106 protein-coding genes, 4 tRNA genes and 1 riboswitch are annotated in these 111999 nt (G+C 70.1%); of the genes, 60 read left to right on the top strand and 50 right to left on the bottom strand.

Going from position 1 to position 111999, the window contains the following annotated elements; all coding sequences use genetic code 11:
• Positions 1–87: 87 nt before the first annotated feature.
• Together ACFQS9_RS08315 and lon are read right to left on the bottom strand one after the other, a co-directional pair.
• A complete protein-coding gene (locus ACFQS9_RS08315; RefSeq protein ID WP_378403428.1) occupies positions 88–450 on the bottom strand; it encodes a hypothetical protein in 363 nt (120 codons plus the stop codon).
• Positions 451–597: 147 nt separating this feature from the next.
• Complete coding sequence (gene lon, locus ACFQS9_RS08310; RefSeq protein ID WP_378403427.1) at positions 598–2925, bottom strand: endopeptidase La; 2328 nt, start codon at positions 2923–2925, stop codon at positions 598–600.
• Between the two features lie 120 nt (positions 2926–3045).
• Between lon and ACFQS9_RS08305 the strand changes: the two genes are divergently transcribed.
• Both ACFQS9_RS08305 and speD read left to right on the top strand, forming a co-directional pair.
• Positions 3046–4215 (top strand): type III PLP-dependent enzyme, encoded by a 1170-nt coding sequence (locus ACFQS9_RS08305; RefSeq protein WP_378403425.1) that lies wholly within the window; start codon positions 3046–3048, stop codon positions 4213–4215.
• Positions 4205–5437 carry an adenosylmethionine decarboxylase gene (gene speD, locus ACFQS9_RS08300; RefSeq protein ID WP_378403423.1) on the top strand — a complete coding sequence of 411 codons (1233 nt, stop codon included), beginning with the start codon at positions 4205–4207 and terminating at the stop codon, positions 5435–5437. The genes ACFQS9_RS08305 and speD overlap by 11 nt, the downstream gene beginning before the upstream one ends.
• An 11-nt stretch (positions 5438–5448) precedes the next feature.
• On the opposite strand, the gene ACFQS9_RS08295 is transcribed toward speD, so the two are convergent.
• From ACFQS9_RS08295 to ACFQS9_RS08275, 5 genes are all read right to left on the bottom strand, one after another.
• Positions 5449–6687, bottom strand: coding sequence for an APC family permease (locus ACFQS9_RS08295; protein ID WP_378403420.1), 1239 nt, complete (start codon positions 6685–6687; stop codon positions 5449–5451).
• Between the two features lie 54 nt (positions 6688–6741).
• Positions 6742–7554 carry an ABC transporter gene (locus ACFQS9_RS08290; RefSeq protein WP_378403418.1) on the bottom strand — a complete coding sequence of 271 codons (813 nt, stop codon included), beginning with the start codon at positions 7552–7554 and terminating at the stop codon, positions 6742–6744.
• Between the two features lie 58 nt (positions 7555–7612).
• Entirely contained in the window at positions 7613–7927 is a 315-nt protein-coding gene (locus tag ACFQS9_RS08285) for a DMT family transporter (protein ID WP_378403416.1), read from the bottom strand.
• Positions 7928–7940: 13 nt separating this feature from the next.
• A riboswitch (guanidine-III (ykkC-III) riboswitch) is annotated at positions 7941–8003 on the bottom strand.
• A 66-nt stretch (positions 8004–8069) separates the two neighbouring features.
• Entirely contained in the window at positions 8070–9062 is a 993-nt protein-coding gene (locus ACFQS9_RS08280) for a GAF domain-containing protein (RefSeq protein ID WP_378403414.1), read from the bottom strand.
• A 19-nt stretch (positions 9063–9081) separates the two neighbouring features.
• Positions 9082–10470 (bottom strand): cytochrome P450, encoded by a 1389-nt coding sequence (locus tag ACFQS9_RS08275; protein ID WP_378403682.1) that lies wholly within the window; start codon positions 10468–10470, stop codon positions 9082–9084.
• A 502-nt stretch (positions 10471–10972) separates the two neighbouring features.
• Between ACFQS9_RS08275 and ACFQS9_RS08270 the strand changes: the two genes are divergently transcribed.
• Together ACFQS9_RS08270 and ACFQS9_RS08265 are read left to right on the top strand one after the other, a co-directional pair.
• Positions 10973–11677 carry a response regulator transcription factor gene (locus ACFQS9_RS08270; protein WP_378403411.1) on the top strand — a complete coding sequence of 235 codons (705 nt, stop codon included), beginning with the start codon at positions 10973–10975 and terminating at the stop codon, positions 11675–11677.
• An 8-nt stretch (positions 11678–11685) separates the two neighbouring features.
• Positions 11686–13095, top strand: coding sequence for a sensor histidine kinase (locus tag ACFQS9_RS08265; RefSeq protein WP_378403409.1), 1410 nt, complete (start codon positions 11686–11688; stop codon positions 13093–13095).
• Positions 13096–13107: 12 nt separating this feature from the next.
• On the opposite strand, the gene ACFQS9_RS08260 is transcribed toward ACFQS9_RS08265, so the two are convergent.
• Positions 13108–13533, bottom strand: coding sequence for an HIT family protein (locus tag ACFQS9_RS08260; protein ID WP_378403407.1), 426 nt, complete (start codon positions 13531–13533; stop codon positions 13108–13110).
• 68 nt (positions 13534–13601) lie between these two features.
• Positions 13602–14432, bottom strand: a complete 831-nt coding sequence (locus ACFQS9_RS08255) for an alpha/beta fold hydrolase (protein WP_378403405.1) — start codon at positions 14430–14432, stop codon at positions 13602–13604.
• A 210-nt stretch (positions 14433–14642) separates the two neighbouring features.
• Between ACFQS9_RS08255 and ACFQS9_RS08250 the strand changes: the two genes are divergently transcribed.
• The 8 genes from ACFQS9_RS08250 to purB all read left to right on the top strand — a co-directional run bounded on the left by ACFQS9_RS08250 (position 14643) and on the right by purB (position 26436).
• On the top strand, positions 14643–15878 hold the full coding sequence (locus ACFQS9_RS08250; protein ID WP_378403403.1) for a bifunctional glycosyltransferase family 2/GtrA family protein: 1236 nt from the start codon (positions 14643–14645) through the stop codon (positions 15876–15878).
• Positions 15875–17929, top strand: coding sequence for a glycosyltransferase family 39 protein (locus ACFQS9_RS08245; RefSeq protein WP_378403401.1), 2055 nt, complete (start codon positions 15875–15877; stop codon positions 17927–17929). The genes ACFQS9_RS08250 and ACFQS9_RS08245 overlap by 4 nt, the downstream gene beginning before the upstream one ends.
• Before the next feature lie 10 nt (positions 17930–17939).
• Positions 17940–19193 carry a phosphoribosylamine--glycine ligase gene (gene purD / locus ACFQS9_RS08240; RefSeq protein WP_378403398.1) on the top strand — a complete coding sequence of 418 codons (1254 nt, stop codon included), beginning with the start codon at positions 17940–17942 and terminating at the stop codon, positions 19191–19193.
• A 262-nt stretch (positions 19194–19455) separates the two neighbouring features.
• Entirely contained in the window at positions 19456–21048 is a 1593-nt protein-coding gene (locus tag ACFQS9_RS08235) for a GMC oxidoreductase (RefSeq protein ID WP_465269920.1), read from the top strand.
• 319 nt (positions 21049–21367) lie between these two features.
• Positions 21368–22951, top strand: coding sequence for a GMC oxidoreductase (locus tag ACFQS9_RS08230; protein ID WP_378403396.1), 1584 nt, complete (start codon positions 21368–21370; stop codon positions 22949–22951).
• A 129-nt stretch (positions 22952–23080) separates the two neighbouring features.
• Positions 23081–24250: a pyridoxal phosphate-dependent aminotransferase gene (locus tag ACFQS9_RS08225; RefSeq protein ID WP_378403394.1), complete on the top strand. Its 1170-nt coding sequence runs from the start codon at positions 23081–23083 to the stop codon at positions 24248–24250.
• Between the two features lie 82 nt (positions 24251–24332).
• Positions 24333–24953 (top strand): TetR/AcrR family transcriptional regulator, encoded by a 621-nt coding sequence (locus tag ACFQS9_RS08220; RefSeq protein ID WP_378403392.1) that lies wholly within the window; start codon positions 24333–24335, stop codon positions 24951–24953.
• Between the two features lie 61 nt (positions 24954–25014).
• Complete coding sequence (gene purB / locus ACFQS9_RS08215; protein WP_378403390.1) at positions 25015–26436, top strand: adenylosuccinate lyase; 1422 nt, start codon at positions 25015–25017, stop codon at positions 26434–26436.
• A 62-nt stretch (positions 26437–26498) separates the two neighbouring features.
• Here purB and ACFQS9_RS08210 read toward each other — a convergent pair whose 3' ends face one another.
• Positions 26499–26918, bottom strand: coding sequence for a MarR family winged helix-turn-helix transcriptional regulator (locus ACFQS9_RS08210; RefSeq protein ID WP_378403388.1), 420 nt, complete (start codon positions 26916–26918; stop codon positions 26499–26501).
• A gap of 88 nt (positions 26919–27006) precedes the next feature.
• Here ACFQS9_RS08210 and ACFQS9_RS08205 point away from each other — a divergent pair, with 88 nt between their 5' ends.
• Entirely contained in the window at positions 27007–28854 is a 1848-nt protein-coding gene (locus tag ACFQS9_RS08205; RefSeq protein ID WP_378403387.1) for an ABC transporter ATP-binding protein, read from the top strand.
• Between the two features lie 10 nt (positions 28855–28864).
• Here ACFQS9_RS08205 and ACFQS9_RS08200 read toward each other — a convergent pair whose 3' ends face one another.
• Complete coding sequence (locus ACFQS9_RS08200) at positions 28865–30340, bottom strand: FAD-dependent oxidoreductase (protein WP_378403384.1); 1476 nt, start codon at positions 30338–30340, stop codon at positions 28865–28867.
• A 108-nt stretch (positions 30341–30448) separates the two neighbouring features.
• On the opposite strand from ACFQS9_RS08200, the gene ACFQS9_RS08195 reads away from it, so the two are divergent.
• The gene (locus tag ACFQS9_RS08195; protein WP_378403382.1) at positions 30449–30901 is read left to right on the top strand and encodes an HIT family protein; all 453 of its coding nucleotides are present in this window, start codon (positions 30449–30451) and stop codon (positions 30899–30901) included.
• Positions 30902–30909: 8 nt separating this feature from the next.
• A complete protein-coding gene (locus ACFQS9_RS08190; RefSeq protein ID WP_378403380.1) occupies positions 30910–31920 on the top strand; it encodes a 1-aminocyclopropane-1-carboxylate deaminase/D-cysteine desulfhydrase in 1011 nt (336 codons plus the stop codon).
• 36 nt (positions 31921–31956) lie between these two features.
• Here ACFQS9_RS08190 and ACFQS9_RS08185 read toward each other — a convergent pair whose 3' ends face one another.
• Complete coding sequence (locus ACFQS9_RS08185) at positions 31957–32898, bottom strand: fumarylacetoacetate hydrolase family protein (RefSeq protein WP_378403378.1); 942 nt, start codon at positions 32896–32898, stop codon at positions 31957–31959.
• Positions 32895–34028: a VOC family protein gene (locus ACFQS9_RS08180; RefSeq protein WP_378403377.1), complete on the bottom strand. Its 1134-nt coding sequence runs from the start codon at positions 34026–34028 to the stop codon at positions 32895–32897. The genes ACFQS9_RS08185 and ACFQS9_RS08180 overlap by 4 nt, the downstream gene beginning before the upstream one ends.
• A gap of 138 nt (positions 34029–34166) precedes the next feature.
• On the opposite strand from ACFQS9_RS08180, the gene ACFQS9_RS08175 reads away from it, so the two are divergent.
• On the top strand, positions 34167–34829 hold the full coding sequence (locus tag ACFQS9_RS08175; protein ID WP_378403375.1) for a TetR/AcrR family transcriptional regulator: 663 nt from the start codon (positions 34167–34169) through the stop codon (positions 34827–34829).
• Positions 34830–34951: 122 nt separating this feature from the next.
• On the opposite strand, the gene ACFQS9_RS08170 is transcribed toward ACFQS9_RS08175, so the two are convergent.
• The 4 genes from ACFQS9_RS08170 to ACFQS9_RS08155 form a co-directional block, all read right to left on the bottom strand.
• Positions 34952–35314 carry a hypothetical protein gene (locus ACFQS9_RS08170; protein WP_378403373.1) on the bottom strand — a complete coding sequence of 121 codons (363 nt, stop codon included), beginning with the start codon at positions 35312–35314 and terminating at the stop codon, positions 34952–34954.
• A 193-nt stretch (positions 35315–35507) separates the two neighbouring features.
• Entirely contained in the window at positions 35508–36509 is a 1002-nt protein-coding gene (locus tag ACFQS9_RS08165; RefSeq protein ID WP_378403371.1) for a VOC family protein, read from the bottom strand.
• A complete protein-coding gene (locus tag ACFQS9_RS08160; protein ID WP_378403369.1) occupies positions 36506–37360 on the bottom strand; it encodes an alpha/beta fold hydrolase in 855 nt (284 codons plus the stop codon). The genes ACFQS9_RS08165 and ACFQS9_RS08160 overlap by 4 nt, the downstream gene beginning before the upstream one ends.
• Before the next feature lie 14 nt (positions 37361–37374).
• Positions 37375–38955, bottom strand: a complete 1581-nt coding sequence (locus ACFQS9_RS08155) for a bifunctional 3-(3-hydroxy-phenyl)propionate/3-hydroxycinnamic acid hydroxylase (protein WP_378403367.1) — start codon at positions 38953–38955, stop codon at positions 37375–37377.
• Between the two features lie 146 nt (positions 38956–39101).
• Here ACFQS9_RS08155 and ACFQS9_RS08150 point away from each other — a divergent pair, with 146 nt between their 5' ends.
• A complete protein-coding gene (locus tag ACFQS9_RS08150; protein ID WP_378403364.1) occupies positions 39102–39752 on the top strand; it encodes a TetR/AcrR family transcriptional regulator in 651 nt (216 codons plus the stop codon).
• A complete protein-coding gene (locus ACFQS9_RS08145; protein ID WP_378403362.1) occupies positions 39749–40702 on the top strand; it encodes an amidohydrolase family protein in 954 nt (317 codons plus the stop codon). The genes ACFQS9_RS08150 and ACFQS9_RS08145 overlap by 4 nt, the downstream gene beginning before the upstream one ends.
• A gap of 60 nt (positions 40703–40762) precedes the next feature.
• Here ACFQS9_RS08145 and ACFQS9_RS08140 read toward each other — a convergent pair whose 3' ends face one another.
• Positions 40763–41050, bottom strand: a complete 288-nt coding sequence (locus ACFQS9_RS08140; protein ID WP_378403360.1) for an Rdx family protein — start codon at positions 41048–41050, stop codon at positions 40763–40765.
• A gap of 18 nt (positions 41051–41068) precedes the next feature.
• Positions 41069–42481 carry an MDR family MFS transporter gene (locus tag ACFQS9_RS08135; RefSeq protein WP_378403358.1) on the bottom strand — a complete coding sequence of 471 codons (1413 nt, stop codon included), beginning with the start codon at positions 42479–42481 and terminating at the stop codon, positions 41069–41071.
• Between the two features lie 154 nt (positions 42482–42635).
• Here ACFQS9_RS08135 and ACFQS9_RS08130 point away from each other — a divergent pair, with 154 nt between their 5' ends.
• Both ACFQS9_RS08130 and ACFQS9_RS08125 read left to right on the top strand, forming a co-directional pair.
• Complete coding sequence (locus ACFQS9_RS08130; RefSeq protein ID WP_378403356.1) at positions 42636–43529, top strand: phosphoribosylaminoimidazolesuccinocarboxamide synthase; 894 nt, start codon at positions 42636–42638, stop codon at positions 43527–43529.
• Positions 43530–43567: 38 nt separating this feature from the next.
• Positions 43568–45730 (top strand): S9 family peptidase, encoded by a 2163-nt coding sequence (locus tag ACFQS9_RS08125; protein WP_378403354.1) that lies wholly within the window; start codon positions 43568–43570, stop codon positions 45728–45730.
• Between the two features lie 36 nt (positions 45731–45766).
• Here ACFQS9_RS08125 and ACFQS9_RS08120 read toward each other — a convergent pair whose 3' ends face one another.
• Positions 45767–46390, bottom strand: coding sequence for a TetR/AcrR family transcriptional regulator (locus ACFQS9_RS08120; RefSeq protein ID WP_378403352.1), 624 nt, complete (start codon positions 46388–46390; stop codon positions 45767–45769).
• An 86-nt stretch (positions 46391–46476) separates the two neighbouring features.
• On the opposite strand from ACFQS9_RS08120, the gene ACFQS9_RS08115 reads away from it, so the two are divergent.
• The 3 genes from ACFQS9_RS08115 to ACFQS9_RS08105 are packed head-to-tail and all read left to right on the top strand — an operon-like array spanning position 46477 to position 49336.
• Positions 46477–47259, top strand: coding sequence for an SDR family oxidoreductase (locus ACFQS9_RS08115; protein ID WP_378403350.1), 783 nt, complete (start codon positions 46477–46479; stop codon positions 47257–47259).
• Between the two features lie 47 nt (positions 47260–47306).
• Positions 47307–48374, top strand: coding sequence for an NAD(P)H-dependent amine dehydrogenase family protein (locus tag ACFQS9_RS08110; protein WP_378403348.1), 1068 nt, complete (start codon positions 47307–47309; stop codon positions 48372–48374).
• Positions 48371–49336 (top strand): NAD-dependent epimerase/dehydratase family protein, encoded by a 966-nt coding sequence (locus tag ACFQS9_RS08105; protein WP_378403346.1) that lies wholly within the window; start codon positions 48371–48373, stop codon positions 49334–49336. The genes ACFQS9_RS08110 and ACFQS9_RS08105 overlap by 4 nt, the downstream gene beginning before the upstream one ends.
• A gap of 4 nt (positions 49337–49340) precedes the next feature.
• On the opposite strand, the gene ACFQS9_RS08100 is transcribed toward ACFQS9_RS08105, so the two are convergent.
• Together ACFQS9_RS08100 and ACFQS9_RS08095 are read right to left on the bottom strand one after the other, a co-directional pair.
• The gene (locus ACFQS9_RS08100; RefSeq protein WP_378403344.1) at positions 49341–50030 is read right to left on the bottom strand and encodes a response regulator; all 690 of its coding nucleotides are present in this window, start codon (positions 50028–50030) and stop codon (positions 49341–49343) included.
• On the bottom strand, positions 50027–51574 hold the full coding sequence (locus tag ACFQS9_RS08095) for a sensor histidine kinase (RefSeq protein WP_378403678.1): 1548 nt from the start codon (positions 51572–51574) through the stop codon (positions 50027–50029). The genes ACFQS9_RS08100 and ACFQS9_RS08095 overlap by 4 nt, the downstream gene beginning before the upstream one ends.
• A gap of 150 nt (positions 51575–51724) precedes the next feature.
• Here ACFQS9_RS08095 and ACFQS9_RS08090 point away from each other — a divergent pair, with 150 nt between their 5' ends.
• Both ACFQS9_RS08090 and ACFQS9_RS08085 read left to right on the top strand, forming a co-directional pair.
• Positions 51725–53146, top strand: coding sequence for a cation:dicarboxylate symporter family transporter (locus tag ACFQS9_RS08090; protein WP_378403342.1), 1422 nt, complete (start codon positions 51725–51727; stop codon positions 53144–53146).
• Positions 53143–53637: a glutathione peroxidase gene (locus tag ACFQS9_RS08085; RefSeq protein ID WP_378403340.1), complete on the top strand. Its 495-nt coding sequence runs from the start codon at positions 53143–53145 to the stop codon at positions 53635–53637. The genes ACFQS9_RS08090 and ACFQS9_RS08085 overlap by 4 nt, the downstream gene beginning before the upstream one ends.
• 54 nt (positions 53638–53691) lie before the next feature.
• Here the strand turns inward: ACFQS9_RS08085 and ACFQS9_RS08080 are convergent, their stop codons facing one another.
• The gene (locus ACFQS9_RS08080; protein WP_378403339.1) at positions 53692–54258 is read right to left on the bottom strand and encodes a TetR/AcrR family transcriptional regulator; all 567 of its coding nucleotides are present in this window, start codon (positions 54256–54258) and stop codon (positions 53692–53694) included.
• 80 nt (positions 54259–54338) lie between these two features.
• Between ACFQS9_RS08080 and ACFQS9_RS08075 the strand changes: the two genes are divergently transcribed.
• The 3 genes from ACFQS9_RS08075 (at position 54339) to ACFQS9_RS08065 (ending at position 55992) form a co-directional block, all read left to right on the top strand.
• Positions 54339–54707, top strand: coding sequence for a DUF4267 domain-containing protein (locus ACFQS9_RS08075; protein WP_378403337.1), 369 nt, complete (start codon positions 54339–54341; stop codon positions 54705–54707).
• 68 nt (positions 54708–54775) lie between these two features.
• Positions 54776–55204 (top strand): cupin domain-containing protein, encoded by a 429-nt coding sequence (locus tag ACFQS9_RS08070; RefSeq protein ID WP_378403676.1) that lies wholly within the window; start codon positions 54776–54778, stop codon positions 55202–55204.
• An 83-nt stretch (positions 55205–55287) separates the two neighbouring features.
• A complete protein-coding gene (locus ACFQS9_RS08065; protein ID WP_378403335.1) occupies positions 55288–55992 on the top strand; it encodes a DUF2334 domain-containing protein in 705 nt (234 codons plus the stop codon).
• Positions 55993–56067: 75 nt separating this feature from the next.
• On the opposite strand, the gene ACFQS9_RS08060 is transcribed toward ACFQS9_RS08065, so the two are convergent.
• Positions 56068–57690: a long-chain fatty acid--CoA ligase gene (locus ACFQS9_RS08060; RefSeq protein WP_378403333.1), complete on the bottom strand. Its 1623-nt coding sequence runs from the start codon at positions 57688–57690 to the stop codon at positions 56068–56070.
• 106 nt (positions 57691–57796) lie between these two features.
• Entirely contained in the window at positions 57797–58444 is a 648-nt protein-coding gene (locus ACFQS9_RS08055; protein ID WP_378403332.1) for an MBL fold metallo-hydrolase, read from the bottom strand.
• 83 nt (positions 58445–58527) lie between these two features.
• Here ACFQS9_RS08055 and purS point away from each other — a divergent pair, with 83 nt between their 5' ends.
• From purS to ACFQS9_RS08030, 5 genes are all read left to right on the top strand, one after another.
• The gene (purS, locus tag ACFQS9_RS08050) at positions 58528–58764 is read left to right on the top strand and encodes a phosphoribosylformylglycinamidine synthase subunit PurS (protein WP_027503415.1); all 237 of its coding nucleotides are present in this window, start codon (positions 58528–58530) and stop codon (positions 58762–58764) included.
• A gap of 2 nt (positions 58765–58766) precedes the next feature.
• The gene (gene purQ / locus ACFQS9_RS08045; RefSeq protein WP_378403329.1) at positions 58767–59468 is read left to right on the top strand and encodes a phosphoribosylformylglycinamidine synthase subunit PurQ; all 702 of its coding nucleotides are present in this window, start codon (positions 58767–58769) and stop codon (positions 59466–59468) included.
• A 71-nt stretch (positions 59469–59539) separates the two neighbouring features.
• Entirely contained in the window at positions 59540–60613 is a 1074-nt protein-coding gene (locus tag ACFQS9_RS08040) for an NAD(P)H-dependent amine dehydrogenase family protein (RefSeq protein WP_378403328.1), read from the top strand.
• Between the two features lie 50 nt (positions 60614–60663).
• Positions 60664–61737, top strand: coding sequence for an NAD(P)H-dependent amine dehydrogenase family protein (locus ACFQS9_RS08035; protein WP_378403326.1), 1074 nt, complete (start codon positions 60664–60666; stop codon positions 61735–61737).
• A gap of 17 nt (positions 61738–61754) precedes the next feature.
• Complete coding sequence (locus ACFQS9_RS08030; RefSeq protein ID WP_378403324.1) at positions 61755–62234, top strand: carboxymuconolactone decarboxylase family protein; 480 nt, start codon at positions 61755–61757, stop codon at positions 62232–62234.
• 6 nt (positions 62235–62240) lie between these two features.
• Here the strand turns inward: ACFQS9_RS08030 and ACFQS9_RS08025 are convergent, their stop codons facing one another.
• Positions 62241–62963 (bottom strand): DUF1361 domain-containing protein, encoded by a 723-nt coding sequence (locus tag ACFQS9_RS08025; RefSeq protein ID WP_378403322.1) that lies wholly within the window; start codon positions 62961–62963, stop codon positions 62241–62243.
• Between the two features lie 36 nt (positions 62964–62999).
• The gene (locus ACFQS9_RS08020; RefSeq protein ID WP_378403320.1) at positions 63000–63959 is read right to left on the bottom strand and encodes a Dyp-type peroxidase; all 960 of its coding nucleotides are present in this window, start codon (positions 63957–63959) and stop codon (positions 63000–63002) included.
• Positions 63960–64078: 119 nt separating this feature from the next.
• Between ACFQS9_RS08020 and ACFQS9_RS08015 the strand changes: the two genes are divergently transcribed.
• The 8 genes from ACFQS9_RS08015 (at position 64079) to purM (ending at position 74657) form a co-directional block, all read left to right on the top strand.
• Positions 64079–64429 (top strand): VOC family protein, encoded by a 351-nt coding sequence (locus tag ACFQS9_RS08015; RefSeq protein ID WP_378403318.1) that lies wholly within the window; start codon positions 64079–64081, stop codon positions 64427–64429.
• Positions 64430–64467: 38 nt separating this feature from the next.
• A complete protein-coding gene (locus ACFQS9_RS08010) occupies positions 64468–65763 on the top strand; it encodes a M18 family aminopeptidase (RefSeq protein ID WP_378403316.1) in 1296 nt (431 codons plus the stop codon).
• Positions 65764–65887: 124 nt separating this feature from the next.
• Positions 65888–67204, top strand: coding sequence for a DUF4185 domain-containing protein (locus ACFQS9_RS08005; RefSeq protein WP_378403314.1), 1317 nt, complete (start codon positions 65888–65890; stop codon positions 67202–67204).
• Between the two features lie 123 nt (positions 67205–67327).
• On the top strand, positions 67328–69622 hold the full coding sequence (gene purL / locus ACFQS9_RS08000) for a phosphoribosylformylglycinamidine synthase subunit PurL (RefSeq protein WP_378403312.1): 2295 nt from the start codon (positions 67328–67330) through the stop codon (positions 69620–69622).
• Between the two features lie 103 nt (positions 69623–69725).
• Positions 69726–71426 (top strand): alpha/beta hydrolase, encoded by a 1701-nt coding sequence (locus ACFQS9_RS07995; protein ID WP_378403674.1) that lies wholly within the window; start codon positions 69726–69728, stop codon positions 71424–71426.
• The gene (locus tag ACFQS9_RS07990; protein ID WP_378403310.1) at positions 71423–71809 is read left to right on the top strand and encodes a sterol carrier family protein; all 387 of its coding nucleotides are present in this window, start codon (positions 71423–71425) and stop codon (positions 71807–71809) included. Before ACFQS9_RS07995 ends, ACFQS9_RS07990 begins: the two co-directional genes overlap by 4 nt.
• 86 nt (positions 71810–71895) lie before the next feature.
• Positions 71896–73494, top strand: coding sequence for an amidophosphoribosyltransferase (gene purF / locus ACFQS9_RS07985; RefSeq protein ID WP_378403308.1), 1599 nt, complete (start codon positions 71896–71898; stop codon positions 73492–73494).
• A gap of 77 nt (positions 73495–73571) precedes the next feature.
• Positions 73572–74657, top strand: coding sequence for a phosphoribosylformylglycinamidine cyclo-ligase (gene purM, locus ACFQS9_RS07980; protein ID WP_378403306.1), 1086 nt, complete (start codon positions 73572–73574; stop codon positions 74655–74657).
• A 175-nt stretch (positions 74658–74832) separates the two neighbouring features.
• Here the strand turns inward: purM and ACFQS9_RS07975 are convergent, their stop codons facing one another.
• From ACFQS9_RS07975 to ygfZ, 4 genes are all read right to left on the bottom strand, one after another.
• A complete protein-coding gene (locus ACFQS9_RS07975) occupies positions 74833–75039 on the bottom strand; it encodes a DUF3073 domain-containing protein (protein WP_077042815.1) in 207 nt (68 codons plus the stop codon).
• 138 nt (positions 75040–75177) lie between these two features.
• Positions 75178–76134, bottom strand: a complete 957-nt coding sequence (locus ACFQS9_RS07970; RefSeq protein WP_378403303.1) for an asparaginase — start codon at positions 76132–76134, stop codon at positions 75178–75180.
• The gene (locus ACFQS9_RS07965; RefSeq protein ID WP_378403301.1) at positions 76131–76799 is read right to left on the bottom strand and encodes an MOSC domain-containing protein; all 669 of its coding nucleotides are present in this window, start codon (positions 76797–76799) and stop codon (positions 76131–76133) included. The genes ACFQS9_RS07970 and ACFQS9_RS07965 overlap by 4 nt, the downstream gene beginning before the upstream one ends.
• Positions 76796–77923 carry a CAF17-like 4Fe-4S cluster assembly/insertion protein YgfZ gene (gene ygfZ, locus ACFQS9_RS07960; protein ID WP_378403299.1) on the bottom strand — a complete coding sequence of 376 codons (1128 nt, stop codon included), beginning with the start codon at positions 77921–77923 and terminating at the stop codon, positions 76796–76798. Before ygfZ ends, ACFQS9_RS07965 begins: the two co-directional genes overlap by 4 nt.
• 252 nt (positions 77924–78175) lie before the next feature.
• Here ygfZ and ACFQS9_RS07955 point away from each other — a divergent pair, with 252 nt between their 5' ends.
• The 5 genes from ACFQS9_RS07955 to cydC all read left to right on the top strand — a co-directional run bounded on the left by ACFQS9_RS07955 (position 78176) and on the right by cydC (position 85164).
• Positions 78176–79048 (top strand): aminodeoxychorismate lyase, encoded by an 873-nt coding sequence (locus ACFQS9_RS07955; protein WP_378403297.1) that lies wholly within the window; start codon positions 78176–78178, stop codon positions 79046–79048.
• Between the two features lie 168 nt (positions 79049–79216).
• Positions 79217–80710, top strand: a complete 1494-nt coding sequence (locus tag ACFQS9_RS07950) for a cytochrome ubiquinol oxidase subunit I (RefSeq protein ID WP_378403295.1) — start codon at positions 79217–79219, stop codon at positions 80708–80710.
• A 15-nt stretch (positions 80711–80725) separates the two neighbouring features.
• Positions 80726–81748: a cytochrome d ubiquinol oxidase subunit II gene (cydB, locus tag ACFQS9_RS07945; RefSeq protein WP_378403293.1), complete on the top strand. Its 1023-nt coding sequence runs from the start codon at positions 80726–80728 to the stop codon at positions 81746–81748.
• Positions 81749–83470 (top strand): thiol reductant ABC exporter subunit CydD, encoded by a 1722-nt coding sequence (gene cydD, locus ACFQS9_RS07940; protein ID WP_378403291.1) that lies wholly within the window; start codon positions 81749–81751, stop codon positions 83468–83470.
• Positions 83467–85164, top strand: coding sequence for a thiol reductant ABC exporter subunit CydC (gene cydC, locus ACFQS9_RS07935; RefSeq protein ID WP_378403288.1), 1698 nt, complete (start codon positions 83467–83469; stop codon positions 85162–85164). Before cydD ends, cydC begins: the two co-directional genes overlap by 4 nt.
• 266 nt (positions 85165–85430) lie before the next feature.
• On the opposite strand, the gene ACFQS9_RS07930 is transcribed toward cydC, so the two are convergent.
• The 6 genes from ACFQS9_RS07930 to ACFQS9_RS07905 all read right to left on the bottom strand — a co-directional run bounded on the left by ACFQS9_RS07930 (position 85431) and on the right by ACFQS9_RS07905 (position 89552).
• Positions 85431–86072 (bottom strand): heme-binding beta-barrel domain-containing protein, encoded by a 642-nt coding sequence (locus ACFQS9_RS07930; protein ID WP_378403672.1) that lies wholly within the window; start codon positions 86070–86072, stop codon positions 85431–85433.
• A 296-nt stretch (positions 86073–86368) separates the two neighbouring features.
• Positions 86369–86674 carry a DUF1416 domain-containing protein gene (locus ACFQS9_RS07925; protein WP_378403287.1) on the bottom strand — a complete coding sequence of 102 codons (306 nt, stop codon included), beginning with the start codon at positions 86672–86674 and terminating at the stop codon, positions 86369–86371.
• A gap of 2 nt (positions 86675–86676) precedes the next feature.
• Positions 86677–87510 carry a sulfurtransferase gene (locus tag ACFQS9_RS07920; RefSeq protein ID WP_378403285.1) on the bottom strand — a complete coding sequence of 278 codons (834 nt, stop codon included), beginning with the start codon at positions 87508–87510 and terminating at the stop codon, positions 86677–86679.
• Between the two features lie 70 nt (positions 87511–87580).
• The gene (locus ACFQS9_RS07915; RefSeq protein ID WP_378403283.1) at positions 87581–88069 is read right to left on the bottom strand and encodes a DUF4395 domain-containing protein; all 489 of its coding nucleotides are present in this window, start codon (positions 88067–88069) and stop codon (positions 87581–87583) included.
• A 227-nt stretch (positions 88070–88296) separates the two neighbouring features.
• Complete coding sequence (locus ACFQS9_RS07910) at positions 88297–88776, bottom strand: thioredoxin family protein (RefSeq protein WP_378403281.1); 480 nt, start codon at positions 88774–88776, stop codon at positions 88297–88299.
• A complete protein-coding gene (locus ACFQS9_RS07905; RefSeq protein WP_378403279.1) occupies positions 88773–89552 on the bottom strand; it encodes an LmeA family phospholipid-binding protein in 780 nt (259 codons plus the stop codon). The genes ACFQS9_RS07910 and ACFQS9_RS07905 overlap by 4 nt, the downstream gene beginning before the upstream one ends.
• Before the next feature lie 129 nt (positions 89553–89681).
• On the opposite strand from ACFQS9_RS07905, the gene ACFQS9_RS07900 reads away from it, so the two are divergent.
• The 6 genes from ACFQS9_RS07900 to pstB all read left to right on the top strand — a co-directional run bounded on the left by ACFQS9_RS07900 (position 89682) and on the right by pstB (position 95552).
• Positions 89682–90452, top strand: coding sequence for a winged helix-turn-helix transcriptional regulator (locus ACFQS9_RS07900; RefSeq protein ID WP_378403277.1), 771 nt, complete (start codon positions 89682–89684; stop codon positions 90450–90452).
• Positions 90453–91358 carry a mycothiol synthase gene (gene mshD / locus ACFQS9_RS07895; protein ID WP_378403275.1) on the top strand — a complete coding sequence of 302 codons (906 nt, stop codon included), beginning with the start codon at positions 90453–90455 and terminating at the stop codon, positions 91356–91358. It abuts the gene before it with no gap.
• 207 nt (positions 91359–91565) lie between these two features.
• A complete protein-coding gene (gene pstS, locus ACFQS9_RS07890) occupies positions 91566–92687 on the top strand; it encodes a phosphate ABC transporter substrate-binding protein PstS (protein ID WP_378403273.1) in 1122 nt (373 codons plus the stop codon).
• A 53-nt stretch (positions 92688–92740) separates the two neighbouring features.
• The gene (gene pstC, locus ACFQS9_RS07885; protein ID WP_378403271.1) at positions 92741–93790 is read left to right on the top strand and encodes a phosphate ABC transporter permease subunit PstC; all 1050 of its coding nucleotides are present in this window, start codon (positions 92741–92743) and stop codon (positions 93788–93790) included.
• Position 93791: 1 nt separating this feature from the next.
• Positions 93792–94697 carry a phosphate ABC transporter permease PstA gene (pstA, locus tag ACFQS9_RS07880; RefSeq protein ID WP_378403269.1) on the top strand — a complete coding sequence of 302 codons (906 nt, stop codon included), beginning with the start codon at positions 93792–93794 and terminating at the stop codon, positions 94695–94697.
• A 78-nt stretch (positions 94698–94775) separates the two neighbouring features.
• On the top strand, positions 94776–95552 hold the full coding sequence (pstB, locus tag ACFQS9_RS07875; RefSeq protein ID WP_378403267.1) for a phosphate ABC transporter ATP-binding protein PstB: 777 nt from the start codon (positions 94776–94778) through the stop codon (positions 95550–95552).
• Between the two features lie 84 nt (positions 95553–95636).
• Here the strand turns inward: pstB and ACFQS9_RS07870 are convergent, their stop codons facing one another.
• From ACFQS9_RS07870 to ACFQS9_RS07845, 6 genes are all read right to left on the bottom strand, one after another.
• Positions 95637–96623, bottom strand: a complete 987-nt coding sequence (locus ACFQS9_RS07870) for an endonuclease/exonuclease/phosphatase family protein (RefSeq protein ID WP_378403265.1) — start codon at positions 96621–96623, stop codon at positions 95637–95639.
• Between the two features lie 103 nt (positions 96624–96726).
• On the bottom strand, positions 96727–97401 hold the full coding sequence (gene phoU, locus ACFQS9_RS07865) for a phosphate signaling complex protein PhoU (protein ID WP_378403263.1): 675 nt from the start codon (positions 97399–97401) through the stop codon (positions 96727–96729).
• A gap of 92 nt (positions 97402–97493) precedes the next feature.
• Positions 97494–99350, bottom strand: a complete 1857-nt coding sequence (locus ACFQS9_RS07860) for an LCP family protein (RefSeq protein ID WP_417715322.1) — start codon at positions 99348–99350, stop codon at positions 97494–97496.
• A 263-nt stretch (positions 99351–99613) separates the two neighbouring features.
• Complete coding sequence (gene dusB / locus ACFQS9_RS07855) at positions 99614–100771, bottom strand: tRNA dihydrouridine synthase DusB (protein ID WP_378403259.1); 1158 nt, start codon at positions 100769–100771, stop codon at positions 99614–99616.
• Between the two features lie 70 nt (positions 100772–100841).
• A complete protein-coding gene (locus ACFQS9_RS07850) occupies positions 100842–101801 on the bottom strand; it encodes an acyl-ACP desaturase (protein ID WP_378403257.1) in 960 nt (319 codons plus the stop codon).
• Positions 101802–102061: 260 nt separating this feature from the next.
• Complete coding sequence (locus ACFQS9_RS07845) at positions 102062–102673, bottom strand: DUF937 domain-containing protein (RefSeq protein WP_378403256.1); 612 nt, start codon at positions 102671–102673, stop codon at positions 102062–102064.
• Positions 102674–103110: 437 nt separating this feature from the next.
• Between ACFQS9_RS07845 and ACFQS9_RS07840 the strand changes: the two genes are divergently transcribed.
• On the top strand, positions 103111–103734 hold the full coding sequence (locus ACFQS9_RS07840) for a hypothetical protein (RefSeq protein WP_378403254.1): 624 nt from the start codon (positions 103111–103113) through the stop codon (positions 103732–103734).
• Between the two features lie 8 nt (positions 103735–103742).
• Here the strand turns inward: ACFQS9_RS07840 and ACFQS9_RS07835 are convergent, their stop codons facing one another.
• Positions 103743–104618, bottom strand: a complete 876-nt coding sequence (locus ACFQS9_RS07835) for a LysR family transcriptional regulator (protein WP_378403252.1) — start codon at positions 104616–104618, stop codon at positions 103743–103745.
• Positions 104619–104730: 112 nt separating this feature from the next.
• Between ACFQS9_RS07835 and ACFQS9_RS07830 the strand changes: the two genes are divergently transcribed.
• Positions 104731–105954: an MFS transporter gene (locus ACFQS9_RS07830; protein ID WP_378403671.1), complete on the top strand. Its 1224-nt coding sequence runs from the start codon at positions 104731–104733 to the stop codon at positions 105952–105954.
• Here ACFQS9_RS07830 and ACFQS9_RS07825 read toward each other — a convergent pair.
• The gene (locus ACFQS9_RS07825; RefSeq protein ID WP_378403250.1) at positions 105942–106325 is read right to left on the bottom strand and encodes an SPW repeat domain-containing protein; all 384 of its coding nucleotides are present in this window, start codon (positions 106323–106325) and stop codon (positions 105942–105944) included. The two genes, ACFQS9_RS07830 and ACFQS9_RS07825, sit on opposite strands and share 13 nt — an antisense overlap.
• Positions 106326–106717: 392 nt before the next feature.
• Positions 106718–106793, bottom strand: a tRNA-Lys gene (locus ACFQS9_RS07820).
• A gap of 99 nt (positions 106794–106892) precedes the next feature.
• Between ACFQS9_RS07820 and ACFQS9_RS07815 the strand changes: the two genes are divergently transcribed.
• From ACFQS9_RS07815 to ACFQS9_RS07795, 5 genes are all read left to right on the top strand, one after another.
• Complete coding sequence (locus ACFQS9_RS07815) at positions 106893–107108, top strand: hypothetical protein (RefSeq protein ID WP_378403248.1); 216 nt, start codon at positions 106893–106895, stop codon at positions 107106–107108.
• Positions 107109–107387: 279 nt separating this feature from the next.
• A complete protein-coding gene (locus ACFQS9_RS07810; RefSeq protein WP_378403246.1) occupies positions 107388–108074 on the top strand; it encodes a ScbR family autoregulator-binding transcription factor in 687 nt (228 codons plus the stop codon).
• Positions 108075–108162: 88 nt separating this feature from the next.
• Positions 108163–108235, top strand: a tRNA-Glu gene (locus tag ACFQS9_RS07805).
• A gap of 48 nt (positions 108236–108283) precedes the next feature.
• Positions 108284–108357: transfer RNA gene (locus ACFQS9_RS07800), tRNA-Asp, on the top strand.
• Positions 108358–108407: 50 nt separating this feature from the next.
• Positions 108408–108484: transfer RNA gene (locus ACFQS9_RS07795), tRNA-Phe, on the top strand.
• Between the two features lie 57 nt (positions 108485–108541).
• Here the strand turns inward: ACFQS9_RS07795 and ACFQS9_RS07790 are convergent.
• A complete protein-coding gene (locus tag ACFQS9_RS07790) occupies positions 108542–109189 on the bottom strand; it encodes a response regulator transcription factor (protein ID WP_378403669.1) in 648 nt (215 codons plus the stop codon).
• 17 nt (positions 109190–109206) lie between these two features.
• Positions 109207–110412, bottom strand: a complete 1206-nt coding sequence (locus tag ACFQS9_RS07785; protein ID WP_378403244.1) for a sensor histidine kinase — start codon at positions 110410–110412, stop codon at positions 109207–109209.
• Positions 110413–110570: 158 nt separating this feature from the next.
• Between ACFQS9_RS07785 and ACFQS9_RS07780 the strand changes: the two genes are divergently transcribed.
• A complete protein-coding gene (locus ACFQS9_RS07780) occupies positions 110571–111020 on the top strand; it encodes a hypothetical protein (RefSeq protein ID WP_378403242.1) in 450 nt (149 codons plus the stop codon).
• Here the strand turns inward: ACFQS9_RS07780 and ACFQS9_RS07775 are convergent.
• On the bottom strand, positions 111007–111693 hold the full coding sequence (locus ACFQS9_RS07775; protein WP_378403240.1) for an MspA family porin: 687 nt from the start codon (positions 111691–111693) through the stop codon (positions 111007–111009). The two genes, ACFQS9_RS07780 and ACFQS9_RS07775, sit on opposite strands and share 14 nt — an antisense overlap.
• A gap of 29 nt (positions 111694–111722) precedes the next feature.
• On the bottom strand, positions 111723–111999 hold a 277-nt coding region (locus ACFQS9_RS07770; RefSeq protein WP_378403238.1), incomplete at its 5' end, for an MspA family porin.

Raw genomic sequence — 111999 nt, 5'->3', positions numbered from 1 at the left:
GTCAAGGTGACATCGACACGGCCGGGCCGACGAGAACGCCCCGCCGAGCAGGTCGGCGGGGCGTTCGTCGTCAGCGTGGGGGAGCGGTCAGCACTCGCCCTTGATGCCGGCGTCCACGCCGCGCTGGAAATCGTTCTTGTCCTGCTCGGACCGGGCGGCCCAGTCCGGTGCGGCCTTCGCGAGGTTGGCGAACTCGGCGCCGATGGCCTCGGGGGTGCTGCCCTCGCCGGTCAGTCCGGCGTCCTTCAGGGTCTTGATGTACTCGCGGATCCCGTTGCAGGTGTCGTGGTAGATGTCGCCGGTCGGCTCCGGTGACTCGCCGATCGCCAGCTCCTCGACCGTGCTGGGAGCGGCCGAATCGCCCGACTGATCCGAGGTGTCGGACCCGCAGCCGACGAGGATGAGGGGCGCGGCGGCGGCCGCGAGGGCGGCGATGAGGGTTCGTTTCATGCCCGTATCAGTACCAGACGTTCCGGACGCGTCCGCCAGTGCACTCCACTTCCGTGCGATCCGGGATCCGTTGTCCCGCAAGAGCTCGGCGCTACGCGCCCGTGCGCGATCCGCACCCCGGTCGGGGTGCGGATCGCGCACAGGTGGCTACGCCGCCTGCACCGCCGGCTCCTCGGCGGCGCTGATGGCCGCCCGCAGCAGCTCGGCGACATCGGAGACCAGCCGCACCTCGACGGACTCGAGGACGTCCGCGGGGACGTCGTCCAGGTCCGGCTCGTTGCGGGCGGGCAGGAACACCGTGCTCAGGCCCGCCCGCTGCGCCGCCAGCAGCTTCTGCTTGGCGCCGCCGATCGGCAGCACCCGGCCATTGAGCGTGACCTCGCCGGTCATGCCGACGTCGGACCGCACCGGGCGGCCGAGGGCGAGCGAGACCAGCGCCGTCACCATCGTCACCCCGGCGGACGGGCCGTCCTTGGGCACCGCCCCCGCGGGGACGTGGATGTGGATGCTCCGGTCCAGGGCCGCCGGGTCGACGCCCAGTTCCGCCGCGTGCGAGCGGACGTAGGACAGCGCGATCTGTGCCGACTCCTTCATCACGTCGCCCAGCTGTCCGGTCAGGGTCAGCCCCGCCTTGCCGTCGGTGGCGTTGGCTTCGATGAACAGCACGTCGCCGCCGAGCCCCGTGACGGCCAGCCCGGTCGAGACGCCGGGAACCGAGGTCCGCTCGTGCGCCTCGGGGGTGAAGCGCGGGCGGCCCAGCAGGTCCTTGAGCTGCTCGACCCCGATCACGACGCGATCCGGGGCGGCGACGCCCGCGAGCCGGGTCGCGGCCTTGCGCAGCGCCTTCGCCAGCAGCCGTTCGAGCTGACGCACCCCGGCCTCCCTGGTGTAGTCGGCCGCGAGCTCGCGCATCGCCTCCTCGGTGACCTCCACCTCGTCCGCGGTGAGCGCCGCGCGTTCGAGCTGACGCGGCACCAGGAAGTCCCGCGCGATCGCCACCTTGTCGTCGGCCGTGTAGCCGTCGACCGTGACGAGCTCCATGCGGTCGAGCAGCGCGGCCGGGATCGACTCGACGACGTTCGCCGTCCCGATGAACACCACGTCCGACAGGTCGAGGTCGAGATCGAGGTAGTGGTCGCGGAACGTGTGGTTCTGCGCCGGGTCCAGCACCTCGAGCAGCGCCGCCGCGGGATCGCCGCGGTAGTCGGAGCCGACCTTGTCGATCTCGTCGAGCAGCACGACCGGGTTCATCGACCCGGCCTCGTTGATCGCGCGGACGATCCGCCCGGGCAGCGCGCCCACGTAGGTGCGCCGGTGCCCGCGGATCTCCGCCTCGTCGCGGACGCCGCCGAGCGCGACGCGAACGAACTTGCGCCCCAACGCCCGTGCGACGCTCTCGCCGAGCGAGGTCTTGCCGACGCCGGGCGGGCCGGCGAGCACCATGACCGCGCCCGAGCCGCGACCGCCGACGACCTCGAGGCCCCGCTCGGCGCGGCGCGCCCGGACCGCCAGGTACTCCACGATCCGGTCCTTGACCTCCTCCAGGCCGTGGTGGTCGGCGTCGAGCACCGCGCGGGCGGCGGCGACGTCGGTGCTGTCGGTGGTGCGGACCGTCCACGGCAGATCGAGCACCGTGTCGAGCCAGGTGCGGATCCAGCCGGACTCGGGGCTCTGGTCGCCCGCCCGTTCCAGTCGCCCGACCTCGCGCAGGGCGGCCTCGCGCACCGGATCCGGGAGATCGGCGGCCTCGACGCGCGACCGGTAGTCGTCGGCCCCGTCCGCCTCGCCCTCGCCGAGCTCCTTGCGGATCGCGGCCAGCTGCTGGCGCAGCAGGAACTCGCGCTGGCTCTTCTCCATGCCCTCGCGGACGTCGTCGCCGATCTTGTCGGCCACCTCGACCTCGGCGAGATGCTCCCTGGTCCATTCGATCAGCGCGGTCAGACGCTCTGTCGCCGAGGGTGTTTCGAGGAGCTGCCGCTTCTGCAGGTCGGTCAGGTACGGCGCGTATCCGGCGGTGTCGGCGATCGCCGAGGGGTCGGTGAGCCGATTGACGGAGTCGATGACCTGCCAGGCCTCTCGGCGCTGCAGGACCGCGACCACCAGGTTCTTGTACTCGTGGGCGAGCTCGGTGGTCCGGCCGTCGGGGGCCTGGTCCTCGACGAGCTCGGCCTCCACCCACAGCGCGGCGCCCGGCCCGGTGACGCCGGTGCCGATGCGGGCACGCCTGCCGGCCTTGAGGACGGCGGCCGGGGCCCCGCCGCTGAGCCGACCGATCTGCTCGATCGACGCGACCACGCCGAACGCCGCGTACCGGTCCTCGAGGCGGGGGGCGAGCAGCACGCGGCCGTCGCTGCTGCTGCGGGCCGCGTCGATGGCGGCCTGTGCCGGTTCGTCGAGCTCGACGGGGACGACCATGCCCGGCAGCACCACCGGTTCCGCGACGAACAGCACTGGGAGACGTTCGGTTGTTGTCATGACCCTGCCCTTCTGAAGTTGAGCGTGTGTAGCTCAACCTCTCGGGTTGGGGTCGTGTTCCCGGTGGTGAGGGGTTTCGCTCAGGGCGAAGGTTCGTCGAGGGCCTGCGATCATGTGCGGGTGAGCGACGCGCAATCCCGAATCAGGCAGTTCCTGACCACGCACGCGCCACCGACACCCTGCCTCGTCGTCGACGTCGACGCGATCGTCGCTCGTCTGCGCGAGTTTCAGGGCGAGTTCCCCGATGCGAGGCTGTGTTACGCCGTCAAGGCGAACCCCGAACCCGCGGTGATCCGGGCGCTGGCCGCACATGGCGCCGGGTTCGACGTGGCAAGCTCGGCCGAGATCGATCTGTGCATCGCCCAGGGTGCTGCGCCGACATCGCTGTCCTACGGGAACACGATCAAGAAGCCTGCCGACATCGCGCATGCGCACGCGCGTGGCGTCCGCGAGTTCATCACCGACTCAGAGGGTGATGTCGACAACCTGGCCGAGTTCGCCCCCGGAGCGCAGGTCTGTGTCCGGCTCCTGGTCGACGGTCCGCCATCGGTGACGCCGTTCGGGCGGAAGTTCGGCTGCGAGCCCGACGTCGCGATGGACCTGCTCCGACGGGCCGCCGGGCTGGGCCTGGACACCGCCGGCCTGAGCTTCCATGTCGGCTCCCAGCAACTGGACCTGTCCGCCTGGGACGTGTGTATCGCGACGGCGGCGAAGCTGTTCACGGAGCTCGCGACGGAGGGCATCCCGCTACGCAGGCTGAACATCGGCGGCGGCTTCGGCCTGGCGTACTCCGGATCCGCCCCGTCGCTCACCGATTACGCCGAGGCGGTACAGCGTTCACTGCAGTCGCACTTCCCGGGGCAACCACCCGAGGTGGTGATGGAACCCGGCCGGGCTCTCGTCGCGGATGCCGGGTTGATCAGAACCGAGGTGATCCTGGTGGCCAGGAAGTCGGCGACCGACCGGCACCGCTGGGTGTACCTCGACGTCGGCCGCTACAACGGTCTGGCCGAAACCGAGAACGAGTACATCGCGTACCGGTTCGAGACGGTGGCCGAGCACGGGGGTGCCGACGGTCCGGTCATCCTTGCGGGCCCGACGTGCGACGGTGACGATGTGCTCTATCAGCACACGCCCTATCGGCTGCCGCTCGATCTGCAGGCCGGGGAGCAGCTCGACATTCTCGGATCGGGCGCATACACGGCCAGCTACTCGTCGGTGGCCTTCAATGGCATCCCGCCGCTGCGCACGTACTGTCTCGTCGGTGGAGAGCTCACCGATGACGCCTGACCAGCACAACGCCATGGAATTCGCCGGCACCCACGTGGTGGCGGAGTTGCACGGGATCGCGCCAGCCCGGCTGGACGATCCGCAGTTCCTGCGGGACACGCTGCGCGCGGCGCTGTCCGCTGCCGGGGCGACCGTGTGCGAGGTGATCGAGCACCGCTTCGAGCCGCAGGGCGTGACCGTGCTCGCGTTGCTCGCCGAGTCGCACGCGTCGGTGCACACGTATCCGGAGTTGGGTTCGGCATTCGTCGACGTCTTCACCTGTGGCCCGAGCGCAGACCCGGAGCTCGCGGTGCGCCTGCTCGCCGACGCGCTCGGTGCCGAGGTCTCCGGCCACCGGGCGATCCCGCGCGGTCCGGCGACGGTGCGCCGACTCACCGAATCCGTCGGAGCCGGGCTCACCAGGACGTGGGAATTGTCCGAGGTGCTGCACGAGGCGGACACCGATTTCCAACACGTGGTGATCGGACGCACCGAGCAGGGTGTGTCGCTGTTCTGCGACGACGAACGCCAGAGCACCGAGGCGACCCAGCTGATCTATCACGAGGCCCTGCTGGTGCCCGCGCTTCTGCTTGCCGAGCAGGTCCGTCGGGTGCTGGTCATCGGGTCCAGCGAAGGCGTGGTCAGCCAGATCGCCGTCGCCGCGGGGGCGGAGTCGGTCGATCACGTCGACATCGACAAGGCCGCTGTGCAGGCCTGCGCCACCTATCTTCCGTACGGATACTCGGCTCCCGAGCTCGAGGCCGCCGACCGGGGAGACGGGCCGGTTCGCATCCACTACCGCGACGGCTGGGAATTCCTCGCCGAGGCGGCCGCGGCCGGGCGGCGGTACGACGTGGTGGTGATCGACCTCCCGGACGAGAACGATGATCCGGAAGCGCAGCACAACCGCTTGTACGGCAAGGATTTCCTGCTGCGCTGCGCCGAGGTGCTCGCCGACGGCGGTGTGCTCGCCTGTCAGATCGGCTGTCCGACGGTCTGGCGCAACGACACCCTGCGGCGCGGTTGGCTGCGGTTCATCGAAACCTTCGGCACGGTCATCTATTACGGCTCCGACGAACATGAGTGGGCGTTCCTGTCTGCTCGCGTGGACCGGCTGACGGACCCCATGAGCGAGCTGATCGGACGTCTACCTGCGTCGCCTTACCGGCCCGTCACGATCGACGAACTCGCTCTGATACGCGGCACGGTGCCACCTCATTCGATTCGCCACCCGATGGCGTAGGTCTGTGTGGGTCACGTGGCGATCGTGTGCCGCCGGGCCGCGTATGCCAGCGCGCCCGTCGCGAGCATGGCCGAGCCCGCCAGCACGGAGGCGAGCGGCAGTGCGAACGCCAGCGCCACGCAGCCGAGCGCACCGAGGATCGGGACGCCCGGCCACGCCCGGCCCTCCTCGCGGGTCAGCGTCAGTGCCGCGCAGTTCGCGATCAGGTAGTACGCGAGCACGGCGAACGAGGAGAACCCGATCGCGTGCCGCAGGTCCGCGACCGCGGCGAGCACCGCGACGACCGCGCCCACCAGCAGCTCCGCGCGGTGCGGCACGCCGAAGCGCGGATGCACGGCGGCCAGGCCGCGGGGCAGGTGGCCGTCGCGCGCCATCGCCAGGGTGGTGCGCGAGACCCCGAGGATCAACGCGAGCAGGGAGCCGAGCGCGGCCAGCGTCGCACCGACCCGGACCACCGGCTCGAGGCCGGGCGCGCCCGCGGCCCGCACCGCCTGGGCCAACGGATCGGTCGCGGCGGCCAGGCCCTGCGGGCCAAGGGTTTTCAGGGCCGCGGCGGCGACGAGGGCGTACACGACCAGCGTGATCCCCAGCGCGAGCGGGACGGCCCGGCCGATGGTGCGGCGCGGGTCGAGCACCTCCTCGCCGAGGGTGGCGATCCGGGCGTAGCCGGCAAACGCGAAGAACAGCAGCCCGGCGGCCTGGAACACGCCCGCCGCGCCGCCCGCGCCGCCGTCCGACCATCGGCTCGGCGCCGCGGATCCCAGGCAGGCGATCACCACGGCCGCCAGCACGGCGAGCACCAGCGCGACCAGGATCCGGGTCAGCAGCGCCGACTTCTGCACTCCCACATAGTTGACCGCCGTGAGTGCGAGCACCGAGACCACCGCGACGGCATGCGCGTGCGCGGGCCAGGCGTAGGCGCCGACCGTCAGGGCGATCGCGACGCACGATGCGGTCTTGCCGACCACGAAACCCCAGCCGGCCAGGTATCCCCAGAATGCGCCGAGCCGTTCGCGGCCGTACACGTAGGTGCCGCCGGAGCTCGGGTACCGCGCGGCGAGCCGGGCGGACGAGGTGGCGTTGCAGTAGGCGACCACCCCGGCGACGGCCAGCGCGACGGGCAGCGCCGACCCGGCGGCCTGGGCGGCCGGCCCCAGCGCGGCGAAGATCCCGGCGCCGATCATCGAGCCGAGGCCGATCAGCACACAGTCGCGGACCCCGAGTGTGCGGGCGAGTTCGGGCACCGTCACACGGTAGGGGCGGATTCGCCGCCTCGCCACCGGAAACCGGTCGCCGCGCAGCGACTAGCTGTACTCGGTGCCGTTGCCCCGGCCGCCCTTGAGCCAGCGTCCGGGCAGCCGGCCGGCCAGCTCGCCGAGCGGACCCACCGCGGCGCTGAGGACGCCGACCGTCTCGCGGAGCAACTCGATGCTGTCGCCCATCTTCTCGAGGTTGGGTGCCAGGGACGCCAGCGTCTCCGAGAGGCTGACGATCTGATCGAGCGGGCCGCCGTCCGCGATGATCCGTTCCAGGGCGCCGTTCTCGGCGAGCAGCGTCTCGAGGATGCCGTCCTCGGCCAGCGCCCGGTCGATGAGTCCGCCCTCACGGGTGAGGGTCTCGAGGGGCCCGGCGGTGGCGGTGAGGCGTTCGAGCGGGCCCTCCTCCGCGGTGAGCCGGTCGAGCAGCCCGCCGGGCGCGAGCAGTCGCTCCACCGGTCCGTCCACGTCGAGCAGCCGGTCGACCGGTCCGCCGGTGGCGAGCACGCGCTCGAGCGGCCCACCCGGTTCGATGATCCGTTCCAGGGTGCCGCCGGGTGCGGTGAGCCGGTCGACGACGCCGCCGGGTTCGAGGAGTCGGTCCAGCGGTCCTCCGGGGCGCATCGCCTGGCCGAGCGGTCGCTCGTCCGAGGCGAGCTCGGCGACCTGCTGCAGCAGTTTCAGCGGGCCGGACGGGTTGGCCGCGGCGAACCCGCCGAAGTTCGCCGCCGCCCCGGGGGCGGTCGATGCGGCGAGCATGACGCGCGCGGCGCCGAGCGCTGTCTCGGCCACGCCCAGTGCCGAGTCGGTGATCGAGAGGCCGACCCGCGCCGGGAGTGTGACCATCGCCACCAGGTTCATGGGGTAACTGTAACCCTGGGGTGACGGGCAACACGCCCGGTGCGGGTGCGGCGGGTTGTCAGTGCAGCGCCTTGAGGCCGATCACGCAGCCGACGATGCCGAGGATCAGCAGGATCTTCAGGACGGACGACGATTCGGAGCCGGTGATCATCGCGTACGCGACCGTGAGGGACGCGCCGATCCCGACCCATACCGCGTACGAGGTGCCGATGGGGAGGGTGCGCATCGCGTAGGCGAGCCCACCCATGCTGAGCACGAGGGCGACGCCGAACACGATCGAGGGGGTGAGCTTCGAGAAGCCGTCGGACTTGCCGAGTGCGGTGGCCCAGACGGCCTCGAGGATGCCGGAAATGACGAGCACGATCCATGCCATGGTGTGATTCTCCAAGGCACCGTCTTGTCGCTGGCCGGGTACGGTGCTGCTCGTCCGGGTGTCATGTTGACTGGTCTTTACCGTAGCAAACAAGATTTCCCGCGGCGGGTGTCTTCGGTCACCACGGGCCGTGCGAGCACCGCTAGGGCTGCGGCGGCCGGGAGATCTGCACGATCGCAAGGCGATTGCCCAGGCCGCCCGGGTACGGCGAGATGCGCAGGCTCGACAGCGCCCACTCGTCGTCGCCGGCCCGGAGCCGGGCCACCGCCTCGACGGGCTCGGAGGATCCGGCGTCGAACCGCGAGCGGGCCAGCTCCAGCACGCCCTGGTCGTCCGGGTGGATGATCCTGTTGCTGCCCTCGATGCCGCGCCAGTGCACCCAGGGCGCGGGCTCCGCCAGCCACATGGTGAGCACCCCGCGTTCGGTCTCGAACAGCGCTGGGTAGATCCCGGACCCACGCATCACCTCCTGCATGCCGAGCTCGGCGAGCGTCGGCCTGCGCGGTTCGACGGTGTCGGTGACGTCGTGCCAGAGCAGGCGCAGGCCCGCCTGCCCCGGCTGGGTTCGGGCCCGCGCCCAGCAGTGCCACCGCATGATCCGGCCGTCCGCGTGCAGCACGCTCATGTCGGCGTCCCAGCGGGTGCCCGGTTGCGGGTTGAAGGCGAGGGCGAACAGCGACTCCGACTCGTCGAACTTCACCGCCTTGGCGTAGTACTCCGCCGGGGTCCGTTCGGCGACATGGTCTTCCGGGCGGACGCCCGACATCATCGACGCCTCCAGCGTCTGCGCGATCATGAGGCGATCGAGCAACCAGGAGATCCCGGAGGCGATCCGAGGAGGAGTCGGTTCGACCTCCGCGTCCCCGATCCACAGCTGGACGCCGTGGGCGTCCCCGGACGGACCGAGCACGGGGAACGCCTCGAGGCGGTATCGCCTGCGTTCGCCCTTCTGGCTCTGCGCCGCCATGACCTCGCGGCGGCGGCCCGCCCGGACGGCCTCGACCAACGATTCGACGCGGACGTCCGGGGCGGGCGAGAGCCGGCCGACCGAGGTCCACGCGCGAACCGTCCCGCCCGTGCTGACGACCGTCGGCGACTCGTCGGCCAGCGTTTCGATCAGGTGCCACTCGTTCACGGTGCGTCGCCGCCCCCGGTCACCGCGATCGGACCAGGAGGGTGAAGCCGCGTGGCTTCAGGGTCACCGCTTCCTGGATGTCGAGCGTGTATGCCGGGTCTGCCGTGAACTCGTACCGGCGCAGCAGTTCCGCCAGTGTGAGTACGGCTTCGTGCAGCGCGAACTGGCGGCCGATGCACGATCGGGGGCCGGTCCCGAACGGCCGGTACGCGTCGCGGGGCCGCTTGCGGACCTGGTCCGGCAGGAACCGGTCCGGATCGAAGCTCTCGGTGTCGTTGCCCCACACCGGGTCCCGATGCAGCTGCGGGAGCAGTACGAACACCCAGGAGCCGCGAGGCATCGGGTATCGGCCACCGAGCACCGTGTCCGCCCGGACCTTGCGGAAGTAGCCCGGCGCGGCGGGCCACAGCCGCAGGGTCTCGTCGACCACCCGGCGCAGGTATCGCAGCTTGCCGACCTGCTCGAAGGAGAGCGGGCCGTCCCCGGGGGCCACGGCGTCGATCTCCGCGCGGGCGGCGGCCGCGATGTTCGGGTGCTTCGCGAGGTAGTAGAGGGCGAATCCGAGTGTGCCCGCGGTGGTCTCGTTCCCGGCGACCAGGAAGGTGAGCACCTGGTTCCGGATGTTCACCGGGTCGAGGGATTCGCCGCTGGCCGGATCGACGGTGCCCAGCATCAGGTCGAGGAGGTCGTCGTGGCCGCCGGGGTGGCCGCCGCGCTCCGCGATCACGTCGTCGACGACCGAGTGCATCAGCGCGATGTCGGCCTTGTGCTGGGCGGCGGCTTTGCGGCCGAACAGCTTCCGTACGAACGGCAGGTCGTTCGAGGTGCGGTTGATGTAGGCCAGCGCCCGCGACATGGCCGTCACGAACGGGTCCTCGGTCCCCGGTCGCTCCGCGGGCTCCGCTCCTGTCGACTTCGTGAACGAGGCAAAGTCGTATCCGAACCCGGCCAGGCCGATCACGTCGAGGGTGAGCCGGTTCATGTCCCGGGAGACGTCCACGGGATCGCCGGTCACCGCGGCCGCATCCCACGCCGACACGAGGCCGTCGAGGGCCCGGAGCATCGAACCGTGGTAGCCCCGCAGGGCAGCCTGGCTGAAGCCGGGGGCCAGGATGTTGTGTGCCTTGGCCCAGTTCGGCTCGCTGTTGAACGCGGTGAACAGTCCGTCCTCGGCGATGGCACGGAGTTTGCGGATCGGTTGGCCGAGGGACTTCGCCCAGGTCGACTCGTCGTTGACCTCCGTCACCAGATCGACCCCGGAGACCACCACGAGGCGCTGACCCACGATCTTGCGCTCGAAGATCGGGCCCAGCTCGGCAGCCATCCGCATTTCCTTCTGCACGGGCTTCGCCGGGTCGACGCTGAGCAGGTCGCCCAGCACGGGCAGGCGGTGGCGCGGCGTCGGGATGACGGCTGCCGGTCCCCGGCGCGCGGTGGGCGCCGGATCGGTCGCGGGAGGCGGCCCGGTGAGGGTGTGCGGGCACTTGTCGGCGGTCACCCCCCAGAGTCTGCCGCATCGGGTGGTGCGTCGATCCACGGTGTCGGCGGATGCGCGCGCCGGGTCGTCCGCCGGGCTGATCCCCTGGTGGGGACGCCCGGCGGGCGCCTCGCGATCCGGACCCCTCGAGGGTGCGTGAGCACCCCGATCCCGGATCGAGTCGGAGTGACGGGCACAAGCGGGTACCGGACGCCGTCGCGCCCGGTGCTGTGACCGTCGAGGTCGGCGTGCTCCCGAGAAATCAGATCGGTCACGCCATGAGTGCTGCGTCCGGTTCCGACGTCGACAGGAACCGGGGAACTTCCCGGAGGAAGCGCAGGAGAACTGTAACCCACGCACGCGCGCGATGACTCACAGGAAGTTCACAGCCGACGGTCAGCGTTCCGGCAGTGATGACGAAGATGATGGGGGAGTGAGTGCCACCAGACCCGAGGCCCGGGTGTTGATCGTCGACGACGAGCCGACCATCGTCGAACTGCTGTCGGTGAGCCTGCGGTTCCAGGGCTTCGAGGTCGAGACCGCCGCCACCGGGCCGCAGGCCCTCGATCGGGCGCGCGGCTTCCGGCCGGACGCGGTGATCCTGGACGTGATGATGCCCGGCATGGACGGTTTCGGCCTGCTGCGCAGGCTGCGGGCGGACGGCGTCGACGCGCCGGTGCTGTTCCTCACCGCACGAGACGCGGTGGAGGACAAGGTCGCCGGGCTGACGCTCGGCGCCGACGACTACGTCACCAAGCCGTTCAGCCTGGAGGAGGTGGTGGCCCGGCTGCGGGTGATCCTGCGGCGGGCCTCCCGCGACGGGCAGTCCACCGAGCCGGCGCGAATCCGGTTCGCCGACCTCGAGCTCGACGACGACACCCACGAGGTGTGGAAGGCGGGCGAGCCGGTGTCCTTGTCGCCGACCGAGTTCACGCTGCTGCGGTACTTCATGGTCAACGCCGGTGTGGTGCTGAGCAAGCCGCGGATCCTCGACCACGTCTGGCACTACGACTTCGGCGGCGAGGTCGGGGTGGTCGAGTCCTACGTGTCGTACCTGCGGCGCAAGGTCGACACCGGGGACCGGCGGCTGATCCACACGCTGCGCGGGGTCGGCTACGTGATGCGCGAGCCCAGGTAGCCGCGCCGATGCCTCGGATTCGCCGGATGCCGCTGCGGTTCACCCTGGTGGCCGCGGTGTTGGTGCTGGCGGCGCTCGGGCTGCTGGCCTCGGGCGTGGCGGTCACCTCGGCGCTGGAGAACTCGTTGATGAACCGCACCGATGCCATGCTCCGCGACGCGGCGCACGGCTGGGCCAGGCCGCGGGAGGACCGGCCGCTGCCGCCGCCCCCCGCCGAACCGGGTCCGTCCCGCCCACCGACCCAGTTCTACGTCCGGTCGCTGACGCCGGGCGGGGAGACCCGCCTGGTGATCAACGACGGGTCCGCGACGCCGGACCTGCCCGCGAACCCCGGCCCGGGCCCGATCACCGTCGGTTCGGTCGGCGACCCCGGCGAGCACTGGCGTGCGTTGACCACCACCACCCAGGACGGCACCGTCACCGTGGCCGTCAGCCTCTCCGACGTGGACGCGATCGTCGACCGGCTCGTCATCCTGCAGCTCGGCATCGGCGCCGCGGTGTTGACCGCGCTCGGTGGCGTGGCCTATGTCGTGGTGCGGCGCAGCCTGCGTCCGCTGGTCGAGGTGGAGCACACGGCCGCGGCCATCGCGGCGGGGGAGCTGCACAGCAGGGTTCCCGAGTACGGCGGCAGGACCGAGGTGGGCCGGCTGTCCGTGGCGCTGAACGGGATGCTCGCCCAGATCCAGTCCGCGTTCGCCGCCACCGAGGCGTCGGAGGAATCGGCCCGCCGGTCCGAGCGGAAGATGCGGAGCTTCGTCGCCGACGCGAGCCACGAACTGCGCACCCCGCTGACGACCATCCGCGGATTCGCCGAGCTGTACCGGCAGGGCGCGATGCGCGACACCGGGCTGCTGATGTCGAGGATCGAGGGGGAGGCCGCCCGGATGGGGCTGCTCGTCGAGGACCTGCTGATGCTGGCCCGGCTCGATGAGCAGCGTCCGCTCGAACGGGCGCCGGTGGATCTGCTCACCGTCGCCTCGGATGCGGTTCACGACGCGAGAGCCGTTGCCCCGCACCGCGAGATCGGGCTGGAGCTGCTGGGCGGCCCCGGTCAGGCCGAGGTGCTCGGCGACGAGGCCCGGCTACGGCAGGTGCTCGGCAACCTGGTGGGCAACGCGCTCGGTCACACCCCGGCCGACGCCGCGGTCACCGTCCGGGTCGGCACCGACGGGCCGGACGCCGTGCTGGAGGTGGCCGACACCGGGCCGGGCCTGGACGCGGAGGCCCGGGAGCGGGTCTTCGAGCGGTTCTACCGCGCGGACACCTCGCGCACCCGGGCGTCCGGCGGCAGCGGCCTGGGCCTGTCCATCGTGTCGGCGCTGGTGTCAGCGCACGGGGGCACCGTCACGGTGGAGTCGCCCGAGGGTGGCGGCGCCGTGTTCCGGGTGCGGCTGCCGCGGACCGACAGACCCGACTAGCCCGCGGCGGGGTCAGTCCGGGACGTTCGCCCCGTGGCCGAGCTCGCGCAGCGTCGCCTTGATGGTGGCCTGCGCCTCGTCGAGGGATTCCGGCGACGGGTTCGGGTCGGCGCCCGAGATGTTGAAGTCCCCGAGGCTGAACGCGGGGAAGACGTGCAGGTGCAGGTGGGGCACCTCCAGTCCGGCGATCAGCAGCCCGGCGCGCGGGGCGTCGAAGCCCTTGCGCACCGCCTGCCCGATGATCTGCGCGACCTTCGTGCACTTGGTGAGCACCTCGCCGTCGAGGTCCTGCCACTGGTCGATCTCGGCGCGCGGGACCACCAGCGTGTGCCCCTGGGTGATCGGGTTGATGGTCAGGAAGGCGACGACCTCGTCGTCCTCCCAGACGAACCGGCCCGGGAGATCGCCGGCGATGATCATGCTGAACACGGATGCCATGCGCCCGATTATGCAGGGTGACCCTATTCGGCGGCGCCCGATGCGAGGCGCAGTGGGTGGGAGGCGGGTCAGTGCGTGTAGGTGCCGGCGAGGAATTCACCGGCCGGCGGGGTGAGCAGCGCGATGTTCGGGTTGTGGCTCAGCTTGGCCAGTTCCACATGCCGGGCGTTGGGCAGCACCGCGGTGATCGCGCGAGCGGCGGTGCGCAGCAGATCGCCGCTCTTTCCTCCGGAGATGACCAGGGTCGGCACGGTGAGGCCGGACCAGTCCGCCGCGCGCAGCGGTTCGCCGCGCATGTAGTCGCCCATGACGGCCCAATCATGGGCTGTCGCAGGGGCCGTCGCCTTCAGGCTCTTCCAGAACGGCGTGAAACGCATGACGGCGACGAAGGGGCGGGGCATGCCCATGGCGTGGGTCATGTAGAACTTCACGACCTCGCCGCGGCGGTCCTCGGCAATCAGCTTGTGCAGCGTCAGATGGAGATCTGCTGAGGGAACGAAGTCCTCGTGATTCACGACGAACGGCGGCTCGAAGGCGATCACCTTGGTGATGCCGGGCACCCGGCCCGAGGCGGCCGCCAGCAGAGCGAGTCCCGCGCCGGAGGACCAGCCGAACAGTGCGGCGGACCCACCGGTCGCCTCGACCAGTGCGGCGATGTCGTCGATCTCGTTCTCGACGTCGTACACGCCCGGCGAATCGCTGCTGTCGCCGCGGCCGCGACGGTCGTAGTTGATGACGGTGAGGCGGTATTCGTCGGCCAGCTTCTGGGCCAGCTCCACCATCTTGGGGAACTTGCGGTAGCTGAATGCGCCACCGACGAGAATCACGGTTCCGGCATCGCCGCCGACATAGCGGTCGAAGGCGAGCGTGATTCCGGCTGGGGTGGTGATCGATTCCATGATCCGAGACCTTTCGTCAAACTCTGTCGGCACCGTGCGGTGGGTTCAGCAATAGAGACGGCGGTCGGCTCCGAAACTCATCGCACCGCGACGTGACGTGGGCCACGCGGCCTGTGCCGCGACACCTGGGTGGCCGCGGGCCCCGCGTCCGCAGGAAGTTGCCAGCCTCGGTCCAGGGACACCACAGGTTCGGCCACGAGGGTGGGCCGCATGACGAACTCACTGGTCCGGGGCGACACGGCGCCGGAACCACCACCGGACACCCAGACCGTGGCGCTCGACGTGGTGATCCCGGTGTACAACGAGGAACGCGACCTCGAGCGCTGCGTCCGGCGGCTGCGCGCACACCTCGACGCGTCGGTTCCGTACCCGAGCCGAATCACCGTCGCGGACAACGCGAGCACCGACGCGACCCTCACAATCGCGGCGCGGCTTGCCGCCGAGTTCGACGGCGTCCGCGTGGTCCACCTCGACGAGAAGGGACGCGGCCGGGCCCTGCACGCGGTGTGGGGCGAATCGGACGCGCAGGTGGTCGCGTACATGGACGTGGACCTGTCCACCGACCTCAACGCGCTGCTGCCGCTGGTGGCGCCGCTGGTCTCCGGGCACTCCGACGTGGCGATCGGTTCCCGTCTGACCCGGTCGGCGCGGGTGGTCCGCGGGCCCAAGCGGGAGGTGATCTCCCGCTGCTACAACCTGATCCTGCGCGGGGTGCTGCGCGCCAAGTTCTCCGACGCCCAGTGCGGGTTCAAGGCGATCCGCACCGACGTGGCCCGCAGGCTGCTGCCGCTGGTGCAGGACACCGGCTGGTTCTTCGACACGGAGCTGCTTGTCCTCGCCGAACGGGTGGGCCTGCGGATCCACGAGGTGCCGGTGGACTGGGTCGACGACCCGGACAGCACGGTCGACCTCGTCGCCACCGCGGTCGCGGACCTCAAGGGGGTGGTCCGGGTCGGTCGTGCACTGGCCACCGGAAGGTTGCCCGTCGCGGCGCTGCGCTCGATCATCGGTCGCGAACCCCTCGTCGAGGGCGTCCCCCACGGAATGGTCGGGCAACTGATCCGGTTCGCCGTCGTCGGCGTCGCCTCCACCGTCGCGTATGCCCTGCTGTATCTCGCGCTGCATCCCGCGATCGGGGCACAGGCGGCGAACCTGACGGCGCTGCTGATCACCGCCGTGCTCAACACCGCGGCCAACCGCGCCTTCACCTTCGGGGTGCGCGGCACGGCGGGTGCCGCCAAACACCAGGCCCAGGGCCTCGCGGTGTTCGCGTTCGGGTTGCTGCTCACCAGCGGATCCCTGTTCGCCCTGCATCGCTGGCTGCCCGACGCCTCCAAACACCTCGAACTCGCGGTACTCGTCGCCGCGAACCTCGTCGCCACCGTCACCCGGTTCGTCGCGCTGCGCTGGGTGTTCCGCAACCACCACGAAGGAGTCACGCCGTGACCACCACCACCGACGCACCGACGGCCGTGACGGCGTCCCCGGATCCCGCGCCGCCGCGCCGCGTGCCGGAGCGGTGGCTGCTGGCGGCGCTGCTGCTCGGGACCGCCGTCGCCTACCTCTGGGGACTGGGCGCCTCCGGCTGGGCCAACTCGTTCTACTCCGCCGCGGTGCAGGCGGGTTCGGTGTCCTGGAAGGCCTTCTTCTTCGGCTCGTCGGATGCGGCGAACTCGATCACCGTGGACAAGCCGCCCGCCTCGTTGTGGGTGATGGCGCTGTCGGTGCGCGCGTTCGGCCTCAGTTCGTGGAGCATCCTGGTGCCGCAGGCGCTGATGGGTGTCGCCACGGTCGCCCTGCTGTGGGCGACGGTGCGGCGGTACTTCGGTGCCGCGGCCGGGTTGCTCGCCGGGCTCGTGCTCGCGCTCACACCGGTCGCCGCGCTGATGTTCCGGTTCAACAACCCGGACGCACTGCTGGTGCTGCTGATGGTCGCCTCCGTCTGGGCGCTGCTGCGAGGGGTGTCGGACGGGCGGACCCGGTGGCTGGTGCTGGCGGGCGCGTTCGTCGGGCTGGGCTTTCTGACCAAGCAGTTGCAGGTGTTGCTGGTGGTGCCGCCGCTCGCGCTCACCTACCTGCTGTTCGGCCCGCCGAGGCCGGGCAGGCGGGTGCTGCAGTTGTTGGCCGCGCTGGGCGCGATGATCGGTGCCGCGGGCTGGTGGCTGCTGACGGTGGAGCTGTGGCCGGCCGACTCGCGTCCGTGGATCGGTGGCTCGCACGAGAACTCGATCCTCGAACTCACCCTCGGGTACAACGGGCTCGGCCGACTCAACGGCAACGAGCGGGGCAGCGTCGTCCCGGGTGTCGGGGGTGGGGCCGAGGCCATGGCGGGCGGCCCTCCCGGCGGCGGGATGTGGGGGAGCACCGGAATCTCCCGCATGTTCGACGCGTCCCAGGGCGGCCAGATCGCCTGGCTGATCCCCGCCGCGCTGATCCTCGGGGTGCTCGGGATCGTGCTGCGCGGCAGGGTGTCCCGGGTCGACACCCAGCGGGCCGCGCTGGTTCTCTTCGGCACCTGGCTGGTCGTCACCGGGCTGGTGTTCAGCTTCATGGCGGGGATCTTCCACGCCTACTACACGGTCGCGATGGCCCCGCAGATCGCGGCGCTGGTCGGGGCGGGCGCGGTGGTCGGGTGGCGCGGGCGCGACGCCGCGTGGGTACGGGCCGTCCTCGCCGTCACGGTCGCGGCGACGGCGGTGTGGTCGTGGGAGCTGCTGGGGCGCAGCCCGGAGTTCGCGGCATGGCTGCGCTGGGTGGTGCTGGTTGCCGGGGCCGCGGCCGCGGCCGGGCTGCTCGCGCCCCGGCCGACGGGCAGGGTGGCCGCCATGTCGGCGGTCGCGGCCGTGTTCGCGGGGCTCGCCGGGCCGGCCGCCTACGCGCTCGACACGATCGGCACCCCGCACGCCGGATCGATCGTCTCGGCCGGCCCGAACACGGGCGGGATGGGAGGGCCGGGCGGATTCCTGATTCGGGGGGAGGGCCGCGGGCCCGGGGGGTTCCCCGGCGGCCGCGGTGGCGTTCCGCCGACCGGTGTCCTGCTGCCCGGCGGTGTCGCCGTGCCCGACGGGGCGGCCCCGCCCGGCGGCGCGGGCGAGGCCGCGGCGGGACCGGGCCCGGCGGGCGGGCTGCTGCGCGGCAGCGAGCCGAGCGCGGAGCTGGTCGCGCTGCTCGAGGCCGACGCCGACCGCTACGCCTGGGTGGGGGCCACCATCGGGTCCAACAGCGCCTCCGGCTACCAGCTCGCCACCGGGGATCCGGTGATGCCGATCGGCGGCTTCAACGGCAGCGACCCGTCGCCGACGCTCGCGCAGTTCCAGCGGTACGTCGCCGAGGGGAAGATCCACTACTTCATCGCGGGCGGCGGCATGGGCCCCGGCGACTCCGCGGGCAGCGGGGCGCAGATATCCGGGTGGGTGGCCCAGAATTTCGCCCCCACCACGGTCGATGGCACAACTATGTACGACCTGACCGCGCCGCGGGTACAGGCCGGGCCGTAGTCTGAGGTCCGTGCGCGTACTCGTTATCGGCTCCGGAGCCCGTGAACATGCCCTTCTTCTCGCCCTCGGGCGCGACCCGGGTGTGACGGCGTTGTTCGCCGCACCCGGCAATGCCGGGATCGCGAAGATCGCCGAGCAGCACCCCGTGGACGTCGCGTCCGGGGATGCGGTGGTGGCGCTCGCACAGAAGCTCTCCGCGGACCTGGTCGTGATCGGCCCCGAGGTGCCGCTGGTGGTGGGCGTCGCCGACGCCGTCCGCGCGGCCGGGATCGCGTGCTTCGGGCCGTCCGCCGACGCCGCGCGGATCGAGGGATCCAAGGCGTTCGCGAAGGACGTGATGGCAGCGGCGGGCGTGCGGACCGCGCACAGCGAGGTCGTGGACAACCCCGCCAACCTGGACGCGGCCCTGGACCGGTTCGGGCCGAACTGGGTGGTCAAGGACGACGGGCTCGCGGCGGGCAAGGGCGTCGTCGTCACCACCGACCGCGGGGCGGCGCGCGACCATGCGGCGGAGTTGCTCGAGACCGGCCACCCGGTGCTCCTGGAGTCGTACCTCGACGGGCCGGAGGTGTCGCTGTTCTGCCTGGTCGACGGCGAGACGGTGGTCCCGCTGCTGCCCGCGCAGGATCACAAGCGGGTCGGCGACGGCGACACCGGGCCGAACACCGGCGGCATGGGTGCCTACACCCCGCTGCCGTGGCTGCCCGCCGAGACGGTGACCCAGATCGTCGACGAGGTCGTCGTCCCGGTGGCCGCCGAGCTGGTCAAGCGGGGCAGCGGATTCTCGGGGCTGCTGTACGCCGGGCTCGCGATCGGCAAGGACGGCCCGGCCGTCGTCGAGTTCAACTGCCGCTTCGGTGACCCCGAGACGCAGGCGGTGCTGGCGCTGCTGGAGTCCCCGCTCGGTGAGCTGCTCAGTGCCACCGCGACCGGCACCCTCGCCGAGGTGGCCCCACTGCGCTGGCGCGAGGGTGCCGCGGTCACCGTGGTGCTGGCCGCCGAGAACTACCCCGGCCGCCCCCGCACGGGCGACGTGATCAGCGGCGCCGACGCGGAGGGCGTCCTGCACGCGGGCACCGGGCTGCGCGAGGACGGCGCGGTGGTCTCCTCCGGCGGCCGGGTGCTCAGCGTCGTCGGGGTGGGCGCGGACCTCACCAGCGCGCGTGAGGACGCCTACGCCAAGCTCGCGGAGGTCCGGCTGCCGGGCGGGCACTTCCGCCGGGACATCGGGCTCGCGGCGGTCGAGGGACGTATCGGCATCTGATGCCCGCCCCGGGGGCCGGCTGGGCGCTCGTCCAGGGCTCCGATGCGTATAACACTACCGGCGATGCCGTTGTCGCGCGGGCGGTTTCGCGAATCCGTTCCGCAGTGTGAACGATTGGCCGGTTACCCTGCGGTAACCGGCCAACTCTCTCGTATAACAGGTTCCAGTTTTGCTGGCCCTGGACAGAGAGGTTCCGTTGAGCGATCACCGAGCACAAGGTTTTGAGGCAGTAACCAACACCCGGATCAACCGCAGAAGGTTCTTGGCGGCAACGGGTTTGGCGGCGGGAGCGGTGGCGCTCTCGTCCTCCTGGGTAACCGCCGCGGCGGCTCCGCGGCGGGCACTGAACACCGGCGACCGGGTGCCGGCGCTGGTCATCGGGAGCGGCTACGGCGGGGCGGTCGCCGCGTTGCGGCTGACCCAGGCCGGCGTCGACACCCACATCGTGGAGATGGGCAGGTCGTGGACCACCCCGGGCTCCGACGGGAAGATCTTCTGCGGCATGCTCAACCCCGACAAGCGCTCGTTCTGGCTCCGGAACTACACCGACCAGCCGGTCGGGTACTTCCTGGGTGCGCCGCTGGTCAACCGGCCCATCGAGAAGTACGTCGGGGTGCTCGACTCCGAGAACATGGGCGGGATCCGGGTCTACCAGGGGCGCGGCGTCGGGGGCGGCTCGCTGGCCAACGGCGGCATGGCGGTCACGCCGAAGCGCAGCTACTTCGAGGAGATCCTGCCCTCGGTCGACTCGAACGAGATGTACGGGACGTTCTTTCCGCGGGCCAATGCGGGCCTGGGCGTGAACCACATCGACCAGGCCTGGTTCGAGTCGACGGACTACTACCAGTTCGCCCGCGTCGGTCGGAAGACCGCCGAAAGGTCGGGATTTGCAACGGCATTCGTGCCCAATGTCTACGACATGAACTACATGAAGCAGGAGGAGGCGGGGCAGGTCACCAAGTCGGCGCTGGACGGTGAGGTGATCTTCGGCAACAACCACGGCAAGAAGTCTCTCGACAAGACCTACCTCGCGCAGGCTGCGGCGACCGGCAAGCTCACCATCACCACGCTGCACGAGGTGACCAAGGTGGCGCCCGCCGCGACCGGCGGCGGGTACTCGGTCGAGATGAAGCAGATCGACGAGCAGGGCAACACGATCGCGACCAAGACCATCACCGCGGACAAGGTGTTCTTCGCGGCCGGCAGCATCGGCACCAGCAAACTGCTGGTCGCGATGAAGGCGCAGGGCCACCTGCCGAACCTCCCCGGTGCGGTCGGTCAGGGCTGGGGCAACAACGGGAACGTGATGGTCGGCCGCGCCAACCACGCCTGGGACGCCACCGGTGCCAAGCAGTCGTGCATCCCCACGATGGGCATCGACAACTGGGCCGACCCGGCGGGGCCGGTGTTCGCCGAGATCGCCCCGTTCCCCGCGGGCGCGGAGCTGTGGATCAGCCTGTACCTGGCGATCACCAAGAACCCGGAGCGCGCCCAGTTCCAGTTCAACTCGTCCACGGGCAAGACGGAGCTGTCCTGGCAGACGTCGCAGAACCAGCCGGCCATCGACATGGCCAAGCGGGTCTTCGACAAGATCAACGCCAAGGAGGGGACGATCTACCGCACCGACATGTTCGGTACGTACAAGACGTGGGGCGACGACTTCACCTATCACCCGCTCGGCGGTTGCATCCTGAACCAGGCGACCGACAACTTCGGCCGGCTGCCCGAGTATCCGGGCCTGTACGTGATGGACGGCTCGCTCGTGCCCGGCAACGTGGGCGTCAACCCGTTCGTCACCATCACCGCGCTGGCCGAACGCAACATGGCCACCGTCGTCGCGAACGATCTGTCCTAGCTCGATCCAACGAATGAACGCGTTCTCACGCGCTGGAGGCGTGGCCGTGTGGCCAGGGCCCCCGGAGGGTGCCTCCGGCGCGTGAGAAGCGTTGAACAGTACTGGTAACGGTGCAGTTGCGCAGGCATTTCGAAGCATTCTCTTCGAGCCGCTCGTTCCCTGTTTGTTACCGATCGGTATCGCGAATCTCGGCGCTGTCACGGCTGTATAACGAGTTCTACTTTATTGGCGCGTGATCAGAGAGGTTCCGTTGACCGAATACCAGGCGTCGCGCAGCTTTACCGCGACCACGAAATCGCAGTTCTCCCGCAGAAGGTTCATGGCGGCGACCGGTTTGGCGGCCGGCGCCGTCGCCCTCGCCCCGTCGGTGCTCGCGACCTCCGCCGCGGCCTCCCCGCGTCGCGCACTCAACACCGGGGACCGGGTGCCCGCCCTGATCATCGGCAGCGGCTACGGCGGCGCGGTGACCGCGCTGCGGCTGGCGCAGGCTGGCATCGACACCCACATCGTCGAGATGGGCCGGGACTGGGGCACGGCCACCTCGGGGGTCTTCACCTCCACCACCGCGCCGGACAAGCGTGGGTTCTGGCTGAGGAACCGCACCGCGCAGCCGGTCTCGCACTTCATGGGCGTCTCGATCGACAAGGACATCGAGAAGTACGTCGGAATCCTCGACGCCGAGAACATGGGCGGGATCAACGTCTACCAGGGCCGCGGCGTCGGCGGCGGCTCCCTGGTCAACGGCGGCATGGCCGTCACGCCCCGGCGCGGCTACTTCGAGGAGCTGCTGCCCTCGGTCGACTCCAACGAGATGTACAACGTCTTCTTCCCCAGGGCGAACGCTGGGCTCGGTGTCAACAACATCGACACCGCCTGGTTCGAGTCGACCGAGTGGTACAAGTTCGCCCGCACCGGCCGCAAGACCGCCGAACGTTCCGGCTTCAAGACGGTGTTCGTCCCCAACGTGTACGACATGAACTACATGAAGCAGGAGGCGGCCGGCTCGGTGCCCAAGTCCGCGCTGGCGGGCGAGGTCATCTTCGGCAACCACCACGGCAAGAAGTCGCTGCCCAAGACCTATCTCGGGCAGGCGGCGTCGACCGGCAAGGTCACCATCACCACGCTGCACCGCGTCACCAAGGTCGTGCCGAGCGGGGCCGGCTATTCCGTCGAGATGGAGCAGATCGACGAGCAGGGCAACGTCGTCGCGACCAAGACCGTCACCGCCGACAAGGTGTTCTTCGCGGCGGGCAGCGTCGGCACCAGCAAGCTGCTGGTGGCGATGAAGGCGCAGGGGCACCTGCCGAACCTGTCCGGCGAGGTGGGGCAGGGCTGGGGCAACAACGGCAACGTCATGGTCGCCCGGGCCAACCACCTGTGGGACGCCACCGGCAGCAAGCAGTCGTCGATCCCGACGATGGGCATCGACAACTGGGACGACGCCGGGGGACCGGCGTTCGCGGAGATCGCGCCGTTCCCGGCCGGAGCCGACCTGTTCATCAGCCTGTACCTGGCGATCACCAAGAACCCGCAACGCGCACAGTTCCAGTACAACTCGTCGACCGGCAAGGTCGGACTGTCGTGGCAGGCCTCGCAGAACCAGCCCGGCATCAACATGGCCAAGCGGATCTTCGACAAGATCAACTCGAAGGAGGGCACGATCTACCGCACCGACATGTTCGGCGGGTACAAGGTCTGGGGTGACGGGCTGACCTACCACCCCCTCGGCGGCGCCATCCTGAACAAGGCGACCGACAATCACGGCCGGCTGCACGGGCACCCGGGTCTGTACGTGATGGACGGCTCGCTGGTGCCGGGCAACCTGGGCGTCAACCCGTTCGTCACCATCACGGCGCTGGCCGAACGGAACATCGCCAACATCGTCGCGAACGACATGCACTGATGGCGCGGACAATCCGCACCGGATAACCGCACCCCCCTGCCGGCAGCGGCCCCGAGGTTCTGCTCCTCGGGGCCGCTGTCGTCGCGGTAACGGTCGGCCAGATCGCCTGGGCGCGCTAGCCTCGTCCCGGTGCGAGCAGAGTCACAGCGATCCCGGGTCCCCACCTTCCACGTCATGGACGTCTGGAAGGCCGCCACCGAGCGGGCCCGAACCCACGGTGACGTCCTGACCCTGGCCGCGGGACAGCCGTCCACCCCGGCGCCCGCGCCCGTGTTACGCGCGGCCCGCGAGGCCCTCGACACCCAATTGCTCGGCTACACCGAGACGTTCGGGATCCTGTCGCTGCGGGAGGCGATCGCCGGCTACCACAGCGCGAAGTCCTCGATCGCGGTCGATCCCGACGACGTCGTGGTGACCACCGGCTCCTCCGGCGCCTTCACCCTGATCTTCCTCGCGGCGTTCGACGCGGGCGACACGGTCGTCGTGGCGCGGCCCGGCTACCCGGCATATCGCAACACCCTCACCGCGCTCGGCTGCCGGGTGGTCGAACTCGACTGCGGACCGGACACCCGGTTCCAGCCGACCGTCGCGATGCTCGAGGCGATGGACGAGCCGCCGGCCGGCCTCGTCGTCGCCAGCCCGGCCAACCCGACCGGTACCGTCATCGACCCCGCGGAGCTGGCGGCCCTCGCGCGCTGGTGCGAGGACCACGACACCCTGCTGATCTCCGACGAGATCTACCACGGGATCGAGTTCGGGTCCGGGACCTCGGCCACCGCGTCCGCCTGGGAGACCTCACGCGAGGCCGTCGTCGTCGGCTCGGTCTCCAAGTACTTCTCGATGACCGGTTGGCGCCTGGGCTGGATGCTGGTGCCCACCGGCCTGCGGCGCTCGCTGCAGCGGCTCGCGTCGAACATGACGGTGTGCCCGCCCGTCATCTCCCAGTACGCGGCGGTCGCGGCCTTCACCGACGAATCCCTCGCCGAGCTGGACGGGCACGTGGTGCGGTACGCGGCGAACCGCGAACTGGTGCTGTCCGCGCTGCCGACGCTGGGCATCACGGACCTGGCCCCGGCCGACGGCGCGTTCTACGCCTACGCCGACATCGGCCACCTCACAGTCGATTCGACGGCATGGTGCGCGGAGCTGCTCCGGGAGACCGGGGTGGCGCTGGCGCCCGGCGTCGACTTCGACACGGTCCGCGGCGATCGGACCGTGCGGATCTCGTTCGCCGGCGCGACCGCCGACGTGCGTGAGGCGATGCAACGATTGGGGCGCAGTGCTGCACTCGGACACTGACGGGGCGGCGCCCTTGCCCGCTTCCGCACCGGGTCGAACGAAATCGACTCGGCGTAGCGCTTCCGCTGGCACGATGGGCCGGGTGTCTTCCGCGGCGACTCCCAAGGGCGAACGACGTCGGATGGCGCTCGTCGAGGCCGCGGCCGATCTGATGCTCGAGGGCGGGTTCGAGGCGGTCCGCCACCGGGCGGTGGCGCAGCGCGCGGGTTTGCCGCTCGCGTCGACGACCTACTACTTCGAGTCCCTCGACGACCTGATCGCGCGGGCCGTCGAACTCAGCGGTAGCCGGGAGATGGAGGCCATGCGCGCGCGGATCGACGAGATCACGCAGGCCGACCGCGACGCGGCCGCCGTCGTCGAACTCATCATCGAGCTGCTGGTCGGCCCGATCGAGGGCGCCGCGCGGGAACACCTCATCGCCCGCTACGAGTGCTTCATCGCGTCCGCGCGGCACCCCCAGTTGCAGGAGGTGCAGCGGCGGTTGCGGATCCAGTTCGACGATGCCCTCGGCGAGGTGCTGCGCAGGTCCGGGCGTCAGGTCCGGCAGGAGGGCCTGCGCAGGCTGCTGTGCGTCGTGGACGGGGCCGTCGTCGGGGCGCTGAGCGAGTCCGACCCCGACCCCAAGCAGCTGGCCAGGGAGATGCTGTCGGAGGTCATCGACATCGCGGCGCCGCCCGCGTCGGAGAACGCGTCCGAGCAGTAGTCGGACGGCCAGGGCGGCGCGGCTGCCGGTCCCGCGGATCGCGGCCGTAAACTGGGCACTCGTGAGCCGCATCCCCAACGTCCTTGCCAACCGATACGCCAGCCCCGACCTGCGGGAGCTGTGGTCGCCCGAGCACAAGATCGTGCTGGAGCGTCAGCTGTGGCTGGCGGTGCTGCGGGCCCAGGCCTCGCTCGGCATCGACGTGCCGGAGGACGCGCTCGCCGACTACGAGCGGGTGCTCGACCAGGTCGACCTCGACTCCATCGCGGACCGCGAGCGGGTCACCCGGCACGACGTCAAGGCGCGGATCGAGGAGTTCAACGCCCTCGCCGGGCACGAGCACGTGCACAAGGGCCTGACCAGCCGGGACCTCACCGAGAACGTCGAGCAGCTGCAGATCTTCCGCTCGCTCGAGCACGTCTACGCGCACGGCATCGCCGTCGCGGCGCGGCTCGCCGAGCGGGCAGCGGAGTACTCGTCGCTGGTGATGGCCGGCCGCAGCCACAACGTCGCCGCGCAGGCCACCACCCTCGGCAAGCGTTTCGCCTCCGCGGCGGACGAGCTGCTGGTCGCGCTGACCCGGCTGCGTGAGCTGATCGACCGGTACCCGCTGCGCGGCATCAAGGGCCCGATGGGCACCGCCCAGGACATGCTCGACCTGCTCGGTGGCGACACCGAGAAGCTGGACTTCCTCGAGGCGAAGGTCGCCGAGCACCTCGGCTTCGCGGACGTGCTCACCAGCGTCGGCCAGGTGTACCCCCGCTCGCTCGATCACGACGTGCTGTCCGCGCTGGTGCAGGTGGGCGCGGGGCCGTCGTCGTTCGCGCACACCATCCGCCTGATGGCGGGCCACGAGCTGGTCACCGAGGGCTTCCAGCCCGGCCAGGTGGGCTCGTCGGCGATGCCGCACAAGATGAACACCCGTTCCTGCGAGCGCGTCAACGGCCTGCAGGTGGTGCTGCGCGGGTACGCCTCGATGGCCGCGGAGCTGGCGGGCGCCCAGTGGAACGAGGGCGACGTGTTCTGCTCGGTCGTGCGCCGGGTCGCGCTGCCGGACGCGTTCTTCGCGATCGACGGACAGATCGAGACCTTCCTGACCGTGCTCGACGAGTTCGGCGCCTACCCGGCGGTCATCGAGAAGGAGCTCACCCGCTACCTGCCATTCCTGGCGACCACCCGGATGCTGATGGCCGCCGTGCGGGCGGGCACCGGCCGCGAGACCGCGCACGAGGTCATCAAGGAGCACGCGGTCGCCGTGGCGCTGGCGATGCGCGAGGACGGACGCGAGCCGGACCTGCTCGACCGCCTGGCCGCGGACGACCGGTTCCCGCTGGACCGCGCGGAGCTGGACGCCGCGCTCGACGACAAGTCCGCCTTCATCGGCGCGGCCGAGGCGCAGGTGGCGACGGTCGTGCGTCGGGTCGGCCTGCTGGTCGAGCAGAACCCCGAGGCGGCGGGCTACAAGCCCTCGCCCATTTTGTAGGCGGCTGCGCCGCCCGTGCGCGGTTGACGAGTCCAGACACTCGTCAACCGCGCACCGGCGCGTCAGCGCAGTTTGTCGAGGATGCGGCGCAGCTCGGCGCGGTCGTGGTCGTCGAGCGCCGCGAAGAAGTCCTCGGCGTCGGCGGCGCGCGCGGTCTCCAGTTCGCCGATGATGCGGTGCCCGGCCTCGGTCAGGCGGACGCAGGTCGCGCGCCGGTCGGCGGCGTCGGGTACCCGTTCGGTGAGCCCGCGCTGCTCGAGCCGGTCGACGACCTCGGTCGCGGACCGCGGCGCGATGTGCAGCGCCTTCGCGACGTCCCCGAGCCGGGGGTGCCGGTCCCCATCGCGGCCGATCACGTGCAGCGCGCGGTACTCGTGTGGGGACAACCGCCACGGCTCCAGCGCGACGAACCAGCGTCGGCGCAGGGCGCGGGCGCTGGACATCACGAGGTCCCGGAGCGTGTCGGGGTGCGGATCGACCATGGTGATTCAGGCTACCTCACTTGACATACACCTCATAGTGAGGGAGCCTCAGCATGTCTAACCCCGACATCACGAGAGGGGTGGTTGCATGACAAGCCCCCGGAGTGGCGGGCCCGGACCGGGCCCCCGTTCCCACAAGATCGATCCCGCGGACCGCGCCCAGCTGGCCGATTCGCCGGTGAGCCTGCGCCGGATCGGCGCCCTGTTCTCGCCCTACCGCCCGCAGATCGCCGTGGTCACCGTGCTGATCGTGGCGGCCTCCGCCGTCTCGCTCGCCAACCCGTTCCTGGTCCGCGCCGTCATCGACGAGGCCATTCCCGGCCAGGACGTCACGCTGCTGGTCTGGGCGGTGATCGGCATGATCGCGGTGACCGTCACCGGCTCGGTGCTCGGCGTCGTGCAGACCTGGATCTCCACCACGGTCGGCCAGCGCATCATGCACGGGCTGCGGACCCGCGTGTTCGCCCACCTGCAGCGGCAGTCGCTGGGATTCTTCACCCGCACCAGGGGAGGGGAGGTCCAGTCCCGCCTGACCAACGACATCGGCGGCATGCAGACCGTGGTCACCTCGACCGCCACCTCGATCGCCTCCAACGTCACCACCGTCGTCGGCACGGCGGTCGCGATGGCCGTGCTGAGCTGGCGGCTCTCGCTGCTCTCGCTGATCGTGCTGCCGCCGGCGATCTGGCTCACCCGCAGGGTCGCCCAGATGCGACGCGAGATCATCGCCCAGCGCCAGCGCACCCTCGCCGACATGCAGACCCAGATCGAGGAGTCCCTGTCGATCAGCGGCATCCAGCTCGGCAAGACCCTCGGCGCGGGTCCCGCGATGTCGGAGCGGTTCGCGGACACCTCGCACCGCCTGGCCGATCTCGAGGTCAGGTCGCAGCTCTCCGGGCGCTGGCGGATGGCCACGATGAACATCGTCTTCGCCGCCATCCCGGCGCTGCTCTACCTCGCGGCGGGCCTGCCCGCGACGTCCGGCGGCATGACGATCGGCACCCTGGTGGCCTTCACCGGGCTGCAGGCGGCGCTGTTCCGGCCGCTGATGAGCCTGCTCGACGTCGGCGTCTCGGTGACCAGCTCGCTCGCCCTGTTCAGCCGCATCTTCGAATATCTCGACCTCCCCGTCGAGATCGACGACCCCGAGCACCCGGTGCACCTGCGCCGCGAGGACGTCGCGGGCGCGGTTCGGCTGGAGGACATCGGCTTCCGCTACGAGGGGTCGGACCGGAACGCCCTCGACGCGGTGAGCATCGAGGTGCCCGCCGGCTCCTCGCTCGCGCTGGTCGGCGAAACCGGTTCGGGCAAGACCACTCTCGCCTCGCTGGTCGCCCGCCTGCACGACCCGAGCTCCGGCGCGGTGCGCATCGACGGCGTGGACCTGCGGTCCATCCCGCTCGCGGAACTGTCCGAGCTGGTCGGCGTCGTCTCCCAGGAGACGTACCTGCTGCACGCCTCGATCCGCGAGAACCTGCGGCACGCCAGGCCCGAGGCCACCGACGCCGACATCGAGGCCGCGGCGCGCGACGCCCAGGTGCACGAGCTGATCGCGTCGCTGCCCGACGGCTACGACACCGTCGTCGGTGCCCGCGGTCACCGGTTCTCGGGCGGCGAGAAGCAGCGCATCGCGATCGCCCGCACCCTGCTGCGCGACCCGCGGGTGCTGGTCCTCGACGAGGCGACCAGCGCCCTGGACAACGAGACCGAGCGGGCCGTGCAGGCCGCGCTCGACACCGTCAGCCGGGGACGCACCACCATCACCATCGCGCACCGGCTGTCCACGATCCGCGACGCCGACCAGATCGTCGTCCTCGACCGCGGGCGGGTCGCCGAGCGCGGCACCCACGATGAGTTGGTCGCGCTCGGCGGCCGGTACGCGCGGCTGCTGACGAAGGCGGCCGCGCCGTCCGAGTCCCTGGCCCTCGCGCGCTGACCGAAGCGGGTCAGTCGGTCCGCGCGGCGGCGACCCCGGCGCGGCGGCCGAAGAAGGTGCCGTCGCCGAGCGAGGTCCCGCTGATGTAGCCCCACGAATGCAGGCCCGAGGTGGCCCGGCCGGCCGCGTACAGGCCCGGGATCGCGTCGCCGACGAGGTCGAGGACGTGGCCGTCGACGGTGGTGTGCAGGCCCCCGATCGTGAACACCTCGGCGCCCCCGCGCCCCGCCTGGCCGTACTCCGGGGGCGCGATGCCGCGCTGGACGTCGATCGCGGCGAACGGTGACCGCAGCGGCCGCAGCCACGTCGCGGACTTGTGGAAGTACGGGTCCCGCCCCTCGGCGGCGTGCCGGTTGTACTCGCCGACGGTGTTCACCAGCGCGCCCTCGGGCATGCCGATCTGCTGCTCCAGCTCCTCGAGGGTCTCCGCCACGAAATGCGGCTGCACGCCCCACCGTTCGTTCTCCGGTACCTCCTCGTAGGCCTGCTCGTCGAGGATCACCCACACCTTCAGGCCGTGCTTGTACAGGGCCGCCTGCCCGACGAGGCCCGGGTAGACGTCCTCGTTGATGAACCGCTGGCCGACGCTGTTGACGATCATGCCGCGCACCATCATCCCGGGGATCAGCGAGATGCCGACCTGCCCGGCGGACATGTGCTTGACCGCGGCGCCGACGGCCTGCGCCATCACGATGCCGCGTCCGTCGTCCCCGCCGTCGCTGTTGACGCCGAGCCCCACCAGCTGGGGGGCGTGCTGCGCGACCATCTCCGCGTTGTCGGCGAACCCGCCGGTGGTGAGGACGACGCCGCGGCGCGCCCGGTAGGTGTAGGTCTTGCCGTACTGCCGGGCGAGCACACCCACGACGCGACCCGCCTCCACGATCAGCCGGGTGGCGTAGGTGTCGGTGTGCACCGCGACGTCGGTTGCGTCGACCGCCTCGGACAGTTTCTGCATCAGGACCTTGCCGCCGAACCCGTCCGAGGTGACGCGATGGCCGCGGGGCGCGGGCTTCGCGAGTTCCGCAAAGGGCCAGGCGTTCTCGCCCATCCACATCAGCCCGTCATCGGTCGGCGGAACCCAGGTGGGGGAGTTCCACAGCGACGGCTTGAACGGCACGCCGTGATCGACCAGCCACTGGTAGTGCTCCACGCTGCCGCGGCTGTAGAGGCCGACCTTCTCCTTGTCGGCGTCGGGTCCGAGGGCGGCCAGCAGGAACGTCTCCATGTCTTGTGCGCTGTCCTCGAAACCGCACGCCCGCTGGATCTCGGTGCCGCCGCCGAGGTACATCTCGCCGCCGGACAGGGCCGACGAGCCGCCACCACCGCCGGCCTTCTCCAGCACGATCACCTCGGCACCCGCGGCCGACGACTCCAGTGCCACGGCCGCGCCCGCGCAGCCGTACCCGACGACGAGGACGTCCGTCTCGTGGTCGAAGTGTTCGACGTCGCCCGCATCGAGGGGCGCCACCGGATTCTGTGCGCTCATATCGCAACTCCCATCCACTGTCGGTGGGCACACGCTAAGTACATCCCATCACCCCGAGAAGGGGCATGCCCGTCCACCGGGAAGATCCTGGCCCTATCATCAATCCCCATGAGCCACTGCATTTTCTGTGCCATCATCGCGCGCGAGGCGGAGGCGAGCATCGTGTACGAGGACGAGCACACCGTGGCCTTCATGGACATCCGGCCGTTCACACCCGGGCACCTGCTGGTCGTCCCGAAACGGCACGCGGCGGGGCTCTCGCAGCTCGACCCGCAGGACGGTGGCCGGATCTTCGCGGTCGGTCAGCGGCTGGCGGCTGCACTGCGGGACAGCGGCACCGACGCGGCGGGCATGCCCGCCGACGGCCCGCGCGCCGACGGGGTGAACCTCTTCCTCGCGGACGGCGCAGTCGCAGGCCAGGAGGTGTTCCACGTGCACCTGCACGTCATCCCGCGCACCACCGGAGACGGTTTCGGTCTCCGCGGCCGCCCCGTCACCGCGCGGCGGCCGGATCTCGACTACCTGGCCGGTGCGCTCCGCCGTCGGCTCGACTCGGTCTAGGCGATCACATGGACCAGACGACCGGACCCGCCCTGCACCGGCTGTTCCCGGACCTCGAGGCGACCACCCCGTACCGCAGGCTCGGCTCCGCCCCGACCCCGATCGCCCGCCTGGACGGGCTCGGCCGGGCGAACCGGCTGTGGTGCAAGGACGAGGGCGCCTACGGCTCGGGCGGCTGGGGCGGCAACAAGGTCCGCAAGCTGGAGTGGATCATCCCCGACGTCCTCGCCCGCGGGTCCCGGCAGATCCTCAGCGTCGGCGGCCAGGGCACCAACTGGGGACTGGCGACGGCCCTGTACGCCCACGAGAACGGCATCGACACCGCCCTCGGCCTGATCGATCAGCCGATGGACGAGCACGTGCGCGCGCAGCTCGAACGGCTGCGGAGCTCCGGGGCGGCACTGCATTTCACCCGGACGAAGGCCCGCACGATCGCGGCGGCGCCGTGGTTGTTCGCGCGGCACCTCCGCGGGGGACGGCTGCCGTACTACCTGCCCGCGGGCGGCTCCTCGCCCCTCGGGACGCTCGGCTGTGTCGAGACCGCGCTGGAGCTCGCGGCACAGGTCGAGCGCGGCGACCTGCCCGAGCCCGCGGCCGTGGTCACCGCGGTCGGATCCGGCGGTACCGCGGCCGGGCTGCTGCTCGGGCTGCGGCTGGCGGGGCTGCGCACCCGGGTGGTGGGGGTGGTCGTCAACGACACCCTGCCGCTCGGCGAGCGGGACCTGGTCGCGCTCGCCCGCAAGACCGAGCGGCTGCTGCGCCGCCGCGGGGCTCGGATCGGCCCGGTGGAGTTCGAGCCGGGCTCGCTGCTCGTGACGCGGCGGTGGCTGGGACCCGGCTACGGGCACGCCACCGCCGACGGGGAGTCGGCGCAGCGGGTCGCCGCGGCGGCCGGGGTCGGGCTCGACCCGGTCTACACCGCGAAGGCGTTCGCGGGAATGTTGGCGCTGGACGCGCATCCGTGGTTCGGGGACCGGCCGATCGTGTTCGTGAACACCTACGGGCCGCGCGCGTCCTGACCGAGGTGTCTGGCAGACCTGCTCATCGGGCCTTGCTCACCGGGTCGACCTCACCCAGGTGCGCTGGATGCCGAGATCCAGGCCGCCGTCGTCGGTGGCGATCGAGAGCTCCATGACGTCGCCATCGTGTAGGTAGTTCGGGTTCTTCGCCTGCGAGGCGAAGAAGGACTTCCACTTCAACGCCGGCGGCAGCAGCGCGCCGAGGAGTGCGATCGGCTTGGCCGGGGCCTTCAGGGCGGTACCGCCCGGAGTGCCGGTGAGCAGCAGATCGCCTGCGTCCAACCGCTGGAATCTCGTCAACGCCTGCAGCGCCTGCACCGGGCGGTAGATCATGTCCGACCCGACCGTCCTGTCCTGGCGGACCTGCCCGTTGACGCGCAGTTGCAGGCGTAGATCACCGAAGCGGGTGAACTCGCCTGCGTCCAGCAGCACCAGGGCAGGGCCGACCGGGGTGAAGGTGGGATACGACTTTGCCTCGTAGAACTGGGTTTTCGGCAACTGCACATCCCGCGCGGAAACGTCATTGGTCACGACCAGGCCGGCGACGAAGTCGGCGATGGTGTCCTCGGTGATGTCGGTCCCCACCGGCACGGGTCGGCCGAGCACGAGCCCGATCTCGACCTCGTAGTCGAGCAACCGGACGTGGTCGGGTTTGACCACGTCCTGGTAGGGGCCGCTGATCGATCCGGACGACTTGCGGAAGAACGTCAACGGCACGGTCTCGGGATTCATCCCCGAATCCTTCACGTGGGAAACGAAATTTGTCATCTGGGCCACCACCCGGCACGGCGCGGTGACGGGGGAGAGCAGATCCAATGTCTCGACGGGAACGGTGACGTTCGCGGTGGCGGCGGCCTCGATCGCCGCCCGATCGGCCAGGATCTTTGCGGTGGTGGTGGCCGCGGTGTCGATTCGGGCCGCACCGTCCGGGGTGCGCACCCACCAACCATCGGTCGTGCGGAGAACGGAAATGCTCATGAGAAAGCCACTTTCAACAGGCCAAGAAGGCGTTCGATATCGAATTCGTTGTCCTCGCGGAGCGAGGTGATCGTGGCGCGCAGTTCGCGCACCGATTCCCGGCCCGGTGCGATGTCGAGGAAATCTCTGGTGGCCGGCGGGCCCCACTGGGCCAGGCCCGAGGCGCTCATCGGTGCCCATCCGGGTTCGATGGAGCAGTCGAACATGTCGCCGTCGCTGAAGTGCTCGACCAGGAATCCGTCCGGGTCGCGCCAGTAGTCGAAGATCTGGCTGCCCTGGATGTGCCGGCCGATGCCCCAGGAGCGGTGATAACCCTGCTCGCGCAGGTACTCACCGCCCGCCGCCAGGGCGTCGAGGTCGCACACCTGGTACGCCGAGTGCACATATCGATTCGACGGGCCGAGGGTCATCGCCACGGTGTGGTGATCGGTGACGGTGGCGCCGCGGTCGCAGCGGATGAAGCTCATCACCGGCCCCCGCTGCCGCTGGCCCGGGTAGTACTGGAAATCGCTCACGATCAGGCCCAGATGCTGCAGATACCAGTTCAGCGTCTCCAGGTAGCGGGTGCTCTGCAGCACCACATGGCCGAGTCGTTGCACCCGGGCCGGTTCCGGGGCGGGTCGCTGGGTGGCGTTCTCGCGTCCCACCGCGTGCCCGACGTTGAGCGGGAGCGGGGTCTGGGTGGGCAGAGCGGGTAGCCGGTGCACGCCGGAGACCACCCGCACCGCACCACCACTCGGGTCGGTCAGCGCGACCGCGATCCCGCCGAGGGTCTCGGGCAGGCGCGTGGCACGACGGCCGGTCGCCTCGGCCAGGCGCAGCACGTCCGCGTCGTCGGCGGCGAGAAACGCCGCGCCCAGAAAGCTCGAGCGTCGGCCTTTGCGAATGATCACGCACGGCGCCCCCGGATCTGTGCCGCGCAGGTGCAGTTCGTCCCGGGTATGCAACGCGGTGGCGAAGCCGAAGGCGCGTGCGAAGGCCTCCGCGCGATCCAGGTCCGGTTTGGCGAACTCCAGCCACGCCAGATCGTGCACCTTCACCACCGGGTTCGCGGCCCGGCCGGGGTGTTCACCGCGCAGGGCGCCTTGCCCGGTGTGCAGGTCGGTATGGGCATCGATGTGTCGGTTCATGACGAGCCCTCCTCAACTACTGACGATATCGTCACTTATGAACAGGTCGTCAGTCAATAGTTTCTGACGAAATCGTCACAACTGAGGCCCGGGTGCTATCGTGGCGGCAGATCAGCGGCAGAACAGGGAGTTCACGGCATGACCGAGGGCGGGGCCGCGGCGGAAAGTCGCCTGGAACGACGCAAGGCCCACACCCGCGCCGCCCTGATCCGTGCCGCGCAGAGCTTCATCGCCGCGGGCAACCTCAACGTGCCCGTCCTGGAGATCACCCGGGCCGCGGATGTCGGGATGGGCTCGTTCTACAACCACTTCGAGAGCAAAGAGCAGCTCTACCGCGCCGCCGTCGACGATGCCCTGGAAGCGCACGGCCAATACCTCGACCACCTCACCGAAGGTCTCGAGGACCCCGCCGAGACCTTCGCTCGGAGCTTCCGACTGACCGGCAGGCTGTTTCGCCGCGCACCCGAGCTCAGTCGGGTGCTGCTCAACAATTCGCCGGCCCTGATCACCGCGAACCGCGGACTCGCGCCGCGTGCCCTGCGCGACATCGAGGCGGCCACCGCCGCGGGGCGTTTCACCGTGCGCGACCCAGAACTGGCACTCGTCCTGACGGCCGGCGCGCTCATGGGCCTCGGACAGCTGTTGCAGGAGCGGCCGGACCGTGACGCCGCCGACGCCACCGACGCACTCGCCGAAGACCTGCTGCGCACCCTCGGCCTCTCCCCGGACGAAGCCCGCAGCATCAGCAGCCGGGCGCTGCCCGACCTCGACACCCTCGAGTGGGGCGGAACCGCCGCCTGAGATCCTGCGGTCGGTCTGGGCCGATCAGTCGTCGCGATGCCGGCGCCACCGATGGCCTGCACCGCCGGTTCCCGGTACAGCAGCGAGATCTCCCGGTCTCACCACAGCCGCGATCGGATTGGTCACTTGTGTTCCCGTGGCCGCATTCGGATGACCGGCACGGTGCGATCGACGGCATACGCGTGGACACCGGTGCAGGTCACATGCTGATGCTTCACCGCGGCGGCGACCTCGGGCGAGGCGATGACGTCCTCGACTTCGGCTCGGGTGCCGGTCCCGAGGATCACGGCGGCGTGGTACCGCTCGTGCGGTGGGTTGATGTGGGATACGCCGGGGGTTCGGTCGGCCGCCGATGCCCAGGGCAGGAAGGTGTAGGTCCGCAGATCGCGTGCTCCCGCCACGTGCAGGGCCGGCCCGAGACTGGTGTGGATGAATGCGCGGAACGACCGGCCCGAGACGCCTCTGCGTCGGCGGACGAGCAGCACGGTGCGATGCCCGACCGAGTCCTCGTGCCCCGCTGTCCACCAGTTTCCGCCCCCTGGTCCGGCAAGGTGACCGTGGACCTGGCTGAAGACGTTCTACTCATCTAGGGCGACTTCGCGCATGTGCAGTGCCGTGAGCAGGGCCGATCTCCTCGTGGTTCCCCACGGTGTCGTGGGCGCGTCATCCGGTGCCCGATCAGTCGTCGGCGATGCCGCCGCCGCTGAGGGCGGGGACGGTCTGCTCGGGGTGGCGCAGCGACATGGCGGCCGCCTTGAACTGGGCGAGCTTGCCGACGATGGTCTGGCCTACGGGGGTGTGGCCCCAGATGCTGATGCCCTGGTGGGTGGTCGGCTCCCACGTCGATTCGTCGACCACGATGGGGTTCCAGCCGACCTCCCACTCGAAGCCGGAGGGGGTGACCGCGTAGTAGGACAGCTCCCGGTCGTTGGTGTGCTGGCCGACGCCGAGCGCCATGTCGAAGCCGAGTTCCCGGACGCGCTGGTAGGAGCGGGTCATGTCGTCGAGCTCGGCGACCTGGATGTTCAGGTGCTGGATGCGAGTGCGGATCGGGTTGACGGGCAGGCCTCGCACCGCGGCGATCGCGACGGAGTGGTGCCGTTCGTTGACGCGCAGGAAGCGGATCTTGAGTTTGACCCCGCTGATGGTTTCGTCGATGTAGTCCGACAGGCGGGCGTCGAAGACGGTGTCGTAGTAGCCGCGCAGCTTGTGCGGCTCGGTCGAGGTGATCGCGACGTGTCCGAGACCGGCTGCGCCGGTGACGAATCCGGTGTTGCTCATCACCAACGGGGCCTCGGCGACGCGGGCGCGGGTGAAGATCTCCTGGTCGATCCCCTTGGGGCCGGGAAAGCGCAGCAGGCGTTCGACGCCGCGCAGCGCGGCCTCCTCGACGGTGCCTTCCGTGACCGGTACACCCCGGTCGCGCACCCGGGCGATGATCCGGTCGAAGGACTCGTGGTCGTCGATCTCCCAGCCGAGCGCCGTGACGTCCTCGGCGTCGCCGCGGCGCAGCAGGAATCGGCATTCGTGGTCGTCGAGCCGAAACCGCATGGCGTGGCGGGAAAGCTGATCGGCGTGCAGGCCGATGGCGTCGCGGCCGAAGCGGTGCCAGTCGGCGAACCGGTTTGTCTCGATGACGATGTATCCGAGATGGACGGAGCCGAACAGGGATTCGCTCATTGCGTGCTCCCGGCGAGGAAGGCCGTGGTGACGGCGTTGAAGAAGTCGGCACGTTCCCACTGCACCCAGTGCCCGGTGTTCGCGGTGAGCAGCAGGTCGCAATCGGGCATGGTCGCGGCCAACCTCCGGCCGCCGCTGGGGCGGTTGACCTTGTCGTTCGCGCCCCAGATCACGAGGGTGGGGGTGGCGAGCCGGCGCAGCCGACGGTCGCGGGTGAAGTCCATGCGCCACAGGGCGGAAGGACTGGACGGGCGGCGCAGTGGCGGGTCGGCGACCACGGCGGGGTCGATGCTGGCGCGGTAGCGTTCGTCGATCGTCTCGGCGGGGATCGCGGCGCCGTCGAAGACCAGGTACCGGCGGATGAACGTCTCGACCTTGTCGCGGGAGGGGCCGTCGCCGGTGTAGTACGACAGCAGCGACTGCAGGCCAGGAGTGGGTAGGGCGCGGGTGGTCCCGATTCCGCCGGGGCCCATCAGGACCATCTTCTCGACCCGGTCGGGGGTGTCCAGGGCCAGGCGCAGGGCGCAGGATCCGCCATAGGAGTTGCCGACGAGGTGGGTGCGGTCGAGGTTCAGACGGTCGAGCAGTCCGCGGATGGTGTCGGCGAGGGAGCCGAACGGATCGGTCTGGTCGATGCCCTTGCTCGAACGCCCGTAGCCGGGCAGGTCCGGCACGATCACGCGGAAATGCCGGGCGAGGGCGTCGATGTTGCGTGCGTAGTTCGGCACGCCCGAGGCTCCGGGGCCGCCGCCGTGCAGGAGCAGGACGGCCGGGCCCTCGCCGGTTTCGGCGACGAAGATGTCCTTGTCGCCCACCCTCAGGGTGCGTTCGGTCAGTGCTGCGCGAGTCATGTCGGTGCTCCGTTTCATCGAGGGGTGGAGGTCAGGGGGCGAACGGACATCCCCGGCGGGGGAGGGGCCAGGCTGGTGCCCGTTCCGGCTGCGGCGTAGACGACCCCGTCCGGTCGCAGGGCGAGCACGGTCGCGCCCTTGGTGCGCATCCACCGGATCAGCGTCCCGTCGAGGTCGACGACGGTGTCGGCGGCCGGCACGGTCCCGGCCGGTGCGAGCCGCACCGTGGGTACACCGGCGGCGCGCCAGCCCGCCCAGGATTCGGCGGGACCGAGGTGCAGCAGGGTCCAGCAGGCGCCGAGCACGTCGTCGAGCCGTTCCCGGTCGCCGTCGGCGCCGAGCACCCATGGCTGCGGGATCATCCAGCCGACCGCGGCCGCTTTGACCGCCCCGCGGGTGGCCAGCAGTCCTCGCGGGTAGAAGGCGTCGGGGATCCAGCGGTGATCGCGCAACCACTCCGGAAAACCCGGAACCCGCATTGCGATCCGGAAGAGCCGGTTGCGCATCACCGCCAGGGTCGGGCGCCGCTCGGTGATGAGGCGACCGACCTTGACGGCGCGGTCGGTCACCTCCCGCACGTGGGGCATGCGTTCGGCCTGATAGGTGTCGAGGATCGAGTCCGGCAGCGACCCCGACAGGACCGCACCGAGCTTCCAACACAGGTTCGCCACGTCACGCACGCCTGCGGACATGCCCTGGCCAATCCACGGCGGCATGGCGTGTGCGGCGTCCCCGGCGAGGAAGATCCGGCCGATGCGCCAGCGGTCGGCGAAGCGCACGTGATGGCTGTAGACGACCGCCCGCAGGATCTCGACCTGCGTGTCGGTGATGCCCTGATTGTTCAGGACCCGCCAGATCGCCGCGTCGGTGACCAGGTCCTTCTCGTCCTCGTCGTCGCGGACCGGGAACTCCCACCGGTGGTGGCCGAGGGGGGTGGGACAGTCCACGGTCGGCCGGGCGGGGTCGCAGTGGAATCGCAGCCGATCGTGTCCTGGCCACTCTTCGAGCACCGTGGTGTCGATGACCACCCAGCGCTCGGCGTAGGTCGTGCCCTCGTAGCCGATGCCGAGCTGGCCGCGGATCGGGCTCGAGCCGCCGTCGGCGGCGATCACGTAGGACGCGCGTACCCTTCTGAACACGTCCTCGCGCAGGTCGGCGAGCATCAGCTCGACCCCGGATTCGTTCTGCAGCAACCGAAGACACTCGTGCTCGAGCAGCACTTCCACATCGGGGAAGCGCTCCACCCCGGCGCGCAGGACCCCCTCGAGGGCGGGTTGGTAGATGAACTGCTGCGGCGGGTGGCCGGAGCCGTGCGAGACCGGTGTCACCTCGACGAACGCTTCACCGTCCGCGTCCACGAAGGCCACCGGGCTCCCGGCCAGCATGTCCGCCCCGAGGCGGTCGGCCAGGCCGACCCGCTGCCAGATCCGCAGCACCTCCTCGTCGGTGGAGATCGCCCGCGCCCGGCTGTAGATGTCCGAATCACGCTCGACGACAAGCACTTTCAGGCCCATCGCGCCGAGCAGGTTCGCGGCGGTCGCGCCGGTGGGGCCGTAGCCGATGACGGCGACGTCGTAGGTCGGGGTGTCGGTCACGTCGAGACCTCTCGGGGAATTGGATCCACCGGCGGTGCGGAAGTTCGGGCCCGCCGGGAATCGGGGGTTGTTCCTGTAGTGATCGCTACAGTAAGCTCGGATGCAGAGCGCGTCAATAGACCGCCTTCCGACCAGAGGAGCAGTTCGTGGCCGAGCACACCCAGCCCCGCAAGCGCCGTGCCAACGGTGAGGAATCGCGGCGCCGCATTCTGGATGCGGCCGTGGAGGTGGCCACCGAACGCGGCTACGAAGGCACCAGCATCGCTCTGGTCAGCAAGAAGTGCGGTTTGCCTGCCAGCTCGATCTACTGGCACTTCAAGGACAAGGACGAGCTGATCGCCGCGGTGATCGAACGAAGCTTCGACACCTGGCTCTCGGCCTGGGCCGTGCCCGACGGTGACAGCCCGCTCGGTCGCATCACGGCCCTGGCCACGCAGGTCGCCAAGGCGCTGCTGGATTCGCCGGACTTTCTCCGGCTGGGGTTGATGCTCACCCTCGAACGCCGGCCCGTCGAGGCGAGCGCCCGCAGGATGTTCCTGAACGTGCGGGAGCAGGCGTGCCGGCGGATCGACGCCACCATGCGCGAGTTCGCGCCGGGACTACCGGACGAGTCGGTGGCCTTGCTGACCACCTACGCGATGGCCGCCGCGGACGGGCTGTTCATCGCCAAGGAGATCGGTGGCGACAGTGTCGATCTCGTTGCCCTGTTCGAACTGCACGCCCGGGCGCTCCATGACGCCGCCATGCGGTTGAGCGCTCCCGAGGACCGGATCGCCGCACGAAAGGACGCACCATGAACCACCGGCGCATCGACGTTCACCAGCACGTACTGCCCCCCGACTACAGCCGCTGGCTGCGCTCCCGTGACATCGCGCAGGCCGGCGGGATCGACCTGCCGCACTGGAGCCCAGACGGCGCCCTCGAGTTGATGGAGCAGTTCGGCATCGCCCGATCCGTCCTGTCGGTGTCGACCCCGGGCGTCCACCTAGGTTCCGACACCGAGGCGCGCGCCATGGCCCGGGTGGTCAACGACTACACCGCCGATGTCGTCAAGGCGCGGCCGGAGCGATTCGGGTACTTCGCCACGCTCACGCTGCCCGACGTCGACGGGGCGATCGCGGAGGCCGAGCGCGCGCTGACGACCCTCGGCGCCGACGGCGTCATCCTGATCGCCAACTCCCGCGGGCGGTATCTCGGCGATCCGTCGTTCGATCCGCTGATGGAAGCGCTCGACCGGCACCACGCCGTCGTGTTCGTCCACCCCGGAGAGCTGCCCGGCCCCTCGATCGACGGCATCCCGTCCTTTGCCATGGACTTCCTGCTCGACACCACGCGCGCCGCGTTCAATCTCGTCAAGCACAACGTTCCCCGCCGGTACCCGAACCTGCGATTCATCCTGTCGCACGCCGGAGGGTTCCTCCCCTACGCCTCGCATCGGATCTCGCTCGCGATGGTCGCCACCGGCGCCCGCGATCCGTTCGAGGCACTGCACGACTTCGCCGATTTCTACTACGACACAGCCCTGTCGGGCAGTCCGGCCGCCCTGCCGAGCCTGCTCGCCTTCGCCAACCCCGGTCATGTGCTCTACGGCAGCGACTGGCCGTTCGCGCCCGCCGCGGCCGGCGCCTACTTCAACTCCCTGCTCGACGGCGACGAAACCCTCGCCGACGCCACCCGCACCGCGATCGACCACGGCAACGCAGAAGCGCTCTTCGCTGGACCGTCGCTCCCACTTAAAGCCCCGTAGGCCCGACGTCCGCGCGGCGCGGATGGCCCGGGGCGACGGGGGAGCGGGAGGCGCCGCGGGTCAGTCGTCGCGGCCGCGGTCCGCGTGCCCCAGGTCCCGTTCCGGCGCGACCGCGTCCCGGACCCGCTGCTTGAGCGTGACGATGTCGGGGAAGCCGCCGTCGCGCTTGCGGTCCCACAGCAGCTCGTCGTCGGCCGCGATCCGGAACACGCCGCCGGTGCCCGGGATCAGTGCCACCTCGCCGAGTTCGGTGGCGAACGTGTTCAGCAGTTCCTGCGCCATCCAGCCGGCCCGGAGCAGCCAGTTGCATTGCGTGCAGTACGTGATGGTGACGCGCGGGGACTCCATCCGGTCAGCCTGCCAGCATCACCGATCGCTGTCGCGCCCCGGCATGAACGCCGCCGCGACCAGCATCGCCGCGGCCGCCGCCCCGACCGCCAGGAACACCGCGTGCAGCGCCCCGGACAGCTGCGCGGCGGTCGGGGCGGCCGCTCCGCCGAGCCGCGAGTTCACCATCGCGCCGAAGATCGCCACGCCGACCGCGCTGCCGATCGACCGGGCGAACATGTTCGCGGAGGTGACCACGCCGCGCTCGGACCAGTCGACGCTGGCCTGCGCGGCGATCAGGGTCGGGCTGGCGATCAGGCCCATCCCGGCGCCGATCACGAAGCAGATCGCGCCGACCTGCCACACCCGCGCCTCGACGTCGAGCAGCCCGGTGGCCGCGCACCCCACCAGCGCCAGCGCGCCGCCGGTCAGGGCCGTGGCGCGGAAGCCGACGCGCAGATACATCCGGCCGGCCAGCGAGGCGGAGATCGGCCAGCCGATGGTGAGCGTCGCCAGCGCGAACCCCGCCACCAGAGCCCCGGTCCCCAGCACTCCCTGGACGAAGGTCGGCACGTAACTGGTCAGCCCCATCACGATCGCGCCGACCCCGACCGAGACGAGGCTGCTCGCGACCAGCACCCGGCGGGTCAGCACCCACAACGGCAGGATCGGGTCCGCGGCGCGCAGCTCCACCGCGACGAACCCGGCGAGCATCGCTGCGCCGACCACGAACACGCCGATCCCGACGGGCGAGTCCCAGGCCCACGCCTGGCCGCCCTCGAGCAGGCCGAGGATCAGCAGCGCGGCGCCGCCGGTGAGCAGGATCGCGCCCGGGTAGTCGATCCGCGGTCGGGTCCGGTCGGGTGTCTCGGTGAAGTTGCGCAGCAGCATCCAGGCGGCCAGGCCGCAGAGGGGCACGTTGATCAGGAAGATCCACCGCCACGACAGGTATTCGGAGAACAGGCCGCCGAGGGTCGGGCCGAGCACCGCCGAGATGCCCCACACGCTGGCCAGGTACGCCTGCGCCTTGGCCCGCTCGGCGAGGGTGTAGATGTCGCCGGCGATGGTCAGGCTCATCGGCTGCACGGCGCCTGCGCCGAGACCCTGGACGGCGCGGAACACGATGAGCGCAGGCATCGACCAGGCGAGCCCGCACAGCACCGACCCGACCCCGAACACCGCGATGCCCCACAGCATGATCGGTTTGCGTCCGAACAGATCGGCGAGCTTGCCGTAGACCGGCACCGAGACGGCCTGGGCGAGCAGGTAGATCGAGAACAGCCACGGGAACTGGGCGAAGCCGCCCAGGTCGCCGACGATCGTGAGCACCGCGGTCGCGATGATCGTCGAGTCGAGGGCGACGAGCGCGGTGCTCAGCATCAGCGACAGCAGCACCGGACCGCGCTCCGAGCGAAGGCCGATGCTCCGCCTGTCCACCTCGACCGTCGTCATCCCGCCCCTGTCCTCCCGCCGCAGATCCTGTACCAGGCTAACGATCGACGCACTGGGATATTCCGCGGAGCCGCTCGACCGGCTCGGGCCGCTGTTGCGGCGGCGCCCAGGGTTCCTCGGTCCACCCGCGGGCGCGGACCGATAGGGTTGCCGCGTGCGCCCCTCACTCTCCGACTACGCCCACCTGGCCGGCGGCAAGGTCCGCGACCTCTACACGATCGACGACGAGCACCTGCTGCTGGTCGCCAGCGACCGGATCTCCGCCTACGACCACGTGCTGAGCACCCCCATCCCGGACAAGGGCCGCGTGCTCACCGCGATGAGCGTGTTCTTCTTCGAGGAGCTCGGTGGCATCAACCACCTGGCGGGCGCGCCCGACGACGAGCGGATCCCGGCGGAGGTGCTCGGTCGCGCCCTCGTGGTGCGCAAGCTGAACATGGTGCCGGTGGAGTGCGTGGCCCGCGGCTACCTCACCGGGTCCGGGCTCGCGGACTACCAGCGGACCGGCGCCGTCTGCGGTGTCGAGCTGCCGGCCGGCCTGGTCGAGTCCAGCAAGCTGCCCGATCCGATCTTCACGCCCGCCACCAAGGCCGAGCTCGGCGAGCACGACGAGAACGTCGATTTCGCGACCGTGGTGAACCAGCTCGGCCAGGACCTGGCGTTCAAGCTGCGCGAGGACACCCTCGACATCTACTTCCGGGCGGCCAGCTTCGCCGCGGACCGGGGCATCATCCTGGCCGACACCAAGTTCGAGTTCGGCCTCGACGCCGACGGCAACCTGGTGCTCGCCGACGAGGTGCTCACCCCCGACTCGTCCCGCTACTGGCCCGCCGAGGGCTACGAGCCGGGCCGGGTGCAGCCGAGCTTCGACAAGCAGTTCGTCCGCAACTGGCTCACCGGCCCGGAGTCCGGCTGGGACCGGGCGAGCGACACGCCCCCGCCCCCGCTGCCGCAGGAGATCGTCGACGCCACCCGCGCCCGGTACATCGAGGCCTACGAGCGCATCTCCGGGTTGTCCTTCGACGATTGGGTCCGGACCCCGGTGTAGCCGTCACGTCGCGCCGCCCACCGCCTAGGCTGGGCGGCATGACTTCGTCCGTCACCCCGGTCAGCAGCCCGATCGCAGCCCCGGTCGCCAAGAAGGTCCCGCTCGAGCGCACGCACCACGGCGACACCTTCGTCGACAACTACGAGTGGCTGCGCGAGAAGGACGATCCCGAGGTGCGTGCGTACCTCGAGGCGGAGAACGCCTACACGGAGCAGCAGACCGAGCAGCTCGCGCCGTTGCGGGAGAAGATCTTCCAGGAGATCAAGGCCCGCACCCAGGAGACCGACCTGTCGGTGCCGTCCCGGATGGGGCAGTGGTGGTACTACTCGCGCAGCTACGAGGGCAAGCAGTACGGCGTGCAGTGCCGGTGCCCGATCTCCGGCCCGGACGACTGGACCCCGCCGGTGCTCGCCGCCGACACGGAGATCGACGGCGAACAGGTGCTGCTCGACAGCAACCTGCTCGCCGAGGGGCACGACTTCTTCTCGCTCGGTGCGTTCTCCGTCACCCTCGACGGAGATCTGCTGGCGTATTCGGTGGACACCGCGGGTGACGAGCGGTACACGCTGCGGTTCAAGGATCTGCGCACCGGCGAGCTGCTCGCCGACGAGATCCCCGGCACCGCGCCCGGTGCCACCTGGTCCGTGGACAACGAGCACGTCTTCTACATGACGGTGGACGAGGCCTGGCGGCCCGACACGGTCTGGCGGCACAAGCTGGGCACGGCGCAGTCCGAGGACGTGCGGGTCTTCCATGAGCCGGACGAGCGGTTCTGGGTCGGCTTCGGATCCACCCGAAGCGAGAAGTACCTGATGATCTGGATCGGCTCGAAGATCACCTCGGAGATCCTCTGCCTCGAATCGGACAACCCCGAGGGGGAGTTCCGGGTGGTGCTGCCCCGCGTCGACGGCGTCGAGTACAGCGTCGAGCATGCGGTCGTCGCGGGCGAGGACCGGTTCCTGATCCTGCACAACGGCGACGTCGACGGCGTCAAGGCGGAGAACTTCACCCTGGTCGATGCCCCGGTGGCCGACCCGACCGACCAGCGCACCCTGCTCGCGCCCCGCGACGACGTCCGTCTCGAGGACGCCGAGGCGTTCGCCGGCCACCTGGTGCTGAGCTACCGCCGCGAGGCGCTGACCCGGCTCGCGGTGTGGCCGCTGACCGCCGACGGGTACGGCGAGCTGCGTGAGCTCGAGTTCGCCGAGGAGCTGTACTCGGTCGGCGCGGGGTCGAATCCGGAGTGGGCGGGGCCGCTGCTGCGGCTGGGCTTCACCTCGTTCATCACCCCCAGCCGGGTCTACGACTACGACGTGGCCACCGGTGAGCTGCTGTTGCGCAAATCGCAGCCGGTGCTCGGCGGCTACGACCCCGATGACTATGAGCAGCACCGCGATTGGGCGACCGCAGCGGACGGGACGAAGATCCCGATCTCGATCGTGCAGCGCAAGGGCGCCGGGGCGGCGGATGCCGCGGTGTCGCCCGCGCCGCTGCTGCTCTACGGCTACGGCTCCTACGAGTCCAGCATGGACCCGGGATTCTCGGTCGCCCGGCTCTCGCTGCTCGACCGCGGCATGGTGTTCGTCGTCGCGCACGTGCGCGGAGGCGGCGAGATGGGCAGGCACTGGTACGACAACGGCAAGATGCTGACGAAGAAGAACACCTTCACCGACTTCGTCTCCTGCGCACGGCATCTCATCGACACCGGCCGCACCACGCCCGCACAGTTGGTCGCGGACGGCGGCAGCGCGGGCGGGCTGCTGATGGGCGCGGTCGCGAACCTGGCGCCGGAGCTGTTCGCGGGCATCCTGGCGAACGTGCCGTTCGTGGACCCGCTCACCTCCATCCTCGACCCCTCGCTTCCGCTGACGGTGATCGAATGGGACGAGTGGGGGAACCCGTTGGCGGACAAGGCCGTCTACGAGTACATGAGGTCCTACAGCCCCTACGAGAACGTCGAGGCGAAGGACTACCCGGCGATCCTCGCCATCACGAGCATCAACGACACCCGGGTGCTGTACGTCGAGCCCGCCAAGTGGGTCGCCGCGCTGCGGGCGACGAAGACCGGCGATGCGCCGCTGCTGCTCAAGACCGAGATGAGCGCGGGTCACGGCGGCGTCAGCGGTCGCTACGAGAAGTGGAAAGAGGTCGCATTCGAGTACGCCTGGGTGTTGAGCACCTCCGGCGCAGTGGTGCGCTGACGGAGCCCCTGGTCTCCGTAGCCGCACCACTGCGGTCTACCGCACGACGCCGCCGGTGAGGATGGCCGGCATCCGATCGGCCAATGGCTCGGCCGCGTCGTCGGGCATCAGCAGTCGGAGCACCATGCTGCCGCCGACGATGAACAGCATCGTGGCCTGCGCGTCCAGGGCGGCGGTGTCGTGCTCACCCCTCCCCGGCGCGACCCCGCCGCGGCGCAGGGTGTCGGCCAGCATCCCGACACCGGGCCCACCGAAGTCGGTCCACAGTGCCGTCAGCAGGTCCTCGCGATCGCGGAACGCGGCCAGCAGACCGGGTAGCGCGGCCTTCACCTCCGGCCGTCCGAAGAGTTCGAGGCTGTAGGCGCACGACCGGCGGATCCACTCCGAGGGGTCCGCGGCGTCGGCGACCGGCGGAGCGTCGTCCACCCAGCCGAAGATCGCCTCGAAGACCAGGTGCGTCTTGGACGGCCAGCGCCGGTAGAGGGCCGGCTTGCCCACGCCGGCGCGCTCGGCGATGGCCACCATCGTGGTCTGATCCCAGCCCGCCTCGGCCAGCAGTTCCCGGGCGGCAGTGAGTGCGGCGTCGTCGATCGCCGGATTCCGCGGTCGCCCGCGCCTGCGCTCGCCGTCCGTGTCCGGGGTCTCTTCGTCAGAAGTCATTGTCAATAGCGTAACGCGGTGTTACGTTGCAAAAATCGTAACTCGACGTTACGTAATGACCTCGATCACACCGGAGGAAGCTGGACATGGCGGAGCTGTTGGAGGGCAAGACGGTCGTGGTCTCGGGGGTCGGCAACGGCCTCGGGCGGGAGATCGCGCTGGCCGCGTACCGCGACGGCGCGAACGTCGTGCTCGGGGCGCGGACCGAGGCGAACCTCAAGGCGGTGGCCGAGGAGGTCGACCCCACCGGGGAGCGGGTGGCCTACGCGGTCACCGACATCCTCGAGAAGGACGCCTGCGCGGAGCTGATCCGCACGGCCGCCGACCGCTTCGGGGGAGTGGATGCCCTGGTGAACGTGGCCGCGAAGGAGGACGTCTTCGGCGGGCTGGAGGGCGCCGACCTGGACGCCTGGAAGTCGATGCTCGACGCCAACGTGATCGGCACGCTGACCCTGACCCAGGCGGCGCTGCCGGAACTGAAGAAGCGGGGCGGGTCGGTGGTGTTGATCGGCTCGCAGGCGATGTTCCACCCCCAGCTCCCGCAGTCCGCGTACGCCACGTCGAAGGGCGCGCTGCACGCGGCGATGTGGTCGCTGGCAAAGGAGCTCGGCCCGTACAAGATTCGGGTGAACACCGTCGTCCCCACCTGGATGTGGGGACCGCCGGTGGAGCTGTACGTCGGGCTCGCCGCGGCCGAGCGCAAGGTCCCCGAGGAGACCATCGTCGGCGAGATCACCAAGAACATGCCGCTCGGCGAGGTCCCCGCCGACGACGACGTGGCCAACTCGGTGGTGTTCTTCGCCTCCGACCGGGCCCGGATGCTCACCGGCCAGACCCTGTTCGTCAATGCGGGCGAGTACTTCCGCTGATCGGTGAAACCTGTTGATGCACATCACTCTCTGAGAGGCAGCAAGGCATGAAGCACAAGGTCATCGTCTGGGGCACCGGCGTCGTCGGCAAGCTGGTCATCCGTGAGCTCCTCGACCACCCGGAGTTCGAGCTCGTGGGCGTCATCGTGCACGACCCGGCGAAGGACGGCGTCGACGTCGGGACCCTGATCGGCGCCGAGCCGTTCGGCCTCGCCGCCACCACGGACTGGGAGGCGGTCCTTCGGCTGGACGCCGACGCCGTCGCCTACTACGGCCCGACCGCGGAGTACGCGGTGCAGAACATCGACAACATGACCGCCGCGCTGCGGTCGGGCAAGCACGTGGTGTCCACCTCGATGACGCCGCTGGTCTACCCCGAGCCGTGCCCGCCCGAGATGAAGGTCGCGCTCGAGCAGGCCTGCCAGGAGAGCGGAAAGTCCTGCTTCACCACCGGCATCGACCCCGGCTTCGCCAACGACCTGTTCCCGATGACGCTGATGGGCGTCTGCGGGCGGGTCGACAGCGTGCGGGTGCAGGAACTGCTGGACTACGCCACCTACGAGGGTGACTACGGTCCGACCATGGGCATCGGCGCGCCGATCGAGCAGGCGGCGGTGCTCGAGATCCCGGAGGTGCTGATCTTCGCGTGGGGCCACACCATCCCGATGATCGCCGATGCGGTGGGGGTGAAACTGGACCGGATCGACACCGTCTACGAGAAGTGGGCGGCCACCGAGCCGATCGAGTACAAGTTCGGCGTCATCGAACCCGGCCACTGCGCCGCGGTGCGATTCGAGATCCGCGGCTGGGTGGGCGACGAGGCGAAGATCGTCATCGAGCACGTCAACCGGATCACCAACGATGCGGCCACGCACTGGCCGCGGGCCACCTCCGTGGACAACGACGTGTACCGCGTGATCATCAAGGGCAGCCCGAACATCACCCAGGAGACCGTCTTCCGCGGTGAGCTCGACGACAACCCGATCACCGGAGGGTGCCTGGCAACCGGGATGCGCGCGATCAACGCGATTCCCTACCTGGGCGACGCCAAGCCCGGCCTGCTCTCGGCACTCGACCTGCCGCTGATCTCCGGCCGGGGCACCATCCGATCATGAACCTCCTGCTGACCGGCGCGTTCGGCAACATCGGCTCGCACGTGCTCGCCGAGTTGCGGGGCCGCGGTCACCGGGTGCGATGCCTGGCGCTCGACACCCCCGAGGACCGGCGCCGCGCGCGCCGGTTCGAGGGGGTGGACGCGATATGGGGCGACATCCGGGATGCAGGCATCGTCGCGGCGGCCGTCGGGGGCGCCGAGGCGGTGCTGCACCTGGCGGCGATGATCCCGCCCGCGAGCGACGCCGATCCGGAGCTGGCCAGGCAGATCAACGTGGACGGCACCCGCAACGTCGTCGATGCGTGCCTGGCACAGCCGCGGCCGCCGAAGCTGTTGTTCGCCTCCACCTTCGACGTGCACGGGCACACCCTGGACCGGGATCCGCCGCGAAGGGTGGACGACCCGCGGGTCGCCACCGATCCGTACACGGCGCACAAGATCGAGGGCGAGGACCTGGTGCGGGAGTCCGGACTGGACTGGTTCATCCCGCGCTTCGCGGACGTCCCGATCCTCGGGCTCCGCAAGCCGGACCCGATCATGTTCGAGATCGGCCTGCAGAACCGGATCGAGGTGCTGCATCCCGCCGACGCCGCGGTCGCGATCGCGAACGCCCTCGAGACCCCGCCGGTGTGGGGCCGGGTGTTGTTCCTCGGCGGCGGCGCGGGCTGTCAGGTCACCTATCGGCAGTTCCTGACCGAGATGCTGGGGGCGATGGGCATGGACATGCTGCCGGACGACGCGTTCAGCGGCAAGGTGTATGCCACCGACTGGGTGGACACGGCGGCCTCCCAGCGCTTGCTGGGCTACCAGCGCCGCGTCTTCGACGACATCGTCGCGGACATCGCCGCGACCCTCGGCTGGCGGCGGCACCTGATGCCGCTCGCCCGGCCGTTCGCGCGGCGGGCAATGCTGCGGATGAGTCCCTATGCGGGCGCCACGCGGGTGCCTGCCTCGTCGCGGTGAGGGGTCAGCGCCAGACGTAGCGCACCTGCGGCCTGCCCGCCCGGCCGTACTCGGTGTGCCGGTCCACAAGCCCGTCCTCCGCCATCCGCTCCAGGTAGCGCCAGGCGGTGACCCGGGACACGCCGGCGGCGGCCGCCGCCTGGGAGGCGTTCAGGCCTGCCTCCGCGGCGCGCACGGCCGCGGAGATCTCCTGCAGGGTCTGCGGCGCAACACCTTTCGGGGTGGACGCGCGTTCGTCGGCGCTCCGCAGGACGGCCATCGCGCGGTCCACGTCCCGCTGGCTGACCGCCTTCTCGCCCACCGGCAGCGCCCGGCGGAACTCGAGGTACCGCTCGAGTTTGTCCCGGAACGCCGCGAAGGTGAAGGGTTTGAGCAGGTACAGCATCACGCCCTGTGCCACGGCCGCGCGCACCATGGACAGGTCGCGGGCCGAGGTGATCGCGATGATGTCGGGGGTGGGCCGCACCCCGCCGAGCGCGGCGGCGACGTCGAGTCCGCTGCCGTCCGGCAGCCCGAGATCGAGCAGGATCAGGTCGACCGGCTCGTCGGTGCCGCTCGCCGCGGCGACCGCCCGCATCGCCGCGCCGCCGGAGTGCACCACCGAGTGCACGGCGAATCCGGGGACCCGGCCGACGTAGGTGCGGTGCGCCTCGGCGATGAGGGGCTCGTCCTCGACGATCAGCACGCGGATCATTCGGTGCCCCCGGTGGGGATGCGGACGAGAACCACAGAACCGTAGGTCATCTCGGCGGTGATGGTGCCGCCGTGCCGGGCGATCACCTGCATCACCAGCGCCAGGCCCAGCCCGCGGTGATCGGACTTGGTCGAGTACCCCTTCGCGGTGGCCTTGTCGAGTGCCTCCGGCGACATGCCCGGCCCGCTGTCCGCGACGCGGACGCTGAGCTCGGCGCCGTCGGATCGCACCGTGACCTCCACCCACGGGCGCTCGCCGTCCGCGTGGGTTCCGGCCGCGTCGATAGCGTTGTCGACGAGATTGCCCACCAGCGTGACCAGTTCGCGGGCGCTGAGGGGACCGGCGGCGGGCAGCGCGGTGTCCTCGGTGACCGTGAGGTCCACCCCACGCTCCGCGGCCTGGTTCACCTTCCCCAGCAGCAGGGCCGCCAGGGCCGGCTCGCCGATGGCGGTGGTCAACCGATCGATGAGCTGCTGCGAGAGTTCGAGCTCGGCGGTGGCGAAGGCGACGGCGTCCTCGGTGCGGCCGAGCTCGACCATGGTGACGACCGTGTGCAGCCGGTTCGCCGACTCGTGCGACTGGGCGCGGAGCGACTCGGTGAACAGTCGCATGGAATCGAGTTCCCCGGTGATGCTCTGGAGTTCGGTGTGATCTCGCAGGGTCGTCACGGTGCCGATCTCGCGCCCCTCGAAGGACACCGGATCCTGGTTCACCACGAGGACGCGGTCGCCGGTCAGGTGGACCTCGTCCTTCACCGTCCCGGGCCCGATCGATCGCAGCGAGGGCGGCAACTGCGCGCGGGTGACCGGGCCGTCGGGCAGGGCCAGCAGGCGCCGCGCCTCGTCGTTGACGACCTCGGCGGTGTCCGAGCCGGTGCCGAAGACGAGCAGGCCCTCGCCGATCGAGTGCAGCACCGCGTCGTGGTGCTGGTAGAGGGTCCGCAGTTCGGTGGGGGCGAGGCCGAGCGTCTGTCGGCGCAGTCGAACGCTGAGCAGCGCCGAGCCGAGCGCCGCCAGGGCGAGCGCGCCCGCCGCCACCGCGAGCAGCAGCGGCAGGCCGCGCATGAACTGGTCGCTGATCCGCTCTCGGGTGACGCCCGCGGACACCAGGCCGATGATGCGGCCGTCGGAGTACACCGGCGCGACGGACCGGATCGACGGGCCGAGCGAGCCGGCGTAGGTCTCGGTGAAGGTCTCGCCGGCCAGCGCGCGCTCGATGGTGCCGGTGAACTGCTGCCCGATCAGTTCGGGATCGGTGTGCGTGTACCGGGTCCGGTCGGGGGACATGACGACGATGAAGTCGGTGCCGGTGGCCGCCCGGATCCGCTCGGTCTGCGGTTGCAGCGCGGCGCTGGGGTCGGGGGAGCGCAGCGCCGCCGCCGTGGAATCCGCCGCGGCCAGGCTCTCCGCGATCGCCACCACCTCGCGCCGGGTCGCGGCGTCGGCGTCGCGGCGCTCGTCGAAGACCGTCAGCACGCTGCCGGCCAGCACCACCGCGGCCAACACCAGCAGCTGCAGCACCAGCACCTGCCGCGCCAGGCTCATGCCCCCACGCCCGAGTGATCCGTTCACCTGTCCGTCCTCTCGTGAACGAAATGCACGCAACCGTGACTGCTGTCACGGCGCGTTACACCATTCTTCCCGAGGCGAAGTGATGCAGCTCACTTCCTTGAGAGGCAGTCAAGAGGACCAGTCATGACCATCGATTCGAAGCGGGACGATACCCCTCCACCTCCCACCGCGAGCAAGCGCGACCGCGCTCACTGGCTGTACCTGGGAGTGATCGTCGCCGTCGTCGCGGGCGTGCTCGTCGGCTGGCTCGCGCCGGAGGCGGGCAAGTCCCTCGGGGTCCTCGGCGCCCTGTTCATCAGCCTGATCAAGATGATGATCAGCCCGGTCATCTTCTGCACGATCGTGCTGGGCATCGGCTCGGTGAAGGCCGCCGCCAGCGTCGGCAAGGTGGGCGGGCTGGCGCTGGCCTACTTCGTCGGCATGTCGACGGTCGCGCTGGGCATCGGCCTGGTGGTCGGGAACCTGCTCGACCCCGGCAGCGGGTTGCAGCTGAGCGCCGCGACGTCCTCGGCGGGCGCGGATCTCGCGGAGAAGGCGCACGGCGCCGGCGGGACCATGGACTTCATCGCGGGAATCATCCCGACGTCGCTGCTGTCCTCCCTCACCGTCGGCAGCGTGCTGCAGACGCTGTTCGTGGCGCTGCTGGTCGGCTTCGGTCTGCAGGCCATGGGCAAGCAGGGCGAACCGATCCTGCGCGGGGTCGGACACGTGCAGAAGCTGGTGTTCCGGATCCTCGCGATGATCCTGTGGCTCGCGCCCATCGGCGCCTTCGGGGCCATCGCGAACGTGGTCGGCCAGACCGGGCTCGGCGCCGTAGTACAGCTCGGCACTCTGATGCTCGGCTTCTACATCACCTGCGCGATCTTCGTCTTCGTGGTGCTGGGCCTGATCCTGCGCGCGGTGTCCGGGTTCTCGATCTTCAAGCTGGTCCGCTACCTGGCCCGCGAGTACCTGCTGATCTTCGCCACGTCCTCCTCGGAGTCGGCGCTGCCGCGGCTGATCGCCAAGATGGAGCACGTCGGGGTGCAGCGCACGACCGTCGGCATCGTGGTGCCCACCGGGTACTCGTTCAACCTCGACGGCACCGCGATCTACCTCACCATGGCCTCGATCTTCATCGCCGACGCCATGGGCCAGCCGCTCGCGATCCCCGAGCAGCTGTCCCTGCTGGTGTTCATGATCATCGCGTCGAAGGGCGCGGCGGGCGTGAGCGGCGCGGGCCTGGCGACCCTCGCCGGTGGCCTGCAGAGCCATCGGCCGGAACTGCTCGACGGGGTGGGGCTGATCGTCGGCATCGACCGGTTCATGTCCGAGGCCCGCGCGGTCACCAACTTCTCCGGCAACGCGGTGGCGACCCTGCTGATCGGAACGTGGACCCGGACCTTGGACCGCGGACGGGTGCGGGAGGTGCTCGACGGGAAGCTGCCGTTCGACGAGGCCACCATGGTGGACGACCACCTGCCGGAGGACGGTACGATCGCCGTCCCACACGATGGCAGCGAGAAGGTCGGTGCCGCACGCGTTCCCGTACCGTTGGCCTCATGACGAACCCCGTGAAGATCGAGATCAACACCCTCGGTGGCGAGCCCACCACGCTGGACGCCCTGGCAGGCGGCAACGCGATCCTGCTGGTCAACGTGGCCTCCAAGTGCGGGCTCACCCCGCAGTACACGGCGCTCGAGCAGCTGGCGAAGGACTACGCGGACCGCGGCCTGACCGTGGTCGGCGTGCCGTGCAACCAGTTCATGGGCCAGGAGCCGGGCACCGCCGAGGAGATCCAGACGTTCTGCTCGACCAGCTACGGCGTGACCTTCCCGCTGACGGAGAAGATCGACGTCAACGGCGAGGGCCGGCACCCGATCTACGCGGAGCTCACCCAGGCCGCCGACGCCGAGGGCGCCGCGGGCGATGTGCAGTGGAACTTCGAGAAGTTCCTCATCGCGCCGGACGGCACCGTGGCGAACCGATTCCGCCCGACGACGGTTCCGGACGCGCCCGAGGTCGTCGCGGCCATCGAGGCCGTGCTGCCGAAGTAGCAACGCAGCCGAAGAAGGCGGTCCCGCACCTCGTGCGTGGCCGCCTTCTCGCGTTCATCCGAACAGTTCGGCGAGCTCGGTGAGGCGCGCGGCCTCGTTGTCCGGGGCGAGGCGCTCCCCACGCGTGAGCACGCACATCCCGTGCAACGCGCTCCAGAAGACCTCGGCCCTGGTCCCGGCGTCGCCGGACGATCGGTCTCCGAGCGCCGACACCAGCGTCTCGAATGCCGCACGCAGTTCCGGCGGAGTCGATTCGTGTGCGAACCGAACCCCCAGCCGCATCGAGAACATGGCCTCGTAGGTCGCGGGATTGTTCGAGGCGAAGTTCAGGTAGGCGCGGACGAACGCCGTCAGCCGTTCCGCGTCGTCGACGCCCTCGAGCGCTCGGCCCATGGCCAGGGTGAAGTCCTGGAATCCCGTCAGCGCGACCGCGCTGACGATGCCATCCCTGCCCTCCGGGAAGTGCCCGTAGAGCACCGGAGGGCTGTACTCGATCTCATCGGCCAGGCGCCGGGTGGTCACGGCCGGCCACCCCTCGTTCTCGGCGATGCTCCGAGCGCATTCGACGATCTTGCGCTCGCGATCCTGCCGCTCCCGTGCCTTGCGTTCCCGGACTCCCATGCCAAAACTCTATCACCGATAGACATTCATTCATCAGTAGTCTAACGTCGGTAGAAATAGTACAAACGAAAGGCAATGCGATGCTGAACTGGATCGGACTCGTCATCAGCTGGATCGGTGCGCTCGGGATCATCGCGATCGGTGCGGCCTACCTCGCGAAGAATGCGAAGAACGCGGCGGGCTTCGGTTTGCCCACCAGCCCGTCGCCGGAAGCGCGCGGCTGGTGGCAGGTCAAGGGCGTCCGCGACATCGCCTCGGGCCTGCTGGTGATCGTCTTCACCTTCGCCGCGCGCGACCAGCTCGCGCTCCTGATGCTGTTGCTCGCCGTCGTCCCCCTCGGCGACATGTGGGTCGTGCTGTCCAACGGCGGCGACCGCAAGGCCGCGTACGGAGTCCACGGGGCCACCGCGGTCGCGATGATCGCCGCCGCCGCGTTGCTGGCCGCATGAGCGGGCACGGGCGGGCCGTCTCGGCACGGGCGGACCAGGCCGAGGTCGTGGGAAACGACCAGGCCTCGATGCATCTGCTGTACGACGCCTCGGACACGGCAGGCGCGCTCAGCTCGCTCGAGGTCCGGCTGGGGGTCGGGGCGGACGGCGCCGCCCCGCACTTCCACACCAGATCGTCGGAACTGTTCCATGTCCTCGACGGCGAACTGCGGGTCATGGCCGGTGACGAGATCATGACCGTGGCGGCGGGCGGATCCCTGGTGGTGCCCAAGCTCATGCCGCATGCGTTCGGTGCGACGCCGGATTCCGCGGCCCGGGTGCTGATCGTGCTGACCCCCGGGGTGCAGCGGTTCGAGTACTTCCGGCTGCTCGCGAGGATCCAGGCGGGGGAGGCGTCGGTGGAGGAGCTCGCGCCCGCCCAGGAGGAGTACGACAACCACTTCGTCGACGCGCCGCAGTGGTGGCGGGACCGCAACGGGTCGGGCACCCGCCCGTAGGTCAGTCCGCGCGGGCCCTGATTCTCGCCGAATGCTCACGTCGGCGTCAGCGGCCGTACACCTTCGGGTGCGACCCTGGGCGCATGGCCGGACAGCTGATCGTGTCACTTTCGGGGATACGGGCCGAGACCCGCGACCTCGCCGCCGACCTCGCGCGGGAACTCGACGGGCGCGCGGTGCCGCTCTCGTTGCTCGTCGCCCCGCGCCTGAAGGACAAGTACCGGCTGGTCCGCGACGAGGACACCCAGGACTGGCTGCGGCGGCGGCAGGCCGGCGGCGACGCCATCGTGCTGCACGGGTACGACCAGGCCGCCACCAAGAAGCGCCGCGCCGAGTTCGCCGCCCTGCCCGAACACGAGGCCGCGCTGCGGCTGCTGGCCGCGGACCGGGTGATGGAGGAGACCGGGCTGCGCACGCGCGTCTTCGCCGCGCCGCGCTGGCTGGCCTCGCCCGGCGCCGTGTCGGCGCTGCCCCGCGCCGGATTCCGGTTGCTCGCCGGTGCCGCGGGCATCCACGACCTCGAACGCGACACCGTGGTGCGGGCCCGGGTACTCGGCATCGGGGAGGGCTTCCGGGCCGAGCCGTGGTGGTGCCGGGCGCTGGTGCTGGGTGCCGGCCGCACGGCCCGTCGCGGCGGGGTGGTGCGCCTCGCGATCTCCGCGAAGCAACTCGCACAGCCCGGCCCGCGGCAGGCACTGCTCGACGCCGTCGACCTGTCGCTGCATCACGGCGCGCGGCCGACCGGATACCGCTGGCAGGACAAGGGTTCCGGGTCGCAGGTGGCCTGAGCCGCGTGACGCCCGCGGGAGGGCCTGGAGCCGAACGGGGCGCGGCCACGAGCCGCGCCCCGTTCGCCCCCCCGATCAGAGCCGGGTGACGTCCAGTCCGCCGTCGCGGTAATCGGCGCGCAGCCGCTTCTTGTCGAACTTGCCCACGCTGGTCTTGGGGACCGCGTCGATCAGCGTCCAGTTCTCGGGCAGCTGCCACTTGGCGACCTTGTCGGCCAGGTACTGCTGCAGTTCCGCGAGGGTGGTCGTGGCGCCCTCGCGCAGCACCACCGCCACCAGGGGGCGTTCGTCCCATTTCTCGTCCGGCACGCCGATGACGGCGGCCTCGGCGACGGACGGGTGACCCATCACCGCGTTCTCCAGGTCGACCGAGGAGATCCACTCGCCGCCGGACTTGATGATGTCCTTCGAGCGGTCCGAGAGGCTGAGGTAGCCGTCGGGGGTGATCGATCCGACGTCGCCGGTCTTGAGCCAGCCGTCGTTGAACTTGTCCGCCGCGTCGACCCCGTAGTAGGAGGCGGTGATCCAGGGGCCGCGGACCTCGAGCTCGCCGACGGAGGTGCCGTCGTTGGGGACGACCGTGCCGTCGTCGCCGACCAGGCGGGCCTGCACGGAGGCCGGGAACCGGCCCTGCGTGTACCGGTACTTCCACATCTCGTCGCCGGTCGTGCCCGCGGGCGGACGGGCCACCGATCCCAGCGGGGAGGTCTCGGTCATGCCCCAGGCGTGCAGCACCGAGACGTTGTGGTCGTTCTCGAAGGTGTGCATCAGCGCGGGCGGCACCGCGGCCCCGCCGATCAGCACCTCCCGCATCGAGGAGATGTCCTGCGGGTGCTGCTCGAGGTGCAGGTGCAGGCCCTGCCAGATGGTGGGGACCGCGGCGGCGAAGGTGGGCTTCTCGGCGGCGATGAGCTCCGCGAGCGGGGCGGGCTGGAGGAAGCGGTCCGGCATGATCAGCGAGGCGCCGATCATGAACGCGGCGTAGGGCAGGCCCCAGGACATGGCGTGGAACTGCGGCACCACCGCCAGCGCGCGGTCGCCCTGGGCGAGGTTCGGGCCGTCGGACATGCACACCTGCATCGAATGCAGGTAGATCGAACGGTGCGAGTAGACAACACCTTTCGGGTCGCCGGTGGTGCCGGAGGTGTAACACATCGCCGCGGCGCTGCGCTCGTCCACCTCCGGCCAGTCGAACTCGGTGGGCTGCCCGTCGAGCAGGCCCTCATAGGTGTGGACCTGCACTCCCTCGGGCGCCTCGAGCCCGGCGGTGGAGGAGCCGGTGACGATCACGTGCCTGACGGTGGTCAGCTTCGGCAGCTGCGGCGCCAGCAGCGGGATGAGGGACGGGTCGACGATGATCACGTGGTCTTCGGCGTGGTTGGCCACGTGCACCAGCTGCTCGGGGAACAGCCGGATGTTCAGCGTGTGCAGGACCGCGCCCATCGACGGCACCGCCAGGTACGCCTCGAGGTGCTCGGAGTTGTTCCACATGAACGTCGCGACCCGCTGGTCGCCGGTGACGCCGAGACCGTGCAGGGCGTGCGCCAGTGCCGCGCACCGCCTGCCGACCTCGGCGTAGGAGGTCCGGCGGGGGCCCGACTCGGTCCACGTCACCACCTCCGCCGCGCCGTGCACCGTGCTCCCGTGCCGAAGCAGATGGGCGATCGACAGCGGGGCGTCTTGCATCGTGCTCAGCATGGGCAACTCCTGTGTGACGGCGACGTGATGACTGTGACCGTAGTCACGCCGCCGTGCGGGCGCTCGTCGGCCCGCCCCGTCCGCCCGGTGGGCCCTGCGCCGCGGGTCAGCTGACCTCGGTGCCGGACTCGGCCGGGAGCACCCGGAACTCGGTTCCGGCGGGCCCCATCTCGCGCAGCCGGCCGTAGTAGATGCCGGTCGCGGGGTCGTTGATGATGCCCTGGTGGATCGGCACCGCGACCCGTGGGGCGACGGCCCGCAGGTAGTCGACGGTCTCGGAGATCTTCATCCACGGCGCGACCGCGGGGATCGCCAGCACGTCGATCGGCTGCTCGGGCACGAACAGGGAGTCGCCCGGGTGCAGCAGCCGGGCGGGGGCGTCCGCGTCGCCGAGCAGATAGCCGGTGTTGTCGATCACCGGGATCTCCGGGTGGATCACCGCGTGCCGCCCGCCGACCCCGGTGACCGGCAGGTCCCCGATGGCGAAGGAGTCGCCCGCGTGCACCGCCGTCCACCGGCCGCCGAGCTGGGCCGCGGTCTGCGGGTCCGCGTACAGCGCCGCGCCGGGGTTCGCGTCAACCAGGGCGGGTAGCCGCGCCGGGTCGGCGTGGTCGGGATGCTGGTGGGTGATGAGGATGGCATCGAGGCCGGTGATGCCCTCGAAGCCGTGCGAGAAGTTGCCGGGATCGAACAGGACGGTTGCGCCGTCGATCTCGGCGAGCACGCAGGAGTGGCCGAAGTGGGTCAGTCGCATGGGTTCGAGTATGCGCCGGTAAACTGCCTGTTGCCCGGCGGATCATTCCCGGGCGCACCGGAGCACCTAGCGAGGAGCAGCACGTGGCCCGTGTCGTTGTCGATGTCATGCCCAAGGCCGAGATTCTCGATCCCCAAGGACAGGCAGTTGTCGGCGCCCTGCCCCGACTCGGGTTCACCGGAGTGTCGGATGTTCGCCAGGGCAAGCGTTTCGAGCTCGAGGTCGACGACAGCGTCGACGACGCCGAGCTGGAGAAGATCGCCGAGTCGCTGCTGTGCAACACGGTGATCGAGGACTGGAAGGTCACCCGAGTCCAGTGAACATGAGCGAAGCGACGCGGAGTGGCTCGGGCGCCCGCATCGGAGTCATCACCTTCCCCGGCACCCTCGACGATGTCGACGCCGCCCGCGCGGTGAATCTGGCAGGCGGCGAGGCGGTCAGCCTCTGGCACGGCGACGCCGACCTCAAGGGCGTCGACGGGGTCATCGTGCCCGGCGGCTTCTCCTACGGCGACTACCTGCGCTGCGGCGCCATCGCCCGGTTCGCGCCGGTGATGGACGAGGTCATCAAGGCCGCGGCGGGCGGCATGCCGGTGCTCGGCATCTGCAACGGCTTCCAGGTGCTGTGCGAGGCGGGACTGCTCCCGGGCGCGCTGACCCGCAACGAGGGCCTGCACTTCATCTGCCGCGACCAGTGGCTGAAGGTGGAGTCCACCTCGACGGCGTGGTCCTCGCGCTACGAGCCGGGCGCGGAGATCCTCATCCCGCTCAAGTCCGGCGAGGGGCGTTACCAGGCCTCGGAGAAGGTGCTCGACGAGCTCGAGGGCGAGGGCCGCGTGGTGTTCCGCTACTCCGGCGACAACCCGAACGGCTCGCAGCGCGCGATCGCGGGCATCGCCTCGGCGAACGGCCGGGTCGTCGGCCTGATGCCGCATCCGGAGCACGCGACCGAGTCACTGACCGGACCCAGCGACGACGGCCTCGGCATGTTCTACTCGGCGCTGGACGCGGTCCTCACCGCCTGAGCAGAGTTCGAGTTGAATCACGCACCAGGGCGGACCGGTTATCCGGTCCGCCCTTTTGCTACCGTCCGGCCATGATCTCGACGATCGTGTGGGGGACAGGGAACTTCGGGCGCGCGGCGATCTGCGCGGTCGACGCGCACCCGGGTCTGGACCTGGCGGCCGTGCTCGTGCACGACCCAGGCAAGGTCGGGCGCGACGCGGGCGACCTCGGCGGCCTCGGCCGGGAGCTCGGGGTCCGGGCGAGCGGCGACGCCGCGGTTGTGCTGGCGACCGGTCCCCGCGCGGTCGTGTACGCGGCCTCCGGTGATGTCCGCTCGGCCGATGTGGTCGCCGACATCTGCGCCGCGCTGCGGGCCGGCGCCATCGTGGTGACCCCGTCGATCTATCCGCTGTACGACCATCGCGACGATCGGCAGGACCTGCAGGAGCCGATCCGGGCCGCGATCGCCGAGGGGCGTGGCTCACTCTTCGTGAGCTGTGTCGATCCCGACTGGACGGACGAGATGGTGCCGCTGCTGCTCAGCGGGCTCGGTCCGGGCGTCGATCGGATCCACTGCCAGGAGATCGTGGACTATTCCGGGTACGACCAGCCCGATTCGGTGCGCTACCTGGTGGGCATGGGCGAGCCGCTGGACTATCTGGCGCCGATGATCGCGCCCAGGATGCCGACGACGGTGTGGGGCGGTCAGGTGCGGTTGATGGCCCGGGCGCTGGGCGTCGAGCTCGACGAGATCCGCGAGACGCTCGAACGCCGGCCGCTCGAGGCCTCGGTCGAGACCGACACGATGGGCAAGTTCGATGCCGGGGGGCAGGGTGCGTTGCGCTTCGAGGTGCAGGGCATCGTGGGCGGCGAGCCGCGCATCGTGATCGAGCACGTCAACCGCATCGACCCGGCCTGCGCGCCGGACTGGCCGAGCCCGCCGGAGGGGCAGTCCGGCACGCAGCGGGTGATCGTCGAGGGCGACCGGCAGATCGCGATGATCGTGGTGGGCGCCGCCCCGGCCGGCGGCGACGAGGCGATGTCGGTGGGGCGGCTGGTCGGCGCCATCGACTGGCTCGCCGGACAGGCCCCGGGGTTCTACGACGCGCTCGACGTCCCGCTGCGGCCTGCGGCCGCACCGGAACTGGCTGCCGCCTCCGTCTGAGTCGGCCGAACACCCACGAGAACGTGTTCCAGTTCGGTAGCCTCCCGGCCATGATCTCAACGGTGGTGTGGGGTACCGGAAACGTCGGGCGGGCGGCCATCCGGGCGGTCGATGCGCACCCGGCGCTCAAGCTGACGAATGTGATCGTGAACAACCCGGACAAGGTCGGCCGCGACGCGGGCGACCTGTCCGGTCTCGATGCAGAGCTGGGGGTCGCCGCGACCGACGACATCGACGCGGTGCTGGCGGCCAGCCCGCGCGCGGTGGTGTACGCGGCCTCCGGGGACATCCGGCCCGACGACGCCCTCGCCGACATCTGCCGGGCGATCCGCGCCGGAGCCGTCGTCGTCAGCCCCGCGCTGTACCCGCTCTACGACCCGACCAACGCCCCGCCCGAACTGCGGGACCCCGTGCTCGCCGCGATCGCGGAGGGCGGCGGCTCGTTCTTTGCCTCGGGCGTCGACCCCGGCTGGGGCAACGACGTGTTGCCGCTGCTGCTCAGCGGGCTCGGCAGCACCGTGGACGTGATCCGCTGCCAGGAGATCTTCGACTACTCCACCTACGACCAGCCGGACTCGGTCCGCTACCTGGTCGGCATGGGACAGCCGATGGACTACCTGCCGCCGATGATCGCGCCGTCGATCCCGACCATGGTGTGGGGCGGCCAGATCCGGATGATGGCCAGGGCGCTGGAGGTCGAGCTCGACGAGATCCGCGAGACCCTCGACCGGCGCGCGCTCGACGCCACCGTCAGCACGGCCACGATGGGCGAGTTCGAGGCGGGCACCCAGGGCGCGGTGCGGTTCGAGGTGCAGGGCATCGTCGACGGCGAACCCCGCATCGTCATCGAACACGTCACCCGCATCCACCCCTTCTGCGCCACCGACTGGCCGATGCCGCCGGACGGCGACGGGGCGCACCGGGTGATCATCGAGGGCCGCCCGCGGATCGAGGTGTCCGTCGAGTGCACCGACGAGGGCGGCAGCCGGTCCGCGGGCGGAAACGCGACCGCGGTCGGACGACTGGTGAGCGCCATCGACTGGCTGGTGGACGCGGAACCCGGACTCTACGACGCGCTCGACGTCCCGCTGCGCCCCGCAGTCGGCAAACTCCGAAACCGGTGAACTCGAAAGGACCAGCCATGCTCATCGACATTCCCGAGGACAAGGACCCGATCGGCTACGTGTGGGGCGAGATGGTCCCCGGCATCGGGATCGCGGCCTCCCAGTTCTCGCTGTCCGTGTACGAGCACTCGACCATCGACCTGCGCGCCTTCGAGGCCGCGCGGCTGCGGATCGCGCAGATCAACGGCTGCATCTTCTGCCAGGACTGGCGAACCGAACGGGACGGCCAGAAGGTGGAGGCCGGCTTCGACGACGCGGTCGAGCAGTGGCGCACCACCGATGCCTTTGACGACCGCACCCGCCTCGCGGCCGAGTACGCGGAGCGGTACGCGCTCGACCACCACGGTCTCGACGACGAGTTCTGGACCCGGATGCTCGCGCACTACACCCAGGCAGAGGTGGTCGAGCTCTCGATGAGCATCGGCTCGTGGCTGGCGTTCGGCCGGCTCAACCACGTGCTCGGCCTCGACAGCGTCTGCGTGCTGCCGGGGCACTGAGCCCGGCTACTCGGCGGTCACCAGGTCGGGGGAGTCGGCCACCGCCTCGAGCAGCGGTCCGGCGATCAGGCCGTAGATCAGCAGCAGGAACAGCGTGTGCGTTGCGCAGAACAGCGCGAAGTTCCCCACGGCCGCACGCGAATCGAAGTGCTCGCGGATCTTGGCCCACATCCGGCGCGGTGACCGCACGTCCCAGCTGTTCAGTCGCAGGTAACGGCCGAGGTAGATGCCGACCGAGACCAGAAGGATGATCACGATCGGCGTCGCCCGGACCGGTGCGGCGCGCAGCGCCGCGTTCGAGTCGCCGAACACCGTCAGGGTGAACACCAGCTGGGCGGCCAGCACACCGAGGACGGTGTTCACCACCCCGGACATCGCGAAGGTGAGCACGGCGATGATGTCGTACCAGAGCGGGACGTTCTCGTCCTCGCGCCGGTGGTTCTGGTTGAGCTCGGTGATCAGGTAGCCGGAATTGGGCAGCGCCAGCAGCCAGATCACGAAACCCGCTGCGCCGATCACGATCCCGAGTGTCTGCGACACGAGACCGACCGTGAGCACCAGCACGGTGACCACCACGAGGAACAGGGCCAGCGGCAGCACCGACAGCCAGAAGTTCTTGACCATCGGCCGGTAGACGGGCACCCGGTAGATCCACGAACGCAGGTAGATCAGCAGCAGGGCGTAGGCATTGAGCCCGATGGTGAACAACATCAGGGGACCCATCGACATGGCCCGAAACCTATCGCGTGGGCGGCCGTCGCGCGATCACGCCGGTGCGGCGGGCAGCGTGTCGAAGAAATCGGCGCTCGGGGTGAAGAACGCCGAACCGGTCACCGCGGTGGAGAAGTCCAGCAGCCGGTCGTGGGTGCCGCGCGGTTCGCCGAGGAACATGTTCGCGAGCATCCGCTCGGTGACCGCGGGTGTGCGGCAGTAGCCGATGAAGTAGGTGCCCATCTCACCGTCGCCGACACGGCCGAACGGCATGTTCGCGCGCAGGATCTCCAGCGACCGGCCGTTCTCGTCCTCGATCGCGGCGAGGGCGACATGCGAGTTCGGTGGTTTGACGTCGTCGGGCATCTCGATGTCGGCGAGCTTGCTGCGCCCGATCACCCGTTCCTGCTCGGGGACCGGAAGCGCCTCCCACGCAGCCATGTCGTGCAGGTACTTCTGCACGTGCACATAGGAGCCACCCGCGAAGGCCGGGTCCTCGTCGCCGACGGTGACCGCCGCGACGGCCGCGCGCCCGGACGGGTTCTCGGTGCCGTCCACGAACCCGATCAGGTCGCGGTTCTCGAGGTACCGGAAGCCGTGCACCTCGTCGACGACGGTGGCCGCGCCCGCCAACCGCGTGGCGATCCGGTGTGCGAGGTCGAAGCAGGCGTCCATGCTCATCGCGCGGATGTGGAAGAGCAGATCCCCCGGGGTGGAGGGGGCGTGGTGCACGGCGCCGGTCAATTCCGGGAACGGATGCAGTTCGGCGGGTCGCGGTCCCGTGAACAGGCGGTCCCAGGCGTCCGAGCCGATGGAGACGACCAGTTCGAGTCCCGAACCCGGCACCCGGAGTCCGACCGCGCGCCGCAGTCCGGCCGCGCCGGCGAGCAGGTCCCGGGTCGCCTGTTCGCCGCCCGGGTCGATGGTGGCGACGAGGAAGACGGCGGCGGGCGTGAGCGCGGAAACCACGGTCTGGGACTCGGGACCCCGAGGGCGGGGAGGCGATTCGGTCATCGTGGGCTCCGGTCTCCATGGTCCTGGTTGACGCTGCGCCCCAACGGTAGTCGACGGCATCGACCGCCCCGGGGCACGAATCCGCGACGAATGTCGGGGCCCGTCGGTAGCGTGCGGCCATGACACTGACACTGGGCATGATCACCTTCGACAGCGCCGAACCGGGCCCGCTCGCCACGTGGTGGGCCGAGCAGGTCGGTGGCCGGGTCGAGCAGGAGAACGACGGCTGGTTCTACATGGTCGAGGTGCCGGGCGCCGCGCACAAGATGGCCTTCCAGAAGGTGCCGGACCCGACGCCGGGGAAGAACCGGGTGCACCTCGACCTCATCTGCGAGGACCTCGACGGGGAGGTCGCCAGGCTCACCGCCGCGGGGGCGCAGGAGTACGAGCGGCACGACATGGACGGCTTCCGCTGGGTCACCCTCACCGACCCCGACGGCAACCGGTTCTGCGTGTCGGGCAGTCACTGACCGAGGTCCGGGTCCCCCCTCGGTCATAGGATCGCCACATGCCGCGATTGACCGACGCCACCGCATCCGGGCTCTGCTCGTTCGTCGATGCCTCGCCCTCGCCGTTTCATGTGTGCGCCACCGTCGCCGCCGAGCTGGCCTCGGCAGGCTTCGTGGAACTGCGCGAGACCGACGGGTGGCCCGCCGCTCCCGGCCGGTACTTCCTGGTGCGGGGCGGCTCGCTGGTGGCCTGGAGTACCGAGGCGTCGGGGCGGGCGGGGGCACCGTTCCGGATCGTCGGTGGGCACACGGACAGCCCGAACCTGCGGGTCAAGCAGCACCCCGACCTCGAGTCCGCGGGTTGGCAGATGGTCGGCCTCGAGCCGTACGGAGGCGCGTGGCTGAACTCCTGGCTCGACCGCGACCTCGGTATCTCCGGTCGATTGAGTGTTCGGGACGGAAATAACCTGCAGGAGAAGCTGATCCGGGTGGATCGGCCGATCCTGCGGGTGCCGCAGCTGGCCATCCATCTGTCCGAGGACCGCAAGGGCGTGCAGCTGGACCCGCAGCGGCACGTGAACGCGATCTGGGGTGTCGGTTCCTCGCCGCGGCGGTTCCTCGGTTTCCTCGCCGAGGAGGCCGGCGTCGACCCGGACGCGGTGCTCGGCTGGGAGCTGATGACCCACGACCTGGCGCCGAGCGGAGTGGTGGGGCTGCGCGATGAGCTGGTCAGCGCGCCGCGACTGGACAACCAGGGCACCTGCTACGCCGGTACCCGAGCGCTGCTCGCCGCGGTCGAGGATCCCGCCGAGGCGATCCCGGTGCTGGCCCTGTTCGACCATGAGGAGGTCGGCAGCATGTCCGACCGCGGCGCCTTCTCCGATCTGTTGAATTCGGTGCTCGAGCGGATCGTGCTGGCTCGCGGCGGCGGCCGGGAGGACTTCCTGCGCGCGATGGCGGGCTCGGTCTGCGCGTCGGGGGACATGGCGCACGCCACGCACCCGAACTACCCGGACCGGCACGAGCCCGCGCACCGGATCGAGATCAACGGCGGTCCGGTGCTGAAGGTCAACCAGAACCTGCGCTACGCCACCGATGCGGCCGGGGCGGGCGCCTTCGCGCTCGCCTGCGATCGGGCCGGCGTGCGGCTGCAGCGCTATGTGCACCGTGCGGACCTGCCCTGCGGTTCCACGATCGGTCCGATCACCGCGTCGCGGACCGGGTTGTCCACCGTCGACGTGGGCGCGGCCCAGCTGGCGATGCACTCGGCGCGGGAGCTGATGGGCGCGCAGGACGTCGCGGCGTATGCCGATGCCCTCGCGGCCTTCCTCACGCCTGTGGGCGAGCCCCGCTAGGCGAACTAGTTTGTTGACGATTGGTAACAATCGTCTCATCAGGCACTGCAGTCACAGTTCTCTCGTGTTGGCTGGGCTCACACCCTCCTGCGCCCCCCTTGTGAATCCCGAGAGGAACATCTCTGTGCTCAGTGCGAACCGGTCTTGGTCTGCGGTGCTGTCGGCGACGGTGGCCGCGGTCGCCCTCTCGGCGTCGGCCGTCGCGCCCGCCTCGGCGGCGGGCGGGCCCTGCGGCCAGGACGGATCAGGCAGTTCCGGGGGCAGTTCGAGCGGTAGCAGCACCGGGTCCCTCGGGAAGGCCCTGCCGTGGCTGGTCGGCGCGCCGGACGGCGGACTGCCGCAGCTGACCGGTCGCACCAAGGCCATCGAGATGGTGACCGGCCCGGGCAGCCCCAACGACACCATCAACCGTTTCAACGTGTCCGGCACGGACCTCGGCATCATGTGGGACAACGGTCTGCCCGGCGCCGACCACGACACGTTGATCGCATTCGGTGACACGGTGGGCGTGTGCGGGGTGAAGGACGACGACTGGCGCAGCAACGTGCTCTTCCGCAGTTCCGACGCCGCGCTCGCCGACGGAATGCGGATCGACAGCTCGCCGCTGGACGCGCCGAATCACTCCAAGGAGATCATCCCGGGCTTCGCGATCCCGGGCGAGTACACGACCATCCCCACGGGCGCGGTGTCCTTCGGCGGCGTCCAGTACGTCCGCTTCATGTCGGTGCGGTCCTGGGACACCCCGGGCAACTGGACCACCAACTACTCGGCGATCGCGTACTCCGTCGACAACGGTGAGAACTGGTCCCTGGACCCGGCCACGGTCAGGGCCAATACGGAGGGGGTCGGCATCCCGGGCATCCCCGCCGTCGCGCCCGGCAACAAGAATTGGCAGCAGAGCGCGTTCCTGACCGGTCGTGACGGGTACATCTACGAGTACGGGACGCCGTCGGGCCGGTTCGGGGACGCGCTGCTGGCCCGGGTGCGCGGCGACCAGCTGCGCAACCCGGCGGGATACGAGTACTGGAACGGCTCCTCCTGGACGCCCGACGCCGAGGCCGCCCGGGCGGTGATGCCCGCACCGGTGAGCGAGCTGTCGGTGCAGTGGAACGACTACCTCGGCAAGTACGTCGCCATGTACACCGACCTGGACGGCCTGGTCATCCGCCAGGCCGACCAGCCGCAGGGCCCGTGGAGCGGCACCCAGACCATCATCGGCGGCACCCTGCTGCCCTCGCTCTACGGCGGCTACATGCACCCGTGGGCCAACGGCCGCTACCTCGAGTCCGTGGTCACCACCTGGGACCGGTACAACGTCATCTACATGCGGACCGACCTGAACGGGCTGCAGATGGCGGCCACCGACCAGGTGGACCGGCCCGACCCCGCGGACACCGGAGAGGCGCGCCTGATCGGAGTCGAGTACCCCGACGAGAAGTGACCGGGCCGCGGCGCTCACCTCTGCCAGTGCGGCCGGTGTCGAGGCGCCCGGCTAGACTTTGCCCAGGCAGCGCGCCGCCAGCGGTGCCGATTCGATTCCTCCAGGGAAGGGACCCGACTCCCCGTGTCTTCAGAGACGAGCACCGCGCAGGTCGACACCGTCACCAGGGCCGCAGCGACCCCGGACGTCGCCCAGCCCTTCAAGGAACTGGGACTCAAGGAAGACGAGTACACCCGGATCAAGGAGATCCTCGGTCGGCGCCCGACCGATGCCGAGCTCGCGATGTACTCGGTGATGTGGAGCGAGCACTGCTCCTACAAGTCCTCCAAGGTGCACCTGCGCTACTTCGGCGAGACCACCACCGACGAGATGCGCTCGTCGATGCTCGCGGGCATCGGTGAGAACGCGGGCGTCGTGGACATCGGCGACGGCTGGGCGGTCACCTTCAAGGTCGAGTCGCACAACCATCCCTCCTACATCGAGCCCTACCAGGGCGCGGCGACCGGCGTCGGCGGCATCGTCCGCGACATCATGGCGATGGGCGCCCGCCCGATCGCGGTCATGGACCAGCTCCGCTTCGGCGCGGCGGACGCGCCCGACACCCGCCGGGTCGTCGACGGCGTGGTGCGCGGGATCGGCGGCTACGGCAACTCCCTCGGCCTCCCGAACGTCGGCGGCGAGACCGTGTTTGACGCCTCCTACGCGGGCAACCCGCTGGTCAACGCGCTGTGTGCGGGCGCGATGCGGGTCGAGGACCTGCACCTGGCCTTCGCGTCCGGCGCCGGCAACAAGATCATCCTGTTCGGCGCGCGGACCGGCCTCGACGGGATCGGCGGCGTGTCCGTCCTCGCCTCGGAGACCTTCGACGAGTCGTCCGGCGGCCGTCCCAAGAAGCTGCCCGCGGTTCAGGTCGGCGACCCGTTCACCGAGAAGGTGCTCATCGAGTGCTGCCTCGACCTGTACAAGGCGAAGCTGGTCGTCGGCATCCAGGACCTCGGCGGCGCCGGGCTGTCCTGCGCCACCTCCGAGCTCGCGGCGGCGGGCGACGGCGGCATGCACATCGACCTCGACAAGGTGCCGACCCGCGCGACCGGCATGACCGCCGCGGAGATCCTCTCCAGCGAGTCGCAGGAGCGGATGTGCGCCGTCGTCACCCCCGAGAACGTGGACGCGTTCATGGAGGTCTGCCGCAAGTGGGACGTGCTCGCCACCGTCATCGGTGAGGTCACCGACGGCGACCGGCTCACCATCGACTGGCACGGCGAGAACGTCGTGGACGTGCCGCCGCGCACGGTCGCGCACGAGGGCCCGGTCTACGAGCGTCCCGTGCAGCGCCCCGCCACCCAGGACGCGCTCGTCGCCGACACCACCGCCGCCCTCGCCCGCCCGACCACGCCGGACGAGCTGAAGACGACGCTGCTGAACATGGTGGCCTCGCCGCAGCTGTGCAGCCGCAAGTGGATCACCGAGCAGTACGACCGCTACGTGCGCGGCAACACCGTGCTCGCCGAGCAGGCCGACGCGGGCGTCATCCGGATCGACGAGGTGACCGGCCGCGGCATCGCGCTGGCCACCGACGCCTCCGGTCGCTACACCGCACTCGACCCCTACGCGGGCGCCCAGCTCGCGCTGGCCGAGGCGTTCCGGAACGTCGCGGTCACCGGCGCGACCCCGAAGGCCGTCAGCAACTGCCTCAACTTCGGCTCGCCGGAGGACCCGGGCGTGATGTGGCAGTTCCAGCAGGCCGTGCGCGGCCTCGCGGACGGCTGCGCCGCCCTCGGCATCCCGGTCACCGGCGGCAACGTCAGCTTCTACAACCAGACCGGCTCGACGGCGATCCTGCCGACCCCGGTGGTCGCCGTGCTCGGCGTGATCGACGACGTGCACCGTCGCATCCCCACCGGCCTCGGCCTGGAGCCGGGCGAGACCCTGATCCTGCTGGGCGACACCCACGACGAGCTGGACGGCTCGATCTGGGCCCAGGTCGAGCACGATCACCTCGGTGGCGTGCCGCCGAAGGTCGACCTGGCGCGCGAGCAGCTGCTCGCCGACATCCTGCTGGCCGGCTCGCGGGACGGGCTGATCAGCGCCGCGCACGACCTGTCCGAGGGCGGCCTCGCCCAGGCGGTCGTCGAGGCCGCGCTGGCCGGCGAGACCGGCTGCCGGATCCTGCTCCCCGAGGGCGCGGACCCGTTCGTCACGCTGTTCTCCGAGTCGGCCGGACGCGTCCTGGTCGCGGTGCCGCGCACCGAGGAGACCCGGTTCACCGGCATGTGCTCGGCCCGCGGACTGCCGTGGGTGCGCATCGGCGTCGTCGACGAGGGCTCGGACTCGATCGAGATCCAGGGCCAGTTCTCGGTGACCATGGCCGAGCTGCGCGAACTGTCGGAGGCGACGCTCCCCGAACTCTTCGGCTGAGCCCTTGACCGGGGGAGAGGTCGGGACGAAGCAGGCCGGGGGAGAGACCGAGACGAGGCACGAGCAGTCGAGCTGGGTCGAGGTTCTCGCCTCGCCCGAGGCGCTGCGGGAACGACATCCCCTCGTGGGGTGGGCCTGGGGTCTGCTGCGGCTGGACTACACGGGCATCGCGTTCGCGGCGCTGTTCTTCTGCTGGTCGCTGACGCCGTCCCTGCTTCCCCGGGACTGGCTGTTCCAGGGGCTGATCGGCGGCATCACCGCGGCCATCGGCTACGGCGTCGGAACCGCGGTCGGCTGGGCGGTCAACCGGTTCCTGCTCTCGCGGCTGGGCTGGTGGCCGCCGCCCGCGAAGGTCCAGCTGACGCTCAAGATCGCGGTGCCGACCCTCTCGCTCCTGGTGTCGGTCGGCATGCTGATCGCCGCCGCCGCGTGGCAGCGCGAACTCGCCGCGTTGACGGACGCGGAGGGCACCACGACCACCGGCTACCTCCGGACGCTCCTGCTGAGCATGGTGGTCGCGGCGCTGATCATCTCGCTGTGGCGGGTCCTGCGGGATCTGGTCCGCCTGATCGCGCGCTACCTGAACCGGTGGCTGAAGGTACCGCGGTCCGCGGCCGCGCCGATCGGCGTGGTCCTCGTCGCGTTCCTCACCTACACCGTGGTGACGGACGTGCTGTTCGACGCCACCTACGCGGCGATCAACTCCGCGTTCAGCCTGCAGAACGACACCACCCGCGAGGGCGTGACGGCGCCGGACGAGCCCGAGCGGTCCGGTGGCCCCGGCTCGTACGCGAGCTGGGAGTCGCTCGGCTTCGAGGGCCGCAACTTCGTGTCCCGGGGGATGCACGCCGACGAATTGGCGGCGGTGAACGGGAAACCGGCGGTCGAACCGATCCGGGTGTACGCCGGTCTGGAGACCGCGGACGACACCGACGCCCGGCTGGACGTCGTCATCTCGGAACTCGAGCGCACCGGTGCCTTCGAGCGCAGCGTCCTGGTGGTGATCCCGACCACCGGCACCGGCTGGGTCAACCCGACCGCGGCCGAGGCGATCGAGCTGGTGCACAACGGTGACAGCGCCCTGGTCGCCAGCCAGTACTCGTACCTGCCGAGTTGGATCTCGTTTCTCGCGGACCGCGACAAGGCGGCCGAGGCCGGGCGCGCGCTGATCGGCCGCGTGCACGAGCGTTGGCTGCGCGAACCCGTGGAGACCCGGCCCAAGCTGCTGGTCTACGGCGAGAGCCTCGGAACTCAGGCCGGCGAGGCGGCGTTCGACGGACTCGGCGACATCCGGGAGACCGTCGACGGGGTGCTGTGGGTGGGACCGCCGAACGCGAACCCGCTGTGGAGCCGGCTCGTCGCGCGGCGGGATCTGGGGAGCCCACAGGTCGAACCGGTCTACTCGGACGGTCTGGTCGTGCGGTTCGCCAACGACGCGTCCTCGATCGCGAATCCGCCGTCCCCCTGGATGACGCCGCGGGTGCTCTACATCCAGCACCCGTCGGATCCGGTGGTGTGGTGGAGTCCCGACCTGATCTTCAACCGCCCCGATTGGCTCTCGGAGGCGCCGGGCGCCGACCGTCTGCCGAGCATGCGCTGGTTCCCGTTCGTGACGTTCTGGCAGGTCGCGGCCGATCTCGCCAACGCCGCGGGCGTGCCCGACGGTCACGGCCACAACTACGGCACCACCGTGCTCGACGGCTGGATCGCGGTGGCGGGGCCCGACGGCTGGACCGTGGCGGACACCGAACGCGTGCGCGCGGCGATCGAGGCGCGGGCCGGAACGCAGGGACCGGAGAAGTGACCCCACGCAAGAAGATCGACCCCGCCGAACTGAGGGCGGCGCTGCTCGAGGTCCGCGACTGGCTGGCCGACGCCGACGCTCCGGCGCCCAGCAGGGCCCAGCTCGCGGCCGCCGTCCGGCTCAGCGCCAGGACCCTCGAGAACACCGCACCGGGGTCCTCGGTGGAGGTGCGGGTGCCGCCGTTCGTGGCGGTGCAGTGCGTCGCGGGACCACGGCACACGAGGGGTACCCCGCCGAACGTGGTGGAGACGGATCCGCGGACCTGGCTCCTGCTGGTGACGGGAACCCTGACGTTCGACGCGGCCTCGGCCGCGGGCACGCTGACGGCGTCGGGCACGAGGGCCCGCGAGATCGAGCACTGGCTGCCGCTGCTCCGCGTCTGAAGCCGGGAGACCTGTGGTCGGGGTGCCCGCCGTGAACCCGTAGAATGGCCCTTGCCCCCCATCCCACCCCCTAGGGAGCAACCCCGGTGACTCAAGCCGAATTGTCGGTCAACAGCCCGAATCTTCTCGCACCCGCAGACCTGTCGGATCAGGACGAGCAGCCTCCCCGCGAGGAGTGTGGCGTCTTCGGCGTCTGGGCTCCCGGCGAGGATGTGGCGAAGCTCACCTATTACGGCCTCTACGCGCTGCAGCACCGTGGTCAGGAGGCGGCGGGCATCGCCGTCGCCGACGGTTCGCAGGTGCTGGTCTTCAAGGATCTCGGCCTGGTCAGCCAGGTGTTCGACGAGCAGACCCTCGGCGCCATGCCGGGGCACGTCGCCGTCGGGCACTGTCGGTACTCGACCACCGGGTCGACCACCTGGGAGAACGCCCAGCCGATCTTCCGGACCACCGCGGCGGGCACCGGCATCGCGCTCGGCCACAACGGCAACCTCGTGAACACGGCCGAGCTGGCGAACCGCGCCCGCGAGGCCGGGCTGGTCAACGACAAGCGGCCCGGCGGCGCCACGTCGGATTCCGACATCGTCGGGGCCCTGCTCGCGCACGCCGCGGCGGACCGCACCATCGAGCAGGCCGCGATGGAGCTGCTGCCGACCCTGCGCGGCGCCTTCTGCCTGACCTTCATGGACGAGCACACCCTGTACGCGGCGCGCGACCCGCACGGCGTGCGTCCCCTGTGCCTCGGCCGGCTCGACCGCGGCTGGGTCGTCGCCAGCGAGACCGCCGCGCTCGACATCGTCGGCGCCTCGTTCGTCCGCGAGATCGAGCCGGGCGAGCTGCTGGCCATCGACGCGGACGGCGTCCGCTCCTCGCGTTTCGCCGCGCCCACCCCCAAGGGCTGCGTCTTCGAGTACGTCTACTTGGCCCGCCCGGACAGCACGATCAGCGGCCGGTCGGTGCACGCCACCCGCGTCGAGATCGGTCGCAGGCTCGCCAAGGAACACCCGGTCGACGGCGACCTCGTGATCCCCGTGCCGGAGTCCGGCACCCCCGCCGCGGTCGGCTACGCGCAGGGTTCCGGCATCCCCTACGGCCAGGGCCTGATGAAGAACGCCTACGTCGGCCGCACCTTCATCCAGCCGTCGCAGACCATTCGCCAGCTCGGTATCCGCCTCAAGCTCAACCCGCTCAAAGAGGTCATCCGTGGCAAGCGCCTGATCGTCGTGGACGACTCCATCGTCCGCGGCAACACCCAGCGCGCGCTGATCCGGATGCTCCGCGAGGCTGGCGCGCTGGAGATCCACGTGCGGATCGCCTCCCCGCCGGTCAAGTGGCCCTGCTTCTACGGCATCGACTTCGCCTCACCCGCGGAACTGATCGCCAACGGTGCGGGAGCGAGCGAGGCCGACGGTGTGACCGGACACAGCATGGACGAGATGCTCGAGGGCGTCCGCCGCTCGATCGGCGCCGACACCCTCGGATACGTCTCGATCGAGGGCATGATCGCGGCCACCGAGCAGCCCGCCTCGCGGCTGTGCTCGGCGTGTTTCGACGGCAATTACCCGATTGCGCTGCCGAGCGAGACCTCGATGGGTAAGAACGTGCTCGAGGGAATGCTGGAGAGCACCGCGGGCGCCGCGGCCAAGCAGGACAACGACAACGCGAGCGCGTTGAGTCGACCGTAGGCGCGTTGCGCCCACACGTAGATCACCATGCGGTGCCCCCGGGTGCCGCCGAGAAGATGGCTGGAGCAGCGAATCCGATGACCGACGACAACGACCGCCCCACCGGCGCCTCCTACGCGGCGGCGGGGGTGGACATCGAGGCCGGAGACAGGGCCGTCGAGCTGTTCGCCCCGCTCGCCAAGAAGGCGAGCCGCCCCGAGGTGATCGGCGGCCTCGGCGGCTTCGCCGGGCTCTTCGCCCTCAAGGGCGGGTACAAGGAGCCGCTGCTCGCGGCGTCCACCGACGGCGTCGGCACCAAGATCGCCGTCGCGCAGGCCATGGATAAGCACGACACCCTCGGCCTCGACCTGGTCGCGATGGTCGTCGACGACCTCGTGGTGTGCGGTGCCGAGCCGCTGTTCCTGCAGGACTACATCGCCGTCGGGCGGGTCGTGCCGGAGCGGGTCGCGGAACTGGTCAAGGGCATCGCCGACGGCTGCATCATCGCCGGCTGCGCGCTGCTCGGCGGCGAGACCGCGGAGCACCCCGGCTTGATGGCGGACGGCGACTACGACCTCTCCGCCACCGGCGTGGGCGTCGTCGAGGCCGACGCGGTACTCGGGCCGCAGCGCGTGCGCCCGGGCGACGTGGTGATCGGCATGGGCTCGTCGGGCCTGCACTCCAACGGCTACTCGCTGGCCCGCAAGGTGCTCCTGGAGATCGACCGGATGTCGCTGGGCGGCCACGTCGAGGAGTTCGGCCGCACCCTCGGTGAGGAGTTGCTCGAGCCGACCAAGATCTACGCCAAGGACTGCCTGGCCCTGATCGCCGAGACGGATGTGCGCACCTTCTGCCACGTCACCGGCGGCGGTCTGGCGAACAACCTCGCCCGGGTCATGCCGAAGGGGCTCGTGGCCGAGCTCGATCGCGGCACCTGGAGCCCGGCGCCGGTGTTCGCGATGATCGCCCAGCGCGGCCGCGTGGAGCGGGCTGAGATGGAGCAGACGTTCAACATGGGTGTCGGCATGGTCGCCATCGTGGCGCCCGAGGACGTCGACCGTGCGCTGGCGGTGCTGACCGCCCGCCACATCGACTGCTGGACGCTGGGCACCGTCGCCAAGGCATCGGACAAGCAGGACGGATCGGATCTGGTTCGTCTGGTCGGGGACCACCCGCGCTTCTGAGCCGCGGCAGGCCGGGGCAGCCCCGGTCCGCCGTCAGAGACGTTCGAACGGACCGTTCACCGCCGCACAGGCGGACGAACGGTCCGTTCGTCGTCTGTGGGGACGGTCGTCGCGCACACGCGAAAATGAGGAGGAGCCGGTGGGCTCCCCCTCATCTTTGGTGCGGTGCCTGGCGTCAGCGGCGCCAGTCGTCGTTCTCGTCGTCGTCCCAGCGCGACGCGGTGTCGTCGGAACGCTGGTCGGCGAGGACCCCGTTCCGGTGGGAGCTGGACGAACCTCCGGACAGTTCCTTTTGCAGGCTGTCGAAGTTCGTGGACGGCGAGCTGTACTTGAGCTCGCGTGCAACCTTGGTCTGCTTTGCCTTAGCCCGGCCGCGGCCCATGGCCAACCCCCTCGCGCTTCCGCGGGGCGGCCTGGGAATTTTTGGCGGCCCCGTTTGAGTGTGTATTTCTTCCTGACACACACTCTAGCCTGAGAACTCGGCGGGCGCTCCCACCCCAGGCCTCATTGGGTGTCTGATTTATCTCAGCACGCCCGGAATCGCCCGGATCGTGCCGACCCGGACACCCCCACCCAGTACCGGTGGCGACGCGAGTTCGGCCAGATCCTCGGTCCAGGTGACCCCGAGCCGGTGCAGCAGCGCGGCCGTGAGCGGCAGCCGGGCGCGCTCGCCGCCGTCGTCGATCTTGAGCGCGAACGAGGTGCCGTCGGGCAGTGCTCCCGCGTGCACCCCGTCGGCGCCCACCTTGCAGACCAGCCCCGGCACGGCACTCATCAGCAGCATGTCGTCGTGCCCGGTGCCGGACACCAGCCAGGGGTGCTCGCGCACCGCGTCGGCCACCGCACGCTCCGGGCTGCCCGCGGCGGCGGTGACCAGGGCGGCGAACCCGCGCGCCAGGGCGGTCAGGGAGAGCGGCACGATCGGCAGGCCGCAGCTGTCGATGCCCAGCTCGAGGTCGGTCTCGCCGGCCAGCTCGGCGATGGTGTCGACCACCGCCAGCTGTACCGGGTGCGCGGGCTCCAGATAGCTCTCCAGCGGCCACCCCCGCGCCACGCAGGCCGCGAGCATCGCGGCGTGCTTACCCGAGCAGTTCATGAAGATCCGCCGCGGCAGCGCACCGGACGCGAGGACGCGGGCCCTGGCGGTGTCGTTCGACGGCAGTTCGGGCGGGCAGCGCAACTGGTTCTCGGCGAGCCCGGTGCGGGTGAGCAGCCCGTGCACCACCGCGACGTGCTCGGGTTCGCCCTCGTGGGAAGCGGCGGCGATGGCCAGCTCGCGATTGTCGGCCGGCACGAAACCGCTGCGCAGCAGGGCCACCGCCTGCATGAGTTTGTTCGACGAACGGGGGTAGATCGGGGTGTGTACCTCGCCGAGGGCCAGGATGACCTCACCGTCGGGCGCCAGCACGACGACCGATCCGCGATGCACGCACTCGCGGAAACCGGAGCGATCCACTTCGACCAGTTCGACGCTCAATACTCCACCTGCACCTTCCGTCCGGCGATCCGTCGGCGTGCCTTGTCTGCGACAGTAGGCGACAGGTCGGGCTGCTGCTCGAGCAACGCGGCCAGATTCTCGGGGTCCCGCCCGGTGAACAGGTCGCGCACCGTCACCCCGTGGGCGGGAACGTGCACGCGGTGGACGGTGTCGCCCGCGGTGACCAGGCCGCCGCGCACCACCCGCAGGTACGCGCCGGTGTCGGCGCGCTCGGCGAAGCGCTTGACCCAGCGCGGCTCCCCGGACCACACGCCGAAGGTGCCGCACGGGGTCCGTGGGCCGGTCACCTCCAGCTCGGCGGCGAGGTCCCCGTCGCCGAGCCGCCACCGTTCGCCGATCACCGCGTCACTCGCGGCGATTCCGCTGACCCGCAGGTTCTCGCCGAACCATCCGGCGGGCAGCAGGCGCCCCAGCTCCGATTCCCAGCGCTGCGCCTCGTCCTGCTGGTAGGCGTACACGGCCTTGAAGCGGCCGCCGTGGAACTCGGTGTCGCAGACGCGGTCGCCGTCCAGGCCCGAAGGGCCGATGAGTACCGGCCCGGCGACGGGGCGCTTGTCGATCGCGGTGCGTGGCACCCGTTTGGTGCCGCTGTCGCGTTCGGCGTGCACCACGCAGACGGCCTCCACGCGCCCGGGGCCGCTCACCGCCCGCGCAACCTGTCGACGGCGGCGCGGCCCGCCTGCACGCCGTCGTAGCTGGGCACCGAGTCGGCATCGATCGACGCGGCCACCGAGCCGGCGAGCAGTGCGGTGTCCACCGGTACGGTCCGCTTGATCAGCGCCAGCGCGATGGGACCGAGCTCGTGGTGGTCGACGACGGTGCCGAGATGTCCGACGGGCCTGCCGTCCGCGGTGACCGGGTCGCCGGGCTCCGGGCGCGTGTCCGCGGAGCCGTCGAGGTGCAGCAGCACAAGGTGTCGCGGCGGCTTGCCGAGGTTGTGCACCCGGGCGACGGTCTCCTGCCCGCGGTAGCACCCCTTGTCCAGGTGTACGGCCCCGTGCTCGGCGATGCCGCCGATCCAGCGGGCCTCGTGCGGGATGGTGCGCTCGTCGGTGTCCACTCCGATGCGGGGGCGTACCGCGGCCACCCGCAGGGCCTCGAATGCCCAACTGCCCGCGGGCGCCGCGCCCGCGGCGGTGAGCTCGCCCCACCAGCGGGCGAGTTGGTCGCGCGGCACGATCAGGTCGAAGGCGTGCTCGCCGGGCCACGGCATCGAGCGCAGGAAGCCGCCGCCCGGCAGCGCCACCGCCCCGTAGACCGGGGGGAGCGAGGCGATGCCGAGCGCGGCAAGGAGTTTCGGGCGCCGCACGTCGGGTCCGAGCAGGCTCAGCACGGCCATGTCGGGCGCCGCGGCCGGTTCGGCCTTCGCCCAGAACACCATCTTCTGCAGGAAGGCCAGCAGGCCAGGGCCGTGGCTGGGCTCGGTGTCGATCCAGGTGACGCCGTCCAGGTCGGTCAGCACGAAGTGCTCCTCGATCCGGCCGTGCAGGTCGAGGCTCAGGTTCTCCGCCGAACCGCCGTCGGGTAGCTGCGCGACGTGCTGGCTGGAGATGGTGTGCAGCCAGGTCAGGCGCTCGGGGCCACCAATGGAGAGCACGAAGCGGTTGGAACGGTCCACGACGGCGGCGCCGTTCTCGGCGGTGCGCTGTTCGCGCAGCGGGTCACCGTAGTGCCAGGCCACCCCGGCGTCGAGGGAATCATCCGGCCCGGCGACGGCACCGGGGGCGGACAGCAACGGACTGGGGGTGAGGCTCGGCGACTCGGACACGGTTCCATAGTAGGAGCGTCCGGCCTCGGCCGGTCGGGCGTCCCAGGGCACCTCTCCCAAATCCCCATTCGGCGCTCCTGGCGCCCGATCGCCGCCCAGCTGCGTTGTCGTCGTCGCCGATACAAACCCGGTATCGGCTCCTCCTCCGCGCAGGAGCGGAGCCCGCGGAGCGACTCCGAGGTCTTGCCGGACAACGATCGTTTCGCCAGGCGCATTCGGAAGGATTTGAGAGACGCGCCCTAGGCTGGGGGCATGGCCCCGCGCGTACTGGTGACCCTCGACGGCAAGGTGCACGACCCCGACGTCCCGCTGCTCTACGCGGACGACCTCGCGGCCGTGCGCGGTGACGGTGTGTTCGAAACCGTGCTGGTGCGGGGCGGGACCCCGTGCACCATCGAGCTGCATCTGGAGCGGTTGAACTCGTCCGCGGCGGCGATGGACCTGCCCGAGCAGGACCTGGACCGCTGGCGCGCCGCGGTGGGCGCCGCCCTCGCGGAGTGGGACTTCGACGGCGAGGGGCTGATGCGGCTGGTGCTCAGCCGCGGCCGCGAGATCGGTGGTGGGCCAACCGGCTATCTCACGATCGGCCCGATCGACGAGCGGGTCGCGGCCGCCCGGCGTGACGGGATCGCGGTGGTGACCCTGCCCCGCGGGTTCTCGGTGGACCTGGCAGCGCTCGCGCCCTGGCAGCTGCTGGGCGCGAAGACACTGTCCTACGCGACCAACATGGCGGCCCTGCGACACGCGAACTCGCTCGGCGCCGACGATGTGATCTTCACCAGTAGTGAGGGTCTCGTGCTCGAGGGGCCGCGCTCGACCGTCGTCATCGCCCGCGGGCGCACGCTGATCACGCCGCCGGTCGACCAGGGGATCCTGCCGGGCACCACCCAGCGTGCGCTGTTCGAGATCGCGGGCGAGCATCGGTTCCGCACGGAGGTGGCGCCATTGCGGCCCGCGGATCTCATTCTGGCGGACGGTGTCTGGCTGCTCTCGAGTGTGACTCTCGCCGCACGGGTGCGGGCGCTGAACGGACGGGTGATGGCCGTGCCGGAGATCGCCGAGGAACTGTCCGCGCTGGTCGACCTGTCGGCGGAGACCGTCGGGGTGTCGCCGGGCGCCGTCTGAGCGCGGTCCGGGGCGGGCGCGGCGACTTGACTGCACTACTACTGTCGGTAGTAGATAAAGGCCTGCGGCACGAGGTCGCAGGACGTACCTTTTGAAACGGGACTGAGGCGTCAGCCCACGCCTCGGCCCCGGCCAAGCCTGTCCGACGGGCACTGCATGGGAGAAGCCATGGACGCACTGGACGTATCTCGGTGGCAATTCGGCATCACGACCGTCTACCACTTCATTCTCGTCCCGCTGACGATCGGGCTCGCCCCGCTCATCGCGATCATGCAGACGATGTGGGTGGTAACCAAGAAGGACCACTGGTATCGGCTCACCAAGTTCTTCGGCAAGTTCTTCCTCATCAACTTCGCGCTCGGCGTCGCCACCGGAATCGTCCAGGAGTTCCAGTTCGGCATGAACTGGAGCGAGTACTCCCGCTTCGTCGGTGACGTGTTCGGTGCGCCACTGGCTCTGGAGGGCCTGGTGGCCTTCTTCCTCGAGTCCACGTTCCTCGGCCTGTGGATCTTCGGCTGGGGCCGCTTGCCGAAACTCGTTCACCTGGCGACGATCTGGCTGGTCGCGATCGGCGTGAACGCCTCCGCGTTCTTCATCATCGCCGCGAACTCCTTCATGCAGCACCCGGTCGGCGCGCGGTACAACGAGGAGCGCGGACGCGCCGAGCTCACCAGCATCTGGGAGCTGCTCACCAACAACACGGCGTTGGCCGCCTTCCCGCACGTGGTGGCGGGCGCCCTGCTCACCGCGGGCACCTTCGTCGCAGGCATCGGCGGCTGGTGGATGGTCCGCAGCATGCGCAAGGCCAAGGAGGCCACCGACCCGGCGGTCGCGGCCGCCCACGGGAACACCGGCCGGACCATGTTCCGCCCGGTCACCATCCTCGCGCTCTGGGTGATGGTGGCCTCGGGTGTCGGCCTGGCGATCACCGGCGACATCCAGGCCAAGCTGATGTTCGAGCAGCAGCCGATGAAGATGGCGTCCGCGGAATCGTTGTGCCACACCGAGACCGGTGCCGACTTCTCCGTCCTCACCGTGGGCACCCAGAACAACTGCGAGAACATCACCCAGCTCATCAGCATCCCCGGCCTGACCTCGTTTCTGGCGAACGGCGACTTCAACTCCACCCTGCCGGGCGTCACCGAGCTGCAGGAGCAGTACGAGGAGCAGTTCGGGCCCGGCAACTACAAGCCGAACCTCTTCGTCACCTACTGGACCTTCCGCGCGATGATCGGGTGGGCGGCGGGCTCGGCCCTGCTCGCGGTGGTCGGGCTGTGGATGACCCGCGGCGGCCGGGTCCCCGACCAGAAGTGGTTCGGCTGGCTGTCCATCCTGGCCATCCCCACGCCGTTCCTCGCCAACAGTGCCGGCTGGGTGTTCACCGAAATGGGCCGCCAGCCCTGGGTGGTGCACCCGAACCCGACTGGGGTGGACCAGATCCGGCTGACCGTCGACCAGGGCGTGTCCGATCATCCGACCGGTCTGGTGGTTGCCTCGCTGATTGTCTTCACCCTCGTCTACGCCGCGCTCGGCGTCGTGTGGTTCATGCTGATCCGGCGGTACGCGATCGCCGGACCGTCGGACCACGACATGCATCCGCCGGGCGACGAACAGGAGCCCGAGGAGCCGGGCGAGCCCAAACAACTGTCGTTCGCGTACTGAGGCGGGAGAAAGACCATGGGACTTCAGGAATTCTGGTTCATTCTCATCGCGGTGCTCTTCGTCGGCTACTTCGTCTTGGAGGGTTTCGACTTCGGCGTCGGCATGCTGTTCCCGGTGCTCGGCCGGACCGACACCCGGCGACGGGTCATGCTCAACACCATCGGCCCGGTCTGGGACGGCAACGAGGTGTGGCTGATCACCGGCGGCGGTGCGCTGTTCGCCGCGTTCCCGGAGTGGTACGCGACCCTGTTCTCGGGCTTCTACATCCCGCTGCTGCTGATCCTCGTCGCGCTGATCCTGCGGGTCTGCGCGATCGAGTGGCGCGGGAAGATCGATGACGACCGATGGCGGGCCCGCGCGGACTGGGGCATCATGATCGGCTCGTGGGTCCCGGCGGTGCTGTGGGGCGTCGCCTTCGCCAACATCGTGCGCGGCGTGGCGATCGACGAGAACAAGCAGGTGACCTCCGGCTTCTTCGCTTTGCTCAACCCGTACGCCCTGCTCGGCGGGTTGACCACGGCCCTGGTCTTCGCCCTGCACGGTGCGGTGTTCCTGGCTCTCAAGACGGCCGATGAGGTACGGGCCGATGCGGTGAAACTCGCTGCGCGGCTGTCCGTTCCGACGGTCGTGGTCGCCGGGGCCTTCGTGCTGTGGACCCAGCTCGCCTACGGCAAGGGATGGACGTGGATCCTGGTGGCCGTCGCCGCGGCCGCCCTGCTCGGGGTGGTCGGGCTGACCGCGGTCGAGCGTGAGGGCTGGGCATTCGTGCTCACGTCCGTCGCGGTGATCGCCACGGTGGTACTGCTGTTCGGCTCGCTGTACCCGAACGTCATGCCCTCGACGATCGACGACGCGTACAGCCTCACCATCTACAACGCCTCGTCGAGCCCGTACACGTTGAAGGTGATGACGTGGGCGGCAGCGATCATGACCCCGGTGGTCCTGATCTACCAGGGCTGGACGTACTGGGTGTTCCGCCAGCGGATCTCGACCAAGCAGATCCCGCCGTCGATCGGTCTGCCCCTGAAGACGCGTTAGATGTCGCTCGACGCACCGGCCGCGCCCGCGGATCGACCCCGCAGGCGCGGCCCGGTGGACCCCCGGCTCTGGCGCTACTCGAGGTCGGCCCGCGGCTACCTGATGCTCACGGTGGCGCTGGCCCTGGTCACCGCGGCGACGGTGATCGTGTCGGCGCTGATGATCGGCACCGTGCTGGCCGGCGTGATCACCGACCCGGACGCGCGGACCCCGGGGGCGTGGGGAACCGAGCTGTCGGTGCTCGCCGCGGCGATCGCGGTGCGGACCGTATCCACTTGGGCGCACGCACGATTCGCACACCGCTCGGCGTCGCGGGTGATCGGCGAGCTCCGGGGCGAGGTGCTCGCCGCGGCCGCCGAGCTGCCGCCGCGCGAGCTGGACCCGCGCCGCGACGAGCTCGCCACCGTCCTCACCCGCGGGATCGAGGGCCTGCGGGCGTATCTCACCGGCTATCTGCCCTCGCTGCTGCTCGCGGCCACGGTCACCCCGCTCACGCTGCTGGTGATCCTGTTCGCCGACCGGACGTCCGCGGTGATCATCGCACTGACGCTGCCGCTGGTGCCGATCTTCATGATCCTGATCGGACTGCTGACCAAGGGCAAGGCGGCCGCCTCGCTGGCCACGATGACCACGTTGTCCGCGCAGCTGCTCGACCTGCTCGCGGGGCTGCCCACGCTGCGGGCGCTGGGCCGCGAACGCGGCCCAGCGGCCAGGGTCAGGGAGCTCGGGGACGCGCACCGGCACACCACCATGTCCGCGTTGCGGATCGCGTTCCTGTCCGCGATGGTGCTCGAGCTGCTGGCAACCCTCTGCGTGGCGCTGGTCGCCGTCAGCATCGGCCTGCGGCTGGTGTTCGGCGGCATGGAATTGCGCGGGGGCGTGATCGCGCTGATCCTCGCGGCCGAGGTGTACCTACCGCTGCGGATGGTCGGCGCGCAGTTCCACGCGGCGGAGGACGGAATGGCGGCCGCCGAGAAGGCCTTCGAGGTGTTGGACGGCAGGGCGCCGGTTGCGGCTGGGGAGGGCGTGACCGCCGCGCCCCGCGGCCCGATCGTGTTGCGTGGGGTGGGGGTGCGGGCCCGCGGGCACTGGGCGCCGCGCGGGCTGGACGCGGTCCTGGAACCGGGCCGGGTCACCGTCCTCACCGGCGCCAACGGATCGGGCAAATCCACGGTGCTGCACCTGATCCTCGGCCTCGCCCGCCCCGACGAGGGCGAGGTGTCGGTCGGCGGGACCCCCGTCCACACGCTCGACCCGATGGTGTGGTGGCGCGAGGTCGCCTGGCTGCCGCAGCACCCGGTCCTGATCCCGGGCACGCTTCGCGAGAACCTCGAGCTCACCGGGCCCGTCACTCCGGGCGCGGAGGAGCTCGACAGGGCCTGCGCGGCAACGGGATTCGATCTGGTGCTGGCCGACCTCCCCGACGGGTGGGAGACCCGGGTCGGGGTGGGCGGCCTCGGCCTCTCGCTCGGCCAGCGGCAGCGACTGGCACTGACCCGGGTGCTGCTCTCCGAGGCCCGGGTGGTGCTGCTCGACGAGCCGACCGCCCATCTCGATCCGACGACCGAGGCGACGGTCCTCCGGTCGGTGTGCGCCCTCGCCGCCCGTGGCCGCACCGTGGTGATGGTCGGGCACCGGGACGCCGTGCTGCGGGCCGGCGACGAGGTGGTGCACGTCGAGGCCGCCGACGGCGTCGACATCGCCCCGGGGGTGTCGGCATGAGCCGCGACCCGCTGTTGCGGGCCCTCGGACTGCTGGACCTGCGGCCGGGCCGGGTCCTCTCCGCCCTCGCGGCCGGGGTCGCGACCCTCGGCAGCGCCCTCGCGCTTGCCGCGATCTCCGCGTGGCTGATCACCAGGGCCTGGCAGATGCCGCCGGTGCTGGATCTCACGGTCGCCGTCGTTTCGGTTCGGGCTCTTGGCATCTCGCGCGGGCTGTTCCGGTACCTCGAACGGCTCGCCACCCATGACGCCGCGTTGCGCGGCACGACCACGGCCCGCGAACGGATCTACCGCCGGCTCTCCGAGGGAGATCCGGCAGCGCCGGCCGGTCTGCGCCGGGGAGACCTGCTCGCCCGCACCGGAGCGGACGTCGACGCGCTCGGCGACGTGGTGGTCCGGGCGTTGATCCCGATGGCGGTGGCCGCGGTGCTGGCGGTCGCGGCGATCGTCGGACTCGCACTGATCTCGCCGGCCGCGGCACTGGTGCTGGCCGTCGCGCTCGCGGTGTCGGGGGTGCTGGCGCCGGTGCTGTCCGCCCGGGCCGCGCGGATGGCGGAGTCCGACGGGGCGGTGGCGTCGGCCCGGTTCAGCGAGACCGCGGTGCTGGCGCTCGACCACGCCGCCGAACTCCGCGTCGCCGGCCGGCTCGACGAGACGGTCCGGGCGGCGAACGACTGGGAGTCCGGTGCGATCCGGGCCACCGACCGGTCCGCGATCCCGTCCGCCTTCGCCACGGCCGCGACCCCGCTCGCCATCGGGGCGAGCGTGCTGGGGTCGCTGCTGATCGGCATCTCGCTGTACGGACCCGGCGGGGGCATGCCCGACGGGATGACCCCGATGGCGCTCGCGATCCTGGTGCTGGTGCCCCTCGCCGCGTTCGAGGGCACGGCGGCGCTGCCCGCCGCCGCGGTCGCGCTGACCAGGGCGAGGCTCGCGTCGGCGCGCATCATGGACCTGCTCGACCGGGCGGGGGACCCGGTGCCGACCGGCGGTGCGGTCGTCGAGGGGCCGGTGCACCTGCGTACCGAGAGCCTCCGCTGCGGGTGGCTGGGCGGCTCGGTCACCGAGCCGCTGGACCTGCACTTGGCACCGGGCGCGCGGGTGGTGATCGTCGGGCCCAGCGGCGCGGGCAAGACCACGATGCTGATGACACTGGCCGGGCTGCTGGCGCCCGTGGCCGGATCGCTGGCGGTGAACGGGAAGCCCGTCGGGGCGGTCGACGCGGACTCGCTTCGCCGCGCGGTGGGATTCTTCGCCGAGGACGCCCACCTGTTCGACACCTCACTGCTCGAGAACCTGCGTGTCGCGGACGGCGGCCTGGACGAGGCGGGCGCGCGGGCGGTGCTCGACAAGGTCGGGCTCGGACCCTGGGTGGCCGGGCTCCCGGACGGAGTGCACACCGCGCTGGCGTCGGGGGGACGGTCGGTGTCGGGTGGTCAGCGCCGGCGCCTGCTGCTCGCGCGCGCCATCGCATCGCCCGCGCGGGTACTGCTGCTGGACGAGCCGACCGAACACCTCGATGCGGACGCGGGTGCGGAGTTGCTGCGGGGCCTGCTCGACCGCGGCGCCGCCGTGGTCGACCCCGGCCGCACGGTGGTCGTGGTCACCCACCAGCTGCCCGCCGACACCGGGGCCGACCTGGTGATCGCCGTCCGGAGCGAGTCGGTATCCGCGCAGGAAGAGGCGGCGATTTAATCGATTGCGAGGCCCTCCCGGCGGGCGTACCTTCGTCCGTACACGAGGAAGGAGGTGGTCTGAAGTTGAAGAACTACAGGACGCGTGAGGTGGCTGTCAGCTAGCCGCTACCGCTGACGGTGGGGTTCCATCAACCGCGCAATGCGGCTGGCGAATCCCAGGCAGCTACCCGGCCCCCGAGTCCCCGGTCGAGTCCCGACCGGGATCCGTGCGAGACAAGCGTCCGCGCACGGGTACGGCTCGGGGGTCGTTCTGCGTTCGGGTGGCTAACCGACGTAGCGGGCGAGGCGGGCCGAGAGGTGCGGCTTCAGCGGGCCGTCGGCGAGGATGCGCTCCTCGACGTAGGCGAGGTCGCCGCCCTCGACGATGCCGTACAGGCGCTTGGCGCCGCCGACCAGTGCGCCCTGCTTGCTGCGGATGACCACGTCGGTCGCGAGCTCCCAGCTGGACTGGGTCAGGGCCTGACCGTAGTACAGCTCGACGACGCCGGAGCTGTGCGTGAGCAGCAGCTCGACGGTCTCCTCGTCGACGCTGCCGGGGATGCCGTCGCCCGCGACCCGCCAGTACCCGCTCTCGCGCAGGTCCTGTCGGACGTACTCGCCGTCGGCGTCGAGCACCCAGGACTGAGATTCCCAGTGCAGGTAGTTGCCGCCGTCGTGCGACACCACGATCTGCTGGCCGAAGCGGTACTCGCCGTCCGTGGGATTGTTCGCCTCACCCTCGCCGCGCCAGACGCCGACCAGGGGGAGCAGCGCGAGCATGCCCGGGTTCAGGTCGGGTCCGAGGCGGAGGTTGGCGGTGTCCTCGGGAATGGGCAGGCCGGGCAGCACCGCGATGTTGCGCGCGGCGGTCTCCTTGGCGCGCTCCTCGGCGGCGGCCACGGCCCTGTCGCCGCTGCCGCGCTGCACGGACACCGCATCGGACGGCGCGTTCTCGCCCGAGGCGGGCGGCGCACCGTCGTCCGGTCCGGACGTCTGGCTCACGACTCGTCGGTCACCAGGCGGTACACGACATACAGCGAGAACCAAGCAATCAGCACGGAGGCGAAGGCGAGTAGAACCTCGAAGAAGATGACCACGGCAACAGTGTAAACCGAAGCGTCGCAGCCGCATGCCGTGGGTGCCGCCTACCCCGGAAACATCACAGCGGCCCCGCTCCCTGGTGGGGGAGCGGGGCCGCTGTGGCCGAACTGTGCGCGTTGGCGCTACTTCGAGACGGTGATGTCCACGTTGTGGACGCCGTTGCCCTCGGGGGTGACGGTGGCGTCGCCGTTGCCGGTGCTGGACAGCGCGCGCACGGTCCAGGTGCCGGGGGCGGCGAAGAACCGGAAGTCACCGGTGCCCGAGGCCACGACCTCGGCGGTGAACTCACCGGTGCCGTCGAGCAGGCGGACGAAGGCGCCGCCGACCGGCTGGCCGTCAGCGGCCAGCACGCGGCCGGTGATGACGGTCTCCTTCTCGACGTCCACGCCCGCGGGCAGGGTCTGACCCTGAACAGGTGCTCCACACATAACTAGGCTCCCAACTCGATCGGTGCACCCACGAGGGAGCCGTACTCAACCCAGCTGCCGTCGTAGTTCTTGACATTGTTCTTACCGAGGATCTCCTGCAGCACGAACCAGGTGTGGCTCGAGCGCTCGCCGATGCGGCAGTAGGCGATCGTTTCCTTGCTCTCGTCGAAGCCCTTCTCGGCGTAGAGCTTCGTCAGGTCCTCGTCCGACTTGAAGGTGCCGTCCTCGTTGGCGGTGGTGCTCCACGGGATGTTGATGGCGCCGGGGACGTGGCCACGCTGCTGAGCCTGCTCCTGCGGGAGGTGCGCAGGCGCCAGGATCTTGCCGGAGAACTCGTCGGGCGAACGCACGTCGACCAGGTTCTTGTTGCCGATGGCGTTGATGACCTCGTCGCGGAAGGCGCGGATGGAGGTGTCCGGCTCGCCGGCCTGGTAGGTGGTGGCCGGGCGGACGACCTCGTCCTTCGACAGCGGGCGGCCGTCGAGCTCCCACTTCTTGCGGCCGCCGTCGATCAGCTTGATGTCCTGGTGGCCGTACAGCTTGAAGTACCAGTACGCGTACGCGGCGAACCAGTTGTTGTTGCCGCCGTAGAGGACGACGGTGTCGTCGTTCGCGATGCCCTTGGCGGACAGCAGCGCGGAGAACTGTTCACGGTTGAGGAAGTCACGACGGACGCCGTCCTGCAGGTCCTTGCGCCAGTCGAGCCGCACAGCGCCCTCGATGTGGCCGCCGTCGTAGGCCGAGGTGTCTTCGTCGACCTCGACGAAGACCGTCTTCGGAGCGTTGAGGTTCTGCTCGGCCCAGTCGGCAGAGACCAGGACGTCGGAGCGAGCCATGGTTTTCCTTTCGATACTTCTTGCGTGGGTATGGGTGGGTGGTGCGGCCTAGACCGGCTGGATTGGGCGGCTACGCCGCGGTGATCGAGGTCGACCTGCGGAAGCGGGCCACGAGTGGGTAGATCTGGCAGCCGAGGCAGAACGCGAAGGCCGCGTTCAGCAGTGCGGCGAAGAGCGCGAAGCCGGTGGCCACGGTGCCGACGGCGGTCAGGCCGGTGAGGAAGCCGGCCACGCCGACGACGGCGAACGCGAGCCCGACGAGCTGGGCGAACCGCAGCGGGGCAACCGGCTCACGCTCGGTGGTCGGGGACAGCCGCGGCGCGACGAACCGGGCGAACACCTGGCCGTACGGGCTGTTGCGGGGGCCGCGGGCGGCGCCGAGCCCGAACACCACGGCCTGCGCCGCGAGCAGCAGCCCGGCCGCGACCGTGGAGAACGTCGAGAGTACGAGCACGGCCACGAGGACACCGGTGGTGATCCAGGCCGCGAACCGCGGACCGCGGACATCGACCTGGTCGGGGTGCCCGGCGCGGGACCGGGAGGTGGCGGTGGTGGACATGGGAGAGAGCTCCTGCGCTTGAAACGGATGCCTTGACGTGCGGAGATGAACCGCGGGTATTCCGGAAGGTGATCACGGCGCGGTGCTCAGGCAGAGGGTGCCGGATGAGCGGAAGACGTCAGCCGTGGGATCAGCAGCAGGTACAGCAACAACCGCCGAGGCGGCACAGATCAACTGTGCGGCGTCGGGTGAGCATGAGCTCCTGGCTGGTTTGCACGAGGAGGAGCTTACCCGTTTCCGTCCGGGTTTGTATCCCCGGGGCCGCACAGGGGGAGCAGCGCCGCCCGCAGGTCGGCGGCCGTCGGCACCCCGGACACCCGGTACCGCTGCACCCCCGCGGTGTCGAAGATGAACGTGGTGGGCAGCGACAGGACGCCGAGTTCGGCTGCGAGCGCGGCGTTCTCGTCGATGTCGACCTCGATCTCGACGGCCCGCGGGGAGCTCGGCTCGAGCTCCCCGTCGAGGGTCTCGAGGACCTGCCCGATCACCCGTCGGACCGCGGCACAGGGCCCACACCAGTCGGCGGAGAAGTGCAGAACGGCCGGGCCTGCGCCCGCCACCCCGGCCTCGGCGAGCAGCGCTCTCCGGGTGTCGGTGACGGAGTCGGACGGCGCGGTGGCCCGCACGGTGCCCGACCGGGCCCGCAGCACCAGCCCGACGGCCGCCGCCGCGACGAGGGCCAGCGCGAGGACGAGGAGGCCGGTCACGGGGCCTGCAGATCGTCGAGGTTGATCACCACGTTGTCGCCCGAACCCTCGATCACGACCTGCGAGCCCTCCGCGTAGACCTTGGTCGGCAGCACGCCGAAGGGCAGCCGCTGCGCATCCACGGTGCGAGTGAACAGCCCGAGCACGGCCGGCTTGAGCGGCGCGGGGACGGTGAAGTCCGCGTTGCCCTCGGGGCCGAAGTAGAGGTCGGTTGCGACGATCCTGACGTTCTCGCCGTCGAGCAGGAGGTCGGCCTGCACGCTGACACTCGCCCGGATCGGCCCGATCGGGACCGTGCCGGTCAGCACCACGCCCCCGGAGGTGGTCATCCCGGAGCCGCCCGATCCGCCGGTGCCGTCGGACCGGTCCGCGGGCGGCGCGGACACCTGGAGGTCAGGGATGCCGAGGAACTGGCCGAGCGAGGTGGCGTCGATCAGGACCCGGCCGTCGAGCTGGTCGACGGGAACGGTCTTGACGGTGCCGTTCACCAGCTCGGATGCGGGGATGCTCACCCCACGCAGGTTCGCCTCGACCGTGACCTCGCCGAGCACCTGGCTGTCGACCCCCCGCGCGCGGATCTCGACGTCCTCGTACTTGCCGTTCGCCGCCTGGGTGAGGAAGGGGAAGCCGCCGATGGTGACGTCGGGGTCCGAGTTCAGCTCGCCGCCCTCGCGCAGACTCCGCGACACCCGGTACTCGGAGTAGGCGGCCGCGCCGAAGTCGATGACCACCGCGAGCGCCAACAGCAACACCAGGCCGAGAATCAGTTTCCGCACCGCACCATTGTTGCTGACCGGAACGGGGCTGTGTGGGGTGCCCACCGGGCACGGCACGTTAGTCTGTTCGAGTATCGCGTCACTGTCGGCCGTGCCCGGGCACATGAAACGGCGAGAAGGGGAGGCCGCGTGGAGCTGCTCCTGCTGACCTCGGACCCACACCCAGAGTCGGTGCTGCCCTCGCTCGCGCTCCTGGCGCATACCGTGCGGCCCGCCCCCACCGAGGTGGCCTCGCTGCTCGAGGCCGGATCAGCGGACATCGCCCTCGTCGACGCCCGGACGGATCTCGCCGCCGCGCGCGGCCTGTGTCGGCTGCTCGGCAGCACCGGGTCCGCGGTTCCCGTCGTGGCGGTCCTCACCGAGGGCGGACTGGTCGCGGTCAACGCGGACTGGGGCCTCGACGACATCCTGTTGCCGGGCACCGGGCCCGCCGAGCTCGACGCGCGGCTGCGGCTCCTGGTCGGCCGCAGCGGCGGCGTCGCCAGCCCGGAGAGCTCCGGCAAGATCACGCTCGGTGAGCTCGTGATCGACGAGGGCACGTACACCGCACGGCTGCGTGGCCGCCCGCTCGATCTCACCTACAAGGAGTTCGAGCTGCTCAAGTACCTCGCGCAGCACGCGGGCCGGGTGTTCACCCGCGCGCAGCTGCTCCAGGAGGTCTGGGGTTACGACTTCTTCGGCGGCACCCGCACGGTGGACGTGCACGTGCGACGGCTCCGCGCCAAACTCGGCCCCGAGTACGAGGCCCTCATCGGTACCGTGCGCAACGTCGGTTACAAGGCCGTCCGGCCCAGCCGCAAGTCCGGCAACGCACCCGTGCCCGCCGACGACCAGGGCGAGGACGACGGTGGTGCCGTCGACGACTCGGAGCTGACCCCGGCCAACGGAACGGTCCTGTAGATGCCCGAAGCTGCCAGGAGCTGGTTCTACCTGCTCGACGACGACCAGGTGGCGCAGGTGCACGGCGTGCTGGACCGCGCGCTCGCGGCGGACGGGACCGCGCCGCTCTCCGAGCAGGCCGTCCACCACATCGAGGGCAAATCGGAAATGTCGCGGCACCTGCTGTGGACGCTCGACGACACGATCGTCGGCTACGCGAGCCTCGAGCCGCCCCACGGGGAGCATCCGGCGATGGTGGAAATCGCGGTCGACCCCGCGCATCGGGGTACCAAGATCGGCAGGGGCTTGGTCAGGGAGGCCCTGGCGAAGGGCGGCGAGGGCGCCCGGGTCTGGGCCCACGGCGACCTGCCCGCCGCCCGCGCGGTCGCGGCGCACCTCGGCCTGAGTCCCGTCCGCGAGCTGTTGCAGATGCGCAGGCCGTTGGCCCGACCGGAGCTGCCGGACATCGCGGTGCCCGAGGGCGTGATCCTGCGGACCTATGCGGGGGCGCAGGACGATGCCGAGTTGCTGCGGGTCAACGCCGCGGCCTTCGACTGGCACCCTGAGCAGGGGTCCTGGACCGAGCGGGAGATCGCGGAGCGACGGGCCGAGCCCTGGTTCGACCCCGCGGGCCTGTTCATCGCGACCGACGCGGAGACCGGTGCGTTCCTGGGCTTCCATTGGACCAAGGTGCATCCGGCGACGTCGGAGTCCGCCGAGCTCGGCGAGGTGTACGTAGTGGCGATCGACCCGGCCGCGCAGGGCAGGGGCCTGGGCCGGCTACTCACCGTCGCCGGCCTGCGGTATCTGCGGGATCGGGGCCTGGAGACGGTGTTGCTGTACACCGAGGCGGACAACGTCGCCGCGCTGCACACGTACGAGCGGCTCGGATTCGAGCGGTTTCACGTGGATGTCGCCTACGCCTGAGGGCCGTATGCCATGGCCAGGGGTGAGATTTGCCTCACCCGGCCATGAGTTCACCCTCCGTTCACCATTCTGGGACGCTCTGTCCACCACCTGCCCCTACCTTTCTCGTTGGGCGGCGCCGTGCTGCCTGGTGCAACGCTCATGCGAACTGCGCCACGGAACACCGCCCGACACGGGCGTGAAGTTGAGCCTCCCGGAGGAAATAGCGTGAACCTCAAGCGCAGTGCTGCGATGTTCGGTGTGCTGGCCGCAGGTGCCATGGCCCTGACCGCGTGCGGCAGCGACGACAACTCCGCGTCCGGCGCCTCGGTGGACACCTCCACCTCGAACGCCGCCTGTGAGGGCAAGGAGACGCTGTCCGCGGCCGGTTCCTCCGCGCAGAAGAACGCGATGGACGCCTTCACCTCGACGTACATCGCGGTGTGCAAGGACAAGGGCAAGACCGTCAACCTCGCCTACAACCCCAGCGGTTCCGGCGACGGGCGCACCCAGTTCATCGCCAAGCAGATCGACTTCGCCGGCTCCGATTCCGCCATCAAGGCCGAGCAGGCCGCCGCGGCCAAGGAGCGTTGCGCGGGCAACGACGCCTGGAACCTGCCCCTCGTCTTCGGTCCGGTCGCCCTCGCCTACAACCTCGACGGCGTCGACAACCTGACGCTCAACGGTGAGGTCATCGCCAAGATCTTCAACGGCGGCATCAAGAAGTGGAACGACCCGGCGATCGCCGCGCTCAACAGCGGTGCCACCCTGCCGGACCAGGACATCACCGTGATCGTCCGCTCCGACTCCTCGGGCACCACCGACAACTTCCAGCAGTACCTGACCACCGCCTCGAAGGGCGCGTGGACCCAGGGCGCGGGCTCCGACTTCGCCGGCGGCATCGGTGAGGGCGCGAAGGGCTCGGCCGGCGTCGCGCAGGCCGTCGCGGGCGCGCCCGGATCGATCACCTACGTCGAGAAGTCCTTCGCGGACCAGAACAAGCTCAAGGCCGCCCAGATCGACAGCGGCGCGGGCGCGGTCGCGCTGACCGAGGACTCGGCCGCCAAGGCGATCAGCGGCGCGGCCTTCAAGACCGAGGGCGTCGGCGACCTCACGCTGGACCTGAAGTCGATCTACGGCACCACCGAGGCCGGCGCGTACCCGCTGGTCCTGGCGACCTACGAGATCGTCTGCTCGAAGGGCTACGACGCCGATACCTCCGCGGCCGTCAAGTCCTTCCTGACCAGTGCGGCCAACGAGGGACAGGCGGAGCTGTCCGCGCAGGGCTACGTGCCGCTGCCCGCGACGGTCAAGGACAAGCTGAACGCGTCCATCGCGGCCATCGGCTGAGCGGTCCGACCGGTCCAGGCTCTATATTCATACGAAGAAGATTGCGAGCGCAGATGAGCGACGCGCCCACCCAATCGGCACCTCGCACCCCCACCCCCGGTGATGTCGGGGCCGGGGTGGGCGGTCCGCTCGGAACACCGGAGGCACCGATCACTCCAACACCCGCAGCCTCGTCCAAGACGGTGACGCGTCCGGGAGACCGGGTCTTCACCTCGATGGCGACCGGGTCGGCCGTGTTCATCACGGTCCTGATCGGCGCGATCGGTGTCTTCCTGGTCTGGCGGGCGGTCCCCGCTCTCGCCCGCAACGAGGTGAACTTCCTCACCAGTTCCGAGTGGGTCACCCAGGACATCAACAAGATGGCCTTCGGCGTCCTGGACCTGTTCCAGGTCACCGTGCTGGTGTCGGTGTTCGCGCTGGTGCTGGCCATGCCGGTGGCGCTGGGCATCGCGATCTTCCTCACCGAGTACTCGCCCAAGTCGCTCGCGCGGCCGCTGGCGTACGTGATCGACCTGCTCGCCGCGGTGCCGTCCATCGTGTACGGCCTGTGGGGGCTGTTGATCTTCGCCCCCGCGATCAAGCCGCTGGCCGTCTGGCTCAACGAGAACCTGTCGTGGATCCCGTTGTTCGCCACCGGCTCCGGCTCGATCGCGGGCGGCGGCACGATCTTCACCGCGGGCATCGTGCTCGCGGTGATGATCCTGCCGATCATCACCGCCGTCACCCGTGAGGTGTTCGTGCAGACCCCCACCCCTCACATCGAGGCGGCGCTCGCGCTCGGCGCCACCAAGTGGGAGGTCGTCAAGACCACCATCATCCCGTTCGGCAAGTCCGGCTACATCAGCGGTTCCATGCTCGGTCTCGGCCGGGCGCTCGGCGAGACGATGGCCCTCTACATGATCTTGCGCACCACCTCGAAGGCGTTCGGGTGGTCGCTGTTCGACAGCGGTTCCACGATCGCCTCGAAGATCGCGCTCGGCTACGCGGAGTTCAACAACGAGATCCAGGCCGGTGCCTACATCGCGGTGGGCCTGGTGCTGTTCATTCTGACCTTCGTGGTCAACGCGGCCGCCCGTGCCGCGATCGCCGGAAAGAGGGCCTGACATGACTGTGACCCTCGATCGCCCGGTCAAGAAGCCGACCTTCCAGGGGGTCAGCGGGCGCCGACGCTTCGCGGACCTGACGGCGGCGACGCTCGTGACCCTCGCGGTGGTCGTCGCGCTGGTGCCGCTGGTGTGGGTGCTCTACACCGTGATCGCGCGCGGGCTGCCCGCCCTGACCAGCGCGACCTGGTTCACCAACTCGTTCAGCGGCCTGTCCGCCTCCGCCACCGGGGGTGGCGTCTACCACGCGCTGGTCGGAACCCTGATCCAGGGACTGGTGTGCGCGGCGCTGTCGATCCCGCTCGGACTGTTCGTCGCCATCTACCTGGTGGAGTACGCGGGCACGTCCAAGCTGGGCCGGCTCACCACGTTCATGGTCGACATCCTCAGCGGTGTCCCGTCCATCGTGGCCGCGCTGTTCATCTACGCCCTCTGGATCGCGACCTTCGGCTTCCCCAAGTCCGCGTTCGCGGTGTCGCTCGCCCTGGTCCTGCTGATGGTCCCCGTGATTGTCCGCAGCACCGAGGAGATGCTCCGCATCGTGCCGCAGGACCTGCGTGAGGCCTCCTACGCGCTCGGCGTGCCGAAGTGGAAGACGATCATGCGGATCGTCGTCCCGACCGCGCTGCCCGGCATCATCACCGGCGTCATGCTCGCCCTGGCCCGCGTGCTCGGTGAGACCGCGCCGCTGCTGATCCTGGTCGGCTACGCCCCCTTCATCAATTTCGACATGTTCAACGGCGAGATGGGGTCGCTGCCCGGCGTCATGGTCGCCGAGATGAACAATCCGACCGACGCGGGCGCCAGTCGCATCTGGGGCGCGGCGCTCACGCTGATCCTGCTCATCGCGGTGCTGAACATCGCGGCCAAGGCGATCGGTCACCTCTCCCGGGTCCGGAGCAAGTGACCACGATGAGGGCAGGAGCGAAGCCTGCGCAGCGACCGAATCTCAGTACAACGCTCACACAACACCGAGGGAGCCACCATGGCCAAGCGTCTTGATCTCAAGGACGTCAACATCTACTACGGCAAGTTCCATGCCGTCGCGGATGTCGGTCTGTCCGTGCCCCCGCGCAACGTGACCGCCTTCATCGGCCCCTCCGGTTGCGGCAAGTCGACGGTGCTGCGTTCGCTCAACCGCATGCACGAGGTCACCCCCGGTGCCCGTGTCGAGGGCGCCATCCTGCTCGACGGCGAGGACATCTACGGTTCGCAGGTCGATCCGGTCGGCGTCCGCCGCACCATCGGCATGGTGTTCCAGCGCCCGAACCCGTTCCCCACCATGTCGATTCGCGACAATGTGGTGGCCGGGCTGAAGCTGCAGGGCGTGCGCAACAAGAAGCAGCTCGACGAGGTCGCCGAGCGGTCGTTGCGCGGCGCCAACCTGTGGAACGAGGTGAAGGACCGCCTCGACAAGCCCGGCGGCGGGCTCTCCGGTGGCCAGCAGCAGCGCCTGTGCATCGCCCGTGCGATCGCGGTCTCGCCCGACGTGCTGCTGATGGACGAGCCGTGTTCGGCGCTCGACCCGATCTCCACGCTGGCGATCGAGGACCTGATCACGGAGCTGAAGAAGGACTTCACCATCGTGATCGTCACGCACAACATGCAGCAGGCCGCCCGGGTGAGCGATCAGACCGCGTTCTTCAACCTCGAGGCCACCGGCAAGCCGGGTCGGCTCGTCGAGATCGACGACACCGAGAAGATCTTCTCGAACCCGACCCAGAAGGCCACCGAGGACTACATCTCGGGCCGCTTCGGATAGACGGCAGGCGAACGGGCTGTTTTCGGGCGACGCTCTCGGGCGACGCTCCGGAAACAGCCCGTTCGCGCGTGCTCGGCGGTTGCATCACCGGGCAGCCGCGTCCACCAGCCGGATGTCGGCGATCACTCCGTAATGGTCGGAGCCGGCGATGGCGACGCGTTCGAGGCCGGTCGCGGCCGCGCCCTTCGTGATGACGCGGTCGATCCCCACGACCGCCGGATACCACCGGTGGGCCGGCATCGTCGGGACCAGCCCGGCTCCCACCTGGTCTGCGGCGTCGGCGTAGCCGGCGGTGAGCAGGGCACGGTACTGGCGTTGGGAGTAGCTCGCGTTGAAGTCTCCACTGGCGATGACGTTGTCGCGTTCGGCGGCGTTCGCGAACTCGGCGCCGAGGCCGCGCAGCTCGCCTGCCCACATCGTCGCGGGGAACAGGTACGCGGGCGCGGGGTGAACCGCGAACAGCGCCACGGGTTCTCGCAGCCCGATGTCCAGATCCGCGGCCAGATTGGCGGACAGGTACCCGTCGAGGACCCGGGTGTTCGACAGCGGGAAGCGGCTGTAGATTCCGCCACCGAGGCCGTTCGGCCCGTACGAGATCGCGAACCGGTGGGGCAGCAGGTCGTCGAGCCCGGCGGCGCCCAGCCCGTCGATGGCCTCGTCGGTCAGTTCCTGCACGGTGAGGACGTCCACGTCACGGTCACGCACCAGGTCCGTCAACAGGTTCGGATCGGCCTGTCCGAGTTTGGCGTTGGCCTGCAGGACCCGCAGTGTCGGACCGTCCGCGTGCGGCGAGGTGGCACCCGTGCCCGCGACAAAGAGCGGTCCGAGCAGCCACGCCCCGAGTGCGCACACCACCAGGCACAGGCACTGGGCCGCCCACTGCCGGGCGATCGCGGCGACCACCGCGCCGAGGAGCGCCGTGCCGATGGCGACCGGGGTCCAGCCGGCCAACAGGACGACGAATCGGATCTCCACCGTGACGAGCGAGGCCAGCAGCGCTGCCGCGCCCAGCAGGCCGCAGGCCGCGGCGAACACACCCGCCGAACGCCGGTAGGTCTCGGAGAAGGTCACTGATCGATCATGCCCGGTAGTCGCCGAGGTGGGCCGTCGAGCTACGGGCACGTCGTCGTGAAAACGCCCCGACCGGGACTCCGGTCGGGGCGTTGGTGGTAGGTCAGGATTCCAGTGAGGTGGTCTCGTCTGGGTCGACCGGCATCTTGCCGGTGACGAGGAAGATGACCCGCCTGGCGACCTCGACCGCGTGATCGGCGAAGCGCTCGTAGAAGCGGCCCAGCAGCGTCACGTCGACGGCCGCGGCCACGCCGTGCTTCCACTCCCGGTCCATCAGGACACTGAACAGGTGGCGGTGGAGGTCGTCCATGGCGTCGTCCTCCTCGCGGAGCTTCGCGGCCCGCTCGGGGTCGCGGGTCTCGAGGACTTCACGCGCACCCGCGCCGAGCGCCACCGCGATCCGGCCCATCTCGGCGAAATAGCCGTTGACCTCCTCGGGCAGCACGTGGTTCGGATGTCGACGGCGGGCGATCTTGGCGACGTGCAGCGCCAGCGCGCCCATCCGGTCGATGTCCGAGACGATCTGGATTCCGCTGACCACCGACCGGAGATCGCCCGCGACCGGCGCCTGCAGGGCCAACAGGGCGAACGCCCGCTCCTCGCAGGTGACGCTGAGCTCGGTGATCTGGTCGTGATCGCTGATGACCTGTTCGGCGAGCGACAGGTCGGCCTGGAGCAGCGACTGTGTCGCCCGCTCCATGGCCGCGCCCGCCAGGCCCGCCATCTCGCCGAGCATGTCGGCGAGCTCGGTCATCTGTTCGTTGTAAGCCACGCGCATGAGTTCACAGCCTACGGCGTCTGGGATACCAAGTCACGGTCGTTGGGTTAACGCGGCATGAATGACAGTGCACGTCAGGAGGGCAAAAGCGCCTAGGAGCAGGAATCGTCTGCCGCATTGGTGAACGCCAGATCGGCGGGGAGGGCGTCGGCGCCGGTGTCGCTCGGCGAGCTGGCCTTCGGGGCCATCGTCGGGGTGAGTGCGGAGCCGACCGATTCGGGCTGGGAGACCGTTCCGGAGAAGCTCGATCCGAGCACCACCTCGACGATGCCACCGAGGTCGGAGGACTCCTGCAGCACCGCGCCGGGCAGCGAGGACGCCACGGTCGCGGCCTCCGCCTCGAGCCCCGGTGAGTAGCGGACCAGGGTGTTCGTGCTGGTCCCGGTGTAGTTCCCGACGCTGTAGATCTGGAATCCGTACGCGCCCAGGTCCTCGGCGGCGGTCGCGGCGAGTCCGGTCACCCCGGATCCGTTGGATACCTGTAGCGAGACCGCCAGCGGGCTGACCGCCTCGAGCTGTGGCGCCGCGGGTGCGGCGGGTTTCGGGGCCTGCTGAGTCGACGAGGGGGGCGCTTCCTTGCGCTCCTCGCCGGGCAGGGGCTCGTCGTCGATGATCGCCTGGAAGATGGCGTCGATGTCGTCGAGGCGCGGGATCTCGTTGCCGAGTTCATTGGTGCCCGCGGTGGGCACGGTGAGGAAGGTGACCGCGCCCGCGTCCACGTTCTGCAGCGACCGGCCCAGCATGACCAGGGACTTGGTGTCGATGTTCTGGACGAACGTGTCCCGGGTGAAGGCGTTGATGAAGCCGTTGAGCTTGCCCGGGTCGAACAGCACCTTGTTCGACAGCGCGCCTCGCAGCAGAGACGAGAGGAACATCTGTTGGCGCTTGATCCGGCCGTAGTCGCCGTTGCCCTCCGCCTCGACCTTGCGCGCCCGCACGTAGTTCAGCGCGGTGGCGCCGTCGATGGTCTGCTTGCCCGCGTTCGGCAGGACGGTCCCGAGTTCCCCGTCGATCAGGGGCGTGGTGGTGCAGATCTGCACCCCGCCGACCTGGTTGACCATCGACTCGAAGCCGGAGAAGTCCATCCCCACGAAGTGGCCGATCTTGAGGCCGGACATCTTCTGGATCACCTTGACCAGGCACTTGGGCCCGCCGTACGCGTAGGCGGAGTTGAGCTTGTCGTTGTCCGCGGCCGGGTTCATCTCGGTCGAGTACTGACCCTTGTCGTTGTCCCAGTCCTGACAGGCGGGCCGGGCGATGTCCAGGTCGCGGGGGAACGACACCGCGACGACCCGGCTGCGGTCCGCCGGGATGTTGACCAGGATCACCGTGTCGGCGCGGGCGCCCTCGGCATCGGCGATCGAACCGGCGCCCATGCCGCCATTCGCGCCAGCCCTGGTGTCGGTGCCGACGATCAGGTAGGTCTCGTCGCCGGTCTGACCGCCAGGGTCGACGACGTCGGTGCTGTCGAGGTCGAGCGCGGCCACCTGGTTGAAGCCGTTGTCGGTCGAGCGCTGGTAGCCCCACGCGACGCCGGTGATCCCGACGGCGGCGGCCGCGGCGACCGCAACGGCGCTGCGGCCGAGGACCCGCCATCGTTTCTGCTTGCGGCTCTTGCTCGCGGCGAGCCGGGTCTCGCCGGGCGCGCCGACCCGGACTGGTTCACCCGCGGCGGGGCCGACGTGTTCGGGGGCCGCCCGGTGCAGCCATCCGGTGGTGGGCGGGGCCGGCGGGTCGGGGACCGGATCCTGCCGGGGGCGGGCAGGCGGCAGCGGCGACATCGCGGGAGTTTTCATCCGGCCGCTGTCGCCGGGCGGCGGCGGGCTGACGCGGTTCACCAGATCGGCGACGGAGAGTCGCTCGGTGGGTTCGCCGGGTTCGCCGCGTCGACGTCCGGTCGAGCCGATCCGGCCGCTGTCCGCTCGCTGTGGATCGGGCGGACCGGGCATCGGGTGGTCGGGGCCGGTGGGATGCTGCGATTCGGGCCGGTACTGGGGCCGGCTCAGGTGTGAGAGTGGTCGTTCCCAGGGAGCGCGACCTTCAGGCACGGGGCCTGGAGTCTGATCGTCGCCCACCTACTTCAACCCTGCCTCTCACGTCCGCAATCTCCGCCACCCGGACGGTCCCAACATGATACTGATCGGGACCGCTGGTTCCAGTCGAGCTCGACCGTGGCAGGAGCGGAGCCTGCACGGCGAGCGGAGTGCGCTGGTCAGCCGCCCGAGTGCATGAGATCGGCGCCCGCGGGCACGAGGCAGTCCTCCGGATCGTCGAGCCAGCCCTCGGGTAGGGAGACCTTGCCGGGCGACCCCTGCCGCCCGCGCGGGCCCTCCGCGTCCTTGGGAAACGGCACCGTCGGGTCGAGCTGGGCGAGCAGGTCGTCGAGCTCGGTGAGGGTGGACACCATCGCCATCGCCACGCGCATCTCCGACCCGGCGGGGAAGCCGCGGAGGTACCAGGCGACGTGTTTGCGCAGCTCCCGCAGGCCCTTGTCCTCGCCGTGGTGGTCCGCCAGGAGCTCGGCGTGCCGCCGGATGATGGCGGCGACCTCGCCGAGGGTAGGCGGTGTCGGCTCCGGGGTGCCCGCCAGCGCGGCGCTCAGCTCGGCGAACAGCCAGGGCCTGCCGAGGCAGCCGCGCCCGACGACGACGCCGTCGCAGCCCGTCTCCGCCATCATCCGGACGGCGTCCTCCGCGGCGAAGATGTCGCCGTTGCCGAGCACTGGGACGTCGGTCACGTGCTCCTTGAGCCGGGCGATCTCGTTCCAGTCCGCGGTGCCCGAGTAGCGCTGGGCGGCGGTGCGTGCGTGCAGCGCGACCGCCGCGGCGCCCTCGCCTGCGGCGATTCGTCCGGCGTCGAGGTGCGTGTGGTGTTCGTCGTCGATGCCGACGCGGAACTTGACGGTCACCGGGATGTCGGTGCCCTCGGTGGCCTTGACCGCGGCCGCGACGATCCTGCCGAAGAGGGTGCGCTTGTACGGCAGTGCGGCGCCGCCGCCCTTGCTGGTGACCTTGGGCACCGGGCAGCCGAAGTTCATGTCGATGTGGTCGGCCATGTTCTCGTCCACGATCATCTTGGCCGCGGCGTAGGTGGTGTCGGGGTCGACCGTGTACAGCTGCAGCGAGCGCGGGGTCTCGGTCGGGCCGAACGTGGTCATGTGCAGGGTCGCGGGCTGGCGCTCGACCAGGGCGCGGGCGGTGACCATCTCGCACACGTACAGGCCCGACGTGCTGCCCGACCGCTCGAGCTCGAGCTCGCGGCACAGGGTGCGGAACGCCACGTTCGTGATGCCCGCCATCGGGGCGAGCACGACGGGGCTACGCAGCTCCAGCGAGCCGATTCGGAGGTGCTGACCAGCGGGTGATGACATCGGATACCTCTGTAGAAAGGGCTGTGCCCGGTACCTGTTTCGGTACCGGGCACAGGATAGCTGGCTGCGCTCAGGAAGCCTGCTGCTCGCGCTTGGCGGCCTCGCGGGCCAGCATGCGGTCACGCTGTTCCTCGAACTTGACGGCCTGTGCCTCGAGGTTCTCGAGGAACTTGGCCAGATCCTCGCGGGTCTTCTCGCCCTCGGCGGTGAAGTCGGTGCGGTCGAAGATGTTCCACTTGCGGAGCACCGGCATCACCACCTCCTCGAGGTGCTGGCGCAGGTCGTAGATGCCGTGCTTGGCCATCAGCACGCCGTTGCGGCGGAAGTTGGGCATGCCCGCACCGGGCATCTGGAAGTTCTGGACGATCTCGTTGATCGATCGCAGCGCCTGGTCGGGTGCCAGGTCCAGCGCGGCACCACAGATGTTGCGGTAGAAGATCATGTGCAGGTTCTCGTCCGCGGCGATGCGCTGCAGCATCTTGTCGGCGATGGGTTCGTTGCAGGCCTTGCCCGTATTGCGGTGCGACACGCGGGTCGCGAGTTCCTGGAAGGTCACGTAGGCGACGGAGTGCAGCAGCCCGGCGGCGCCGCCGTCGGGCAGGGAGGAGTACCCGTTGGTCATGTGCTCCATGCGGAAGCGCTCGAGCTCGACGGGGTCGACGGCGCGGGTCACGACGAGGTAGTCGCGCATCACGATGCCGTGCCGGTTCTCCTCGGCGGTCCAGCGTCCGACCCACGTGCCCCAGGCGTGGTCCATCGAGAAGTTCTCGGCGATCTCGCGGTGGTAGGACGGCAGGTTGTCCTCGGTGAGCAGGTTGGTGATCATGGCCGCGCGCGCGACTTCGTCGAGCTGAGACTGCTCGATGTCCCAGTCGTCGCCACCCATCGCGGCGAAGTTGCGACCCTCGTCCCACGGGACGTAGTCGTGGGGATGCCATTCCTTGGCCATGGAGATGTGCCTGTTGACATTCTCCTCAGCAACCTGCGCCAGCTCCTGAAGCAGTTCGAGTTGGGTCAGATCCCTGGCCATACGCATGCCCTCCCTAGTGTCGTCCGAAATCGGCTCAACGTAGCCTACGGGACCGTAACCTCGTTGTGAATCGTTTCGAAATGGTCACAGCCTGGGAATATCGCCGCCGATAACAGGCCGATCCCCTCCGGGTCATCGACCCCGACGGCCGTTTCGTTACAAGCCGGCGTCCGGAGATTTCGTCGCGGCCACGGTCGGGGCGAGAGAAATGGCGGCGCCCCGATCCGGGACGCCGCCATCTCAGTGGGCGTGTGTGCGAACTACTTGCGTCCGCCGCCGAGCAGTCCGCCGAGCAGGTCGCCGAGGCCGCCGGCCGCTCCGCCACCCGACGCTCCGCCGAGGAGGCTGCCGAGGACGTTGCCGAGGCCGCCCGCGGACTGCCCGCCGCCGCCGAGCAGCCCGCCCAGCAGGTCGCCGATGCCGCCGCCGCCGCCGGCCTGGGCCTGCGCGGGAGCGGCCGCGCCGCCGCCGGAGAACTGCTTGGCGACGTAGGCCAGCACGATGGGGGCCAGGATCGGGAGCAGCTTGCCGACGAGGTTGCTGCCGCCGCCGGCGCCGCCCGTGTTGCCGAGCGCGCTGATGACCTGGTTGGTGTTGTCACCGAACACGTTGTTGACGATCTTCTCGCCGTCCGCCTCGTCGACCTGGTCGATGTCGACGCCGCCGGTGAGCAGGGCGGGATCGGAGTGCTGGGCGAGCGCGGATTCCAGCGACGCGGCGCCGGCGGGGTCCTGAGCGTTCGCCTCGAGGCCACCGACCAGGGTCGGGATGGCCGCCTTGACGGCCGCCGACGCAGTGTTCTCGTCGACCCCGAGCTTGGTGGCGATCTGGCTGATCGGGATCTGGGACAAAAGGTCGTCAAGTGATGCCATGAGTGCCCGCCTCTTCGTGGACGCTCTTTTCTCGAGTGTCCGGGTACCTCCGACATTAGTGACCGGGGCGACTGGTTGGATGGATTCGGCGCGCGCACCGGCGCGTCGGTCTAGGGCATGTCTCCCAATCCCCATTTCGGCGCCCCTGTCGTCCAATCGCCGCCCTGCAGCGTTGTCGTCGGCGCCGATACAACAGCGGTATCGGCTTCTCCTCCGCCTTGCCGGACGACGATTGTCTCGCCAGGTGCATCCGAGAGGGATTGGGAGACACGCCCTAGGCGGCCGCGGCGGTCTTCTCACGCGGGACGAGGCACGCGAGCAGTGCCACGACGAGACCCGCGGGGAATCCGTTTCGCAGATCGTCGATCTCGACGTCGGTGGGCGTGGTGCCCTTCCATCGCTGGCGGAACCCGTGCGATGCGAGCAGGATTCACGCCATGGGCGACAACACGCGACGTCTCGAGGAGAACGCGACCGCTGGTGTACCCGCCGGGAAGAAGGGCCTGCCCGGCTGGGCGAGGAAGGCGATCGCCGGGTTGATTCTCGTTGTCGTCCTAGTGATCACGTACTTCATCCTGGCTGCCTTCCTGCCGCGCTGGTGGGCGCAGCAGGCCGGGGCGTTGTCGTCGGGCAGCTTCACCAGGGGCATCGCCTGGGGGCTGATGTATGGGGTGCTGTGCACGGCGGTGCCGCTGCTGTTGTTCTTCCTGGCCTGGCGGGTCCGGGGCAGGAAGTACAGCCGCGTCATCCAGGTGGCGGCAGTGATCTTGGGAATCGTTGCGGCGCTGCCGAACCTGCTGACCCTGACGGTCGTGTTCGGGACGAACACCGCCGCGCACGCGGGGGAGCGGATCCTCGACGTGGACGCGCCCGGATTCCGGGGCGCGTCTCTCGTCGGGGCGATCATCGGCGTACTCGCCTTCGCGGTGTTCGTCGCGCGCAGTGTCTCCTACCGGCGTCGCGGGGCTGAGCTGGCCAGACTGCGCGAGGAGGAAAGGGCTCGCCAGGAGGCGGTCGCGGCGGACTCCGAGGCCGCGACGGGCGCGGACGAGCAGGGCTGAGTCCCGCGTCAGGTCCGCTGGGCGACGAAGTCACGGAAGCGTCGCGCGGGTGGACTGAGCGGCCGGTCCTGCGCCCAGATCATCCCTATCTCGCGCTCGGCTCGTCCGCCGCGGATCGGGACGATCACGATCCCCTCGGGCCAACGGCTGCCCTGCTGGACCGGGACCAGTGCCACCCCCAGGCCGGCGGACACCAGACCCGTCGCGGTGGCGAGTTCGCTGCTCTCGAAGACGATGTCCGGCGTGAACCCGGCCTGCGTCGCGGCATCGTCGAGGAGCCGCCGCATGCCGAAGTCGGGATGCATGGCGATGAAGGGTTCGTCGGCCGCCTCCAGGAGGTCGATGTCGGCCCGGCCGGCCAGGCGGTGCCCGGCGGGAACGGCGAGTGCGAGGCGCTGATGGCTGAGCAACAACCAGCGCAGCTCGACGCTGTCGGGCCGCGGTGAGACCACGGCGAGATCGGCGTGACCGGACCGGATGCGTTCGCCGAGGAGTCCGGCGGCATCCTGGTGCAGCGCGAATCGGATCCGCGGGGCCGCGGCGCGGAAGTCCCGGATGAGATCGGGGATCAGCCAGGTGCCGAATGAATGCAGGAAGTCCAGCCGTACCGTTCCGTTCGTCGGGCTGGTCACGGTCGCGATGTGGTCCTCGGCGGTCGCGAGTTCCGTCAGTGCGCGCGAGGCGTGCTCGAACATCAACCTGCCGTGGTGATTGAGGCGGAGCCTGCGTCCGTGGCGGTCGAAGAGCTCGACGCCGAGCTGCCGCTCGAGCCGGGCCAACCGGCGCGAGAGTGTCGGCTGCGACAGTCGCAGCAGGTCGGCGGCGGCGGTCACCTGGCCCTCCTCGGCCAGGACCACGAACCATTTGAGGTCGGCGGAGAGCATGTCGGTCCCGATCGGTCGGCGGTTCTATATGCCTGTCATGCATATAGAACACCGCAAACTCACATTTTGTCGATAAGGGCGGGGCGTCCAGGATGGAGTCCGGAGGCCGATGATGACTGTGACGATGACCCGCGCGGGGCGCCCGGCGCCGCACCGACGCGGATCGCCCGGCTACACCCGGATCACGTTGGCCCTGTTCGCGGCCGGGCTGACCACGTTCATCTCCATGTACTCGGCGCAGGCACTGCTGCCCGCGCTGTCAGACGGCTTCGCGGTGCCGCCCGGGACGGCCGCGCTCGCGGTCTCGGTGACCACCGGGGTGCTCGCCCTGGCCGTCATCCCGGCGAGCGTGCTCTCCGAGCGGTTCGGCCGGACCAGGGTGATGGTCTGCTCGGCCGCGCTGTCCTGCGCGGTCGGGTTGGTCCTGCCCCTCAGCCCGACGATCGAATGGCTGCTCGTGGGGCGCGTCGTGCAGGGCGCCACCCTGGCCGGGATACCGGCCGTCGCGATGGCCTACCTCGCGGAGGAGGTGCACGGCGCGGACCTGGGTGCCGCGATGGGCCGGTACGTCGCAGGCACCACCATCGGGGGACTCGTGGGCAGGCTGATCCCGTCCGCCGTGCTCGACGTGAGTACCTGGCGCTGGGCGATGGAGGCGTCCGCGGTGGCGGCGCTGGTGTTCGCGGTGGTGATGACCCGGACGATGCCCGCTTCGCACTTCTTCCGCCCGCGGCAGGTGAGTCCGCGGACGGTCACGGCCAATCTCGCGTTGCACCTGCGTAATCCGGACCTGAGGGTGCTGTTCGCGCTCGGCTTCCTCCTGATGGGCGGATTCGTTTCCGCCTTCAACTTCCTCGGTTTCCGGCTGCTGGCCGAGCCGTTCGGCCTGCCGGAGTCGGCGGTCGGCGCGGTGTTCCTGCTCTATCTCGCGGGGACCGTGACGGCCGCGGTGGCCGGGCGCCTGAGCGACCGGTTCGGTAGGGGATGGGTGCTGTTGACGGCAGTGTGTGTGAGCGCGGCCGGCCTGGTGACGACGTTGCCGGACAACCTCGCCTCGGTACTGGTCGGCATGCTCCTGTTCACCGGCGGCTTCTTTGCCGCGCACTCGGTCGCCAGTGGATGGGTGGGCGCGCTCGCCACCGCGCACCGGGCCGAGGCGTCGTCGCTGTACCTGTGCGCCTACTACCTCGGCTCGAGCCTGGCCGCCGTCGGTGCCGGGGTCGCATACGGGTGGGGTGGGTGGACGGCGACGGTGGGCTACATCGGTGCCCTGCTCCTGGTCGCCATCGGCCTCACGCTGACGTTGCCGCGGACCAAGCGCCGTCAGGCTCGCTGACGGGCCCGGGTGAGCGGCAGGCGGCCCTGCTGCCCGGCCGCCAGGCCCAGTGCGCCCGCCACCGTGATGATCGCCCCGGCGACCACGGCGACGGTGGCCGCGGTGGTGGTGCCGTTGGGGAAGTTCATCGCCAGCGGTGTGGCGAGCAGGAAGAGCCCCAGCGCGATGAGACCCCAATGGCTCGACCGCGATTCGGTGGACATCGCCCACAGACCGGCGGAGTAGGCGAGCAACCCGAGGATGAGGATCGAGCCGGTGATCTGCCGGTCGCCCTGGACCGGCACCCACATGCTCAGGAGCACGAGGGCGACTCCGGTCACGACGACGATCATGTCGCGGCGAACCTCGCGGACGTGTTCGGAATCGCTCATGGCAGCCTCCCTGATGTGCGCCGCCACGCTCACCGGCCTCGGGAGGATCGGAGCGTGACGTCACTCGCTTCCGGTGTCCCCATTCTGGACCCGCGGTGGGTGGGTGTCGACCCTCGAACCCGCTTCGGGTGCCGCTCAGTCCAGGCCGGCGTTGCCCGACGCGGGACTACTGAACAGGGGTTGCTGTGGCGTGGGTGCGGACCCCGGTGTCGGGGCCGAGCCCGTCAGGGTGGTGGTCTCGGGATGACTGAAGAGCGGGACAGGCGAATCGACCATGTGTTCCATTCGGTGAGCATGCTCCGATCCGGCGCAGAAGGCCATTGACGCGGCCGGTGCGTCGACTGTCGCCCGAGCCGAGACGACCCCGTCAGGCGATTGCCTGACGGGGTCGGTGGTGCCCCCAGTAGGGCTCGAACCTACGACCTGCGGATTAAAAGTCCGTAGCTCTACCAACTGAGCTATAGGGGCGCGTTGCTGGAGTCTAGTGGCTTCGCCGCGTCCGCGAGGACGGGACCCCGGCAACAGGGCCCTCCGATCTCGGCCGCGTCGGCACTCGTTCGCGCGCCGGTGCGTGATGATGACGGGAAGGCCTGGGAAGGGGCCCGCGACATCGTCGCGCTCGTCACCCTCGATGCTCTCGACGAGAAGATCCGGATCGACGGTCTAGGGGACACGATCGAGTCGATCCTTGCGACACATCTTGCGATGCAAGGTGATTCATTGACCGAAATCATGAAGAAGCTCACCGCGGTGGCCGCGATCATCGCCATCCCCACGGGGTGACGGGCAATTCACGCGTCGAGACCGGCTGTGAGCGGCGGGTATCGAGACTCGCCGAAAACGCGAACGGCTCGGGTGCGCACCCCCTGCGCCGCACCCGAGCCGGTGAAATCATACCACCCGGTGTGTTCCGCAGTCTGAACACCTTACCCGCAGGTAGGTGGAATCCGCACGAGGTTGCCCCGAATTCGTCCAATTTAGGGCTATGGTGACAACGAGGTCGTCTGGTGGCCTGTCGGGGCACGGGATAGAGCTGCACGGTTTCGGAGGCGACTGGCTCATATGGCACGTCAACAGGAACGAGCGCGCAGGACGCGCGCCGCGATTGTCGAAGCCGCGGCGGTGGAATTCGCCCGCCGGGGCTATGCCGCCGCGTCGGTGAACACGATTCTGGAGGGATCGCACGCCACCAAGGGGGCGATGTACTTCCATTTCGAGTCGAAGGAAGAGCTGGCCCGGGCCGTCCTCGCCTCTGCGCTCGAGCACTACACGCAGACGAATGATCGTTGGAAGGCCGTCGACGCGGACCCGTTCCAGGTACTGCACTCGATCATCATGGAACTGGCGGAGCGGTTCGCCAACGACGTCATCGTCCAGGCGGAGTTCCGGTTGATCGTGGAGCCCGAGTTCTACGCCGAGGTGCGGGCCGGCGGTTCCCAGGTGTGGGGACAGACGGCGTACGAGCTCGTGGGGCGTGCACAGGCGGAGGGCCTGCTCCGGCCAGGGGCCGACCCAGGCACGTTCACCCGCGTCCTCGGCGCGGCGCTGGCGGGCCAGCGCTACATGCTCGACCTGACCGCCGACAGCACGCCGCTGCGCGAACGATTCGAGGAAGCGCTCGCGGTCGTCCTGGAGGCTCTGGCGTCGCCGGAGTGGCTCGAGGGCTGGCGGCGGACCGGCTGGCTGGACCTGCGTGCGGAGGCGGGCGCCGTGACCCCCGAAAATGGGCCGGAAACCGGCTCTGACTAGGCGATTTGGGTTTTCGAGAAACTGTGTCATAAGCTATCCCAGCTCCCAACGGAAAGCCGTTGAGGGAATTGCCGGAGAGATTCGGCGGGCCCCCTTCGTCTAGCGGCCTAGGACGCCGCCCTTTCAAGGCGGTAGCGCGGGTTCGAATCCCGTAGGGGGTACAGTACGACCGGTAAGATCGAGTGTTGTTGACACCAACACTCTTGCAAGGCCCTGTGGCGCAGTTGGTTAGCGCGCCGCCCTGTCACGGCGGAGGTCGCGGGTTCGAGTCCCGTCAGGGTCGCAAAGTGCCGTCAGGCACAGTGCGATAGGCATTCGGTTCGGGTGCCGCCCGGCCAGGTAGCTCAGTTGGTACGAGCGTCCGCCTGAAAAGCGGAAGGTCGCCGGTTCGATCCCGGCCCTGGCCACCACGAGTGGTTGTGAAACTCCGGCTTCGAGTTCGACTCGAGGTCGGAGTTTTTTTCGTTTCAGCCGCCGGGGCTGACGATGCCGTTGTCGAAGGCGTACACGATCGCGGCGGCCCGGTCGCGAAGGCCCAGCTTCAGAAAAATGTGACCGACGTGACTCTTCACGGTCACGCCGGAGATTCCCAGCTCGCGACCGATCTCGGCGTTGGTGTGTCCACGCCCGATCAGGGTGAGCACGTCGACCTCGCGCGCGGTCAGCTCATCCAGGGTCGAGGCGCCGTTGCCTGCGATCGCCGGCGAGGTGCGGTAGGTGGCGAGGACCCGCTCGGTGACCGCCGGATCGAGGCATGCGCCGCCCTCGGCGACGGTGCGGATGGCGCGGATGAGTTCCTCGGCGGGCGAATCCTTGAGGATGAAGCCGGCGGCTCCGGCGCGCAGCGCGCCGGAGAGCAACTGGTCGTCGTCGAAGGTCGTCAGCACGAGCACCGGCGGCGGGCTATCGGTCGCTCGCAGCTGTCGCGTCGCCTCGATGCCGTCGACGCGCTTCATGCGCAGATCCATCACCACGACGTCGGGCGAGTGGAGCGCCACCGCGGCGGGCACCTCGGCGCCGTCGGCGCACTCGCCGGCGATGACGAAGCCGTCCTTGCGTCGCAGGATGCGACGCAGTCCCGAACGGACCAACTCCTGGTCGTCGACCAGAAGCACCTTGACGTCGGTCGCGGTCACGAGAGCCCGGGGATCCTGCGCGAGAGGGCGCAGTTGCGGAGCTCGGTCCCGAGCGGGAACTCGGCGCGCACCGACCACCCGTGCGACTCCGGGCCCGCGACCAGCGAGCCGCCCAGGAGTTCGGCGCGCTGCCGCATCCCCCTCAGGCCGGAGCCGATGCCGCGCTCGGGTGGCGGCGCGCGGTGGGTGCCGTTGACGATCGACACGACGACCGCATCGTCCGCGACGCGGAGCCGGACCTTCGCGGTCTCGCCGGGCGCGTGTTTGACGACGTTGGCCAGCGATTCCTGGGTGATCCGATACAGGCCGAGACCGGTTGCCGCGGAAACGGCCTCCGGGTTGCCGGACAGGTCGTACTTCACGTGGACGCCTGCTCGGACGAAGTCTGCGACGAGGTCCGGGATGTCGGTGATATCGGGCTCGGGCGCGACCCTGGCCGGCCCGGCGTCGAGCAGTCCGACGGTCTGCCGGATGTCGGCCATTGCCTGTCTGCCCAGTCGCTCCGCGTCGGTGAGCGCGTCGATCGCCTCGTCGACATCCCGATCCTCCTGGAGCGCCCGGCGGGCACCGGTCAGGTGTAGCAGGGTGATGCTCAACGAATGCGCGATGACGTCGTGGACCTCACGGGCGATGCGGCGCCGTTCGTCGCTCGCGGCCTGCTCAGCGAGGCGGGTCACGGCTTCACGTTCCCGTTGCAGCAGGCGCAGCTGAGTCTGGAGCATGAATCCCACCATCCACCCGAGCCCGACGCCGGTGAGGTACTGCGGGACGCCTTCGAGATCGCCGAAGGCGGCCGCGGCCGCGACCATCGCGCCGGCCGCGACGGCCACCGGGACGCTCACCCTCGGTCCGGTCGTCGCCGCGACCTGGGCAACGGCGACGACGAGAATGAACGGCGCGATGTCGTTGGACACGGGATTCAGTAGCAGCAGGGCCGTTCCGACAAAGGTGGTGGCGATGAGGGTGACGGGCACCAGCCGGGGGTGGGGCAGCGGCAGGCCGAGCGTCAGCCACAGGCAGGCGCTCATCGCGATCAGCCCGCCGAGCAGCGCCCATCCGGGTGGGATGAGGGCTCCGCGCTGCGCGACCGCGATGATGGCGGCTGCGATCAGGCAGATATCGCCCGCGATCGGGATCGCGGGCGGGTAGTCGTAGGGCAGCACCGCTATGCGGCGGTGCAGGTACTCCGATACCACCTTCACCCCGCCAGCCTAAGCGCAGATCCGGTCGATGGCATCGTGCCACGAGCGGTCACGATCTCCGCCCACGGTAGGAGACGAAATCGCGACCGTGGCACGTCGAACCGCGCCCGAGCGCTCCGTAGCGTCAGCGGTATCAACAGACCACGGAGGTGAGTGCAGTGTCCTGGAATGACTTTCACGCACGTGGGGCCGTTCTTCAGACGGTCCTCGACCGGGCCCGGGTGGACCCGGCGGACCCCGGTCTGCTCGCCGACCTGCCCGGCATGGAGCGGTTGTTCGGGGGACCCGAAGGCGTCCTGCTCGCGCTCGAGCATCGATGGACCACCCATCTCGCCGCGAAGCTCGACCAGGTGATCGAGGACGGAGCCCCGCCGAACACCGCGTGGAACGAGTTGGTCTCCGAGCAGCCGGTCTTGCGGGCGATCCTCGATCGCTACGCCCACCGGTCGCCGTCGTTGCGCCGGGCCCAGCAGGCCGAGCGAGGCATGATCGACGACCATTTCAACCCCTCGGTCGACGACGTCGACGGCGCCGGGACCGGCCGCGGCCGCTCCGGGTTCGGGTCGGTGGCGTCCGGGCCGGTCGAGCCTGCTGTCAGCCGATGCTGAAGGGCTGGCCCCAGAGGGTGACGGTGCCCTTGACGTTCTCGGTGTCGACGGTGACGTTGACGTAGGAGCGGGCCTGGGCGTAGCCGGCGCAGCCCTCGACGCCCATGGTGGAGTCGGCCCAGGTGACGCTGCCGGAGGCGCCTTCGAAGGAGTGCTCGCCGGAGTGGGATTCGCCGCCGAAGTCGTCGGCGGATTCGAGGTCGAGGATCGAGAAGCTCGCGGCCTCGCCGGGTCCGATGGAGATGGTGCCGGTGCCGGAGGTGGCGTCGCCGTCGATGTCCCCGTTGCCCTCCCAATCGGACAGCATTCCTGCGCCTCCGCCACTTTCGCCGCCGAGGGTGAGCTGGCAGGCGACGATGTAGCCGGGTTCGATGTCGCCGCCCTCGGCGCCGGAGCCGCCGGAGATCTCGACCTTCGCCGAGCCGGAGACCCAAACGTTGCGGTGCAGCGGGGTCGCGCCCATCGAGCCGGAGATGTTCGCGGACTCGCCGGTCATGGTGACGGTGACGACGGTGCCGTCGGCGAGGGTCTTGGTGATGGTGCCGCCGGGCAGCGGGACGACGGTGTCGGCGTTCGCCGCGCCCGCGGACAGGAAGCCGAGGGCGACGGCGGTGGCCGCGCCGACGGCGGAGATCTGCAGCCCGCGACGCAGGCCGGTGTTGCTGGAGTTCATGATTCCCTTCGGATATGGATTGAGAACCGTCAGCCGATGCTGAACGGCTGGCCGTACAGGGTGGTCTTGGAGTAGTCGTTGCCGACGATCTCGACGACGGTGTAGGCGCGGGCCTGGGCGTAGCCGCCGCAGTTCTGGATCTCGATCTGGGTGTCCTGGTACTGCACCGCGTACTTGCCGTTGCGCTTGATGTCCTTGCCCGCGACACCGACGAACTTGACCTGACCGGCGGAGACCGGGACGGTCAACGAACCGGAGATCGACGGGCCGTCCATGCTCACACCCATCCCGATCGAGCCACCGAGA

It is taken from the genome of Rhodococcus daqingensis (assembly GCF_042665615.1).
Taxonomy (GTDB): Bacteria; Actinomycetota; Actinomycetes; order Mycobacteriales; family Mycobacteriaceae; genus Rhodococcus_G; species Rhodococcus_G daqingensis.
This window is presented reverse-complemented; position numbering and strand designations above follow the sequence as displayed.

Excerpts from the sequence above, each read along its gene's own strand:
- ACFQS9_RS08315 (WP_378403428.1), bottom strand. The coding sequence starts at position 450 with ATGAAACGAACCCTCATCGCCGCCCTCGCGGCCGCCGCCGCGCCCCTC.
- lon (WP_378403427.1), bottom strand. The coding sequence starts at position 2,925 with ATGACAACAACCGAACGTCTCCCAGTGCTGTTCGTCGCGGAACCGGTG.
- speD (WP_378403423.1), top strand. The coding sequence starts at position 4,205 with ATGACGCCTGACCAGCACAACGCCATGGAATTCGCCGGCACCCACGTG.
- ACFQS9_RS08290 (WP_378403418.1), bottom strand. The coding sequence starts at position 7,554 with ATGAACCTGGTGGCGATGGTCACACTCCCGGCGCGGGTCGGCCTCTCG.
- ACFQS9_RS08285 (WP_378403416.1), bottom strand. The coding sequence starts at position 7,927 with ATGGCATGGATCGTGCTCGTCATTTCCGGCATCCTCGAGGCCGTCTGG.
- ACFQS9_RS08265 (WP_378403409.1), top strand. The coding sequence starts at position 11,686 with ATGCCTCGGATTCGCCGGATGCCGCTGCGGTTCACCCTGGTGGCCGCG.
- ACFQS9_RS08260 (WP_378403407.1), bottom strand. The coding sequence starts at position 13,533 with ATGGCATCCGTGTTCAGCATGATCATCGCCGGCGATCTCCCGGGCCGG.
- ACFQS9_RS08255 (WP_378403405.1), bottom strand. The coding sequence starts at position 14,432 with ATGGAATCGATCACCACCCCAGCCGGAATCACGCTCGCCTTCGACCGC.
- ACFQS9_RS08250 (WP_378403403.1), top strand. The coding sequence starts at position 14,643 with ATGACGAACTCACTGGTCCGGGGCGACACGGCGCCGGAACCACCACCG.
- ACFQS9_RS08230 (WP_378403396.1), top strand. The coding sequence starts at position 21,368 with ATGGCGGCGACCGGTTTGGCGGCCGGCGCCGTCGCCCTCGCCCCGTCG.
- ACFQS9_RS08210 (WP_378403388.1), bottom strand. The coding sequence starts at position 26,918 with ATGGTCGATCCGCACCCCGACACGCTCCGGGACCTCGTGATGTCCAGC.
- ACFQS9_RS08205 (WP_378403387.1), top strand. The coding sequence starts at position 27,007 with ATGACAAGCCCCCGGAGTGGCGGGCCCGGACCGGGCCCCCGTTCCCAC.
- ACFQS9_RS08200 (WP_378403384.1), bottom strand. The coding sequence starts at position 30,340 with ATGAGCGCACAGAATCCGGTGGCGCCCCTCGATGCGGGCGACGTCGAA.
- ACFQS9_RS08195 (WP_378403382.1), top strand. The coding sequence starts at position 30,449 with ATGAGCCACTGCATTTTCTGTGCCATCATCGCGCGCGAGGCGGAGGCG.
- ACFQS9_RS08190 (WP_378403380.1), top strand. The coding sequence starts at position 30,910 with ATGGACCAGACGACCGGACCCGCCCTGCACCGGCTGTTCCCGGACCTC.
- ACFQS9_RS08185 (WP_378403378.1), bottom strand. The coding sequence starts at position 32,898 with ATGAGCATTTCCGTTCTCCGCACGACCGATGGTTGGTGGGTGCGCACC.
- ACFQS9_RS08180 (WP_378403377.1), bottom strand. The coding sequence starts at position 34,028 with ATGAACCGACACATCGATGCCCATACCGACCTGCACACCGGGCAAGGC.
- ACFQS9_RS08175 (WP_378403375.1), top strand. The coding sequence starts at position 34,167 with ATGACCGAGGGCGGGGCCGCGGCGGAAAGTCGCCTGGAACGACGCAAG.
- ACFQS9_RS08165 (WP_378403371.1), bottom strand. The coding sequence starts at position 36,509 with ATGAGCGAATCCCTGTTCGGCTCCGTCCATCTCGGATACATCGTCATC.
- ACFQS9_RS08160 (WP_378403369.1), bottom strand. The coding sequence starts at position 37,360 with ATGACTCGCGCAGCACTGACCGAACGCACCCTGAGGGTGGGCGACAAG.
- ACFQS9_RS08145 (WP_378403362.1), top strand. The coding sequence starts at position 39,749 with ATGAACCACCGGCGCATCGACGTTCACCAGCACGTACTGCCCCCCGAC.
- ACFQS9_RS08140 (WP_378403360.1), bottom strand. The coding sequence starts at position 41,050 with ATGGAGTCCCCGCGCGTCACCATCACGTACTGCACGCAATGCAACTGG.
- ACFQS9_RS08135 (WP_378403358.1), bottom strand. The coding sequence starts at position 42,481 with ATGACGACGGTCGAGGTGGACAGGCGGAGCATCGGCCTTCGCTCGGAG.
- ACFQS9_RS08125 (WP_378403354.1), top strand. The coding sequence starts at position 43,568 with ATGACTTCGTCCGTCACCCCGGTCAGCAGCCCGATCGCAGCCCCGGTC.
- ACFQS9_RS08120 (WP_378403352.1), bottom strand. The coding sequence starts at position 46,390 with ATGACTTCTGACGAAGAGACCCCGGACACGGACGGCGAGCGCAGGCGC.
- ACFQS9_RS08115 (WP_378403350.1), top strand. The coding sequence starts at position 46,477 with ATGGCGGAGCTGTTGGAGGGCAAGACGGTCGTGGTCTCGGGGGTCGGC.
- ACFQS9_RS08110 (WP_378403348.1), top strand. The coding sequence starts at position 47,307 with ATGAAGCACAAGGTCATCGTCTGGGGCACCGGCGTCGTCGGCAAGCTG.
- ACFQS9_RS08105 (WP_378403346.1), top strand. The coding sequence starts at position 48,371 with ATGAACCTCCTGCTGACCGGCGCGTTCGGCAACATCGGCTCGCACGTG.
- ACFQS9_RS08100 (WP_378403344.1), bottom strand. The coding sequence starts at position 50,030 with ATGATCCGCGTGCTGATCGTCGAGGACGAGCCCCTCATCGCCGAGGCG.
- ACFQS9_RS08095 (WP_378403678.1), bottom strand. The coding sequence starts at position 51,574 with ATGAGCCTGGCGCGGCAGGTGCTGGTGCTGCAGCTGCTGGTGTTGGCC.
- ACFQS9_RS08090 (WP_378403342.1), top strand. The coding sequence starts at position 51,725 with ATGACCATCGATTCGAAGCGGGACGATACCCCTCCACCTCCCACCGCG.
- ACFQS9_RS08085 (WP_378403340.1), top strand. The coding sequence starts at position 53,143 with ATGACGAACCCCGTGAAGATCGAGATCAACACCCTCGGTGGCGAGCCC.
- ACFQS9_RS08080 (WP_378403339.1), bottom strand. The coding sequence starts at position 54,258 with ATGGGAGTCCGGGAACGCAAGGCACGGGAGCGGCAGGATCGCGAGCGC.
- ACFQS9_RS08075 (WP_378403337.1), top strand. The coding sequence starts at position 54,339 with ATGCTGAACTGGATCGGACTCGTCATCAGCTGGATCGGTGCGCTCGGG.
- ACFQS9_RS08070 (WP_378403676.1), top strand. The coding sequence starts at position 54,776 with ATGCATCTGCTGTACGACGCCTCGGACACGGCAGGCGCGCTCAGCTCG.
- ACFQS9_RS08065 (WP_378403335.1), top strand. The coding sequence starts at position 55,288 with ATGGCCGGACAGCTGATCGTGTCACTTTCGGGGATACGGGCCGAGACC.
- ACFQS9_RS08060 (WP_378403333.1), bottom strand. The coding sequence starts at position 57,690 with ATGCTGAGCACGATGCAAGACGCCCCGCTGTCGATCGCCCATCTGCTT.
- ACFQS9_RS08055 (WP_378403332.1), bottom strand. The coding sequence starts at position 58,444 with ATGCGACTGACCCACTTCGGCCACTCCTGCGTGCTCGCCGAGATCGAC.
- purQ (WP_378403329.1), top strand. The coding sequence starts at position 58,767 with ATGAGCGAAGCGACGCGGAGTGGCTCGGGCGCCCGCATCGGAGTCATC.
- ACFQS9_RS08040 (WP_378403328.1), top strand. The coding sequence starts at position 59,540 with ATGATCTCGACGATCGTGTGGGGGACAGGGAACTTCGGGCGCGCGGCG.
- ACFQS9_RS08035 (WP_378403326.1), top strand. The coding sequence starts at position 60,664 with ATGATCTCAACGGTGGTGTGGGGTACCGGAAACGTCGGGCGGGCGGCC.
- ACFQS9_RS08030 (WP_378403324.1), top strand. The coding sequence starts at position 61,755 with ATGCTCATCGACATTCCCGAGGACAAGGACCCGATCGGCTACGTGTGG.
- ACFQS9_RS08025 (WP_378403322.1), bottom strand. The coding sequence starts at position 62,963 with ATGTCGATGGGTCCCCTGATGTTGTTCACCATCGGGCTCAATGCCTAC.
- ACFQS9_RS08020 (WP_378403320.1), bottom strand. The coding sequence starts at position 63,959 with ATGACCGAATCGCCTCCCCGCCCTCGGGGTCCCGAGTCCCAGACCGTG.
- ACFQS9_RS08015 (WP_378403318.1), top strand. The coding sequence starts at position 64,079 with ATGACACTGACACTGGGCATGATCACCTTCGACAGCGCCGAACCGGGC.
- ACFQS9_RS08010 (WP_378403316.1), top strand. The coding sequence starts at position 64,468 with ATGCCGCGATTGACCGACGCCACCGCATCCGGGCTCTGCTCGTTCGTC.
- purM (WP_378403306.1), top strand. The coding sequence starts at position 73,572 with ATGACCGACGACAACGACCGCCCCACCGGCGCCTCCTACGCGGCGGCG.
- ACFQS9_RS07975 (WP_077042815.1), bottom strand. The coding sequence starts at position 75,039 with ATGGGCCGCGGCCGGGCTAAGGCAAAGCAGACCAAGGTTGCACGCGAG.
- ACFQS9_RS07955 (WP_378403297.1), top strand. The coding sequence starts at position 78,176 with ATGGCCCCGCGCGTACTGGTGACCCTCGACGGCAAGGTGCACGACCCC.
- ACFQS9_RS07950 (WP_378403295.1), top strand. The coding sequence starts at position 79,217 with ATGGACGCACTGGACGTATCTCGGTGGCAATTCGGCATCACGACCGTC.
- cydB (WP_378403293.1), top strand. The coding sequence starts at position 80,726 with ATGGGACTTCAGGAATTCTGGTTCATTCTCATCGCGGTGCTCTTCGTC.
- cydD (WP_378403291.1), top strand. The coding sequence starts at position 81,749 with ATGTCGCTCGACGCACCGGCCGCGCCCGCGGATCGACCCCGCAGGCGC.
- cydC (WP_378403288.1), top strand. The coding sequence starts at position 83,467 with ATGAGCCGCGACCCGCTGTTGCGGGCCCTCGGACTGCTGGACCTGCGG.
- ACFQS9_RS07925 (WP_378403287.1), bottom strand. The coding sequence starts at position 86,674 with ATGTGTGGAGCACCTGTTCAGGGTCAGACCCTGCCCGCGGGCGTGGAC.
- ACFQS9_RS07920 (WP_378403285.1), bottom strand. The coding sequence starts at position 87,510 with ATGGCTCGCTCCGACGTCCTGGTCTCTGCCGACTGGGCCGAGCAGAAC.
- ACFQS9_RS07915 (WP_378403283.1), bottom strand. The coding sequence starts at position 88,069 with ATGTCCACCACCGCCACCTCCCGGTCCCGCGCCGGGCACCCCGACCAG.
- mshD (WP_378403275.1), top strand. The coding sequence starts at position 90,453 with ATGCCCGAAGCTGCCAGGAGCTGGTTCTACCTGCTCGACGACGACCAG.
- pstC (WP_378403271.1), top strand. The coding sequence starts at position 92,741 with ATGAGCGACGCGCCCACCCAATCGGCACCTCGCACCCCCACCCCCGGT.
- pstA (WP_378403269.1), top strand. The coding sequence starts at position 93,792 with ATGACTGTGACCCTCGATCGCCCGGTCAAGAAGCCGACCTTCCAGGGG.
- pstB (WP_378403267.1), top strand. The coding sequence starts at position 94,776 with ATGGCCAAGCGTCTTGATCTCAAGGACGTCAACATCTACTACGGCAAG.
- phoU (WP_378403263.1), bottom strand. The coding sequence starts at position 97,401 with ATGCGCGTGGCTTACAACGAACAGATGACCGAGCTCGCCGACATGCTC.
- ACFQS9_RS07860 (WP_417715322.1), bottom strand. The coding sequence starts at position 99,350 with ATGCCCGGTCCGCCCGATCCACAGCGAGCGGACAGCGGCCGGATCGGC.
- dusB (WP_378403259.1), bottom strand. The coding sequence starts at position 100,771 with ATGTCATCACCCGCTGGTCAGCACCTCCGAATCGGCTCGCTGGAGCTG.
- ACFQS9_RS07850 (WP_378403257.1), bottom strand. The coding sequence starts at position 101,801 with ATGGCCAGGGATCTGACCCAACTCGAACTGCTTCAGGAGCTGGCGCAG.
- ACFQS9_RS07845 (WP_378403256.1), bottom strand. The coding sequence starts at position 102,673 with ATGGCATCACTTGACGACCTTTTGTCCCAGATCCCGATCAGCCAGATC.
- ACFQS9_RS07840 (WP_378403254.1), top strand. The coding sequence starts at position 103,111 with ATGGGCGACAACACGCGACGTCTCGAGGAGAACGCGACCGCTGGTGTA.
- ACFQS9_RS07835 (WP_378403252.1), bottom strand. The coding sequence starts at position 104,618 with ATGCTCTCCGCCGACCTCAAATGGTTCGTGGTCCTGGCCGAGGAGGGC.
- ACFQS9_RS07830 (WP_378403671.1), top strand. The coding sequence starts at position 104,731 with ATGACTGTGACGATGACCCGCGCGGGGCGCCCGGCGCCGCACCGACGC.
- ACFQS9_RS07825 (WP_378403250.1), bottom strand. The coding sequence starts at position 106,325 with ATGAGCGATTCCGAACACGTCCGCGAGGTTCGCCGCGACATGATCGTC.
- ACFQS9_RS07810 (WP_378403246.1), top strand. The coding sequence starts at position 107,388 with ATGGCACGTCAACAGGAACGAGCGCGCAGGACGCGCGCCGCGATTGTC.
- ACFQS9_RS07775 (WP_378403240.1), bottom strand. The coding sequence starts at position 111,693 with ATGAACTCCAGCAACACCGGCCTGCGTCGCGGGCTGCAGATCTCCGCC.